Genomic DNA, 110,351 nt, shown 5'->3' on the forward strand with positions numbered 1-110,351 from the left:
ACTTCCAGCGCGCGGGAATTGAAAGCCGTGACCGTATTGGCAGAATCAAGCAGAACAATGCCCTGCGGCAGGTTTTCCAGAATGGATTCGAACGAATGCGGCATCATCCGGCCCTGCTCAGATCTGGCGCGTTGCGCGCATCCGTAGCATTGGCCAGAAACAATAAAGTTTCGCTAATGTCCGTCGATGGGTGCTCCTCGACGAAGATCAGGCCCTTTACCGCGGTTCAGCCGAGTTCGGCCAGTTGCTCGTCCAGAAGATCAAGGCTGTCCTCTCCGACCTCGTTGACATCGCTTGGCATCGGTTCGCCGGTTTCCTGAAAGACAAGCCAGGCGACGTACATTGTTGTCGTGGTGAGCGCATTCCAGCCGTCTTCGCTGGTTTTCCGGCGGCCTCGGAGAGCCGGCGAAGCGTCCCGCGCTCATCCTCGCTGTAGATCAGATCGGAGAAATAGCGGCCGGTCAGATCCGCGCCATCGCCCCAGCCGCGGATTGCCGCCAAGGCGGCCTCCGCTTCCGTCGCATCGATCTCGCTCTTTGCGATGTGCGCGAGAAGAAACGCCGCGACGGCCGCCAAGCGCCCGGCCTGTTTGCGGGGCGGCAGGGCGGTGAGTTCGGTACGCAGGTTCATGTCTTCGATCTCCAACGGGGTGCAACAAAGCCACCAACATATTGACGGCCTTCCTGACTTCGATGGCGGCGCAGAAGGGCCCGCCTCTCCGACAATTTGGATCGATCCGCTCGCCTGTGGAAGGCGGTATTTCAGGTCCGGATAGGCGGAAATTTAGATCGATCCAAACGTGCTGCTTTGGAATCATCACCACGAATAGCGTGAAGTACCGCCGAAAATGGTGAATTCATTAAATTCCTCTTGACATAATTGGAACGTTCCAAATATTAGGAGTTAAACGGCGCCACCGGAGAGAGGCATGACAAAGACGCGGGTAACCGTCATCGACATTGCGAAGGCCGCCGGCGTTTCGAAGTCGACGGTGTCGCTGGTGCTTCAGGGTTCTTCTCTGGTCAACGAGGGGACGCGCTCGAAGGTCAATGCCGTGATGCGGGAGCTCGGCTATGTCTATAATCGCGGCGCGGCGAACCTGCGCCAGGCCGGGGCTAAATCGAGGATCATCGGCGTCGTCGTCAACGATCTGACGAACAGCTTCTTTGCCGAGCTAGCGGTAGGCGTCGACATGGTCGTCCAGTCGGCCGGCTTCGTGCAGTTCCTGTCGAATACCGGCGAGAGCATCGACCGGCAGCGCGAGGTTGTCGCATCGATGCGCGAGCACGGCATTTCGGGGCTTATCGTATCACCGGCGCGCGCTACCGATGCCGCAGATTTCAAGCCGCTCGTTGCGGCGGGCATACCGGTTGTGGTCGTCGTTCGAAACCTGCCCGGGGCGAAGGTCTCTTCCATCGTCTCGGACAATCAGGCTGGCATGGCGTCGGCGGTCAAGCACTTGGCGGGGCTGGGTCACAGGCGCATCGCCTTTCTCGGAGGCTTTCCCGACACGGCAGTTTTCGACGACCGCCTTGCCGGCTACCGGAGCGGCGTAGAAGTGGCCGGGCTCGGCTACCGCGAGGAGCTCGTCGTCTCGTCCGCGCCTTCGCGGGCCGGTGGGGTCGAGGCGATCGGAAAGGCGATTGCTCTTGCCGACAGGCCGACGGCCGCCGTCTGCTTCAACGACGCCGTCGCCTTCGGTGTTTGCGACGGGCTGCGCGCGCGCCGTCTGGAGCCCGGCGCCGATTTCGCCGTCGTCGGTTTCGACGATGTTATCGAGGCGCAGGCGGCGGTTCCGGCGCTGACGACCGTCTCGGTCGATCCGCAGGGCATAGGGCGGCGCGGAGCGCAAATGCTCCTCAAGCAGATCAATGCGGGCAAGGCCGAGGCGGAGACGGTGACAACGGCCGTTCGGCTGGTCGTCCGCGAAAGCTGCGGCGCCGCAAGAGCGTGAAAACCAGACAGGATACCGAGTGACGCCCATGAAGAAGCATCTCACCCCAGCCGAAGCGGCCTCGCTCATCCCGGATGGCGCCGTCGTCACGGTATCTTCTTCGAGCGGTCTCGGTTGCCCGGACCTCATGCTGAAGGCGATTGGCGAGCGTTTCGAGACGACCGGCCATCCCCAAGGCATCACGACCCTGCATCCGATCGCTGCCGGCGATATGAGCGGCATCAAGGGCGTCGATTACATCGCCAGGAAAGGCCTGCTCAAGTGCATCATCGGCGGCTCCTATCCATCCGGCCCGTCATCGTCCGAGCCGCCGCTGATCTGGCAGATGATCACCAACAACGAGATCCCGGCCTATAACATTCCCTCCGGCATCCTGTTCGACATCCATCGCGAAGCCGCCGCCAAGCGGCCGGGCGTTCTGACCAAGGTCGGCGTCGACACTTTCGTCGATCCTCGGCGTCAGGGTTGTGCGATGAACGAGCTGGCTTCGGAACAACAGGTGGTCAAGCGCGTCAGCTTCGAGGACGACGACTGGCTGTTCTTCCCCTCGATCGTCCCTCAGGTCGCCATCATCCGCGCCACCACCGCCGATGAGCGCGGCAACCTGACCTACGAACATGAAGGCGCCTATCTCGGCGGTCTCGATCAGGCGCTTGCCGCCCGCAACAATGGCGGCATTGTCATCGCCCAGGTCAAGCGGATCACCAAAGAAGGCTCGCTGAAGCCGCATGACGTCCGGGTGCCGGGAATGCTGGTCGACTATATCGTTGTCGATCCCGATCAGAAGCAGACGACGCAGACGTTGTACGATCCGGCGATATCAGGTGAGATCTTCCGCCCGCTCGATAGCTTCAGCGTTCCGGAATTCAATGTTCAGAAGGTCATCGCGCGCCGCGTCGCCCAGGAACTGCAGGCGGGAAGCTGCGTTAATCTCGGCTTCGGCATCTCGGCCAACGTGCCGCGCATTCTGCTGGAAGAAGGGCTCCACGGCGCCGTCACCTGGGTGATCGAGCAAGGCGCGGTCGGTGGGGTGCCGCTACTCGACTTCGCCTTCGGCTGCGCCTCCAATGCCGACGCCTACATGCCGTCTCCCTATCAGTTCACCTATTTCCAGGGCGCGGGCTTCGACGCGTCGCTGCTGTCCTTCCTCGAGATCGGCAAGGACGGGTCGGTCAACGTTTCCAAGCTTTCCTTCCGGCCGCATGTGACGGCCGGCGCCGGCGGCTTCGTCGACATCACGGCGCGGGCAAAGAAGATCGTCTTCTCCGGGATGTTCAACGCCGGGGCGAAGCTTTCGATCACCGGTGGGGCTCTCGTCATCGAGAGGGAAGGCAAACTGAAGAAACTGGTGAACGAGGTCGAACACGTCACCTTCAGCGGCAGGCGGGCGATCGAGCAGGGGCAGGAGATCATCTATGTCACCGAGCGGTGCGTGATGAAGCTGACGCCTGAAGGCATCGTCCTCACCGAGATCGCGCCTGGCGTCGATCTTCAGTCTCAGATCCTCGATCAGTCTGAATTCCCGCTGATGGTCGCGCCCGACCTGAAGGTCATGGATGCGGCACTCTTCCGCGAAGCAGGCATCGGCTTGTCGCTTCCTGCCAAACGGGCACGGACACTGGAGGGCGCCATCCATGGCTAGCGGAACAGTCAGAATCGATATCGACGGACATGTCGCAACCTTGACGATTTCTCGTCCGGAGAAGTTGAACGCGCTCGATCTCGATATGCTGAAAGCCTTGGCCGAGGCGGCCGATGCGGTGGAGGCGGTCCCGGATGTGCGCGCTGCCGTTCTGACGGGTGAAGGAAAGGGCTTTTCGGCCGGAGGCGATATCAAAGCCTGGGGCGGAATGCTGCCGCAGGAGTTCGGCCATGCCTGGGTTCGGCACGGTCACCGTATCTTCGAAAGAATGGCGACGCTCCGGGTGCCGCTGGTCGCGGCGCTGAACGGCCACGCTCTCGGAGGCGGGCTCGAACTGGCGGGCGTTGCCGACATTCGCATCGCCGAGGAACACATCAAGATCGGCCTGCCGGAGACCGGCCTCGGAATGGTGCCGGGCTGGTCCGGCACCCAGCGTCTCGTACGCCGGTTCGGCGCCCAGGCCGTTCGCCGCATGGCCTTGGGTGGGGAGATCTTCACCGCCGAGGAGGCGCGCCTGCTCGGCATCGTCGACGCGGTTGTTTCGACAGGAAACTCGCTGACTGCCGCCCGGGACTATGCGCAGCGGATTGCCGCAAGGGGACCGGCAGCGGTCGAGATCGCCAAGCTGATGATCGCATCGGCGAACGGCGAAGACAACGGAACGGCGGTCGAAGCCCTGGGCTCGATCCTCGCGGCCAAGACCGGCGATCTGAAAGAGGGCGTCGCATCATTCAGCGAGAAGCGCCCGGCAACGTTCAAGGGAGAATGGTAATGACGGTCCTCGTCAACCCGACTGCGCTCAGCGACCACAGGGCACGCGATTTCAAGATGCTGATCGACGGCAAATGGGAGGCGGGCGCCTCCGATCCGATCGAGCGCGTCGCGCCAAGCCATGGTGTCGTGGTCAGTCGCTTCCCGGCCGGCAACAGGACCGACGCCGAGCGCGCCATCGCTGCCGCGCGCAAGGCCTTCGACGAGGGGCCGTGGCCGCGCATGACCGCGTCCGAACGCTCCGCCATCCTGCTCAGGGCGGCCGATCTGATCGCCGCGCGGGCGGAGGAACTGGCGTTTCTCGACGCCATCGAGGCGGGCAAGCCGATCACCCAGGTGCGGGGAGAAATTGCCGGCTCGGTCGACATCTGGCGTTATGCGGCGGCTCTCGCACGCGATCTCCATGGTGAAAGCTACAACACGCTCGGCGACGGCACGCTCGGCGTCGTCCTGCGTGAAGCCATCGGCGTTGTCTCGATCATCACGCCCTGGAACTTCCCGTTCCTGATTGTCGGCCAGAAGCTGCCCTTCGCGCTCGCCGCGGGCTGCACGACCGTCGTCAAGCCTTCCGAGCTGACGTCGGGATCGACGCTCGTCTTGGGCGAAATCCTGCAGCAGGCGGGCATTCCGGATGGTGTCGTCAATATTGTCACCGGCACGGGACTTGAGGTCGGCGCGGTCATGACGTCTCATCCAGACGTCGACATGGTCTCCTTCACCGGCTCGACCGGTGTCGGAAAATTGACGATGTCAAACGCGGCGCAGACGCTGAAGAAGGTTTCGCTGGAGCTGGGCGGGAAGAACCCGCAGATCGTCTTCCCCGATGCCGACCTTGACGCCTTCGTCGATGCCGCCGTCTTCGGCGCCTATTTCAATGCCGGCGAGTGCTGCAACGCCGGCTCGCGGTTGATCCTTCACAAGTCGATCGCCTCTGACGTCGTCAGGCGCGTCGCCGGACTGGCGAAGGGGGTGAAGGTCGGCGATCCCCTTGATCCCTCGACGCAGGTCGGCGCGATCATCACGCCGCAGCATCTGGAGAAGATCTCGGGCTATGTCAGCCGTGCCAGAAGCAGTGGCGCTCGCGTCGCCCATGGCGGCGAGACGCTCGACCTCGGCATGGGGCAGTTCATGTCGCCGACGATCCTCGAAGCCGTCACGCCCGATATGGCGGTGGCCCGTGAGGAAGTCTTCGGTCCTGTTCTGTCGGTTCTGACGTTCGAAACAACAGCCGAAGCGATCAGGATCGCGAATTCGATCGATTATGGCCTGTCGGCCGGTGTCTGGAGCCGCGATTTCGACACCTGCCTGACGATCGGCCGGTCGGTGAGGGCAGGCACGGTGTGGATGAACACCTTCATGGACGGTGCCTCGGAGCTGCCCTTCGGCGGCTACAAGCAGAGCGGCCTCGGCCGCGAGCTCGGCCGCCATGCGGTCGAAGATTACACGGAGACCAAGACGCTCAACATGCACATCGGCAAGCGCACCAACTGGTGGATGCCGCAGACGGAAAAGCTGGTTTAGCCGGCAAGCAAACTACGCCCGAGGAGGGCGGGTGATCGGATGTGGGAATAGTCCCGCATCTTCCAAAGAGGGAACTGGGAGGTTCTTCGATGAATAGGTTTCTGACCACGACTGCGGTGATCGCATTGGCTCTCGCCAGCGCTCATGTCTCCGCCCAAGCCGCCGACGTAAAGGAAGTGCAGATGCTGCACTGGTGGACATCAGGCGGCGAGGCGGCTGCCTTGAACGTCTTGAAGGAGGATCTGTCGAAGGAAGGTTTTGCCTGGAAGGACGTGCCTGTTGCCGGCGGCGGCGGTGATGCGGCGATGACGGCGCTGAAGGCGATGGTGGCGGCAGGCACCTATCCGACCGCCTCGCAGATGCTGGGTTACACCGTGCTCGATTATGCCGAGGCCGGCGTCATGGGCGATCTGACCGAGACGGCGAAGAAGGAAGGCTGGGACAAGTCGGTGCCGGCGGCCCTGCAGAAGTTCTCCGTCTATGACGGCAAATGGGTGGCAGCCCCTGTTAACGTCCACTCGGTCAACTGGCTGTGGATCAACAAGGCGGTGATGGACAAGATCGGCGGCACGGAGCCGAAGACCTTCGACGACCTGATCGCGCTGCTCGACAAGGCGAAGGCTGCGGGTGTGATCCCCTTGGCGCTCGGCGGCCAGAACTGGCAGGAGGCGACGATGTTCGATTCCATCGTGCTGTCGACCGGCGGCCCGGAATTCTACAAGAAGGCGATGAACGACCTCGACGAGGAATCGCTGAAGTCGGAGACGATGAAGAAGTCCTTCGACAACCTGGCGAAGATCGTCAAATATGTCGATCCGAACTTCTCCGGCCGTGACTGGAATCTCGCGACCGCCATGGTCATCAAGGGTGATGCGCTGGTGCAGGTGATGGGCGACTGGGCCAAGGGCGAATTCGTCGCCGCCAAGAAGACGCCGGACACCGACTTCCTCTGCTACCGCTTCCCCGGCACCGACGGCAGCGTCATCTACAACTCCGACATGTTCGGCATGTTCAACGTCCCGGACGACCGCAAGGCGGCGCAGGTGGCGCTGGCGACGGCAACGCTGTCGAAGAGCTTCCAGTCGGCCTTCAACGTCGTCAAGGGTTCGGTGCCGGCTCGCACAGACGTTCCCGACACCGACTTCGACGCCTGCGGCAAGAAGGGCATCGCCGATCTGAAGGCGGCCAATGAGGGCGGCACGCTGTTCGGTTCGCTGGCCCAGGGTTATGGCGCGCCGCCGGCGATCGCCAATGCCTATAAGGACGTCGTCTCGAAGTTCGTCCACGGCCAGATCAAGAGCTCCGACGAAGCCGTCACCCAGCTCGTCCAGGCGATCGACGACGCCCGCTGAGATCAGTCGATGAACAAGGCTTCCCCGTCTCTTGGGCCGGGGAAGCGTCAGGCTCCGCGACGATCATTGCCGAGCCGATCCTGCAGGAAGGGAGATGATATCCATGAGCACAGTTGCGACCACCGATCCGGTTCTGACCCCCGGGCAGACGACGCCGATCTCGCTCAGAGGCCGGCTGCAGGATGCGCTGCCGAAGATCGTGCTGGCGCCGAGCTTCGTCATCACCCTGGTCTTCGTCTACGGCTTCATCGTCTGGACGGCCTATCTCTCCTTCACCAATTCCAAGACCTTCCCGTCTTATGCGCTGACGGGACCGCGCGCCTATCAACGGCTGTGGCGCTGGACCTTCGAGAGCGATCCGCCATCCTCCTGGTACACCTCGATCACCAACATGGCGATCTTCGGCTTTCTCTATGTCGGCATCTGCCTGGCACTCGGCCTGCTGCTCGCCATCCTGCTCGACCAGAAGATCCGCGGCGAGGGGCTGCTGAGACCAATCTTCCTCTATCCGATGGCGCTGTCCTTCATCGTCACAGGGGTGGCCTGGAAATGGTTCCTCGATCCCGGCCTCGGGCTGGAGCAGACGCTGCATCACTTCGGCTGGACGAGCTTCCACTTCGACTGGATCAAGAACAAGGACTTCGTCATCTACACCGTCGTCATCGCCGGCGTCTGGCAGGCCTCGGGCTTCGTCATGGCGATGTTTTTGGCCGGGCTTCGCGGCATCGACGGCGAGATCATGAAGGCGGCTGAGATCGACGGCGCCTCGCCCTTCCAGCTTTACCGCCGCATCGTCATCCCGCTGCTGCGGCCGATCTTCCTCTCCGCCTTCATCGTGCTCGCCCATATGGCGATCAAGTCCTACGACCTGGTGGTGGCGCTGACCTCGGGAGGGCCGGGCGGCTCGGCCTGGCTGCCGTCCAACTTCATGTATGAATATACCTTCAAGCGCAACGAGATGGCCGTCGGCTCGGCCAGCGCCATCATCATGCTGATGACGATCTCGGCGATCATCGTGCCCTATCTCTATTCCGAACTGAAGGAGAAGGCGCGATGAGCAGCGTCACCTCTCCCATCGCCACCCCGACCGCAACGCTCTCGCAGCGCAGCGACAACAGCGACCAGAGCAGCAACACCCGCTGGATCGGCCGCCTGGTCATCTACGGCCTGCTGCTGATCTTCGCCATCCTCTATCTGATGCCGCTCTTCGTCATGCTGGTGACCTCGTTCAAGACGATGGAGGAGATCCAGGGCGGCAACATGCTGGCGCTGCCGCAATCGCCGACCTTCGATCCCTGGATCAAGGCCTGGGGCGAGACCTGCGTCGGGCTGACCTGCGCCGGCATCAAGGGCTACTTCTGGAACTCGATCAAGATGGTCGTACCGGCGGTGGCGATCTCCACCATCATGGGGGCGCTCAACGGCTATATCCTGACCAAATGGCGTTTCCCCGGCCATACGCTGGTGTTCGGGTTGATGCTGTTTGCCTGCTTCATCCCGTTCCAGTCGGTGCTGTTGCCGATGGCGACCATCCTCGGCTCGCTCGGCCGCTTCGGCGTCACCCTGCAGAACGCCACCGGCTGGAACTTCGGCTTCGGCAATCCGACCGTCAACCTGGTCTTCGTCCATGTCGTCTACGGATTGGGCTTCACCACGCTGTTCTTCCGCAACTTCTACGAAGCCTTTCCGACCGAGCTGGTCAGAGCCGCCCAGGTCGACGGCGCCAGCTTCTTCCAGATCTTCCGCCGCATCATGCTGCCGAACTCGCTGCCGATCATCGTCGTCACCGTCATCTACCAGTTCACCAATATCTGGAACGACTTCCTGTTTGCCTCGGCTTACGCCGGCACCGGTGACTCCATGCCGATGATGGTGGCGCTCAACAATGTCGTCAACACCTCGACCGGGGTGGTCGAATACAATGTCAACATGGCGGCGGCGATGATCGCCGCCGTTCCGACGCTCATCGTCTACATCCTCGCCGGCCGCTACTTCGTGCGCGGTCTGATGGCGGGCGCAGTCAAAGGGTAAGTCATGGCCTTCCTGGAAATCTCCGGTCTCAGAAAGCGCTTCGGCGCCGTCGACATCCTCAAGGGCATCGACCTCGAACTCGAAAAGGGCGGCTTCCTGGTGCTGGTCGGCCCGTCCGGCTGCGGCAAGTCGACCCTGCTCAACACCATTGCGGGGCTGGAGACGATCACCGCGGGCGATATCCGGATCGACGGGCGCGCCATCAACGGTCTGCATCCGTCCAAGCGCGACATCGCCATGGTGTTCCAGTCCTATGCGCTCTATCCGAATATGACGGTGGCGGGCAATATCGCCTTCGGCATGGAGATCCGCGGCGTGCCGAAGGAGGAGCGGGCCAAGGCGATCAAACAGGTCTCCGACATGCTGCAGATCGGCCATCTGCTCGATCGCAAGCCGAGCCAGCTGTCCGGCGGCCAGCGCCAGCGCGTCGCCATGGGCCGGGCTTTGGTGCGCAATCCGCAGGTCTTCCTGTTCGACGAGCCCTTGTCCAATCTCGACGCCAAGCTGCGCGTCGACATGCGCACCGAGATCAAGCGGCTGCACCAGCGCATGGGCACGACCTTCGTCTATGTCACCCACGACCAGATCGAGGCGATGACGCTGGCGACCAAGATCGCCGTGCTCAAGGACGGGGTGCTGCAGCAGTTCGGCACGCCGGCCGAGATCTATAACAGCCCGGCCAATCTCTTCGTCGCCGACTTCATGGGATCGCCGGCGATGAACCTGCTCAACGCCACCGTCGAGGCCAGTGCGTCCGGGATCGCCGTCGCACTCGAACGGCCGAATGGCGCGCCGCTGAGATTGCCGGTGGTCTCCGGCAATCTCCAGGGGCTAAGATGAGCAGTTCACCAGACATCGTCATCATCGGCTCAGGCGTCGGCGGCTCCACAGTCGCCGCGGGCCTGGCCGCGACCGGCGCCGAGATATTGGTCCTCGAAGCCGGTGGTCACATTGCCGATCTTCCGGTCAATCGTGACCAGCGCGCCATCTTCCAGCGAGGGCATTTCCGACCGAGGGAAATCTGGTACGAGGCCAACGGCAAGGGCTTCAATCCCGGCAACTATTACAATGTCGGCGGCAACTCGAAATTCTACGGCGCCGTCCTGTCGCGCTATCGCAAGGAAGATTTCGAGGTCATCGAGCACCGCGAGGGCGTATCACCGGCCTGGCCGTTTCCCTACGAGGAGCTGGAGCCGTGGTATTCGAAGGCGGAACTCATGTATCAGGTCCGCGGCAGTCTCGGTGACGATCCCACGGAACCGTATCACTCCGCCGCCTACGCGTTCCCGCCCGTGCCCGACGAGGCGCCGATCGCCGATGTCAGGGCGCGCCTGCGGGCGAAAGGCCTGCATCCGTTTTCCCTGCCGCTCGGCCTCGACCTCGACGCCTGGCTCTCCAAAGCGCGCACGCCCTGGGACGCACATCCGAACGCGCGGGACGGTAAGATGGATGCCGAAACCGCAGCGCTTGCGGTGGCGATGAGACACAAGAACGTGCGGCTCGAAATCAATGCGCGCGTGACGCGGCTCGATACGGGAGCCGGCGATCGGATCCACCGCGTCACCTATGTCAAGGACGGGCAGACGCTGACTGTCTCGCCTGACATCGTGATCCTCTCGGCCGGGGCTGTTCAGTCGTCCGTGCTTTTGCTGCGCTCGAAAAATGATCGCTTCCCCAGAGGCCTCGCCAACTCTTCCGACCAGGTGGGCCGCAACTTCATGAACCACAACGCTTCCGCCGTGATCGGCGTTTCGCAACGGTTCAGGAACACCGCCGTCTACCAGAAGACCTTCGCCTTCAACGATTTCTATCTCTCGGACGGGGAGGGAGGGCCGCCGCTCGGCAACGTGCAGCTCCTGGGCCGCATCTCCGAAAGGGTTCTGAAGGGGTCTCTGCCGCAGGCTCCGGAATGGCTTCTCCGTTTCATGACGGACCATGCCATCGACTTCTATGCCATGAGCGAGGACGTCCCCAATCCCGAAAGCCGCGTCATGGTCGATGGCGATCGGATCATTCTCCAATGGCAGAGAACCAATTGGGACGCGCATCTAGCGCTTGTCGCCAAGCTGAAGGCGATCCTGAAGTCGATCGGATTTCCCATCGTGCTGTCGAGACCCTTCGACAAGCGCACGCCCTCCCATCAGTGCGGAACGATCCGCATCGGCAACAACCCCTCGACGGCGCCGCTGGACCCCTATTGCCGATCCTACGACCACGAAAATCTCTTCGTCGTCGACGCCGGCTTCTTACCCACGTCGGCTGCGGTCAATCCGGCGCTCACCGTCGCCAGCCAGGCGCTCAGAGTTGCAGATCACATCGCGTCGAAAGACTTGCAGACACGAGCAGACCCATTGGCGCGCGCCGGCCTCGAATAGGATAGTGAAATGGCATTCGATTATATCATCACCGGTGCCGGCCCTGCAGGCTGCGTCCTGGCAAGCCGGCTCAGCGAAGATGCCGATGTCAAAGTACTGCTTCTCGAAGCGGGCGGCGGCGACTGGAACCCGCTTTTTCACATGCCTGCCGGCTTCGCCAAGATGACCAAGGGCGTGGCCAGCTGGGGCTGGCAGACCGTTCCCCAGAAGCACATGAAGGGCAGGGTGCTTCGCTATACCCAGGCGAAGGTCATCGGCGGCGGCTCCTCCATCAACGCCCAGCTCTACACGCGCGGAAACGCGGCCGACTACGATCTCTGGGCCAGCGAAGACGGCTGCGAGGGTTGGGACTATCGCTCGATCCTTCCCTATTTTAAACGGGCCGAGGACAATCAGCGCTTCGCCGACGACTACCACGCCTATGGCGGTCCGCTGGGTGTTTCGATGCCGGCGGCAGCGCTGCCGATCTGCGACGCCTATATCCGTGCAGGGCAGGAGCTCGGCATTCCCTATAACCACGATTTCAACGGCCGCCAGCAGGCCGGCGTCGGATTTTACCAGCTGACGCAGCGCAACCGCCGCCGGTCCTCGGCATCGCTCGCCTATCTCTCGCCCATCAAGGACCGGAAGAACCTGACGGTGCGGACGGGCGCGCGCGTCGCGCGGATCATCGTCGAAGCAGGTCGAGCGACAGGGGTCGAGATCGCCACCGCGCGCGGCTTGGAGATCGTGCGCGCCGAACGTGAGATCCTGGTGTCGTCAGGCGCAATCGGATCGCCGAAGTTGCTTTTGCAGTCGGGCATCGGGCCGGCCGATCACCTCAAATCGGTGGGCGTCAAGGTGCACCACGATTTGCCCGGTGTCGGCGGCAACTTGCAGGATCACCTGGATCTTTTCGTCATCGCCGAATGCACCGGCGATCACACCTATGACGGCGCCGCGAAGCTGCACCGCACGCTCTGGGCCGGGGTTCAATATGTCCTGTTCCGCACCGGTCCGGTGGCCTCGTCGCTCTTCGAGACCGGCGGCTTCTGGTATGCCGATCCCGAAGCGCGGTCTCCCGATATCCAGTTCCACCTCGGCCTGGGATCAGGCATCGAAGCCGGCGTCGAGCGGCTCAAAAATGCGGGCGTGACGCTCAACTCCGCCTATCTGCATCCGCGCTCGCGAGGGACGGTGCGTCTGTCATCCGCCGACCCGGGTGCTGCACCCTTGATCGATCCCAACTACTGGTCCGATCCGCACGACAGGAAGATGTCGCTGGAGGGGCTCAAGATCGCCCGCGAGATCATGCAGCAGGCGGCGCTGAAGCCCTATGTCATGGCCGAAAGGCTTCCCGGGCCGAAGGTCATGACCGACGAGCAGCTCTTCGATTATGGCTGCGCCAACGCCAAGACCGATCATCACCCTGTCGGCACCTGCAAGATGGGAACGGGGCCGGAGGCGGTGGTCGGGCTGGATCTCAAGGTCCATGGCCTCGAAGGTCTCCGAGTCTGCGATTCCTCCGTCATGCCGCGCGTGCCGTCCTGCAATACCAACGCGCCGACGATCATGGTCGGCGAAAAGGGCTCGGACCTTATTCGGGGGTTACCTGCGCTGCCCTCTGCCATTTTCGCCTATGAACGCAACGACACCAGGCCTCGAGCCCGCGCAGAAATCCGCTAAGGAGAACGACGATGTCTGAAGTGAGAGTTGCAGTGCTTGGCGCCTCTGGCTGGATGGGCAAGGTCCACACCATGGCCTATCAGACCTTTCCGCATTTCTTCGGCGTCTCGGACGGAACGGCGCGGATCGTGGCGCTTGTCGAAGGCAATCCCGAGGCCGTCGCGGATATCAGCAACAGGGCGCCGGGCGCCAGGATCTATCAGGACTGGAAGCTGGCGGTCGCCGATCCCGAGGTCGATCTCATCGATATCTGCCTGCCCGACCATCTTCACTATCCTGTGGCCAAGGCGGCCTTGCTGGCCGGCAAGCATGTCTACTGCGAGAAGCCACTGGCAAACACCGCCGATGAAGCGCGGGAACTGGCCGAGATCGCCAGAGAGAAGGGTGTGATCACCCGTGTCGGACACGCGTTTCCACGAAATCCCGTCCATGATCTGGCAAAGGACATCATTCAATCCGGCGAAATCGGCGAGATCAAGCTGTTCCGCGGCTGCCAGCACGTCGATATGTACGGCGATCCGACAGCGCCTTTCATGTGGCGCGCCGATGGCAAGCTCGCGCCGACGGGGATCGTCGGGGACACGGGCTCGCATATCTTCAGCTTCATGGATTTTCTGGTCGGCCGCGTCAGTTCGCTGATCGCCGACAATCTCATCGTCTCGCCGCGACGGCCGGTCGTCGAAGGCCTTGCCTATGGCGAGCAGGTGAAACTGACAGGCGACGAATCCTGGGCCGATATCACCAATCCGGACGCGACGAACCTGTTGTGCCGGTTTGCCAACGGCGCCGGCGGCATCGTCGATTTCAGCCGTGTCGCGACCGGGCGCAAATTCATGCAGACCTATGAAATCTACGGAACGAAAGGCAGCATCGCCTATACCTATGACGAGATAAACCGCTTGCGCTTTTATTCCAACGACGACCGGACGGGACGGCGGGGGTTTCGCGAGATCGACGTGGGGCCGGAGAACCCCACCTTCCGAGCTTTCCTGCCTCTGCCGAACTTCGGCATCGGCTACAACGAAAGCAAGATCATCGAGGTCGCTGAAGTGATCCGCTCGATCGTCTCAAACAGACCGATGTGGCCGACATTCGATACCGGTCACCACATTTGCCAAATCGTCGATGCGTGCATGGAGTCTTCCCGGCAAAAGCGCTGGGTGGACATCCCGCTCGGATAAACTCTGATGACCATAGACGTCCCGCAGGAAATTCTCGACGCGCTGACCGATGTCGATATGCCGAGGCTTCCGCCTGAAGCCGGTCCCTCGGCAACGGCTCGGCTCGCTGGTGTCGAGGTGCCGATCTATCGAGCCGGCTGTGTCATCGTCGGATCCGGCGCTGCAGGTCTGCGGGCGGCCGTGGAAATGAAGCGGCGCGGCGACGATGTCGTCATCGTCAGCCAAAGCGCCTGGGGCGGAACCTCGGCCTGCTCCGGTTCGGACAAGCAAACTCTGCACACGGCTAACACGGCCGATCAGGGCGACAACTACAGAGCGATGGCCCGCGCCATCCGCAGCGGCGGCGCCATGGACGAGGACACGGCCTATGTCGAGGCGGTGGGCTCCTCGCGGATGATGGCGTCGCTGCAGTTCCTTGGCCTGCCGCTGCCGCAGGATCCGCTTGGTGGAACGCTGCGATATCAGACCGACCATGACGAGGTCGGCCGCGCCACCAGCTGCGGCCCGCGCACTTCGCGCCTGATGGTCAAAGTGCTGGCAGAGGAGGCGCTCCGTCTCGATGTGCCGTTCTACAATCAGACCACCGCGGTCAAAATCCTCACCGAGGGCGAGGGAGGGGATCACCGCGTCGCCGGCATATTGGCCATGCGCGCCGGCGACCGTACGCAGGAGAATCCGCTGGGCATCGCGCTGTTCGTCAGCGGCGTAATCGTGCTTGCGGCCGGCGGGCCTGGCGAGCTCTATCGCGACAGCGTTTATCCCAATGGCTGCTTCGGCTCTCTCGGACTGGCGCTCGAGGCAGGCGTCGAGCTCGTCAATCTGACCGAAAGCCAGTTCGGTATCGGAACGCGTCGGGAGGGATTTCCGTGGAATCTCTCGGGCACTTATGTCCAGGCAGTCCCGCATATCTATTCGGTCGATCGGGAAGGCGTCGAACACCATTTTCTGGCAGGCTATTATCGCAGCACGCAGGAACTGGCGTCGAACATCTTCCGCAAGGGCTATCAATGGCCTTTTCACGCGACGCGCATGCTCGATTTCGGCTCGAGCCTGGTCGATATTGCCATCTCTAGGGAAACAGCTGCCGGTCGTCGCGTCTTCATGGACTTCAACCGCAATCCGATGCCTGTTCCCGGCGACCTGCCGTTCAGCCTGGGGCGACTTGATGAGGACGTTCGCCTGTATCTCGGCAAGGCCGGAGCCGATCAGCAAATGCCGATCGACCGGTTGAAGCACATGAACCCGCTCGCGATCGAGCTCTATCGCCGCTACAAGATCGACATTGCCGCAGAGCCGCTGGAATTCGCGGTCAACAATCAGCACATGAACGGCGGCATCATGGTCGACACCTGGGGCCGCAGCAATCTTGCAGGCTGTTATGCAGTCGGCGAAGCGGCGGGCACGCATGGTGTAACAAGGCCCGGTGGAGCGGCGCTGAATGCCGGGCAGGTCTTCGGCACCAGGGTGGCCGAACACATCGGCGCCAGCGGCAGGGCGAAACGGGCCGCCTCAGTGAGTATACCGGCGGCCGCAGAGGCGGGCATTGCCGACCTCCTTACCGCCCTGCGCGCTGAAAGCGCGCTGACTGTCAAAGCGATCCGCTCAGCAGTACAGGCGCGAATGAGCGAGAAAGCGGGCATCATCTGCGATCAAGAGAGCGTCGCCCAGGCGTTGATCGAGGCCCGCAAACTGAACGCGGAAATTCGCGCCAGCGGCGTCGCCTACGGGCGTGCCGCAGAAGCGGTGCGAGGCGTGCAATGGCGGCACATGGCGCTCGCCTCCGAAGCCGTGCTCAGTGCGCTCGATTTCTTCATTCGCAATGGCGGCGGCAGCCGCGGGGCACGCGCGATCTGCGATGCCGACGGCGAATCCCTTCCGTTGGCAAGCTCTGGTCCGTTGGAGGATTATCGCTTCCGAAGGGAGCGCGAAACCGATCGCAACGAGCAGATCGTCGTTCGCCTCGAAGCCGATGAGATCAGGCTTTCAACCCGGCCGAACCGCAAGCTGGATGAAAACGAAAAATCCTTTTTCGAGCGGGATTGGCCCGCCTGGTTGACAGGTGGAATTTATGATCGCGACACGAAGGAACAGGCATAATTCAATCAGGATTGGCAACTGGCGGCGGAACCCGGACGCGCTCGGTATCGTCGGAGCCTTCGGCAACGGCTTCCTCGCTTTTGCGAACCTGCCGCGGCGGATCCTTTCCCTCGACCGGCTTCGGTGACAGCTGGTCGTCGGCCTGGATCTCGTCAGTGTTCAGGTAGTTCTTGGCTTCGTCCATGACGGTCACTTCCGGTTGGAGAATTGTGGGGCGGGAATCCGGTCCTTCTGATCGGTGCGCTAGCCACGGGGCGATCTCCTTTCACAGGCTAACTCCGGCTGGCATCATCAGGTTCCCTGGCCTCTCTGCGCGATATTCCGGGTCAGGCGCCTCCAGCTTCGGGAGTGTCGAGCTCGATCATGACCGGCGCATGGTCGCTTGTATGTTCCCAGCCCCTCGGTTTTCGCCGGACACTTGCCGATCGAAGCCACGGCGCCACCGTCGGGCTGAGCAGAAAGTGGTCGATCCGCAGCCCGGCATCGCGTTCGAAACTGTTGCGCCAGTATTTCCAGAAAGTGTAGATGCGCTCGTCCGGATGCAGATGCCTGACGGCATCCGTCCAGCCCTGGGCGACAAGTTGAGCATAGGCCTTGCGGACTTCCGGCCTGAAAAGCGCGTCGTCCAGCCAGCGCTCCGGCTTGTAGACATCGATCTCCGTCGGCATGACGTTGAAATCGCCGGCCAGGATCGACGGCACTTCGATCTCGAGGAGTTCGGCGGCATAGGCGTGCAGGCGGCGGAACCAACGGAGCTTGTAATCGAACTTGGCGCTGGGAAAGGGGTTGCCGTTCGGCAGATACAGGCATCCGATCAGCATGCCGTCGACGGCGGCTTCGATATACCGGCTGTGCGTATCGTCTGGATCGCCGGGAAGGCCGCGGCGTGTCAGGATCGGTGTCTTGCCTTTCGCCAGGATGGCGACACCGTTCCAGGATCTCTGTCCGTGCCAGACGGCGCCGTAGCCGGCCCGTTCTATCTCCCTTCGCGGAAACCTGGCCTCGTCGGTTTTCAGCTCCTGGAGGCAGGCCACATCGGGGACATCCTCCGACAGCCAGCGCAGCAGGATGTCCAGCCGCCCGTTTATTCCGTTGACGTTATAGGTCGCGATTTTCATGGATCTGTTGTCGAGGCGACGCGACCATAATCTAGAATCGCTCCTGTGACACTTCCTCCGGAAGCCGGCGCCCGCAATCGGCCCATGCAAGGCGGCTCTCCACGCCATAGTGCCCCGCCGGTTGAATCCGCTCGGGGTGATCGAGCGAGCCGACCGTCACGCGGATCAGCTCATCACCGTCGTACTGGAGGTAAAGTGGCGTCCCGCACGTCCTGCAAAAGCCGCGTGTCGCAATAGGCGAGGATCGGTAAACGGCGGGAGCAGCATCCGTCCACACGAGTTTCTCGACTTTGGCCTGGACAAGAACCGCGAAAGGACCACCGGTCGCCTTCTTGCACATGTCGCAATGGCAGTAACCCGAATGTGGCGTGTCGCCGGTGAATTCATACCGGCAGGATCCGCAGAGGCAGCCGCCGGTCCATCGCGTCGCCATGGCCTACACCTTAACGCGTCGCGCCGAAGACGAAAGCGATGCCGGCGACGATCGCTGCGGCCGTTAACGGCTGCCGCCTTATCCGCTCCTCGATCTCCTGGACGAAACTCTTCGCTTCCGCTTTTGCCAGGCGTGCCGTGCCGGAAGCGAGCTCCGAAGCGGACTCCGCGATGCGGCCGGCTTCTTTCTGAAGTGCACGCAGTTCCTCGTGGTCGCGGCCGCTCGAGCGCAGGACCTGGTCGACCAACGGATATTCTTGGTCCATCGCTGTCGGATCAGGCTCACGCTTTACGCGCTCAGCCGCTTCGACGTCGCTACGACCGGCGGGTATCGAGGTATGGGTAATCGAAACCGGATCGGACGCCGGAAACGTGTCTTCGATCGCCTTGTCGAGCTCGCCCTTTCGGGCCTTGCTTCGCTGCTCTGCCTGCTCTTTGCGCAGGGACTGGACCGCCGGGGATTCGTTGGGATTTGGCATGGGGGCTTCCTCTGTTGCACTTTGACAATCAAAGCGATGACAAAGAAAGAAGTTCCAGAAAAATGCGTCAGCGCCTCAAGCCGCAACGTCTCGGCAAGGGAAGGTGGAATTATTCGCCCCGGCACCCGTTTGCGATGACATCGCCCGCATATGAGCCCATTCAACTGTAGGCCGGTTGGCCGGACCAAAGTCCTGCCCGTTTTAGTACCTTTGGTCCGGTTGCATTTAACCTTCGGAAAAGCGAAAATTCGCGGCGCGTCCAGCAAGCGTAGAATTGGGAAGAACGGATGAACGAGGCGACGGCATGACAATCTCCAAGCGTCATTTTTTGAGATTGGGTGGTTGTGCGGCCGTCGCGCTGGTTGCTGCCGCATCACCTTTGACGCTTAGTTTGGACGGCTCGCTGCCGACGCTGGCGGTCGAGCATGCGCAGGCAAAGGACGGCAATAACGGCAATGGGGGCGGAAACGGCGGCGGCAGCGGCGGCGGCGGCGGCAACGGCGGTGGCAGTGGTGGAGGCAATGGTGGAGGGAACGGCAATGGGGGCGGAAGCAGCAATAATGGTTCCGGCAACAGTGCGGGTGGAAACTCCGGCAGATCCTCTTCAGCCACCTCGCGGACAGAAGTGGGGGCGAGGGCGACTGAAGATTCCGACGGGTCGATCAACGTTCGCCACGCAAACGGCATCACCGAAAGCCTGCGCAGCGGCCGCTATGTCATGAAGGACCCGAAAGGCAGGACGATCATAAGCCGTCAGGCAACGGCCAACGATGCACGCCGTCTGAGCCGCTTCTTTCGCTAGAGCTGATGCCGAACAGTGTGAGCGGTTTTCGGACGACATCCTGTTTTAGGGCCGGTCGGCGCGGCGCTACCGACGTTCGCGCCATTGCAGGGCCGCTTCGGTCCTGTTTGAGACGCCGAGTTTGCTCAGAATCTGGGTCATATGGTGCTTCACGGTCTTTTCCTGCAGGTTGAGCCGCAAGCCGATATGCTTGTTGGAGAGACCTTGAGCGACGAGATCCATCACCTCGCGTTCCCGTGGCGTAAGGCTGTTCTTGTCGGAGGCTGAGTCATGCAGCGAATTTTCCATGACCTTTGTCGACATCGTCGGCGAGATATACCGTGATCCGCTGAGGACGGTCTGGATCGCTTCGGCAAGACCACGGGAGCCGACACCCTTGAGGACATAGCCCATCGCGCCTTGTTGCAGGGCTCCAAGCAGCGTGTCCACCTCCTCCGATACCGTCAACATCAGCACTTTCGTCGTCGGGCTGCGCGCCAGGACGTCGCCGATGGCAGCCAATCCGCCGCCCGGCATCGAGACATCGAGAAGCATGACGTCGGGGCGGTTGTTCGAAGCGATCATGGCGGCGTCTTCGCTGCTGGCGCCTTCGCCAATGACCACGAAGTCGCTCATCTCCGACAAGCTGCGCGTTACGCCCTCGCGAAAAAGCGGGTGGTCGTCCACGACGCCGACGGTGATTGCTGTCATCTCTCTAGTCTCCAACTTCCATAGGCTCGAAGGTCATGGTCACCATCGTTCCTTCTTCGCCTGTCTTGATATCGAAGGATCCCCCCAGGCTGTCGATGCGTTCGCGAAGCCCCACCAGCCCGAGGCTTGTCGGCCTCACGTCCGCCGGGTCGAAACCATTGCCACGATCGCTGACCTCAACACGAACGTGACCGTTGTGCGACACAGCTTTGACGGTTTGCTGAACGCCGCCGCCGTGGCGATAGGCATTGTTCAGAGCTTCCTGGATGAAGCGATAAATACAGATCTTTACGGCAGTCGCGAGTTCGGGTCCATCCTCGTCGATGATCGTTTCGACAATGGTCCCAGTCTTTTGCTGATGCGCTTCGACGACCCGCAGCACGATCTCGCTGATCGTGGATTTTTCGATCTGCGGGAGCACCAGTCCGCTGCAGATATTGCGAATCTCCGCCATCGCCTCGGCCAGGCTCGAGCGGATCCAGGCAAGTTCCTTTTCCCGGGCTTCGGGTTGGGTAGACGCGTTGATCAAGAGGTCGCTGTCCAGTCGCAATGAAGCATAGGCGATGTGCTGTGCCGGACCGTCGTGCAGATCGGCGCCGATGCTGCGCAGATATGTTTCATTCAGCGCCGCCACCCGTTGCGAGGCGCGCTGCAGCCGCCGCTGCAGCCCGCGGTTTTCGGAGAGCAACGCCGACAATTCCGTAACCCGTTCCTTGAGATCCTTGCGCTGCGCTTCGATCGTTCGGCTGCCGCGAAACACCAGAGCGGAGAGAACGAGGAAGAAGATCGCTGTGAGGGCGGCGACCGCCCCCCAGCTCCGCAGCCTGGCATTTGCCAGGCTATCGGCAAGTCCTTCCGCGCTCTCGTAGAATTCGAGAACGGCGACCGCCTGGCCGGACCAGGGCTGGAGGACCGGGTTGTAGATTTCCATCAGCGGTCTGCCGAGCGCGCGCTCCTTGCCGCTTTCCGGATCGCCGGCGATCTCATAACGCGCGACGAGCGACCCTGCGAATGCCTTCTGAAGTTTGTCGCTTACCGGAAACTTCTGGCCCACCAGCTCCTTCTCGTTCGAATAAAGAACGGTGCCGTCGGCTCGCCACAGCTTGAACGACACAAGCCGCCGGCCCAGCGCGCCCTGGCCGAGCGTTTCGTCCAGAGCCTGGGCGCTGCCTTCGTCGAGCAGCGATTCCGTTTGCATGTCGGGAAGCAGCGGCGCGACTACGCTGTCGACGTAGAGCGCCGTTGCCGCGCCGGAATTGTGAATGACGGCCTCCTCGATCAGATGGGTGACGAGAATACCCACCAGAAACATGACGGCGATCGAGACCAGGCCACCCGCGATGAAAAATTGGGAGGCGAGTGAGCGGGCATTCCAGCGGCGAAGCCAATTCATTTTGATACCTGAAAGTGACTTTGCCGACTAACCTACAGCGTCTTCAGAGTTTTTCCAGACAGGATCAGGGCAGATTCCTGGTATCGAAGACCTCGGCGCCCCTGACGCTCTCGGTCAACGGGACGCTATCGCCCGACATGGCTGCGCCGAAGACATAGAGGAGGCCGGCCAGAACGACGACAAGAGCGATGACGGAGACGCTCCAGGCCTCATTCACATGGGATCTGTTACTGCGGTTCATGTGCGGGATCTCCTTTCGTGTCTTGCAAACGACGCCATGAGGCACCCGTTCCACGCCGGGGACTTCGGTCGAAGAGGCTTGGGACTATGGTCCGACCACCGTGGACAATGGCCGATTCAGCCATATTTTCCCTTTAGCGGAGTTGGTGTTGGAGACGTGTGAGTGACAATTTCTGCGGACATAGAAGACGGCGCAGACGCCGCATGGGTCACCCCTCTGACGTCGTTCGGGGAGGACGTCGCCGAGGTTTACCAAACGCTTCTCGTGCCGCTCCTCTTCGAACCCTATGCGTCGGAGATGGTGATTGTCGCCGAACGGTTTAAACCCGTCAGCGTGCTCGAAGTCGCGGCGGGGACCGGCGCCTTGACACGCGCCCTGCGCGCGAGGCTCGATCCGGCGGCTGAGATCGTCGCCACCGATCTCAGCCAGGCAATGATCGACGTCGGTGCCCCGTCCTTGACGCTGTCGCGGACCCATTGGATGCATGCGGACGCACAAGATTTGCCCTTCGCCCACGCAATGTTCGATCTCGTCATCTGTCAGTTCGGCGTCATGTTCTTTCCGGACAAGCTCAAGGCCTATGGCGAAGCAAAAAGAGTTTTGCGCAGCGGGGGCCATTTCCTGTTTTCGACATGGGATTCGCTTGCGGCCAACGACTTCGCAAGATGTGTGAACGAATGTCTGACACAGCTCTTTCCGTCGGATCCCCCGGACTTCCTGGAACGTTTGCCATACTCCTACTTTGATCCCGATACGATCAAGGCACAGGTTTCTTCGGCGGGATTCGAGGCGGTTTCCTGCGATCGGGTGACGTTGACCTCGAGCGCGGCTACCGCCCACCACGTTGCGGCGGCATTCTGCAAGGGTTCGCCGCTCAGAGGAGAGATTGAATTGCGGGCGCCGGAGCGCATGTCCGAGATCGTCGATGAGGTGGCGGAGCAGGTAGCGTCGCGCTACGGCGCGAGCCCTAGCGGAGGCATGAGCGCGTTCATCGTCACCGGCCGTGTTCGGTAACTGTTACAGCCGCAGATCAAAATGCAGAGTGGACGCCTGATCGGCGCGGAGTCTTGATTAAGGGATCATCCAGTAGTTTGCACGAGAGGGTTCGTGCATCGCGTCGATGACGTGCTGTTCGATCTCGATACAGGTCTCGTCATATTCCCGCACCAGCTTCAGATTGAACCCTCGCTTTCGAAGACGATCGCGTGCTTCAACCGCCATCTGATAGGCCTCGAATAGCTCGAGTTGCCACGGCTCGCGCGCCGCCATGATCAGCGTCCGCATTTGCGGCAGGCGCATCGCCAAGCGCCTGCGTCCAGCTTCCCGGCGGTTGGATCGTGTCATCTCCCTCAGTCTCCTGCCATGTCCGCAACGCGGTTCCCTTCGATTCTCAGATAGAGCCGGCACCGATTATTGACATGGGTTTCGGACCAAGGACCGGGACCTCTCAGACTGAGGTCCGAGACCTGGAACGACCCGCTGCGCAGATAGTTGCTCTGCCAGCGGTCGCGAAGACCGTCTTGAAAGAGAAGGAGGAAAACATGCACTTGAAGCTTATTGCCGGGGCGGCAGCCGCCGTGTCCCTGATGTCGAGTATCGCATTCGCCCAATCCTCAACTGTCAACGGTGCGGCCGGCGGCGCGATCACCGGAGCGATCGTCGGTGGTCCCGCCGGCGCTGCCATCGGCGGTGTTGCCGGCGCAGTTGTCGGCACGGCGATTGATCCGCCGCCGCAAAAGGTCGTCACCTACGTCCGCGAAGCTCCGGCCCCGTCGACGCGCGTGGTCGTGAAGGAGAAGGTTGTCGTCGGCCAGCCGTTGCCGGAGACGGTCGTCGTGACGCCCATCCCGGACGATCCGACATATGCTTACGCGGTGGTCAATGACGAGCGTGTCATAGTCGAACCTTCGTCTCGCAAGGTGATCCAGATTATCAAGTGATCTGATCGTGCACGCGACCCCTGCCGCGTCTTGCCTTGGAAAATCATCTTTCAAAATCATCCGCGCGACAGTCGGGAACGCCGTCGCGCGGTCGAAAAAGCAGAGAGATCGTTATGAAGACCAAGACATTTGCCGTCTATTCCGAAGAAAAATCCACTGGCTTCGCCGTGCCGCTGATCGCGATCCTGCTCGCAATCGCCGGCATTCTCGCCGTGCTTGTCGCCACCGGCGGCGATAGCAGTGCCGGCGCGCGCGTTTGGGTTCCCCAGGCACAACAGCAGGGGGTGGGCCAATGAACGGTATTGCCTCCGTCGCCTTCGGCATCGTCAGCTCGGTCGGCGCCTGTATGGCCGCGGCATCGGTTGCCTCGCACGTCGTGGCGAACTCCGAGCCGCACACTTTCCCGGAACTGGCCGCGCGCGATCTATGGACGACGCACCCGGTGAAAATCGATCCTCACCAACAGCATTATGAACGAATTGCCCCGCTCTATTCCAGCTATGTCACCGAAGCGCCGGCCACCGTGGCGTCGAGGACGACGACGCAGCCCGCTCGTCGCTCGAGCGAACTGCAGACGCCGCAGCCAAAATTGTCTGCCCAGCATCTCGCCTGGTGCGCGCAGCGTTACCGCTCCTTCGATCCGGCGACCAATAGCTACCGATCCTATAGCGGCGAAACCCGCGAATGCTCTTCGCCGTTTCAGCAGAATATCGCCGAAAGCGATGAAGTCGGCGGCACGAGAGTGAATGCGCAGGCTGCTGCCCGATGCGCCGCCCGCTACCGATCGTATCGGGCGGAAGACAATAGCTATCAACCCTGGGACGGACCGCGGCGAAGCTGCGACATGTCCGATCTGGTCGCGACCAGCAATTAACCGCGGCCGGCGCGGGGCGTACGAAATCGCGCCAATGGGAGAGGCCAGACTAAAGTCCGTGTTGTGATCGCAGCGGTTGTGATATCCGGTTGTATTTGAGGGCGGAGAGCGGGGATGGCGACGACGCTGATAGCAGAAATACACCAGGCCCAGACAAGGCTTCCGTTCCTGAGCAGAGCGGAGCGGGGAGCCCTGATCATGCGCATCCTTCGCGAGCTGAAGACGCTGCGTCAGGAGGTTCTCGGAAACGTGCCGGACGATCGCTGTGTCTGGATCGACAAGCTTATTGCCTCGGTCTCCTCGACGATATCCGAAATCGTCAACATGCAGGACGCCGAGTTCAACCGGGTTCTGAACGAATTCGAAAAGCTGATGGCGACGTTGCATAATATTTCGCGCCCGCAAAAGCAGTCGAAGACGATTCACTAGTTCGGCCCTCCCTTCGTTAAGGCGGCGGCCGATAGTGACGCGGCTGGTCACCCTTTTAAATGTGAACTGTACGGCGGGCCGCTGGGCTGGAAACCGATCCCAGCGCGCAAGCGTTCTCCTGGTATGATCGACACAAAAGCTCCCGCTGACGAAGACAAGGCGCCGTCCGGCGAGGATGATCGAAAGCCGGGCGCTGACGTTTCCTTTCCTTACGACAGGATGACCGTCGAGCAATTCCGAAGACGCTTCCCGCGCGCGCGCTGGAGCGATGATCGCAAGTCCTGGTTCGTTCCCGGCAGGACGGCATCTCGCCGCATCGGGCGATGGCTTGCCGAGCTCGAGGCCGAAGCCGACGCGCATGCGGATGCGAAGGGGCGCGATGCCTTCGCCTTCGATCCCATCGACAGCCCATATCTTGAACTGGGCAAGGCAGGCTTTCGAATCCGTACACCCTATTCGAAAACCGTCGTCGACGAACTGCGCGAAGTGCCGTTCTCGCAGTGGGATGGCGACCTTCGCTTATGGCACGTCCCCTTCCGGTCCTATGAGGATTTAAGACGCAGATGGGCCGACATTGAAAAGGCGGCTCGCAGAAACGAGCCGGAGGAGCGACGACGGCGCGCCGAGGAGCGTAAGGGGAGCGAACAGGATATGCGTAGCAGGCTTCGCTCGGCGGAACGAAAGCGCCGTCGTTACCCGCTTCCTGCCGACGACCTGCCGCCGATAGGACGTCCCGTGTCTACCGCCTATGGGATCGTTGTCTTTACTGATATTACCGGCGAACTGGTCGATCCCCACCTCGTTGAGGACTTCTATCCCGGCGTCGACAAGGATGATCTCTGGGGATATTGGCGGGTGCCGGTATTGGAAGAGCTTGTCCGTACGTGGCCGGCAAAAACACCGCCCCCTCAAGGTGCCAGATGGTGGCTGCCGACGATCGAAGAATTGAGGCCCGCCCGCCGCGCGGCAAGATCACGCGACGCCAGAAAACGCGCGAAGACGCCGTGACGGCCGCTGTCGCAAGGGGCGGACCTGTCGCAGAGGCAGTCCCGGGCCTGCGCAGTCCACGTGGGAACAAATTCCCACGTCGGCCATTTGTCATCCATGAAAACAGCCCTGCCGATGTCGCTGCTCGCTTTGGCCATCTTCGTTGGCGGCGCCGATGCGCGGGAGCTCCGACCCGACGTGATTAATGCTGCGTCGCTTACCGACATTGAGACGGCAAAGCCATCAACCGCCGATCCGGACCCCGCGATCGTCCGCCTTCAGGTTCTTCTCGACCGCGCCGGGTCGTCTCCCGGCGTTATCGACGGCCTCCCCGGAGAGAACGTCGACAAGGCGGTGGCAGGCTTCGAGGCTATGAACAAGCTTCCGGTGGATGGCCGGCCGGATCCAGATCTCGTCTCCCGTTTGGAAGACAATGCCCCGATCGTCGAGACTTATGTCGTCTCGCCGGAGGATGTCGCCGATCTTGTTGACAGCATCCCCGAGGATTACGGCGAGAAGGCCAAGATGCAGAGCCTCGGCTATACCAGTGTCGCGGAAAAGCTGTCTGAACGCTTCCATATGGATCTCGATCTCTTGAAGGCGCTCAATCCGGGTTCGCAATTCGCAGCCGGAGACACTGTTTGGGTCGTGAGCCCCGGTCCGCCAAGGGAGGGCAGGGTCAAGCGGATCGAGGCCGACAAGAAGACGGGACAGGTACTGGCCTACGGCGAAGACGGGTATTTACTTGCGGTCTATCCGGCGACGATCGGCAGCAAAGACAATCCGTCACCCTCGGGAAAGCACAAAGTTAAAGGCGTCGCGAGAATGCCGGTCTACCGGTACGACCCGAAGCGCAACTTCAAACAGGGAAACAACAATAAGGTCCTGACCATTCCGGAGGGACCGAACGGGCCGGTCGGCACCGTCTGGATCGACCTGACTGAGCCGACCTATGGGATCCATGGCACACCCGAGCCCAAACTAATCGACAAGGTCGGCTCGCATGGTTGCGTGCGGCTGACGAACTGGGACGCCGAAGAACTGGCCGGCATGGTCAAGCCGGGCGTCCTGGTCGATTTCGTCAATCGCAGTCCGGCCGCTCCGAAGTGAGACGCGGCATCTCGCACACCGCTGTTTCCCCGTCGAGGAGCGGCTACGAGGCCTTCGCCTCGAAAGCCGGGGCGAAGTCGCCCAGCGTTTTCGCCTTCAGGATCATGCCGCCGATATCCTGCTCCACGATCGCTTCCAGGTCGGCAAAGCTGTCGATGACATAGTAGATCGGTTGCAGGATATCGATGCGGTAAGGAGTCCTGAGAACGCTCAGCAGATCGAACGGCCGGAATTCGCACGCCGTGCCTTCGGTAGCGGCCTTGGCTTCACTCGGCGATGAGACGATGCCGGCACCGTAGCAGCGGCGGCCTTGCGGCGTATTGATCAGGCCGAATTCGACGGTGAACCAGAAAATCCGGAACAGATGCCAGGAATAGCCCTTGCCGAGGCGCATGGCCGTCTCGCCGAAATGGCGGACGAAATTGGCATAACTCTGGTTGGTCAGCAGCGGGCAGTGGCCGAAGACCTCGTGGAACAGGTCCGGCTCCTCGATATAGTCGATATGTTCGCGACGGCGCAGGAAGGTTGCCAGCGGGAATTTGCCTTGTGACAGAAGCTCGTAAAAGCGCGAGGGCGGAATGAGCGCCGGCACGCCTTCGACGCCGAAGCCGGTGGTCTCGTTGAGGCGTCTGTTCACATCGAGAAGCTGAGGCACTTTCTCCGGCTTCAAGCCCAGCAGTTTCACGCCATCCAGATATTCCTGGCAGGCCGTGTCGGCCAATATCTTCATCTGGCGCCGGTAGAGTTCGCCCCAGATCGCATCTTCCTCGGGGCTGTAGTCGTAGAGGCCGTCCGGGCCGGGCAGTTTGGCGGTGTAGCTGCTTTCTTTAGTCATCGGCTGATCCTCCCAGGAATGGCGCTATTGCTGCGATTATGCTCCGTGCCGGGCGGATTTTCTTTTCTTTCGTGCCGCTCCTCGCCATAGTGATGAAAAATATTCTCGCTCAAGAGAGTGAAAATGAAAGAAACCGGGAACATTCGCCGCAAACTTCTGAAGCTCATCCAGGCCGATGGCAGCCTGTCGCTGGCGGACCTGGCGGAGAAGGCCGGCATGTCGCAGAGCTCCGCCTGGCGGAAGATCCAGGAGCTGGAAGCCGACGGCGTTATCCGCAAGCGCGTAACGCTTCTCGATCCCGGCAAACTCGACCTCAAGCTCTGCGTGATCGCGCATGTCACGCTGGAGGATCACCACGAGGAGGCGGTGGCCTCCTTCGCTTCCGTTGTGCTGGAGCGGCCCGAGATCATGGAGTGTTACGCCTTGTCGGGCGCCTTTGATTATATGTTGAAGATCCGCGCCAGCGACGTGGAAAGCTACGAAGCCTTCATGACGCGTTACCTCATGCGCAACCCGCATGTGCGCACCGTGGTCTCGAGCTTTGTGCTGCGGGAGCTGAAGTTCTCGACCGAACTGCCGCTTTGACGCTTGTCGCCAAATAAGTCGCCGATCGGTGACAACAGGAGATCAACGGGCGCTGTCGCCGTGCGAGCTGCCGGGCATGCGCACCGGAAAGCCCTCGAAGGTCTTCAGCGTATCGAGCACGATCGACGTCTTCACGTGCTGCACCGACTCGTGGGGCAACAGAACGTCATTGACGAACTTGGAGAGGTCGGCGAGCCCGCGTGTTGCCACCTTCAGGTGATAGTCCATTTCACCGGTCAAAGCATAGGCTTCGAGAACCTCCGGCAGTCCGTTGATCAGTTGGGAGAAACGCTGGGCATTGTCTCTGTTGTGGGTGGCAAGCGTCACGGAAATGACCACCAGCATATCCAGACCCAGCTTTTCCCGGTCGAGATAGGCCCGGTAGCTGCGGATGTAGCCCTCAGCCTCTAGCCGCGTCCGCCGGCGCGAGCATTGCGACGGTGAAAGTGCGATCCGATCGCCCAGCTCGTTATTGGTCAGCCTGCCATCTTTTTGCAGTTCCTGGAGTAGGCGCAAATCTAATTTGTCGATCTGTTCATCCATTGCGTAAAGCCTCCAAAACACTCACGAACCGTGCATAATATCTTCCTGCGGCCTAAAGAATGCAAGGATTTTGCACGCGTTTTGCGCGACACTTTGCGCAGTCAAACTCCATCTCGTTAGGAGGAGAAAATGGGTCCTTTCCCGCATGATGCGCCGCCATCCGAAATCACCACCGACAACCCGGCCGGCACCGACGGTTTCGAATTCGTCGAGTTCGCGCATCCCGAACCCGAGAAGCTCAGCGAGCTCTTCACGCGCATGGGCTATGTCGCCGTCGCCAGGCACAAGACGAAAAACATCACTGTCTGGCGCCAGGGCGACATCAACTATGTCGTCAATGCCGAGCCCGGCAGTCACGCCGCCCGCTTCGTCGAACAACACGGTCCCTGCGCCGCCTCGATGGCCTGGCGGGTCGTCGACGCCAGGCACGCTTTCGATCATGCGGTGTCGAAAGGCGCCGTTTCCTATGAAGGCGATGACAAGATGCTCGACGTCCCGGCGATTGAAGGTATCGGCGGCTCGCTGCTTTATTTCGTCGAGACCTATGGCGCCAAGGGATCGGCCTACGATGCCGAGTTCGATTGGCTGGGCGAACGTAACCCGCGTCCTGAAGGGATCGGCTTCTACTATCTCGACCACCTCACGCATAATGTCTTCCGGGGCAACATGGACAAGTGGTGGGATTTCTACCGCGAGCTGTTCAATTTTAAGCAGATCCACTTCTTCGATATTGACGGCCGCATCACCGGTCTCGTCAGCCGGGCCATCACCTCGCCCTGCGGCAAGATCCGCATTCCGCTGAATGAATCGAAGGACGACACCAGCCAGATCGAGGAATATCTGAAGAAGTACCGGGGCGAGGGCATCCAGCACATCGCCGTCGGCACCGAGGATATTTACGCGGCCACCGACCGGCTTGCCGACAACGGCCTGCGTTTCATGCCGGGTCCGCCGGAGACCTATTACGACATGTCCTATGAACGGGTGAACGGCCACAGTGAACCCATCGAGCGCATGAAGAAGCACGGCATCCTCATCGACGGCGAAGGTGTGGTGAATGGCGGCATGACGAAAATCCTGCTGCAGATTTTCTCGAAAACCGTCATCGGCCCGATCTTCTTCGAATTCATCCAGCGCAAGGGTGACGAGGGGTTCGGCGAAGGCAACTTCCGCGCTCTTTTCGAGTCGATCGAGGCCGATCAGATCAAGCGTGGTGTCATCGGGACCGCAGCGGAGTAAACTCTACGGGCGTCCGTGCGTCTGAAGGCGCGCGGCGCCGGAGTTTTCGGGCCTTGAGTTTTCGGGGAGGAGTTGAGCAATGGACCAGACATCGATCCAGGCTTCCGGCGGTGAAGCTGCGGCGGCAGACAAAGTGAAATATATGCCGGGGTTCGGCAACGACTTCGAAACCGAGTCGCTTCCCGGCGCTTTGCCGCAGGGCCAGAACAGCCCGCAGAAATGCAATTACGGCCTCTACGCCGAGCAGCTGTCCGGCTCGCCGTTTACCGCGCCGCGCGGGACGAACGAAAGGTCCTGGCTCTATCGCATTCGCCCGAGCGTGCGCCACACGCGCCGCTTCTCCAACGCTTCCTATCCGCTCTGGAAGACCGCGCCCTGCCTCGACGAACATTCGCTGCCTCTCGGCCAGCTTCGCTGGGACCCTATCCCTGCGCCCGAGGAAAGACTGAATTTTCTGGAAGGTGTGCGCACAATCACGACGGCCGGCGACGCCACGACCCAGGTGGGCATGTCGGCCCATGCCTATGTCTTCAACGAGGACATGGTCGACGACTATTTCTTCAATGCCGATGGCGAACTGCTGATCGTGCCGCAGCTCGGCGCCATCCGGGTGTTCACCGAAATGGGCATCATGGATGTCGAGCCTGCGGAAATATGCCTCATCCCCCGCGGCATGATGTTCAAAATCCTCACGTCAGACGAGCAGACGGCCTGGCGTGGTTATATGTGCGAGAACTACGGCGCCAAATTCACGCTGCCGGAGCGTGGCCCGATCGGCGCCAATTGCCTGGCAAACCCGCGCGATTTCAAGACGCCCGTCGCCGCCTACGAGGACAAGGAGAAGCCCTGCCGCGTTCATGTGAAGTGGTGCGGAAAATTCTACGTCACCGAGATCGGCCATTCGCCGCTCGATGTCGTGGCCTGGCACGGCAATTATGCCCCGTTCAAATACGATCTCAGGACATTTTCTCCGGTCGGCGCCATCCTCTTCGATCACCCGGATCCGTCGATCTTTTCGGTGCTGACCGCGCCGACCGAAGATGCCGGTACGGCCAATGTCGATTTCGTGATCTTTCCGCCGCGCTGGCTGGTGGCCGAGCACACATTCCGTCCGCCCTGGTATCACCGCAACATCATGAGCGAGTTCATGGGGCTAATCCATGGACAGTATGACGCCAAGGAAGAGGGTTTCGTGCCGGGCGGCATGAGCCTGCACAATATGATGTTGCCACATGGGCCGGATGCGGTCGCCTTCGAAAAGGCCGCCAATGCCGAGCTCAAACCCGTGAAGCTCGATCACACCATGGCTTTCATGTTCGAGACCCGATACCCGCAGCAACTGACGAAATATGCCGCCGAGCTGGAAACGCTGCAGGACGATTATCTCGAGTGCTGGGACGGTCTGGAACGCAAGTTCGACGGAACCCCCGGTATCAAGTGATAACATCGGAAATTGGAACATGAAACTTGCGACGTTAAAGGACTCCACCCGGGACGGCCGCCTTGTCGTCGTTTCCCGCGATCTGACCCGCTGCTCGGAAGTCGGTCACATCGCCCGCACGCTGCAGGCAGCTCTCGACGACTGGGAGCATGTCGCGCCGCGCCTTAAGCTGATTGCCGAAGGCATCGAGACCGGCGCCCAGCCGACGATCCGTTTTCACGAGCATGACGCTACGTCACCTCTACCGCGGGCTTACCAATGGGCCGACGGTTCCGCTTACGTCAACCATGTCGAACTGGTGCGCAAAGCGCGCGGCGCCGAAATGCCGGCAAGCTTCTGGACCGATCCGCTGATCTACCAAGGCGGCTCGGACAGTTTCCTTGCGCCGCGCGATCCGATCGTAATGGCAGACGCCGCTTATGGCATCGACATGGAGGGGGAGGTCGCCGTTATCACCGGCGACGTCGCAATGGGATCGGACCCGCACGCGGCGCGCGACGCCATCCGCCTGGTGATGCTCGTCAACGACGTCTCGCTGCGCGGCCTGATCCCCGAAGAGCTCGCCAAGGGGTTCGGTTTCTTCCAGTCCAAGCCGGCCTCGGCATTTTCGCCGGTCGCGGTGACGCCGGACGAGCTTGGCGACGCCTGGGATGGCGGCAGGCTGCATCTGCCGCTCCTCGTCAGCCTGAACGGCAAGCCTTTCGGCAAGGCGAATGCCGGTATCGACATGACCTTCGATTTCGGCGAGCTGATCGCCCATGCCGCCAAAACCCGCCATCTCGCGGCCGGAACGATCATCGGCTCGGGAACGGTTTCCAACAAGCGTGACGGCGGCCCGGGCAGGCCGGTCGAAGACGGCGGCGACGGCTATTCCTGCATCGCCGAAATCCGGATGATCGAGACGATCGAAAGCGGCTCGCCGAAGACCCCCTTCATGCAGTTCGGCGACCAGGTCCGCATCGAGATGAAAGACCGTGCCGGCCATTCGATCTTCGGGGCGATCGAGCAGAACGTCGAACGCTATGGAGGAGCGGGATCGCAATGAGCGAGGTAGTTCTTTACGACTACTGGCGATCGTCGGCGAGCTACCGCGTCCGCATCGCCCTCAACCTGCTTGGGATCGACTACAGGACGGTGCCGGTCAATCTCTTGGAGGGCGCGCACAGGAAGCCGGACTATCTCGCGCTCAACCCGCAGGGGCTCGTGCCGACCCTGGTGATCGATGGAAGGCCCCTGACGCAGTCGCTGGCGATCATGGAATATCTGGCCGAGCTGCGGCCGGAATGCGGATTGCTGCCCTCGGACAGCGCCGATCGCCAGCATGTGCGCGCGCTTGCCTATGCAATCGCCATGGACATCCATCCGATCTGCAACATGCACGTCGTGTCGCATGTCATGACCCTGACCGAGAAGGCGGATGCCCGCGAGGAATGGATGAAGCATTTCATCGCCGGCGGACTTGGCAAACTGGAAGCCATGATTGCCGAAGCCGGCGGAGCCTTCAGCTTCGGCGATGCGCCGACGATGGCCGACCTTTGCCTCATCCCACAGGTCTACAATGCCCGCCGCTGGGGCGTTGATCTCACGCATCTCAGGCGCATCGTCGCGATCGACGCCCGGTGTGCCGAACTGCCGGCCTTCCAGGCGGCGCATCCCGACCGCGTAAAGCCGTGACGTCACCGCCCGGGTACAATGCATCAGCCTGAGGCCCGGCGGCTGGCCGGCGAGCCTACGCGTCCCGCCACGAAGGGAATATCGCAGCCTGGCCCAAACGTTTGCCGCTTTCGTCGATAAGCTGCCAGACAGTCACCTTCTCGATCCAGAAACGGCGCCCCGATTTCGCGATCCTGACGCCGCGGCCATTCTCGACAAAACCGTCGCGCGTCACGCTATCCAGCAGCCGCTGACGCTCGGCGCGATCCGGCTGCTCGGCCGAAAGCCGCGACGGCAGCGCGATGAATTCATCCCAGTTGTATTCGAAACAGGTCTGTGCGGTGCGGTTCGCGTAGATGAAGCGCGGGTCGGGTTCGGTATTGTGGGCGAGGACCACGAAAGGAGCAGAATTGTAAAGCCAGCCCGGCCCTTGTCCGTCCTGGACAAGAGGACGGCCAACGATGCGCATGTAGCTGCCGGTGAGGAGGGAGAAGAAATTGAGATCGCTCGTCAGGTCGAGGGCGTGATTGTCATAGATAGAAGTCACGAAGTGCCTCGTTGGTCAAATGCTTCGGTGCAGGCGACATAACCGATATTTATTGCATAGGTCTATGATGCCTTGCGAACTGCGATCTTTCCCGGCGAGGACCAGCATTTACCTCGTCCCAACACTTCTGATTGTGACGCTTGCCAGAAGATCGCCCGTTGTGCATTGATCTTAAGCTGCTGGGGTCGCTATCAACATTCTCTGCGAAGCTATTGTTCTTCAGACCGTAATCGGCGTCGGCTGGGCGAGGACGGCCGGGATTCACGGGGGCAGGTGATTTCGTCATCCGGCTATACCCTGCGCAAGCTAGGCTGCGAATGACGACAGGAGAGGTACAGGTGCTCGAAGGCTGGGGAAGAATGCGAAAATCCGTCTCGTTGATAGCGATGCTGCTGACCTTCGTCGCCATGGCCGGAGAGGGGCATGCGGCAATTTCCTACCAACGTCTGGACGGTGCGCCGGGAGAGCGTGGTCTGGTGATAAAGGGCGTGTTCGAATTCTCCGACGATCCGATGACGCTTGTCGATGAATATACGCAGTACCATCCGGACTATATCAGCTTTGACTCGCCCGGCGGAAACGTGGTCGCTGCGATCCGGTTCGGCCGGGCTCTCCGCGCGCTGAATGCAAAAACGCTCCAGATCAGAGCCCTGGAATGTGCATCGGCTTGCGCCTTCGCCTTCGTCGGTGGCGTTGAAAGGTTTGCCGAGCCGGGCTCCATCGGCGTGCATCGGGTTTCGCTATCCGACGACGTTCCCATGGACAACAAGCTGGCAGTCTCGACCGTTCAAGTGATGACCGGCGAGATCATCGGCTATCTCACCGACATGGGGGTAAGCCCCAGTCTGCTGCAGCTCAGCCTGTCGATCGACAGCACCGATATCAGGTATCTCACGGCTGCGGAAATGCGGAACTGGAACATCAACACGCCCGAGGACATGCCCGCGCCGCAGGAAAGCGCGTCGCCGCCTCAGGACGCCGCGCCTGAGGTGAGCGCAACACCCGCCGTCATGCCCCCGGACTCAAGCGCTTCCGAGGAGGCGGCCGCTTCCGAACCCGGCGACCTGACCACGGAAGCGGTTGATTTCGTCAACCGATACAATGACGAATGGTCGAAAGACAGCGCCTCGGCGCTTGATTTCATGAAGAGCATCTATGCCGACGAGGTCTCCTTCTTCGGAACCTCGGTCGACAAAGACGTCGTGCTAAAGGACAAGGCGACCTTCGCCCAACGCTGGCCGCAGCGCATCTACAGCGTCAAGCCCGGCTCCGTGACCGCGAGCTGTGCCGGAAAATGCGAAATGTTGGGAATTGTCGAGTGGTTTGCCGGAAACAGGGACACGGGTAAGACTTCCTCCGGCATGGCGGAATTCTCCTTCGTGTGGAACACGGCCTCTCTTCAGATCGAGTCCGAGACCGGAAAGGTGCTCGCCACGGACAAGGGAGCCAAGGCGCCGGACCGGTTGATCCATCAGTGGACAGGACTGGACGACCTCTGCCGCACGAGTGTCGATCGCGAGGGCACCGAGACGCTACGGGCATGCAAACGGCGCGACGAACTCGGTCCGCTGCTCAATCGCGTCGACTGGTGCTACGGCCATGAAGGCGAAGCCGGAATAAACTGGGAGTGGCACAAATGCGATGCCAATTCCCGCCGATATACGAGCAAGTAGCGCGCAGGCCCAAAGACGAGCGACCGGTGGTTGCTCGGAGGAAGAAATGTTGGGAAACTCACATTCCTGAGTGAGGCCGAGCATGTCAGAAGACGAGCATATCGAGGAAAACAGCGCCTTATCTGGATCTGACGATCCCGAGAAACCGGCGGAGCGCTATCAACTCGGCCTCTGCCTTTCGGGCGGCGGCTATCGGGCCATGCTTTTCCATGCGGGATCGCTGGCGAGGCTGAACGAGGCCGGTCTTCTGGCGAAGCTCGATATGATCTCCTCGGTCTCAGGCGGATCGATCGCCTCCGGCCTGCTGGCCTATGTGTGGCCGCGGCTGGTCTTTCAGAACGGGGTCGCTGTCAATTTCAAAGCCGAGTATTTGGATCGTATCCTGGCCTTCAGCCAGGTCTTTGCGGATGGGCCGAGCTTCCTGAAGGGCGTGTTCAACCCCTTCTCGAGTGCGGCGGAGGAGGCCGCCAAACTCTACGACCGACATCTGTTCGACGGAAAGTCGCCAAGCCTGAAAGACCTGCCGGAATCGCCCTGGTTCGTCTTCTGCGCCAGCAATCTCAGCACCGGTTCGCTCTTCCGCATGTCCAATCGCTATATCGCGGATTACCGGATCGGCGTGTCGTTTCATCCGGCATTGTCGCTCGCAACCGCGGTTGCCGCCTCCGCCGCATTCCCGCCCGTGTTGTCACCGCTGCGATTGGACCTATCGCAGTTTTCGTGGAGGCAGGAAAAACTCGATGATACGGTCGGCGAAGCCGTTGCGCCGGGCAAGGCAATCTTGAGCGACGGCGGTGTTTACGACAATCACGGCATCGAGCCGGCGCTGAAACGCTGCGACTGCCTGCTCGTCAGCGACGCCGGCGCGCCTTGGCGTTCCTCCACCCGCGGATATTGGAACTATCTGAGCCAGCTCAAGCGCGTGCTCGACACGACCGACAATCAGGTGAGGGCGCTCAGGCGGCGAGACCTGATCGGCGGCTTCAAGGCCGCAAAGCAGGCTGATCTGCTCGGTCTCGATGCTCCCTCGAAATCGGCTCTGCGCGCAAGAACGCACGGCGTCTATTGGTCGATCGACAGCGAGGGTGCCGGACTCCGCCCTATGCCTCGTACACGCTGCCGCCATCGTCGGTCGCTCCCTCCGTCGTCGGCACTTATCTTCTTTTCCTCGGCGCAAGGGAAACGGAGTATCTGACAAAGTGGGGGCACTATGTCTGCGATGCGATGCTCAACCGGTTTTACCCATCGCCGCTGGCTCCATCGTCCGGACCGCCGTTCTCCGCCGTGGCCGTGAAGCCGTCTTGGGGGGCGAGGGCGAGCAAGCGCCTATTCGACATTCTGCCCTTTTGACAATGGCCGGAGGTGCCGGCTAAGGAGAGCCGAAGGCGGAACTCTGGCGGGGTGAGGGAAGCGGCTGCCCAGCGTGTAGCAATCCGCCACCATATAGGGGAAGAGATGCCCGCAATGGATTACCTTGTAGAACCGATCCCAATTCGCTGACGAGAACGGGTTCTACAGCCAAGTCGGCGTTGTCGAACCATTCTTCCATGAATGGTCCGCTCGGAACCGGCGGGTGGAGTCAGCGCCGGGCACCTTGGCCGTCAAATTCAAAACCAGACAGTGTCGTACTATCCCAAGGATCGCGGGGTTACGAACCGCTCGAGATAACCGGTGCCCGCCGCAATCTCGTCCCATCCGCCGAGATCGAGGTCGATGACGGCGAGCCCCGCCGTCGGGAACTTCTCCCGCATGCGTCCCACGGCAGCGGCATCGCCGTCCGCCACGATAAGCGAGGCCGCATTCTCCATGCCGGGATTGTGGCCAACAATGAGCAGCGTGCGGATATCAGGTTCGACGGCCCGGATCACATCGAGGATGCGCTCGGCCGACACCTCGTAGATATCAGCCGACTCGCGGTCGGAGACCTTTTTCGAAAGGGCCTGGCGGATGAGCTTCCAGGTTTCCTGCGCCCGGCGGGCCGGCGAGACGAGGGCGAGATCGGGGATCAGCTTTTCGCGCGCCATATAGGTGCCGATGACGGGTGCTGCCTTGCGCCCGCGACCGGCCAATGGCCGTTCACGGTCGGCCACACCGTTGGGCCAGGCGGATTTGGCGTGGCGCAGAAGGATGAGGCGGTGTTTCGGCATGGGGTTGCGCATCATTTTATAGCGAGGCCGACGTCGTCGGTTAGAGCTTCGTTTCGTGTTTAGTCCTGGAGCGGTCTTGCCTGGAGATCGGCAGTCTCTGACGCAACCCTTCGCGGGGACACTCGAATTGGCGACAGCGGTCCTCGCCGCCTTTGGCTACTCTGTCTCCATTTGTTCCTCGAAGGCTTCTCCGGGCACTGTTAGTGCCCGGACGGCCTGAAGAACCGCAAGCCTGCTCAGTTGCACCCGCTCGTCGCACCACACGTGTCGCACTTCTCGCAAGTGCCGTTCCGCACCATCAGCGCACGCCCTTCGATCTGTGCCTGTTCTATGCCGAGCCCGGCCCGTACAAGATCACATTATGGGATGAACAGTTGCTGCCGGTCTGCATTCCGGCCTTGGCCGAAACACTTGCCGACCCCGCCGATCTTGCAACAGTCAACTGCATCTCGGATGTGGTCTGGCAGGACTGGCGGATCTGGGCCGACTCCGCCATGCCCGACAGCCCGGTGATCCCGACCGGTTCCGGCTTCTCGCTCTATGCGGTCGCCGTGCAGGAAGCCTTATCCGGCGCAGGCGTTCTGATGGGGCGGCAATCGCTGGTGCAGCCTCATCTGAACAGCGGCGCCCTCGTCGCACCCTTCGACCGCCCCGTGCCGCTCGGCCTTTCGATCACGGCCTGGATGCTGCCGGAAAGCCGAAACGACAGAGCTGTCACTGCCGTCGCCAACGGACTGCGCCAGATCGCCGGCGGCATAGGATGAATTCCGTTACCAGGCTGCAGCCCAATGGTCTCTTTCCGCCAATAGGCGCGCACCATAATTTTGTTTTAGCCATCTCCCTAGCTCTGAATAGTGAATGACATTTGCCGACCGATGGTCAGCTTCATTCTTTAGATTTTGCGGAACCGACTTATTCGTCACTATTACATGCGCATTGTGTGTCTGGTGAGAATGAAGCTGATTCCACATCTCTTGCAGAGTCGTCACAGGGGACACCCGAAGCTCTTCCTTGCCGTTTTGCATAACGACGCCGCTTTCTGACGCAAAGACCTTTCCCCATCCGTAACCGGCAATCAGAGAGACGCATAAATCTCTGAACTCATGAGCAGTCCTGCGGGCTGGTTGTACCCCTGCGGCGAAGCCGACGATCGTTGAGCCCAATTTTGAGTGCGGACAGTCTATGAATTCAATGCCATAGCGCCTGTCACCGATGTGAATGACGCGGGAGGGAGGCATTCCGCGCATCGTCCATAAAACCTTTATTGTATCGACAGTGTGAAGAAGGAGATCTTCAGAAAGCATGTTGTAGACAAGCCGACGTAAATTCTCCACTTCATCCACGTCTTTGTTGTATCGCCAAACCCCGACGGTCCCGAGCACCTGCTGATGCCTCAACCCCTCCAGGAACTCGTTGCCTCTATCACCGGATTCGATAGTGTCAAGGAGCCCCACAAGAGCATTAACGAGCGTCCGTGACGCAATGTGAAGTACGGACATGCCGTTCTGGTGTCGACCCGTTTGCCGTAAGCGATGCGCGGCAAGTACCCAGAGAATATCGACCTGTGGAAGCGCACGAAGTATTTGCTCCGGCAGGGCCTTTCGCGGGCTCGGTGTTCCATATCCCATAGGTCGTACGTTGATCGCGTGTCGATAACGGAATGCGGACGCTCGCTCCATCTCGCGTCGCGCGTGGTCCACGTCCTGCATGTCGCTACCGGTAACGGTCGCAAATAGCTGCGATGGCGCCGGCGCGCTCCCCCGCTCCGTTCCAGATGCTGAAGCCTGTGTCTTTCGAAGCTGAGTGTTAAGCCGCTCCTGCCCGAAAAATGGCTTCCTCGAGAGAGCGTGGCTCGCAAGGCCGCCGGTGCCGACAAAACGCCAGATCTCTTGCCGGGGTTCTCCAGTGGCTTGCTTAAGCGGAACGAAGCGGACGTCCTCGATTCCGAATACGCGGGCCATCGCACGGAACCGTGGCAGGTTATGACTCTCGACTTCAAGTGTCTCCGGCCCATAGATTGTTGTTTTTCGATCCCTCGAAACCGCGATGACCTGTCGTAAATGCTTGGCACTCGCCTGGGAGCCAAGATAGGTAGCCATATCTTCCCTGATGGCGGGCAGCAAAACCGTGGTGTCACGCCAGTTATCAGCACTTTGGCTTGATGTCTCCGCAAGGCGAGCGTACGCGCTTTTCAGGACATGAGGAAAACGCTCTTCGCACCTACAGAAAGCGGCCATTTCCGCAGCGGCGAGCGGATAGCTGTCCAGACTGCGGGCAGACAAAGCGTCGATACCGTATTCGGTCAGCTCTTTCTGAGACCCAATGACAAGTTCCTGACGTTCGTTCCGGTAAACCCAGATTGCCTGATCCCCTTCATTCACTACAAAGGTTTGGTCATTCACATGGACTGCATGGCTGGTATCCAGCCAGCAGGATACAAAGCGTTCGACGGTTCCGTCTGGAGCAATTTTCTGCACAAGGTCCGAATTTGCCCCCTTGTGGCTACGGAAAATTGGCAGTTCGAAGCCGACCGCTTTCCGGGCCGACGGTATGGTGCGATCGAGAAGCGGCATCTACGCGATAATCTCCTACAACATGCCCTTCTGAGCGTAGTAGGTCAGGCAGGCGTCAGTGACAGTAGACATGTACTCGTTGGGCTTCATCCTTGAATGTACATTGTATGGCAGTATCTCGATGTTTAACCGCCGCAGCGCATCCCCCGTCTCGGATTGAACGAAGGTCGAAGGCACGACTGCGGCTTCTACCCAATTGCTGATCGAGATCGGGTCCGCGATCTGAATTTCGATGCCGGAGCCTCTGCTATCCATCGCGTTGCTATTCTTAGCGTCGATCAAAGCGGCGTAACTTCGAGCCTCGAACTGTGCTGGATCAAATTGTGTCTTTGTATCGGGTGCTGCATGGAGATAATTTCTTGCGGAGCCAAAGAAGGTCGTAATAACCCGGCCGGGGGTATCCAGGTCAGCTTCCAACGCAAAATCCCCTAGCCCCATCCTCCTGTGCATGAAGGTGCTGTAGTAGTCATTTGCAAATGCGCCTGTATCGAAAGGAAAAATCCTTTTTAAGTCCTGCGCGAAAGACAATTTGAGAATCAGGCAAACGGGAAGGTAGTGATCAAGCGACGTTGCCGACTCATTCATATTCGGCCTGTAGGATGGCCGCCCGTAGAAGGTATAAATGAGGGCCTCTCCTATAAAGACGTCACAATCTCGGGGCTCAAGATTGCCGTCCTCCAACGCGTCGGTAAACGTGTAGGCGTCGGTGCTATGAACTAGCGGAAGTTTAGGGTGGGCCGGCTCTGACCGAGCTACAAACTTCCTCAAACGATCCTTTCCCTTGTCATGTGGATGCATTCTGCGCTCCAATTTTTCACCGACAGTGGCGTGTGCCTGTCGTTCAAGTTCGGTAGGGACTGGGCATTAACGTGAGAAACCTGTTCGTTATCGAGTGCACGACCATCCGGCTTCTTGTTTTCTGTTTGTTCCTTTTTTGTATTTCCGGACGCCGAAGCGCCCGGAATTTACGATTTCTGGCAACATAGTGCGCCGATAAGACGCTCAGCTGCACCCGCTCGTCGCGCCACACGTGTCGCACTTCTCGCAGGTGCCATTCCGCACCATCGTGAAGTTCTGGCACTCCGAGCACATGTTGCCGGTATAGCCCTGCATGATCGAGCGCTGGCGGCGTTCGGCTTCCACCTTCTTGGCTTCGGTCTTGGCCGTTGCCGCGTCCGCTGCCGCCTTGTCGGAGAAGAGGGCGGTGGCGTCGCTGGTGATTTCTTCCATCACCTCTTCGGCGATCTCTTCGGCCAGTTCCTTGGCGCGCTCCTCGTAGTCGCGCTTGAAGGCGACGATTTCGGAGGTGGAGATGGCCGTGGTCGGTTCCAGCTTGCGGGCGGCACTGCCGGCAAAGGCGGTGACGGTGCCGGTGGAGGCGGCGCGGGCAGGGGCTGCGGTGGCGGCACCCTTGGGTTCGCCCGCCTGGCGTTCACCGCCGGTGCCGGAAACCAGCGTCGGCTTGTAGCCGCGGGTCCAGCCGGTCGACAGCAGGTTGGTCTTGCCTTCCTGGATGCCCTTGCCGAGCGCCGTGTTGGAGAAATCCGACGTATCGACATGGGCGAGGTCATGACGGCCGAGATAGGAGACGGCCAGCTCGCGGAAGACGTAGTCGAGGATCGACGTGGCGTTCTTGATCGCATCATTGCCGATGACCATGCCGGCCGGCTCGAACTTGGTGAAGGTGAAGGCCTCGACATATTCCTCGAGCGGCACGCCATATTGCAGGCCGAGCGAGATGGCGATGGCGAAATTATTCATCATCGCACGGAAGGCAGCGCCTTCCTTGTGCATGTCGATGAAGATCTCGCCGAGGCGGCCGTCGCCGAATTCGCCGGTGCGGAGATACACCTTGTGTCCGCCGACCGCGGCCTTCTGGGTGTAGCCCTGCCGGCGGTTCGGCAGCTTCTCGCGTTCGCGCGAAACCCGTTCGATCACCCGCTCGATGATCTTCTCGGTGATGGTCACGGCCTGGGCGGCGACGGGCGCCTGCAGCAGTTCCTCCAGCGCATCCTCGTCATCCTCGTCCTCGATCAGCGAGGCGTTGAGCGGCTGTGACAGCTTCGAGCCGTCGCGGTAGAGCGCGTTGGCCTTCAGGCCGAGCTTCCAGGAGAGCAGGTAGGCGTTCTTGCAATCCTCGACGGTCGCCTCGTTCGGCATGTTGATCGTCTTGGAAATCGCGCCGGAGATGAAAGGCTGGGCGGCCGCCATCATGCGGATATGGCTTTCAACCGAAAGGTAGCGCTTGCCGATCTTGCCGCAGGGGTTGGCGCAATCGAAGACCGGTAGGTGCTCGGCCTTCAGGAAGGGCGCGCCTTCCAGCGTCATGGCGCCGCAGACATGGATGTTGGCGGCTTCGATATCCTTCTTCGAGAAGCCCATATGGTCGAGCAGGCTGAAGCTCATGTCGGAGAGCTGCTCGTCGGAAACCTTCAGCGTCTCCTTCAGGAAGTCGGCGCCGAGCGTCCACTGGTTGAAGACGAACTTGATGTCGAAGGCGCTCTTCAGCGCCGCGTTGACGGCTTCCACCTTCTCGTCGGTCAAGCCCTTGGCCTTCAGCGTCGACGGGTTGATCGCCGGCGCCTGGTTCAGATTGCCGTGGCCGACGGCATAGGCTTCGATCTCGGCGATCTGGCTCTCGGAATAACCGAGCGTGCGCAGCGCTTCCGGCACGGCGCGGTTGATGATCTTGAAGTAGCCGCCGCCGGCGAGCTTCTTGAACTTGACGAGGGCGAAGTCGGGCTCAATGCCTGTCGTGTCGCAATCCATGACGAGACCGATCGTGCCGGTCGGGGCGATGACCGAGACCTGAGCATTGCGGTAGCCATGCTGTTCGCCGAGCTCGAGCGCCTTGTCCCAGGCCGATTTGGCATGGGCGGCAAGATCCTGATCCGGATTTTCCGAATGGATCAGCGCGACCGGGTCGATCGACAGTGCCTCATAGCCGGAGGTTTCGCCGTAAGCGGCGCGGCGATGGTTGCGGATGACCCGCAGCATGCTCTCGCGGTTCGGCGCGAAATTCGGGAACGGCCCGAGTTCGGCAGCCATTTCGGCCGAGGTCGCATAGCAGATGCCGGTCATGATCGCGGTCAGCGAGCCGGCAATGGCGCGGGCTTCGGCCGAGTCATAGGGAATGCCCGAGGACATCAGCAGGCCGCCGATATTGGCGTAGCCGAGGCCGAGCGTGCGGTATTCGTAGGAGAGTTCGGCAATGCGCTTCGACGGGAACTGCGCCATCATCACCGAGACTTCGAGCACGATGGTCCACAGGCGAACCGCGTGTTCGTAATCGGCGATATTGATGCGCTTGGTGGCCTTGTCCTTGAACTGCAGGAGGTTCAGCGAAGCAAGGTTGCAGGCGGTGTCGTCGAGGAACATGTATTCCGAGCACGGGTTCGAGCCGCGGATCGGGCCGCCGGCCGGCGAGGTGTGCCAGTCGTTCATCGTCGTGTTGAAGTGGATGCCCGGATCGGCCGAAGCCCAGGCGGCGTAGGAAATGGTTTCCCAGAGATCGCGCGCCTTCAGCGTCTTCATCACCCGGCCGTCCTTGCGGGCGGTCAGGTTCCATTCGCCGTCATTTTCGACGGCGCGCAGGAAGTCGTCCTTGATCGAGACGGAGTTGTTGGAATTCTGGCCGGAGACCGTCAGATAGGCTTCCGAATCCCAATCCGTATCGTAGGTCTTGAATTGAAGATCCTTGTAGCCCTGGCGGGCGAACTGGATGACGCGCTGGACGTAATTCTCCGGAACCTGGTCCTTCTTGGCGGCGCGGATTTCGCGCTTCAGGGCAGGGTTCTTGGCCGGATCGAAGCAATCGCCATTGTCGCCGCCGTCGCAATTGACGCAGGCCTTCATGATCGCCTTCAGGTGCCGGGCGACGATCTTCGAGCCGGTGACGAGGGCCGCGACCTTCTGCTCTTCCTTGACCTTCCAGTTGATGTATTCCTCGATATCCGGATGGTCGATATCGACGACCACCATCTTGGCGGCGCGGCGCGTCGTGCCACCCGATTTGATGGCGCCGGCGGCGCGGTCGCCGATCTTCAGGAAGCTCATCAGGCCGGAGGAGCGGCCGCCGCCGGAAAGCTTTTCGCCTTCGCCGCGCAGCATCGAGAAGTTGGAGCCGGTGCCGGAGCCGTATTTGAACAGGCGCGCTTCACGCACCCAGAGGTCCATGATGCCGCCTTCGTTGACGAGGTCGTCCTCGACCGACTGGATGAAGCAGGCATGCGGCTGCGGATGTTCGTAGGCCGACTTGGACTTGGTCAGCTTGCCGGTGAAGGGGTCGACATAGAAATGGCCCTGGCCGGGGCCGTCGATGCCATAGGCCCAGTGCAGGCCGGTGTTGAACCACTGCGGCGAGTTCGGCGCGACGCGCTGGGTGGCGAGCATATAGGCAAGCTCGTCCTTGAAAGCCGCCGCATCTTCCTCGGAGGAAAAATAGCCGCCCTTCCAGCCCCAATAGGTCCAGGTGCCGGCAAGACGGTCGAAGACCTGGCGCGCATCGATCTCGGAGCCGGTCTGCTCCTCTTTCGGCAGGTTCTTCAGCGCTGCATCGTCGGGAACGGAGCGCCACAGGAAGGAAGGAACGTCGTTTTCCTCAACCTTCTTCAGTCGGGTGGGAACGCCGGCCTTGCGGAAATACTTCTGCGCCAGAACGTCGGTCGCGACCTGGGAGAATTGCGCGGGAACGTCGATATTCTCGAGGCGGAAGACGATCGAACCGTCAGGGTTCTTGATCTCGCTCGTCGCCTTGCGGAATTCGATATCCGCATAGGCGCCTTGTCCGGCCTTCGTGAAACGACGTTCGATGCGCATGGTCTTGACCTCGTGTTGGCGCCCGGTCCCCGCGACCGGGGCGCAAAATTTCTATCCGGCGGCACATTGTCGTCGTGCAGCCAGTCTCGTTTCCGTATTGTCACAGGGGTGTCATCCGGAGATGTCCTTCCTGTATCTTGTGGTGATGGTGGCTGCAAACGCTAAATATAGTATTAACAGCTTATTATCGCCAGTCCCGACGTCACTTTTTTTGGAGGCTGAAAACCGCGCGGAGATCCCTTCAGGGCTGAACCGTTGCCGGCCCATCCTCCTGATTCCGCGTCCAATTTTTCAAAAGGGAACCGGTCTCGTTACCTCCGGTCCTGTCGCCGCCGCAACATCAGGGACAGTAAGTTTGAAACGGGTGATTCCGTCAAGGGCTGGATCTTAATTGATTGCTAACCACAACATCTTGTGGATGCGCCTGTGGAGATTGGGGAAAGACGGGGAGCCCTGAAAATACAATGGCTTGCGGGCGCCGCCGGCTGAGGAAAATGCCGGAACGGCAAAAAAGCGTCCGGCGGCAAATCTTGTGATGGCATTTCCACCGCAAATGCGCATGGCGATTCGCCGGAAAAATTAGGGGTGTCCAACTGCGCCGGCGACGATGCCGGCGCCCTCCTATTCGTGGTGGTCAGCGGGCGCCCTTGGCGATCGGCTCCTGATAGGTAAAGCCCATGTCCCAGGGGAAATAGATCCAGGTATCCTGGCTCACCTCGGTGATGAAGGTGTCGACGGTCGGCACGCCCTTCGGCTTGGCATAGACGCAGGCGAAATGCGCCTTCGGCAGCATGGTGCGCACCTGCGCGGCGGTCTTGCCGGTATCGGTGAGGTCGTCGACGACCAGCACGCCTTCGCCGCCGTTTTCCGCAAGCTCGGGCGCAATTCCCTTGAGCAGCACCATGTCGCCCTGGTTGGCATAGTCATGATAGGAGGCGATGCAGACGGTTTCGATCAGGCGGATGTTCAATTCGCGCGAGATGATCGCAGCCGGAACAAGGCCGCCGCGGGTGATGCAGACGATCGCCTTGAACGTCTGGTCGAGGCCGGCAAGCCGCCAGGCAAGGGCGCGCGCATCGCGGTGGAACTGATCCCAGGAAACGGGAAAGGCTTTATCGGGAAGGGACATCGGGCTGCTCCGCGGCATGATAGAGATGACACGCCGTTTGCCGGCGACCGGACGGGCTTGCAGCGGCGATCGGCAAAACAAGAAATCGCGCAAGCCGGAACTGCGCGAAATCGGCCGAGGCTCGAAGCCCTCATCGGTCGCTGCAATTAGCGGGATTTGCCGGAAAAAGGCAAGAGCGCCGATCCTTGCGGCAGGCAGTCATCGCGACAACAGCGTCAGCGCCGTCATCGATTGCAGCAAGCTCTTCGTCGTGCCGCCGAAGATCATCTGCCACAGCCATGAATGCGTATGCGCGCCCATGACCAGGAGGTCGATGCTGTCGTCCGACAGCCGGTTTTCGATGACATGCGAGGTGTTTCTGTCCACGCTTCGGGCCGTCGAAAGCGTCGTCTTCACGCCGTGGCGGGCAAGTCCCGCGGCGATCTCGGCGCCCGGGGTCAGCGATGAATGCGGCGCCGTCTCGGCCGGATCGACCGAAAAGATCTCCACCGCCTCGGCCGCCTTCAGGAACGGCAGCGCGTCGAAGGTTGCGCGCGCCGCCTCCTTCGAGCCGTTCCAGGCGATCAGCACGCGTTTGATTGGCTTCGGCTGTCGGATGATATAGGGGATCATCAGCACCGGCCGGCCGGTTTCAAAGAGAAAACTGTCGAGATCGACATGGCTGTCGGACGGGTTGGCCGGGTCGGCCTGCGAAGCGATCAAGAGATCGGCGCTGCGCGCGCTGTCGATCAGCGGCGCCGAACCGTAGCCGGTCGAGGTGGCGAAGCTGCGCCATTCGGAGGAGGCGCCGGCGGCCTGCGCCTTGGCGCGGAATATGGCCTCGATGGCGGTCGTTTCGCCATGCGCCATATCCTGCAGCGCCTGCACGGCGACGGGATCAGGAATTTCCATCGGCGCCACCAGCGGCACGGCGGAGATATTTTCGGCGTGCAGTCCGATCACATGAGCGCCGTTTTCGGCGGCAATGGCAAAGGCGAAATCGGCAACGGCGGCGCTATTGTCTCTCGTATCGAGAATGGCGAGAATGGTTTTGTAAGACATATCAATTCTCCTTGCGCTGAAATGGCTGACGCCAGCGATGGAATGCACCGACCTTTCTCCTGTTCCTTGACCGATATCAAGGATGGCCAGTTCCCGTACTGTCCTCACGCCTCGGCGGAATGGTTCTCAGTGACCTCCTTTTTCCGGCGGATGGCGTCGATCATCGCATGCACCTCGGCGCCGGCCGCATCGATTGCCGCCTGCGCGCGGCCGCGCACGACGATCTCGGTCGAGAATTTCTGGCCGATATATCTGGGGTAGGAGCCGATGCTGGTGTCCGGATGAGCTTTCTGGATGGCGGCAAGCGGTGTGCCGATATCGCCTTCGCCGTAAGGGCAGGCGATCGCGAGCGACAGCACCGGCGTGCCGGTTCGAAGCGTCGGCAGCACATTGTCGACCATCGCCTGAAAAACCTGCGGCACGCCGGCCATGACATAGACATTGCCGATGATGAAGCCCGGCGCGGTCGAGACTGGATTGGCGATATGGGCCGCCCCGCGCGGCATGCGCGCCATGCGCTGGCGCGCCTCGGTGAATTCCATCTCGCGGCGGCGATACATCTCGGCCAGCAGCGTCATCGCCGCCTCGTCATGCTCGCAGGGCAGGCCGAACGCCTTGGCGATGGCATCGGCGGTGATGTCGTCATGCGTCGGCCCGATGCCGCCAGAGGTGAAAACGTAATCATATCGAGCGCGAAGCGCATTCAGCGCCTCGACGATCGCCTCTTCGTCGTCGGCGACGATGCGCACCTCCTTGAGATCGATGCCGGAAAGGGTGAGCAGCTCGGCGAGATGACCGATATTCTTGTCCTTGGTGCGGCCGGAAAGAAGTTCGTCGCCGATGGCGAGCATGGCGGCGGTGACGACGGTGTCATGGCTCATGGGGTGTTCCGTGATGTGAGGCTGGTCAATAGGTAGCGCCCTTCGGGGGCTTTGCAAACCACCAGCCCATGCGTCAATTTTGCTGAACGAAACAGCAGGTGAATTTTCGCCTCGTTGAACACGGAGTTCCTCGCGGCGGTGGCGTATTTGTGCTTGCCCTTGCAGAATGCGGCCGGACTTCCTCAACGCGGCCCGCAATCGATGCGGGATTTTTACCGGCGGCTCTTCCCATCGCCGATGACGCAAGATATTGAAAACGCCGCAAGCGGGCGTGGCGAAACTGGTAGACGCAAGGGACTTAAAATCCCTCGGCCTTAGGCTATACGGGTTCGATCCCCGTCGCCCGCACCACCTTCATAATCCTGTATGAGAATGCTGTATTTTGTACAGAAAAGCGCGTTATTGCTTGACAATGGCATTTTCGGTGCAAGTATTGCGCGCAACGAGCGAGTAAGTGTTGTCTTGTGGGAGTAAGACGATGGTTTACGATTGGAGCGGGACCAAGGTCCGGCGCATCCGAATCTTCAAGACCAGCGTCGCACTTGTTTTCGCAACTGCGATGGCTGCGATACCATTGATTTTCTGGGCAGCGGAGTTGCCGGGTTTCTGATCCGGTCCAATCAGCGTTCTGCAAAGGGAAGCGTGTTCGCCGCCCTGGTTTCTCGCCACCTGTTGATCACCCAGCCGGCCAGCAACCCGAGGGCCGCGCCCATCGCCTTGACGCCGGCGTCATGCAGGCGCGGATGGCGGGTCGGCGTGAAGTATTGCAGATATTCGATGGCGACGGCGCCCGTTATTAGCAGCACGGCAACCAGTTTCCACTGTCTGGGATAGGCGAGCGCGAAGGCGAGGCCGAGGAGAACATAGGCGCCGCCACGGTCCGTATCGACGCTCGTGACCGTATGCGGTCTCAGCCCGATCGGCGAAACCGTGACAAAGAGGATCAAGGCGAGCAGCAGCCACGCGAGCGGTCTTGTGAATTTGACGATCATCATCGCTCCATATAAGTGGCAGGCCTTTGCATTGACAGTTAAAATCAATTCATCTGCCGCCGATTTTGCGATTGGCTTAAGAAACGCTTCCCGAGGCCGGAACGGGCATCAGGAGATGAGCGGCTCGGTCAGCGAACCGGAAATGGCGGGAGCCGGCTTTCTTTTGCCGGCCGGCCTGTGCCATAGCGGCGGCGGTTAATCTTTAGGAATGGACCACGCCCGTGACAAGACTTGAAGTCGAAAGCGCCGAAGCGGCAATGCGCAGCCTTTTCCCGGCGACGCCCCTGCAGCTCAATGACCATCTCTCCGCCCGCTACGGCGCCGATATCTGGCTGAAGCGCGAGGATCTGTCGCCGGTGCGCTCCTACAAGATCCGCGGCGCCTTCAATTTCTTCCGCAAGGCGATCGGGGAGGGTGCTTCAGGCAAGACCTTCGTCTGTGCCTCGGCCGGCAATCACGCCCAGGGCTTCGCCTATGTCTGCCGCCATTTCGGCGTGCCGGGCGTCGTCTTCATGCCGGTGACGACGCCGCAGCAGAAGATCGACAAGACCCGCATGTTTGGCGCCGAATTCATAACCATCCGGCTGTTCGGCGATTTCTTCGACCAGTGCTACCAGGCCGCGCGTGACCACGTCGAGGCGATCGGCGGCGTCATGGTGCCGCCCTTCGATCACGCCGATATCATCGAGGGGCAGGCGACCGTCGCCGCCGAAATCATGCAGCAGCTGCCTGATGGAGCGGTGCCTGATATGGTCGTGCTGCCGGTCGGCGGCGGCGGGCTTGCCGCCGGTATTACCGGTTATCTCGAAGGCGTTGTGCCGAAATCGGCCTTTGTCTTTGCCGAGCCCGCTGGCGCGCCGAGCCTCAGGCGCAGCATCGAGGCGGGTCAGGTGACGACGCTTGCCAAGGTCGACAACTTTGTCGACGGCGCAGCCGTCGCCCGGATCGGCGACCTGAATTTCGCGGTTCTGCGCGATTTTCCGGCAAGCCAAGTGCAACTGATGCCGGAGAACGCCATCTGCGTCACCATTCAGGAGATGCTGAATGTCGAGGGCGTCGTGCTGGAGCCGGCGGGCGCCCTGTCGCTGACGGCGATCGCCGCGATGGATCCCCATGCGATCCGCGGCAAGACCATCGTTGCGGTCGTCTCCGGCGGCAATTTCGATTTCGAGCGCCTGCCTGACGTAAAGGAAAGAGCCATGCGTTACGCGGGGCTGAAGAAATACTTCATCCTCAGGCTTGCCCAGCGTCCCGGCGCGCTCAGGGATTTCCTCAATCTGCTCGGCCCCGACGACGATATCGCCCGCTTCGAATATCTGAAGAAATCGGCGCGCAATTTTGGCTCGATCCTGATCGGCATCGAAACCAAGGCGCCGGAGAATTTCGCCCGGCTGATCGGAAATTTCGAAGCAGCCGGCATGGGTTACGAGGATATTACCGAAAACGAGATCCTCGCCAGTCTGATCATTTGACTTGGCGAGCGCGATACCGCCGTGTTAGAGACGGATCATGGCTTCGTTCCTTTCAAATCTCTTTTCGATGTTCTCCGGCGGCAAGGCCGCTTCGGAGGCGACAGGCCCCTCCGGCGAGCCGCAGCTTTACGGCGATTGCACGATCTATGCGGAGCCACGTAAGGAAGGCAGCCAATACCGTCTGGCCGGCCGCATCGAAAAGAAGGTCGGTGACGAGGTGTTGGTGCGCAATTTCATCCGCGCCGATCTTTTCTCTTCCTCCGACGACGCGATCGAGTGCACGGTGCGCAAGGCGCAACAGATCATCGACCAGCATGGCCCATCGCTCTTCGGCGATGGCGAGAAGCTTCGCCAGGTCTGAAGGTGCGATCTGTTCCGACTCGGGGCGCCGGCAGAAATTCCTTGCTTTTCAATCGTATGACTTGAGCGTTCATCCCAAATATGAGAACGCGCTCACGTAATCTTAAAGTATTGCGGTGAAAGCTATGGCCTGCAGGATTTGCAGGACGCCATCGTGTTTGACTTTCTCGGACGATCGATCAAAGGAATCGCAGCTGCGATCGCCGCATTGGCGCGGCGCCGGCCAGCAGCCGAGGTGTCGTAATGGAGGCGCTCAACCTCGTTCTCTTCGTCGTCGAAGCCGTCGCCTATTTCGTTCTGATGGTGACGCTTCTGCACTTCCGCCATCGGCTCGGTCTCGGGGTCTTCCTGACGGCGCTCGGCGTCATGCATTTCATGGAGACCTATCTGGCGGCGGTCTTTTACGTCTCGCTGCCGTTCGGGGATGTGTCGCCGGGTTCATCCGTCTTCTTCTCCGGCAAGCTGATGATGATCCTGATGTTATACCTGTGGGAGGATGCCGCGGCGGTGCGCCAGCCGATCTACGGTCTGTTCCTCGGCAACCTGCTTACCGTCGGCATCGCCTGGGTGCTGCAACTGCACCATCCGCTGCAACTATCGTCAGACCAGACGCCCGACGTCGATTTTCTGAAGGAGATGGGCTGGCTGATGATCTGGGGCACGGCGCTGCTCTATGTCGATTCGCTCGGCATCATCCTGCTTTACGAAAAGCTTGGCGATTTCTTCCGTCGGCGCGTCGTGCTGCGTTTCATGATCTCCGGCTTCGTGCTGCTGACTTTCGACCAGGTCGGCTTCTTCGCCGCGCTGCATTATTTCCTAGATGTACCCGTCGCCGTGTTCTGGGGCGGCTGGAAGGCGAAGATGTTCGCCGTCTGCCTTTATGGGGCAATGTTTGCGATCTATGAATATCGTATCCGCCGCCTTGGCGCCGACGCCGCCGCGCGCTCGATCAGCGATGTCTTCGGCGATCTGACATTCCGCGAGCGCTACAATGATCTTCTGGAGCGCACCGGCCGCGATATGCTGACCGGCGTCTATGACCGCACGCGCATGGAGCTGGAGGCGCCGCTGATGGTGCGCGAGGCGCTGCGGCAGGGGCTGTCTGCGACCGTTCTCATTATCGACGCCGATCACTTCAAGGACGTCAATGATGGTTACGGTCATCTCCAGGGTGACGCGGTGCTGAAGTTGATCGCCGCCCGGCTCGGCACGACGCTGCGTTCCAGCGACCGCATCTTCCGCTTCGGCGGCGAGGAGTTCGTCGCCGTCTGCCCGGGCACGAACCATGAGGAAGGACTGTTGCTAGCCGAGCGTCTGCGTTGGACGATCGCGACCAGCGTCAAGACGCCGGATGGCAGTCCTGTCACCGTCTCTATCGGCGTTGCGACCGCCGACGAGGACGGCACCAGTTTCACCACGGTGCTGTCGGCTGCCGACGGCCGCCTTTACGCGGCAAAGAAGAGCGGCCGCAATTGCGTCGTCGGCCGCTCCGGCGTGGTGAACTCGGGTAAGCCGGCCGATCCTCCGATCAATGCGATCGGTTGATTGTTGGTTTGAGGTGTTGCGTAAACCAGAATAAGTGCCCCTCTGATGAGGCGCTGTCGGACGAGATCCTCGAGATGATGCGCAATTTCGTCGGCATCGACAAATAAGGAACGGCCGGCGAAGGCCGGCCGTCCACGAAACATTGAAGAGCCGATCAGGCTGCGAGCGCGATTTCCTCGACGCGCGACTTGGCGGCGTCGATGGCCTTTTCCGCAGCTTCCGGGCCGAAAGCCAGGCCCTCGACATAGATCGTCTCAATGTCAGTGATGCCGAGGAAGCCGAGAACCGACTTCAGGTACGGCACGGCATGGTTCAAGGGAGCAGCCGGTCCCTGCGAATAGACGCCGCCGGAGGCCAGAACCACATAGACCTTCTTGCCGGTGAGCAGGCCGACCGGACCGCTTTCCGTGTATTTGAAGGTCAGGCCGGCGCGGGCGACGTTGTCGATCCAGGTCTTCAGCGACGAATAGATGTTGAAGTTGATGAGCCCGGTGCTGATGACGATGGTGTCGGCGGCAAAGAGTTCGTTGACGAGTTCGTCGGAGGTTTTGACGGCGGCGGCTTCTTCCGCCGTGCGGGCCTCGGCCGGCTTGCGGATGGCGCCGGTGAAGAGGTCATCGATATGCGGCAGCGGGTTGGTTGCCAGGTCGCGGCGAACGACGACGCTGCCCGGCTTCTGGTTCTTCAGCTTTTCGGCGAGATCAGCGGCGATCGGGGTCGAGAGCGACTCAGCGCGCGGGCTGGACGTTAGAAGAAGGATGGACGACATGCTGCATTTCCTTTCGAATGAATTTGACGGCTCGTTGCTGGGAGGTGAGCCGGCGGTGTCGAGGAGGAAAATAAGTCTGGCCCGCTATCGAAAAAACGGTGATAATGTCGATCGAAATTATCGATGGAATGGATGGAAGATGCTTCCGAACCCGACTTTGGACCAGTTGCAGGTGTTTTTGACCGTTGCCGAAACCGGCAGCTTTTCGGCCGCATCGCGGGCGCTGAACCGGGCACAGTCGGTCGTCAGCTATACGATCGCCAATTTGGAAGCGCAGCTTGAAATGCCGCTTTTCGAGCGGTCCGGCGCGCGCCAACCCAAGCTGACCGAGGCGGGCAAGGCGATGCTCGAGGATGCGCGTCGCATTCTCGGCGACCTTCAGGTCATGCGGGCGCGCGTCAAGAGCCTGAGGGAGGGCCTCGAAGCCGAGGTTTCCGTCGCCATCAGCGTCATGGTGCCATCGCAGGCGGTCGTGGACGTGCTGCACGAATTCCGCGAAAGATACCCGACCGTTTCGTTGAACCTCAATGTCGGTGAACTCGGAATGGTCATGGATCTCGTTCTGAGCGGCAAGGCAACGATCGGCATCGGCGGCGCGGTGCTCAAGCCGGACGATTCGATGGTCACGGAACGGATCGGCCATTCCTTCATGCTGCCCGTTGCCGCGCCCAACCACCCGCTTGCCGTGATCGACCGGCCGCTCACGCTCGGCGACGTGCGCGAGGAAGTGCAGCTCGTCGTCACCGACGCGTCGGGCCGCACAAAGGGGCGGGATTTCAACGTTCTGTCCTACAAGACGTGGCGCGTCAGCGACATTGCGACAAAGCACCAGCTGATCAAGGCCGGCCTTGGCTGGGGTGGTCTTCCGGCGTCCATCATCCATGACGATCTGCGCAGCGGCGCGCTCATCCACCTCGACCTGGATGCCTATGAACAGGGTGAGTATGGCATCTATTCGATGCGCCAGCTCGCCAACCCGCCCGGACCGGCCGCCAGCTGGATGATCGATGCCTTCCGCACGCGGCTTTCCTATTGCCCGAACCAGGCCGATTTTCATGCTGAGATGGCGGAACTGCGGGACACCGCTCCACCGCTCGCGGCCGAATGACGAAGGCGCGGAGCCGCGCCTTCGTCGGTATACTTTTGCTTAAAGTACCAGCCTGAATTTCGAGAAGCCGTCGGCCCCGTCGCCGGCCTCCTCGATCTTGACGCTCTTGACCGCAGCGAGGAACTGCTTCGCCTTCGGGCCGCTTTCGAAGGTCGCCGTCGTGCCCGGCAGCGGCTTGAAGGTCCAGTTCGCATCGGCCGACGGATTGATCGTGCCTTGCTCGTGGACGTAGCGGACGATGACGTCGCGGTTGGTGTCCGGCGCCTGGAAGATCACCTTGTCGGCGGCGATCTCCGGGAAACTGCCGCCGCCGCCGGCGCGGTAATTGTTGGTGACGACGACGAACTTCTGGGCCGGATCGATCGGCTTGCCGTCGAAAGCGAGGTTCTGGATGCGGTTGGCATCCGGATTGATCGCCTTGCCGGACGAATCATATTTCGGCGGCTGCGACAGGTCGATCTGGTATGTAACGCCGTCGATCACGTCAAAATTGTAAGACGGGAAGTCGGTATTGAGCAGCGGCGCGTCCTTCGCGCCGGCGTCAATGTGATTGAACATGCCGGCCGACATTTCCAGCCAGTTCTTCACCTGGGCGCCTGTGATTGCGACAGCCTGCACGGTGTTCGGATAAAGATAGAGGTCGGCGACGTTCTTGATGGCGATATCGCCGGCCGGGAAATCGGTATAATAGTCGGCGCCGCCGCGGCCGCCGGCCTTGAAGGGAGCTGCGGCCGAAAGCACCGGCAGATCCTTGTACTCGGTGTCGGCCAGCATCTGCTTGATGTACCAGGTCTGCGCCTGGCTGACGACCTGCACTGAAGGATCGTCGGCGACCAGCGCGAAATAGGAATAGAGCGGTGCGGAGGTCTTGCCGACTGGCGTGCGGATATAGGCGAGCGTCGCCTCGTGCTCGGCCTTGGCGGCTTCGACCACGTCCTTCTTGTCGGCGTAGTCAGCGACCACTTTCTTCTTGTCGTCGCGATGGTAGATCGGCCGCGCTTCCGAGGTGAAATCGACGATCTTCCAGCTGTTGCCGTCCTTCTCGAGCAGCAGGTCGATGAGGCCGAGATGCGAACCCCAGAAGCCGGCCATCACGGCGGGCTTGCCGTGCAGCGTGCCCTTGACGGGATCGGCATTGGCGATGCCGTCCCAGCTCTTCGGGCCGGGGAAGACGAGATGCTGGTGGCCGGTGAAGATCGCGTCGATGCCTTCGACGGCGGCAAGATGCAGCGAGGCATTTTCCATCTTTTCGGACGGTGCTGCTCCGTCGATGCCGGAATGGGAGAGCGCGATGACGATATCGGCGCCGGCTTCCTTCATGGCGGGAACCCAAGCCTTGGCGGCCTCCACGATATCGCGGGTCTGCGCCTTGCCTTCGAGGTTCTTGATGTCCCAGAGCATGATCTGCGGCGGTACGAATCCGATGAAGCCGATCTTGACAGGGCTCTCCTTGCCAGCACCGTCTTTGATCTGCTTTTCGACAATGATGTAAGGTTTGAAGAAGAGATCGTCCTGCTTGGGATCCGAGGCGAGCTGGCCCTTGGTCAGGTTGGCGCAGACGAAGGGGAAGTTCGCGCCGGACAGGACCTTGAACATGAAGTCGAGGCCGTAATTGAACTCGTGATTGCCGAGCGTGCCGACCGTATAGCCGAGCGTGTTCATCGCCTTGATCACGGGATGGACGTCGCCGTCCTTCATGCCGTGCTGATAGGCCATGTAGTCGCCCATCGGATTGCCCTGCAGCACGTCGCCATTGTCGATCAACAGCGAGTTGGCCGCCTCGGCACGGATATTGTCGATGATCGTTCCGGTGCGCGACAGGCCCATCGTGTCGTTCGGCTTGTCGGCGTAATAGTCATAAGGGAAGACGTTGACGTGAATGTCGGTCGTTTCCATCAGCCGCAGATGCGCCTGATTGGCGTTGGCACGGGCGCTGAAAGGGTGCAGCAGCACCAGGGCGGAAGTCGCGGCGAGACCGCCAAGCAGGGAACGGCGGCTCATGAGACCGACATCAAAAATGGAAGACATGGAACTCTCCTATGGGATCATGCATCGTCCGGCCCGTCAGAATTACGGACGATTTGGTGAGGAGTACACTGCCAAAATGACAGGACGGCAAAACAATGGCTAGCAAGGGCGGCGCGATCTGAAAATGCAATGTATAGTGCGGCACTCCGGCTCAAATCCATCGAGGGCGGGATCATGAACAGGGTCGTCATCGGGTGGCGCCATCGACATCGGGACCATCGACCTTAGCCTGCGGCAGACGCAAGGCTCTTGTTGCGTTCGACGTCGACCAGTAGCACTCCTGGAACGATGTCAGCCGTTCCTTTGCCGCTGAAGCGGTGCAGCCCTAAGACTTCAGCGTCAACGTCGCCGAACGAGGCGGGCGCTCGACGTTGGTAGCGGCTCTCAGTTGGCGCACCGCCAGCACAGGGCGTATTTCCTGATGGAAGAAGCGGAAATAGGAGGAGACCTGCGCCCGCGCATTCGAATTCACGTCGAACTGGATGCCGACGCGGCCATTGTGCTTCCAGCGGATGATGCCCTCGAGCATTCCGAGGTTTTCGGCTTCGATGCGCACCTTGCTGCCGGAAGCGGCATGGAGCGGCGTCTTCGTCTCCAGCGCGGCGCCGGTCACTGACAGGTTGAGAATTCGGACATCCACTTGGCTGTTCAGATATTTCACATTGCCGAAGACGCGGCAATTCTTCCGATCGGCCTTCCGCGCCGTGATTTTCAAGTTGCTGCTCATACTGTTCCCCTTGATCGCGAGGGCAGCATAGCGCCGGAAAATTGAAATCGTTTTAGGGGCTTGAGTAAAATTGCAGTGAAATTTCAATTGGCGGCCGCCGCCCTGCGCCCCACCACATGTTCGCGCCAGATGGTGAAGATGCCGGCGGCAACGACGATGATCGAGCCGATGATCATGTTGAGACTGAGCGTTTCGTCATAGATCGTCACACCAATGATCGAGGCATAGACCAGCGAGAGATAGGTCAGCGGCTGGACGGCGGCGGCATCGAGAACATCGTAGGCGCGGATCAGGAAATAGTGGCTGGAAATGCTGGTGATGCAGACGAGCGCCATCCAGCCCCAGTCGCCCGGCGACATCCAGCTCCAGTAGAACGGGCCGACGAGCGTCATCGTGATGCCGCCGATAACGCCGGTATAGAAGAAGCTGGTCATCGACGAATCGTCGCGGCTGACGAAACGGGTGGCGATGACGTAGAAGGCGAAGTTGAAGCAGGAAAGAATGGCGAGAAGCAATTTTACGTCGAAAAACTCGCCTTCCGGCTTCAGGATCAGCAGCACCCCGCAAAGCCCGACGCCGATCGCCGTCCACCGTCGCCATCCGACCCGCTCGCCGAGGATCGGCATCGACAGCAGCGCGATCAGGATCGGCGTCGCGGAAAAGATCGCTTGCGAGCGGGCAAGGCCGATTACGGCAAAGCAGGTGATGGCCAGAACCACCTGGACGGCCAGCAGCGCGCCGCGAACCACCTGAAGAAGCGGACGTTTTGTGCGGGCCGTCGCCTGGAGGCCACCGCGTATTTTCGAAGCGAGGACGATCGTGAACAGCGCGAAGGCCCAGTAGCGGATCATCGTCACGAAGATCGGCGGATAAGTCGATGCCAGATGTTTCGAGATGGCGTCCTGCAAAGAGAAGATGGTGGTCGCCAGCAGGGCGAAAATATAACCGTGGGTCTTCGATGTCATGGTATGCCGTAAAGGGGAAAACGTCCGCGAGCCCCGAAAGTCTGGGCAGCGTTTCGGCAAATAAGCAAGGCCTCAAAGTCCCACATTCGGCCTGTCGATGATTTCTCTGAGTGCGAAGCTCGAATTGATCTTGACCACATGCGGAAGCGCCGACAGCCAGTCGCGATGGATGCGCTCGTAATCCTCGAGATCGCGGGCGGCGACCCTGAGGATATAGTCGTATTCGCCGGACATCAGGTAGCAGACGAGCACGTTTGGGCAGAGTTTCACAGCGGCTTCGAATTCCGCCAGCGTTTTGGCGAACTGGCCGGACAGCGAGATATGCACGATGGCGATCATCTTGTAATCGAGCGCCTTGTGCGAAAGCCGCGCATGATAGCCGCCGATGACACCGCTTCTTTCGAGGATGTCGAGCCGGCGCGAACAGGCCGAAGGCGACAGCCCGATCTTTTCGGCAAGCTCGGCGTTGGTGATCCGGGCATTGGCCTGCAAGACCTTGAGAATCGCAAGATCGATGGTGTCGAGATTAGTCATTCGCAGAACCTTCGAAGAAAAGGGAGATACACGCAACAATCGCCGAAAAATCCCTTCCGCGCAAATCGTCTTTGCAAGGACATTTCACGCCCTTGGTGGTTGGATTCATCGTCCGAGGAGATCCGCGGCTGCGGAGAGGAAATGGAGAGGAACGCCAATGCGTGTCGGTTGCCCGAAGGAAATCAAGAACCATGAATATCGTGTCGGCCTGACGCCGGCCTCGGTGCGCGAATACGTCGCCCATGGCCACGAGGTCTGGGTAGAGACCAAGGCGGGCGCCGGCATCGGCGCCGATGACGCCGCCTACGCGGCGGCTGGCGCGAAGATCGCCGCCTCCGCCAAGGATATCTTCGAAAAGTGCGACATGATCGTCAAGGTGAAGGAGCCGCAGCCCGCCGAATGGGCGCAGCTGCGCGACGGTCAGCTTCTCTATACCTATCTGCATCTGGCACCCGACCCCGAACAGACCAAGGGTCTGATCGCCTCCGGCGTCACCGCGATCGCCTATGAGACGGTGACCGACGAGCGCGGCGGCCTGCCGCTGCTGGCGCCGATGTCGGAAGTGGCAGGACGCCTGTCGATCCAGGCGGGAGCCACCGCGTTGCAGAAAGCCAATGGCGGTCTCGGCGTCCTGCTCGGCGGCGTACCCGGCGTGCTGCCGGCCAAGGTCGCCGTCATCGGCGGCGGCGTTGTCGGCCTGCACGCCGCCAGAATGGCCGCCGGCCTCGGCGCCGATGTCAGCATTCTCGACAAATCGCTGCCGCGCCTTCGCCAGCTCGACGACATTTTTGCGGGCCGTGTGCACACCCGTTATTCCAGCATCCAGGCACTGGAGGAGGAGGTCTTCTCGGCCGACCTCGTCATCGGCGCCGTGCTCATTCCCGGGGCCGCTGCCCCGAAGCTCGTCACGCGCGAAATGCTGTCCGGCATGAAGAAGGGCTCCGTCATCGTCGACGTCGCCATCGACCAGGGCGGTTGCTTCGAGACCTCGCATGCGACGACCCATTCCGATCCGACCTATGAGGTCGACGGCGTGGTGCATTATTGCGTCGCCAACATGCCGGGCGCTGTGCCCGTCACCTCGGCGCACGCGCTGAACAACGCCACGCTGGTTCATGGCCTGGCGCTCGCCGATCGCGGCCTGCGCGCCATTGCCGAAGACAAGCACCTGAGAAACGGCCTCAATGTGCATAAGGGCCGCATTACCAGCAAGCCGGTCGCCGAAGCCCTCGGCTACGAAGCCTTCGCGCCCGACAGCGTGCTGAACGTAGCGTAAGCTTCCTCACTCAAGGTCAGGTCAAGGCACCGATTTCCGCAAGGGCCGGCGCCTCTATCGTGTCAATCCGGCACTGAAAGCAGTTGTTGCGTGCCGAACGCACATGGACATAGGCGACGTCCGGCCGTGCCAGCAGCTTTTCGCCATAGGCTGCGATCTCGCCGATCACGGTCACCGCGCCGGTGCCATAAACGATGCGGTTGTCTTCATTGTAGCCGCGGAGAATAAAGTCCGGACTCGTCGCCAACACCGGCGGCAGGATCTCCTCGGCAGCATAGCGTTTGCAAGGCCGCTTGTGCAGGAAGATCGGGCCGGTTTCGGCATAGGGCTGCAACTCCGGGAATGGCCGATAAGCGAAAACCAGCAGTTCCTCGCCCTCATCGATATTCTCAAGGCAGTGGCGGCAGGGATGACCCGGGCCGTCGGAAATGATCGTCTCGGGCAGTCTGTCGTAAGCATCGCGGCCGCCGCTCCAGAGATGCTCGGCGTCGATGGTCGGCATGGCGGCAAAGCGAATGGCGGTCATGGCAAATCTCCTTTGTGGTTGCCATGAAATGCATCCGCATCATTGTATAAGCCACCCGTTTCTTGCCACGCTGCATCGTCAAAGGAGAGTTGCCATGGCTGAAGTCGATTTGGTGCTGCTGGCGCAGCAGAACGCCGAAATATTGGAGGAACTCAGGGCCTTGCGCCGGGAGGTGGCGGAACTTAGGGAGCTGTCGGGCCGTACGCTCGACTTCGAGCGCCGCAATGATCCACGCCGACCAAGCAGCCTGACGCGGCGTTAGCTGCTTTTTCCCGCGCGAGCGATCCGACCCTGAAGCCCAGCACCGCAGCACATCCGGTGTATCAACCGTTGGTCTGCACAGGTTGCGGCTCTGCTGTGGCCGGCATCGGAACCGCGGAAAGCGCCTTGATGACAAGAAGCGCGGTGACCATTACGGGGACCACCACCCAGTAGGACATGCGGATGCCGAAATATTCGGCAATAAAACCAAGCAGGGGCGGGCCGGCGAAAAACACGAGGAAGGTCGTCTGCCCAAGGGCCGCGACGTTAACCGGAGCCGGCCGGTCCGTGCGGCGGGCCGCAGCCGAGATGGCAAGCGGATAGACCGATGAGCAGCCGATGCCGGTCAGACCGAAGCCTATGAGTGCTGTGGCCGGATGTGCCGCTGTCGCGACCATAACAAGCCCGACGACGACGATTCCGAGAAGGACTATTGCGACCGGGTGTGGGTTGAAGCGGTCGATCACAGGGTCCATTGCGAGCCGTCCGATGGCGATGCACAGGGAGAATATCGTCACGCTGAGCCCGCCGATGAAGGGTTCGGCCGCAAAGACGTCACGCATATAGATCGCTGACCAGTCGACGCTCGCGCCTTCAGCCAAAAGTGGCGCTGCGCCTATCAGGCAAAGGGACAACAGCCCCATTGTGGGAAAAGCGATGAGCGGGATTTCTCCGGAGTGCGCGTCCTGCCGAGGAGGCGCGTTCTCGATCTTCGAGAAAACGACGGAACCTGAAATGAGGACGGTCAGGAGGACGAAGAAGGTGTGGAGTTCGATGGAGACGGCGGCTTGCCGCATGCCGGCGGCGATAAGGGCAGTCATGCAGAAACCGAGGCTCCACATGCCATGAGCGCGGCTCATGATGCGGTAACCAAGCAGAGCCTCGTGTCGGTCGGTTTCGATATTGGCATTGATCTCGAACGCCCCGGTGAAAAGACCGGTGATGAAGAACAGAGGCATTGCCGAGAGCGCTGAAGGCATCCAGGAGATCAGCGACAAAAACAAGGATGCACCGAACACCGTGACGAAAGCTGTGGCGCGCGCACCGAACCTCTCGATGATCCTCACCGAAAATGTCAGCCCGCAAAGAACCCCCAATGACATGATAGCGAGCAAAAGCCCGAGTTCGCCCTCGGTGAGACCGAACTTGCGCTGAAGATCAGGCAATCGCGATAGGAAGGCACCCACGGAAAGGGCGACAGCAAACTGGATGAAGAAAATGCGGTGGTGCGGCTTCATCTCGGGACCTGCTCCGATCGGATTGGATTGAGGCCCAGCCAACGGCAGAATAGCAGGGCTCTATGGTGAGATGGCGGCGGGTTCAGAAACCGGCGGCTTACGGATTATCTACACCGCTGCTGACAGACACTGTCAGCATGAAGTCCGGCGTCCGCGATAATCCTCAACTTTTCCGCGCCAGCTCCAGAAGCTCCTTGTCACTCAGCGGCCGGACGATGCCGGTGCCGGTCGAGACCGGGGAGAAGCCGTACATCTGGTAGAGCTGCAGCGCGCGCGGGTGGTCGAGATTGTTTGTTGTGGTGGTGACCCGCTTCGGATTGAGCGACCAGATGGCATAAAGCGCCTGCAGCAGAAACCACTTGCCGATGCCGAGGCCGAGTGCATGTTCGATCAGGCCGAAATGGCTGAGTTCGATCGTATCCTCGTCCTCACAGAAATATTCATAGAAGCCGGCCGGGGCGCCGTTCACATAGAGGACGCTGATATTGTTGCGCTTGTCGTTCAGCATTTCCGCCAGTTGCTCGTCGCTCATGCGCAGGCGGTCCACCCACTGCCAGCGCGCGCCCACCTGCCGGTAGAGATAGCGGTAGAAGGGCAGCGGGATGCCGGGCGCGCGCATGATCGCCGTCTGGATATTGACCGGCACCGGCAGGCTGGCTTTTGGTGGCGCCGTCATTTCGAGACGGGTGATGTGCGCCTTGAGCGAAGCGGGCGTCTTTCCCATGGCGGTCAAGCTTTGACCGGCGTCGGCGGGCCGGTGACGACAGGCGTATCGTCACGGCTTCCCCATTCGCTCCACGAGCCGTCGTAAAGCTTGTTATCCTGATGGCCGAGCGATTCCAGTGCCAGCGTGATGATCGCCGCCGTGATTCCCGAGCCGCAGGAGGTGACGACCGGCTTCGAAAGATCGATGCCGGCATCCTCGATCGTCTGGCGGAGTTCGGGCAATGATTTGAACCGGCCCTGGTAGGCAAAGACGCCGGAGGGCAGGCTGCGGGCGCCGGGCATATGGCCGGAGCGCATGCCGGCCCGCGGCTCGGGCTCGGTGGCGGCGAAGCGGCCGGCGCTGCGGGCATCGGCGATCTGCATCGCGCCGCTCGAGACGATGTCGCGCATGGTATCGAGCGTCACCACGCGGCTCGCATTAAAGTTTGGCGTAAACGTCGCCGGCGCATGGCCGGGCGTCGTCGTTTCGAGCGGACGCCCCTCGGCCTTCCAGCCGTCGAGACCGCCGTCGAGCACGAAGACGTTCTTTGCCCCCATCACCCGGAACAGCCACCACACTCGCGGCGAGGCAAACAGGCCGATGCCGTCATAGACGACGATGCGATCGTTCTCGCTGATGCCGAGGCGGCCGGCTTCGGTGGCGAAATAGTCGGGCGAGGGGATCGTGTGCGGCAGCGACGTCGAATGGTCGGCGATCTTGTCCTGATCGAAACGGATGGCGCCGGGAATATGGCCGGCCGCATATTCGGCATCGGCATCGCGTTTCTGCGCCGGCAGATAGAAGGATGCGTCGAGCACACGCAGATCCGGTTTGCCGAGCTCGGCCTGCAGCCAGTCGGCGGAGACGACGAAACGGCTCTTGCTCTCAGTCATTATGCTCTCCCCTGTCAGGCTTCTTCGCCGGGCGCGCCGAAGCGGATACGGAAGCGCCGGTTCTCCTTGCCCTTCTTTTCAATCTTGGCGATATGGATCTGGCCGACTTCCTGCGTTTCCGAGACATGTGTGCCGCCGCAGGGCTGGCTGTCAATCGAGGAGTTTTCGCCGATGCAGACGAGGCTGACACGACCGAGACCGATCGGCGGGCGCACATTCTTCGATTTGACAATATCAGGATTGGCCGCAAGCTCGTCGTCGGTGATCCATTGCAGGTAGACCGGATGGTTCTGGCCTACCAGTTCCATCAGCCTCGCCGTGACCTCGTCCTTGTCGATCGTCTCGCTCATGTCGAAGTCGATGCGGCTTTCTTCCTCGCCGACAGCGGCCCCGGTGATCGGATAGGAGCAGATGACCGACAGCAGGTGGCAAGCCGTGTGCATGCGCATCAGCCTGTAGCGGCGCGGCCAATCGACATGCAGCACCAGTGTCTCGCCGATCTCAGGCTGCGGCTCATTGTCGAGCGGCACATGGATGATGATATCCTTGCTCGCGCCATGTTTCGTCTGGCCGAGCACGATCTTGCTGCCGTCGGCGCGTTCAAGCTGTCCGGTGTCCCCGGGCTGGCCGCCCGACGCCGCATAGAAGCAGGTCTGGTCGAGTTCGATGCCCCCGTCGTCGTGAACGGCGGTGACGACCGCCTCGCATGTCGAGAGATAGAAGTCGTCACGATAGAGGGCATTGACGGGCATGGGTATCACACGGGTTCGTAGGGAACGTGTATGTCGGAGGACCTAGCCATCCAGCCCGGAACGGGCAGCCCCTTCGACCGCAGAAAATCCGGGTTGAAGAGTTTCGACTGATAGCGGTTGCCGTAGTCGCAGAGGATTGTCACCACCGTGTGACCGGGTCCGAGATCCCGGGCGAGATTGACGGCGCCGGCAATATTGATCGCCGTCGAGCCGCCGAGGCACAGGCCTTCATTTTCGACGAGATTGAAGAGATAGGGAAGGGATTCGGCATCGGAGATCCGATAGGAAAAGTCCGGCGTGAAGCCTTCGAGATTGGCGGTGATGCGGCCCTGGCCGATGCCCTCCGTGATCGATGAACCTTCGGATTTCAGCGTGCCGTTCTGGTAGAATTCATAGAGAGCGGCGCCGTCGGGATCGGCGATACCGATCTTGACGTCGGCGTTGAAAGCCTTGAGGCCGGCCGCGACACCTGCCAGCGTGCCGCCGGAGCCGACGGAACAGATAAAGCCGTCGACCTTGCCGTCGGTGTCCTTCCAGATTTCCGGCGCGGTCGTCTCGACATGCGCCTGCCGGTTGGCGACGTTGTCGAACTGGTTCGCCCAGATCGCTCCGTTCGGCTCGCTCTTCGCCATTTGTTCGGCAAGCCGCCCCGACACCTTCACGTAATTGTTCGGGTTCTTGTAGGGAACGGCGGGCACTTCAACGAGTTCGGCGCCGAGCAGTTTCAACGCGTCCTTCTTTTCCTGGCTCTGCGTTTCCGGGATGACGATGACGGTGCGGTAGCCGAGGGCCTTGGCGACCAGCGTCAGGCCGATGCCGGTATTGCCGGCCGTGCCTTCGACGATGACGCCGCCGGGCCGAAGCAGCCCCTTCCGCTCGGCGTCGCGGATGATGAAGAGCGCGGCACGGTCCTTGACCGACTGGCCGGGGTTCAGGAACTCTGCCTTGCCGAGAATGGTGCAGCCGGTTGCCGCCGAGGCGCCCTTGAGTTTGATCAGGGGCGTATTGCCGATGGCTTCGAGAACGGAGGGATGGAAGGTCATGGAATCTGCCTCTTTCGAACTCTTACTTTAAGAACGGTCTTTTCCGTTCACAAGGCTGTGTTGGCAAGAAATGCTATTCCATGCCGCTGTCGGCCACGACAAAATTTCGCTTTCCCTGCCCGAAAAGGCCCATCACCCGCCATCCGGCGGTTGCGCGGTGATCCGAAGGTTGACTTTACCCGTACGGATGATGACAAAGCGAAGCGGGGCGCAGCAATAGGGCGTGACCAAAACCGACATGGTTCACGAGCAGATCGATACGATCGACACATTGATGGCGCATTACGTCGCCGGCTCCTTGCCCAAGCCGGCGCGGGTGCTCGTTCGATCCCATCTGCAAATGAAGCCGGACAATCGATACCTGGTGAGCAGCCTCGAGCTTTTGGCCGGGGAAGCCCTTGAAAGCACACCGGAAGCCGCCATAGCCGATCGCGACCAGCGGCTTGCGGCGATATTTTCCTCTATGCCTTCTGCTTCGGAATACCATGTTTCCAAAAAGGTGGCCAAAAGGGCGCCGTTTCCCCAGGCTTTGCGCGATCTCCTCGGCTTCGAAGCCGAGGATGTGCCCTGGCGCAGGCGCTTGCCCGGCTTCAAGGACTATTCGTTCGACATGGAAGGTTGCGAGGTCAGCCTGATGTGGATCCGGCCGGGCCGTGCCTTACCGGCCCACACCCATAAAGGCCTGGAACTGATCCTGATCCTCGACGGCGCCTTCAACGATGAACGCGGCCGTTTTGGTCCCGGTGACATCTCCATCGCCGACGAGACGGTCGAGCATCGCCCGGTCGCCGAAAAGGCCAGGCCCTGCATCGCCTTTGCCGTTTCCGACGGGCCGGTCAAGCTCACCGGATCCCTTCGTCAGATGATCGGCGACCTGATCGGCTGAAAGCAGCCACAATGGTGTGATAAAGCCGTAAATCCGGGAGGAGATGATAACTTCCGGACCCGTTGTCGTGTTGGTCAGGCAGAGCCGGAGGACATGTCATGCGTGATTTCATCGCCCGTCCCGAACATGGAATCGTCTGGATTTCGGGCGCGAGTTCTGGCATCGGCCGGGCGCTTGCGCTGAAGCTCGCCGGCGAGGGATACAAGGTCGCCGTCACCGCCAAAAGCCATGAGAAACTGGTCGAACTGCAGGCCGAGGCTAGCGGCCTTGACGGCAGCATCGTCGTTCTCGACGGCGACGTCACCGATGCAGAGGACATGGAACATGCCATGGCCTCTATCGAATACGAGCACGGCACGCTCGCCATGGCGATCCTCAATGCCGGCATCTATCTGCCTGTTCATGCCGAGGACCTGCACCGCGCCGATTTCGAAAAGAGCTTCGCCGTCAATCTTTCCGGCGTCGTCAACTGTCTCTTGCCGGCGATCCGCCATATGAAGGCGAAGGGGCAGGGGCAGATCGCCATCGTCTCCTCCGTTTCCGGCTATGGCGGCCTGCCGACGGGGGCTGCCTATGGCGCCACCAAGGCGGCGCTGATCAACATGGCCGAAAGCCTCAAATTTGATCTCGACAAACTGGGCATCCGCATCCAGCTCGTCAGCCCGGGTTTCATCGATAGCCCGGCGACAGGCAAGAGCGCCTTACCGATGCCGGCGCTGGTGTCGCCCGAGGAGGCTGCCCGGCAGATCGCAGCCGGCTTGAAGTCGCAGGCGTTCGAGATCACGTTCCCCGGGCGCTTCACCACGATGCTGAAGCTTGCGCGTCTGCTTCCCTACGGGGCTTATTTCCCGCTGGTGAACCGCTTGACCGGCTGGCGCGAACGGCCGTCATCGGCAGGTCACCATCCGGCGACACCGCATCCGGCGGAATGATCAGCTGCGCGAGAACACCACCTGGCGCACATCGATATTGCAGGCCCGGAAACCGGCTTCGCAATAGAAAAGATAGAATTCCCAGAAGCGCTTGAAGCGCTCGTCGAAACCCATTGGGCGGATGCATTCCCAGACCGACCGGAAGCGCTCGCGCCATTCGGCAAGCGTACGGGCGTAATCGAGCCCGAAGCTGAAGTCCTTGACCAGTGACAGGTCGACCCTGCCGGCGAGCTCGGCCAGGTGGTTGCGCGTCGGCAGCATGCCGCCGGGAAAGACGTATTTCTGAATGAAGTCGGGATTGCTGCGATACTGGTCGAAGGCTTCAGGCCGAATGGTTATGATCTGCAGGCCGGCCTTGCCGCCCGGCTTCAGGCATTGCCGGAGCTTGGAGAAATAGGACGGCCAATATTTTTCGCCGACAGCCTCGAACATTTCGATCGAGACGATCCGGTCGTAGAGCCCGGCTTCATCACGGTAATCCTGAAAACGAAATTCGACGCGATCGCCAAGACCTGCCTTTTCGATGCGTGCTTCGGCATAGGCGAGCTGCTCCCGGCTGATCGTCAGCCCGGTGACCTTGCAGTCCAGCTCGCCGGCTGCGAATTCGGCAAAACCGCCCCAACCGCAGCCGATCTCCAGCACGTGATCCCCGGGCCTGATGCCGGTCGCCTCGGCGAGCGCGCGGTATTTGGCATTTTGCGCCGATTGCAGGTCGTTGGCGCCGGTGGAATAGAGTGCGGAGGAATAGGTCATGCTCGGGTCGAGCCATTGCCTGTAGAAATCATTGCCGAGATCGTAATGTGCGGAGATGTTGCGTTTCGAGCCCGCCTTGGTGTTGGTATTCATCCAGTGGCGGACACGCTCGACAAGGCGGCCGACGCCGCTTTTGCCGTGGGCATAGCTGTGCGCGGCCTCACCGTTGACAAGAAAAAGTTCGAGGAAGGCCGCGATGTCGGGACTGTCCCAGTCACCGTCCATATAGGTTTCGGCAACCCCGATCGTGCCGCTCGTCAGCGCCCGGTAAGCAAGGTTCCAGTTGTTGAGGCTGAGGGCCGCCCTCGGCCCGGCCTGCCTGCCCTCGATCAGCAGCCTGCGGCCATCGGGCAGGGTCACGGCAAGCGAGCCGTGCTGCATGCGCAGAAGTCCGCGTAGCGCCAGCTTCGCCTTGAATGGTAGACCCTTCGCCAGACGGGATACGTTTTCGGCCGTCAGCGTCACCGCGTCGCGGGCCAGCAGATTCCAGTCCTGCACCTTGCTCATCTCTCCTCCTCCAGCATTTTTTTGCCGGTTAGGGACGACGATACACCCGTGACGATGTGGTCGGGCGGCCTCCGGCCCTTGTCCTTGAAAACTAGCGGTCGATGGGCAGATTCAATGTGTACGCGAGGCGGCCCTTATTGCGTCGTAGGCGGCAAGCGCCCTGTTGCGCGCGCTCCCATGGTCGACCATCGGTGCCGGATAGGTGTGGCCGAGGATGATGCCGGCCGCATCGAGCACGCGTTTCGGCGCTTCGAACGGTCGGTGGATGTATTTTGGCCCGAGCCGCCGAAGTTCCGGTACATAAGCCCCGACATAGTCGCCCTCGGGATCGAAGGTTTCGCCCTGCAACACCGGATTGAAGATCCGGAAGAACGGGGAAGCGTCGGCCCCTGATCCCGCCACCCATTGCCAGCTTGCGGCATTGTTGGCCGGATCGGCATCGACCAGCGTATCCGGGAACCAGGCCTCGCCGCAGCGCCAATCGATCAGCAGATCCTTGACGAGGAAAGAGGCGGCGATCATGCGCACGCGATTATGCATCCAGCCGTGGCGCCGGAGATGACGCATGCCGGCATCGACGATGGGGTAGCCAGTCATGCCGCGGCGCCACGCTCGGAATTCGTCGTCGTCGTTGCGCCATTCGAAGCCGTCGAAACGTTCGTTCCAGTTGGCCGACGCAAGGCGTGGGAAATGATAGAGCAGATGATAGGAGAATTCACGCCAGGCTATCTCCTTGCGGAAATGCATGATGTCGGCCGCCGGCACCCTTTTCGACAGGCCGCGTGTCGCATCCCATATGCGGGCAGCGGAGATTTCGCCGAGCGCCAGATGCGGCGACAGCATCGATGTCGCCCGCTTCGCCGGATAGTCGCGGTTGTCCCTATAGCCGCCGAGCATATCGTCGACGAAGCCCGATAGCCTCTCCTGTGCGCCATGTTCGCCCGGTGTCCAGAGCTCGGAGAAATCGGATGCCCAATCCGGCTTCGCCGGCAGGAGTTTCCAGGTGTCCAGTGCTTCCGAGAGAGGAAGCCGTGAAGCAAGCTTGAGCTCGGCCGGTGCATCCCGCGGCAGCTCTGGTTCGCCGGCACTCTCCAGTGCGCGCCAGAACGGCGTGTAGACCCGGTAGGGGGTGCCCTTGCCGGTCACCAGCCGGCACGGATCGTGCGGCAGCTGGCCGGTGAAACTCCTTGCTTCGATCCCCTGCTCTTCCAGTTCAGCCTTGATGCGAACATCGATCGACATTCCGGACGGGTCGTAGCGCCGGTTCCAGTAAACGGCGTCTGCGCTGCTCTTCCTGATGACGCCACGCAGCACCTCGAGCGCCTCGCCGCTTGCAAGCACCAGCCGTCCCTGCCGCTTGCGCAACGACATATCCAGCGCTTCCAGCGAATGATGCAGCCACCAAGCCTGAGCGGCACCGAGCGGACCTGTGCCCGCGGGCGTCGGCTCGCGGATATAGAGGGGGGATGATCGGTCGCCCGGAACGATGAGCGGCCCCAAGAGCCTGGTTGTCGTCAAGGCGCAAATCCTTGCGAAACCACAGTATGACAGGTTTTGTCTCGCCCGCTGCCAAGAAGCCGTCTCCGCTCGTGTCATTGACGCTGCTACGAATCGACGGAATGGCCGGATCAAATTTTCATCCGAAGACATGAAAAAGGCCGGCGTGAACCGGCCTTTCTCAAAGTGGGCGATGGCCTGCTCAGTTGTCGTATTCGCGGCAGGCTTCGCTGATCGATGCGCCGCTCTGACCGCCACGGGTGTCGACGCCTGAATTCTGCTGCGGCATGCCGGGGCATTCCATCGTCTGGGGCCGGCCGATGCTCTGTGTCGTGGTCGGATCGACCGGGGCGACCTGCACCGGACGGATGCCATTGTCGCTGTTGGTGTAATCGGACGAATAGTTACCCGAACTCGGATCGGTCGAACCGCCATTGGTCGGCCCGATCGGATCGGGGTTCGACTGGGCAAAGGCCGACGATGCCATGCCGATCGCGAGCAGCGAAGCGGCGATAAGAGATCTGGTCATGAGGATATCCTCCTTTGATTTTCATCTTGGATGACCGTTGGGTAACTGGCCCACGGAGGCATTGTTCCAAAATTTAGGAAAAACCTGCACGCTGGCCTTGCATGGTTACGCATAAACCTTAACCGGCCAAGCCGCTGGATCGCTGCCACTGTCTGCCTTAGGCACACGAAACGCTAATCCGCAGCATGAGGCCGCTATGTTCGTTTCCCCTCGCGAGGCCGCAGATCTCGGTCTGCAGATTGCGCTTTCACTTGCTTTGACGGCAGGTGGAATGGCGATCGCTGCCACGGCCATAGGCGGCGAAAGAGCCGATATTTCCGCGATCGACGTCAGCCGCCCCTCCTTGTGGACCGCCATTCCGACACGCGTCGATCCGACAGGACAGGCCCGTCTCCGGGCGGACGCGCCGGCTGAACTGCGGCTAGCCGCCAGAACTGGCGACCTTTGCCATGACCGGATCGGCCTTCGCCTCTCCTGCGATCTGATAGCGGCTTCGGGCGCCGCCGCCTTTTAGGACAGATTTGCGACATCGTCGCAGTCACGCTCGAAAACTTGCAAAACATGGCGATTTGCCGTTTCATCGCGTCCAGCGACTGCCATCCGACTCTCTTTCCCGAAGGATTCAGCATTTTGTCCCAGCCGATGCCGCGTGGCTTCGAGAAGCCTTATGCCGCCTTCCTGTTCGATATGGACGGTACCATTCTCAATTCGATCCGTGCGGCCGAACGGGTGTGGAGCGATTGGGCCAGGCGTCAAGGGCTCGATGTTGCGGACTTTCTGCCGAAGATGCATGGATCGCGCGGCATCGACACGATCGCCCGGCTGAACCTGCCGGGCGTCGATCCCGAACATGAAGCCAAATTGGTGACCGAGGCCGAAATCGCCGATGTCAGCGATGTCGTCGCCATTTCTGGCGCTGCCGCCTTCCTAAGTTCGCTGCCGCCGGATCGCTGGGCGATCGTCACCTCCTCGCCCTTGCGTCTTGCCCGCCGGCGGCTGGAAGCGGCAGGCCTGTCACTGCCGAAATTCATGGTGACGGCGGAGGACGTCAAAGTCGGAAAGCCCGATCCGCAATGTTACATTCTCGGCGCCGAACGTCTCGGCGTCAGCACCCAGGACTGCCTGGTGTTCGAGGATGTCACAGCCGGCATCATCGCCGGCGAGGCCGCGGGCGCCGACGTGATGGTAGTGACGGCAACCCATCACCAGAAGATGGAGACGTCGCATCCGACCCTCGCATCCTACGACGAAATTTCGGTGCGCATCTCGGCCGACCACAAGATGTTGATCGCCCCGAACGTGGCCTGATATCGCCACGTTACAGTTTTTCGCCTTTCACTCCGCGGCCGCGGCAAGACAGCGATCGATGATCCGGCCGATTTCGCCGCGGCAGGAGCCGCAATTGGTCCCGGCGCTGGTTTCCTTGCCGACCGCCTCGACGCTGTGGCATCCGCCGCGCACGGCAGCGGCGATCTGATTGACCCCGACGCTGAAGCAAGAGCAGACGGTGGCGCCCGGATCCGGTCTGCCGGCCCCAGGGCGGCCTGCTACCAGCGCGAAGCGTTTCCGCAGGTCACCATGCGGCACCGAGAGCTGCGAGATTGTCCAGTTGCGCGCCACGGCGACCGGCTCGCGCGCGAGGAACAGCGCGGCGAGCAGCGTCTCGCCGTCGAAGAAGGCGAGCCTGAGGTCGCCGGTTTGCCGGTCGGCGTAACCCAGCGGTTCGATTTCGTCGGGAATGGCAAAAACCGCCCGGCACCAGGCCGTCCAGTCCTCGACGGTTTCGCCGAAGGCAAGCTCCAGCCGCCAGCCGCCGTCGGCTTTCGCCAGCGCCCAATAAGCCGCCTCCGGCGTGGCCGGTTTGACGGCCGAGACCGCGAAGCCGTAATGCGCGGCGCGGAAGGGGCGGACGGCGACGGCGACGTTTTTCGATGCCGGCTGGCCGGAAATCGGATCGGTGATCGGCGCGACCACGGCGTCGATCCGCGCTTTTGCCGCGAACTGGTCGTTCCAGTGCATGGGCGCGAAAATGCCGCCGCGCGCTTGGCGATCGGTCACCAGCGCCCGGACGATCGCCTTGCCGTGCGGGCTGTCGATCTCGACGAGACCGGCGCTCGATATACCGGCCTCGAGGGCATCGCGCGGATGGATCTCGGCAAAGGGTTCGGCGATATGGGCGGAAAGCCGCGCGCTCTTTCCGGTTCGCGTCATCGTATGCCACTGGTCGCGGATGCGTCCGGTATTCAGCGTAAAGGGGAAGTCGGCATTGGTGCGATCGGTTGCCGGCGGTTCCACCGCAACGAAGCGCGCCTTGCCATCGGCATGGTAGAAGCCGCCATCGGCGAAGAAGCGGGTGACGCCAGGCGCGCTCCCTGCCGCCTGCGGCCATTGGAAGGGCGACAGTTCTTCATAGGCGGCGCCTGAGATACCGGCGCGGGCGCCGATGTCGAAGTCGCGGCTGCCGTTGTTTTCGAAGGCGGAAAGGGCGGCGTGTTCGGCGAATATTTCGGCCGGCGCATCGAAATCGAAGGCAGCGGCAAATCCCATGCGGCGTCCGACCTCCGCAAGCTGCCACCAGTCGGCCTTCGCATCGCCAGGGATGCCGAGAAACGGCCGCTGCCTGGAAATGCGCCGTTCGGAATTGGTGACGGTGCCGTCCTTTTCGCCCCAGCCGAGCGAGGGCAGAAGCACATCTGCATGCCGGGTCGTATCCGTCTCTCTCAGAACGTCGGAGACGACGACGAAGGGACAGGCGGCGATCGCGCTTTCGACGCTATCGGCATCCGGCATCGAGACGACGGGGTTGGTGGCCATGATCCAGAGCGCCTTGATGCGTCCGTCGGCGACGGCGCGGAACATGTCGACCGCTTTCAGGCCCCCTTTTGCGGCGATGACTGGCGAATCCCAGAAGCGCTGCACGCGGTCGCGGTCGTCAGGATTTTCGATCGCCATATGGGCGGCGAGCATGTTGGCGAGACCGCCGACTTCGCGCCCGCCCATGGCGTTCGGCTGGCCGGTCAGCGAGAACGGGCCCATGCCCGGACGGCCGATGCGGCCGGTCGCCAGATGGCAGTTGAGGATGGCATTGACCTTGTCAGTGCCGGAAGAGGATTGGTTGACGCCCTGGCTGTAGCAGGTGACGACCTTCGACGTTGTCTCGAACAGGCGGAAGAATTCCCGGATCTGCATGGCCGGCAGGCCGGTCCGCTCCAGGAGATCGTTGATATCAAGCGCTGCGGCGGCCGCAAAGGCGCCGGCGAAGCCTTCCGTATGGGAGGCGATATAATTCTGGTCGATCGCTGGGCTTGTGGCGAGATGGGCGAGCAGCCCCATGAACAGCGCGACGTCGCCGTCCGGGCGGATAGCCAGATGCAGGTCGGCGATATCGCATGTCATCGTCCGGCGCGGATCGATGACGACGATCCGCATGTTCGGCCGCGCCGCTTTTGCGGCGGCCAGCCGCTGGTAGATGACGGGGTGACACCAGGCGAGGTTGGAGCCGGTGAGCACCACGAGATCCGCAAGTTCGATATCCTCATAGGTCCCTGGCACGGTATCGGCGCCGAAGGCGCGGCGATGCCCGGCCACCGACGAGGACATGCAGAGCCTGGAATTGGTGTCGATATTGGCCGAACCGATGAAGCCCTTCATCAGCTTGTTGGCGACATAATAATCCTCGGTCAGTAACTGGCCGGAGACGTAGAAGGCAACAGAGTCAGGCCCGTGTTCGGCTATCGTTTCGGAAAAGCGCCGGGCGACCAAATCGAGCGCCTCGTCCCAATCGCTCCGTTCGCCTGCAATTTCGGGATAAAGCAGCCGGCCGTCGAGATCGATGGTTTCGGCAAGCGCCGAACCCTTCGAGCAGAGCCGGCCGAAATTCGACGGATGCTCGGGATCGCCCTTGACGCTGACGGCGCCGGCCTCGTCCACCGTGGCGATAACGCCGCAGCCGACGCCGCAATAGGGGCAGGTGGTCTTGACCTCAGCCGCCATTATTCAGCCGCCATCATCAGGCTTTCGAGCGCGATGAACAGGGCGCCGTCCTCGTTGCGGACCGGTATGGTCCGCACCGCGCCATCGTCGGCGCCGAGCGCCTTGCCGGTTTCCAGAGAGATCACCCAATTGTGCAGCGGGCAGGTGACGGCCTTGGCATGCACGATGCCCTGGGAGAGCGGACCACCCTTGTGCGGGCAGTGATCCTCGATGGCGAACACCTCGTTTTCGGCCGTACGGAAGACGGCGATCTTGCCCTGCGGCGTCTTCACGCAGCGCGCGCCGCGCAGCGGGATATCGGAGATGTCACCGATTGCAACCCAATTCATGTCCATCTCCTTACTCGGCAGCCTGCGGATAGCCGATCGTCGCCATCGGCTTGAATTCATGCTTGTCCTTGCCGGAGACGCGCTCCGACCAGGGATCGACTTGGGCGAATTTCTGGCTAAAGACGAAGCGGTCGTAATAGGCCTTGCGCTTTTCGGCATCGTCCATGATCTGGCGGCGAATTTCATCCAGGCCGACGCGCTTGGCCCATTTGTAGATGCGCTCGAGATAGCGGGCCTGCTCGCGGTACATCTGCGTCAATGCCACGATATGCTCCAGCGCCTCGTCCTCGGTCTTCACCAGGCCGAGCACTTCGGTGCCCTTGATATCGAGACCGGCGGCGCCGGCGAAATGGATCTCGAAACCGGAGTCGACGCAGATCACGCCGATATCCTTGCAAGTCGCTTCGGCGCAATTGCGCGGGCAGCCGGAGACGGCCATCTTCAGCTTGGCCGGTGTCCATGAGCCCCACATGAATTTCTCGATGCGGATGCCGAGACCGGTCGAATCCTGCGTGCCGAAGCGGCACCAGTCCGAACCAACGCAGGTCTTCACCGTGCGCAAGCCCTTGGCATAGGCCTGGCCGGAGACGAAACCGGCTTTACCGAGATCGGCCCAGACGGCGGGGAGGTCTTCCTTCTCGATGCCGAGCAAGTCGATGCGCTGGCCGCCCGTCACTTTCACCATCGGGATTTCGAACTTGTCGACGACATCGGCGATGGCGCGCAACTCGTTCGAATTGGTGACGCCGCCCCACATGCGCGGAACGACGGAGTAGGTGCCGTCCTTCTGGATGTTGGCGTGGACGCGCTCATTGATGAAACGCGACTGGTAGTCGTCGGCATATTCGTCCGGCCAGTCGCAGACGAGGTAATAGTTGAGCGCCGGCCGACACTTGGCGCAGCCGCAGGAGGTCTTCCATTCCAATTCCTGCATGACGGCGGGGATGCTCTTCAGACCTTTCGCCTTGATCAGGCGGCGAACATCGTCATGGCCGAGTTCGGTGCAGGTGCACATCGGCTGCACGGCAGCCGGATTGTAGCCGTCGCCGAGCGTCAGCGCCATCAGTTGCTCGACGAGGCCGGTGCAGGAGCCGCACGAGGCGGAGGCCTTTGTATGGGCGCGTACGTCGTCGAGTGACGTCAGCCCTTTGCTCGTGATCGTCGAGGTGATCTTGCCCTTGCATACGCCGTTGCAGCCACAGATTTCCGCGTCATCCGGCAAGGCTGCAACGGCCGCCATAGGGTCCAGCGGCGACCCTCCCTGATAGGCTTGACCGAAGATCAGCGTCTCGCGCATCTCCGAAATATCGGTCGCCTTCTTCTTCAGATCGTTAAACCAGGCGCCGTCGGCGGTTTCGCCGTAAAGCACGGTGCCGATGATCTTGTTGTCCTTCAGCACCAGGCGCTTGTAGATGCCAGCGCTGGCATCGCGCAGTACGATCTCCTCGCGGTCGTCGCCATCGGCGAAATCGCCGAGCGAATAGAGTTCGATGCCGGTGACCTTAAGCTTGGTCGGGGTGTCCGCATGCACGAAAGCAGGCGAACGGTCGCCGGAGAGATGCGCTGCGGCGATGCGGGCCATTTCGTAGAGCGGCGCGACGAGGCCGTAGACCATGCCGCCCACCTCGGCGCATTCGCCGAGCGCGAAAATGTCGCCATCCGAAGTCTGCATGCCGGCATCGACGACGATGCCGCGATTGACCGCAAGGCCGGCGTCCTTCGCCAGGCCGACACTCGGGCGAATGCCGACGGCCATGACGACGAGGGTGGCCGGGATGATGCGGCCGTCGTCGAGTTCGATGCCTTCGACCTTGCCATTGCCGATGATCGCCTTGGTGTTGGCCTTGCAGATGACCTTGATGCCGCGTTCTTCGACCGCCTTCTGCAGCAGATAACCGGCGGCGGGATCGAGCTGGCGCTCCATCAGCGTCGGCATGACGTGCAGGACGGTGACGTCCATGCCGCGCTGGGCAAGGCCGGCCGCCGCTTCGAGGCCAAGCAGGCCGCCGCCGATGACGACCGCCTTTTCGCGCGACTGGGCGGCAAGCAGCATCGCTTGCACGTCGTCGAGATCGCGATAGGTGATGACGCCGGGCAGATCCTTGCCGGGAACCGGGATGATGAAGGGCACGGAACCGGTGGCGATCACCAGCTTGTCGTAGCTTTCGGTGACGCCGTGGTCGGAGGTGACGGTCTTGGCGGCGCGATCGATGTTGACGATCTTGTGGCCCTTGTAGAGCATGATGCCGTGCTTGATGTACCAGCCGTCACCGTGAATGATGATCTGCTCGTAGTCTTTCTCTCCGGAGAGAACCGGCGACAGCATGATGCGGTCGTAATTGACGCGCGGTTCGGCATTGAAGATCGTGACGTCGTAGCGTCCGGGCGCCCGTTCGAAGAGGTGCTCCAGCATGCGCCCCGGCGCCATGCCATTGCCGATGATGACGAGTTTTTCGGTCATACGTTCAAGTCCCTTGGATTAGGTTGCAGGCACGGGCGCGGAGTGCCCTTGGCGCGACAGTTGCTTGACGGACAGGTGCATCCAGATGAGCGAGATCGCGACGATTGCGAAGAGCAGCAGGAAGCAGCTGGACCAGAGGCCCGTCATGTCCTTGAGGAGGCCGAAGGCGATCGGCAGGATGAAACCGCCGAGACCGCCCATCATGCCGACGACGCCGCCAACGGCGCCGACGCTGTCGGGATAGTAGCCCGGAATGTGCTTGTAGACGGCGGCCTTGCCGAGGCTCATGAAGAAGCCCAGCACGAAGATGACGGCGATGAAGATGACGGGTGTGATTGTCGCGACCGGCAGCGACAGGATGAGCGTGGCCACGGCCGACACGGCGAACATTGCGTACATCACGCTGCGTGCGCCCTTCTTATCGGACAGCACGCCGCCGAAGGCCCGGAAGATGCTGCCGGGGATCGAGTAGGCCGCCGCGATCATGCCGGCAGTTTCGAGGTTGAAGCCGTAGACGCCGACCAGATAGCGCGGCAGCCACAGCGACAGGGCGACGAAGCCGCCGAAGGCGAAGAAATAGTAGAGCGAGAAGCGCCAGACCTGGACGTTCTGCAGCGGTGCGAATTCCTGGGCTAGGCTCTTCGAAGCGGCGCCGCGCTCGCGGCGAAGACGGAAGGCCGGATCGTCCGTGGTGGTGAACCAGAAGACGATGGCCATCACCGCCAGACAGACGGCCCAGATTTCCGCAACCGCCTGCCAGCCCCAGGCGAGCAGAACGAAGGGAGCGGCGAATTTGGTCACAGCCGCGCCGACATTGCCGGCGCCGAAGATGCCGAGCGCCGTTCCCTGCTTCTCCGCCGGGAAGAACGGCGAGACATAGGCGACACCAACCGCGAAGGAGCCGCCGGCAAGCCCGACGCCGAGGCCGGCGATCAGCATCTGCGTATAGGTGTGGGCGTAGGAGAGCAGGAACGTCGCCACTGCGGCGGCAAGCATCGTCAGCGTGTAAACGAGACGGCCACCGTAACGCCCCGTCCAGATACCGAGCACGATGCGCACGAGCGAACCGGTCAGAACCGGAGTGCCGATCAACAATCCGAACTCAGCCTCGTTGAGGTTGAGCTCCTGCTTGATACGGACGCCGATGATCGCAAAGATCGTCCAGACGGCGAAACAGAGGGTGAAGGCAACCGTGGAGATCCACAATGCTTTGGCTGGTTCGCCGGCGGACATAGGCTGCGCTTTCTCGATGACAGACATGGCTTCTCCGTGGCCCGACAAGGTCGCGCCGATCCATCGCTGGGGGTTAAAAACAAAAAAGCCGCTGGTCAGGCTGCGCTGCACGAGGTGCGCGAAATATCCTGATCAGCGGCTTTGCTGGTGGCGCCCGCCGTTGGACGCCGAATTCATGGTCTTCTGCGAGCGCCTGTTGCGCTCACATACTGCGCTGATCGCCATTGATCTGTGCGCTAATAGTCTTGCAAACTGCGTGCCAGTTTTATGGTTTTTCTTCAAGTTGTTGGATATAAAGGGAATTTACCGCCAGCATCCATCTGCTCGTTTTTACGGCTGCCAAAAATCGTGCAAATCTTTTGTGCGTTGCGGTGATGGTGGGCATCGAACTTTGCTGGCGTTTTGTGCAGTCCGGCAAGGATCAGGTCTCATCGCTGTGGGGAGCGAAGGGCAGGGTGCTTTTGACGGCAAAGCTCGCTACATAGCTCGGCAGTTCCGTCGGATCGAAGACGTGGCCGTCCATGAAGCGGTCGCCCTCGTCATTGCCTTCGATACGGATATCGGCGTCGTCAGGTGCGTTGGCGTCGCCGAGAGCGGTGCGATAGAGATCGGGGCGGTAGGCGGAGGCGGCGGCCCGCGCCTTGACGAGGCTGGCCTCGGCCTGCCCCCAGCGCATCATCTGGCTGTAAATCCACAGCGCATGGCTCGGCCGGGGATAATTGGCGAAGCCGGAATGAAACTGGAAATAATCGGCGATGATGCGCCGGTTTCCCCTGCCATCGAGGCTGAATTCGCCGGCGAGAACGCGGCGAATGATGTCGACGGGGGCGGCAATATAGCGCGGATCGGCGAGGGCGGCGGCCAGCGCGTTGTGATTGTCTGGCCGGTCGCACCAGCGGGCAGCCGCGTCGAGCGCTACGATCAGCCGGGAAACGGTCTCCGGATGGCTTTCCGCCCAATCCGGCCGCATGCCGATCACCTTTTCCGGCGCCGACGGCCAGATGTCCTGTTTGGCGGCGACGATGCGGCCGAGACCGCGCTCCGAGGCGACCATGTTCCAGGGAGCGCCGACGCAGAAGCCGTCGATCGCGCCTGCCGCCAGCGCATCCGATGTCAGCGGCGGCGGCACGACGACGAGCTTGACGTCCTTGTCGGGATCGATGCCGCCGGCCGCCAGCCAGTAGCGGAATTCGTAATTGTGCGAGGAGAAGGGATAAGTGACCCCGAAGGTCGGCAGCGGCTCGCCGCGCGCCTTGATCGCGGCGATCGTTTTTGCCAGAGCATGGGCGTTATCCAGCGCGGTTGCTGTTTCCGGCAATCCGGTGTCATCCCGCATCCTGTCGAAGAGCCGCGCCGACAGCGTGATCGCATTGCCGCCCCGGCCAAGGGAAAACGGCGTGATTGTCGGCGAGGGATTGGAGCCGAGGCCGAGCATGGACGCGACCGGCATCGGCGACAGCATATGGGCGATATCGAATTGGCGGAATGCCAGGCGGTCACGGACATTCGCCCAGGAGACGTCCTTGACGAGATGGAGCGTCAGGCCTTCCTTCTGCGCGAAGCCGAATTCCGCTGCCGCGATCAGCACCGATGCATCGACGAGCGGAATGAAGCCAGCCCGCAGCACTTTCGGGCCTTCATTGTTGATCTGCGCGGGCGAGGGCAGCCCGCCGCTGGAACTGGCGGTCTTCGTCATCATGTCCACTCCGGTTTCCTCCGGAAATTTAGGAGGCCCGCCATCACATCAAAAGCCCCGCGGCGGTGACAACGCTCTGGGCGATTTCCGACATCTTCTTCTTCTCGTTCATCGCGGTCTGGCGCAGTAGGGCGAAGGCCTCTTCCTCGCTCAGGCCGCGTTTCTTCATCAATATGCCCTTGGCGCGCTCGATGAGCTTGCGTTCCTCCAGCGCCGAACGGGCATCGGCAAGCTCCCGCCGCAATCGGCTGAAGGCGTTGAAGCGGCTGACGGCCATGTCGAGGATCGGTTTGACGCGTTCCTTCTTCAGTCCGTCGACGATATAGGCGGATACGCCGGCCTCGACCGCAGCCTCGATCGAGGCGGTGTCGGAGCGATCGACGAACATGGCGATCGGTCGGCTGACGGTGCGCGTCAACTGAAACAGATGCTCCATCATATCGCGGTTGGGATTTTCGATATCGATGATGATCACGTCAGGCATCAGCGTTTCGATGGTTCGTGCAATGCCGTTGACTTCATGCACTACGGTAACGCGCGCGTGCCCAGCCTCGCGCAGCCCTTCCTCGATGATGGAAGCGCGAATGGTATTTTCGTCGATCACCAGAATCGTCAGATCGAGATGCGTCATGCCTCTAATAATGACGCAGTGCAGCAATTTTGGCAAGATATCCGCCCTAAAATTGTGCATAAATAAGATCGCACAAAAAATAGCCAGTGTGCTGCGCTTTTAAGCGCGGGATCGGAAGAAAATTTCGAAAGAGCTCCTGCTGGGCTGTGACAAGACCGATCAAAATTGATCGGTCTTGTCATCGCGCCAGCTTGCCGGGAAAAATAATGCCGGCGGAGGCTGCAAATCGAAAGAGCGTACCTTCGGTTATCGTGGTATATAGCTTAAAGAAATGCAGCGAAAACCGTGGGATGGGAGAGTTTTCCGCTCGCAGCCGATGCTATCCGGTCGATCGCAACTTATCACGACTGCGGCAGGCAGTCCCATGGCCGCCGTTTTGAGATAATGAAACCAACAACGGCTTTGGAGGGCCGACCATGAGCTTACGTATCAACGATATCGCTCCCGACTTTACCGCTGACACCACGCAGGGACCGATCAGCTTCCATGACTGGATCGGCAACGGCTGGGCCGTGCTGTTCTCACATCCGAAGAATTTCACGCCGGTCTGCACAACCGAGCTCGGCGCGATGGCAGGCCTGGCGGGCGAATTTTCCAAGCGCGGCGTCAAGATCATCGGCATCTCAGTCGATCCGGTCGAAAGCCACTCCAAGTGGAAGGGCGACATTAAGACGGCAACCGGCTTCGACGTCGATTATCCGCTGATCGGTGACAAGGATCTTAAGGTCGCCAAGCTCTACGACATGCTGCCGGCCGGCGCCGGCGACAGCTCGGAAGGCCGCACGCCCGCTGACAACGCGACGGTGCGTTCGGTTTTCATCATCGGACCCGACAAGAAGATCAAGCTGATCCTTACCTATCCGATGACGACGGGCCGCAATTTCAACGAGATCCTGCGCGCCATCGACTCCATCCAACTGACGGCCAAGCACCAGGTAGCGACACCGGCAAACTGGAACCAGGGCGAGGACGTCATCATCACCGCCGCGGTGTCCAACGAGGACGCGATCACGCGTTTCGGCTCCTTCGATACGGTTCTGCCCTATCTCCGGAAGACCAAGCAGCCGACGGCCTGATCGCTGTTTTCAAGCTGTTTCCAAGCCGCCGCGGCCATATGGTCCGGCGGCTTTTTCGTGCCGGCATTGCTGAAATGGGGAAGCTTCGCGCCTCGATTGATGTTATCTAAGATCAGCGTCGCGATGGAAGTCGAACCTGCCGAGATGATAGGGCGAAAACGTCAGTCCGACATGGGGAGGAGATCGGCGAAGGTCATGCTTTCGCTCGGCTTGCTGTTTTCCACGGCGGACACGCCAAAAGCCCAGCCGGAAGGAAGCGATGCGCCACCGGCCTGCCTCTATTCCGGGCCTGCTGCCTCGGGATTAGGCGAGACGCTCTGCATCCGCAAGGACAATTTCAATCGCGACCTCTGCGCCGCGATCGAGCATTTCGCCGGGGCCAATCGCTTGCCGCCGGATTATTTCGCCCGTCTCATTTGGCGCGAAAGCACCTTTCGCCCCGATGCCGTCAGCTATAAAGGCGCGCAGGGTATTGCGCAGTTCATGCCCGGCACGGCGAAACTGCGCGGCCTCGACGACAGCTACCAGGTGCTGGAGGCGCTGCGGAAATCGGCGCAGTATCTCGACGAATTGCGCAACCGTTTCGGCAATCTCGGCCTTGCCGCCGCCGCCTATAATGCCGGCGAAAATGGTCTTGCTTCTTACCTTGCGTCAGGGAGATTACCTTACGAGACGCGGAGCTACGTCATGGCGATCACCGCCCATACGGTCGAGGAGTGGAAGGACAATCCGCCGAAAGACGCGGCAGCCCCGCTTGACAAGGACAAGCCCTTTCTCGATGGCTGCGTGGCGCTCGCCGAAAGGCGGAGGTTGAAGGACACGCCCTGGCGTCAGGAGGGCAATTGGGCGCCCTGGGGCGTTCAACTGGCCGCGAATGCCGATGTGGCGGTGGCACGGCGCTTGTTTCTCGATGCCGTGCAGGATCTGCCTTCACCTCTGAATGCGGAACAGCCGCTGATCCTGCGCCAGCGCGATCGCAGCTTCGGTTTCCGCCCGCGTTATGTCGCCCGCATCGCCCGGCAGACGCGTGGGGAAGCCAACGACGTCTGCAACCAGATCCGCCGGCATGGCGGCACGTGTCTTGTTTTCAAGAATCGATAGCCGGCCCGCTCGCCACTCTCGGGGAAAACTCCGCTTGCAGGATCTTGGGCCGGCGCAGCATAGTCGGTGCGGATCACGCCAACGGAGGAACGACAATGCGGGTTTTGGTCATCGGGGCGACGGGCCATGTCGGAACCTATCTCGTTCCGCGCCTGGTGGAGGCAGGTCACGACGTCGTCACCATCAGCCGCGGCGCGGCAAAACCTTATATGGAAAACCGCGCTTGGGACTCCGTCGACCAGCGCCGGATGGATCGAGCCGGGATGGAGCGGGCCGGCGAATTCGGCCCGGCCGTGCGCGCATTGAAAGCCGATATCGTCATCGACATGATCTGCTTCACGCTGGCAAGTGCCGAGCAGCTGGTGACGGCCTTGTCCGGGCATGTCGGACACTTCCTGCACACCGGCACGATCTGGACACATGGCTATCCCGTGTCTGTGCCAACCCGCGAGGAAGCCCCAAAGTCTCCGTTCGGTGACTATGGTATTCAGAAGGCGGCGATCGAAACCTATTTGCTGCAGCAGGCAAGGCTGCAAGGCTTCCCGGCAACCATCATCCACCCTGGCCATATCGTCGGCACCGGGTGGGCGCCGCTCAATCCGGCCGGCAACTTCAACCTGGAGGTCTTCTCGACCCTTGCTCGGGGCGAAACCCTGACCCTGCCCAATTTCGGCCTGGAGACCGTTCATCACGTCCACGCCGATGACGTGGCGGCGATGTTCATGGATGCAATTGCCCACTGGAACGCGTCGATCGGTGAGAGTTTCCACGCAGTTGCCGAGCAGGCCCTGACCCTTCGCGGATATGCGGAAGCCATGTCGCGCTGGTTCGGGCGGGAGCCGAGGCTCACCTTCGCGCCTTTCGATGCCTGGGCCGAAGGCCAGACGGCCGAGGATGCGGAGGCGACATGGGAGTATATTGCCCGCAGTCCAAATTGCTCGATTGCCAAAGCCCGACGCCTGCTCGGTTATGCGCCGCGATATACGTCGCTGCAGGCAGTGCAGGAATCGGTCGGCTGGCTGGTGGGGCAGGGGCGGATCAAGACGTGATCCGGCCGGGTCTCAAGCGATCAGGATGGCTCTGAAATCATTGACATTGGTGCCGGTCGGGCCTGTCTCGAAGAGATCGCCGACGGCAGCAAAGCCCGAATAGCTGTCATTGCCGTCCAGCAGCCGCCGCGCATCGAGCCCGGCGGCGCGAAGGCGCTTGACCGTGCCGCCATCGACAAAGGCGCCGGCATTGTCCTCCGAGCCGTCGATGCCGTCCGTGTCGGCAGCAAGGAGATGAATGCCTTCCTGTCCGTTGATCGCGAGCGCCATGGCGAGCGCGAATTCGCCGTTGCGCCCACCCCTGCCGCCCTTGGCCCGGAGCGTCACCGTCGTCTCGCCACCGGACAGGATGACGACCGGCTTCGAAAAAGGCCTGTTCCGGCCGAGCACTTCACGGGCGATCGCCGCATGCACCTGCGCCACGTCGCGCGATTCACCTTCGATCGCATCCGAAAGGATCGCCGGTTCGATGCCATGCTCTTTCGCCTGGGCGGCCGCCGCCTCCAGCGATACGCCGGCCGAGGCGATGACGTGATGCTCGTGCCGTGAAAACACCGGATCGTCCGGCCGCGGCGCATCGGCCTTCGGCGAGTTCAGATGATCGAGGGCAGCCTGCGGCAGCTGCAATCCGTATTGCCTGATAATCTCGAGGGCCTCGTGCCGAGTCGAACCGTCGGGCACGGTCGGCCCGGAGGCGACATGGGCGGGATTATCGCCCGGAATATCGGAAACGATCAGGCTGACGACCCTCGCTTTCGTCGCCGCCGCAAGTCTGCCGCCTTTGATGGTGGAGAGATGCTTGCGCACGATATTCATCGCCGAGATCGGCGCACCCGAAGCAAGCAGCATTTCGTTGAGTTCGATCTCGTCTTCAAGGGTCAGCCCCTCCGGCGGGGCCGGTAGCAGCGCCGAGCCGCCGCCGCAGATCAGGGCAATCACCAGATCGTCTTCCGTCAGCCGGTTCACCGTTTCCATCAACCGTCTTGCCGCGGCAAGCCCCGCCGCATCGGGCACAGGGTGGGCGGCCTCGATGATCTCGGTGTGGCGCGTGTCGCAGCCATAGCCGTATCTGGTAACTACCAGTCCCTCGAACGGGCCGTCCCAGACGCTTTCGAGCGCCTGCGCCATTTGCGCCGCACCCTTGCCGGCGCCGATCACCACGGTTCTGCCTTTCGGCTTCTTCGGCAGGCGCGCCTTTATGCCGGTCAGAGGATCGGCGGCACGAACCGCCGCGTCGAACAGGCTTTTCAGGAAGTCGCGGGGGGCGGCGGTTATTGTCATCATTGGTCTCTGCTGGCTGAGGTGTCGGTCACGACTGTCGGCGCATCGGCGTGCCGCCGTCAAGGTCGAAGACACTGCGATTTGACCACGCGGCACCACGTCTTGCCGCCGAACCAGTCAAATGAATAGAAAGCATTAACCATCGTCCCGTAGACAACATATAGGATCAAAGGAAACCTGTGTTCGATGGCCACTGAAACGACCCGCCGCCCTGCTATCTCTCATGAAGGCAAGGTTATCGCCTTTCCCTCCGGAACCGGAATCGCCAATATCGAGCGCTGCGCCCGAGAGCTCGGCCGCCGGCATGGCGCCGAAGCGATCGAATTCTGGAAGAGCGAATGCCGCAGACTCGCCGATCAGCTTTTGGCCGCAGGGATGTCGGAGAGTGAGGTCGGTCAGCGAGTGCTGGAGTTTCAACAAGATGTCCAGATCGAGCTCGTCCTAAGCCACCAAAAACGGGCAGTTGCGAAATCTCAGAAAGGCTGATGCAGGTCGCCGGAGGCACGCAGCGGCTGTGAAGAGAATGTTTTTAAGTACAACGATTTAAGGCCGTCCACGTGCATTGGTTTAATGCAATGTGCTGTGGCGGCAACTTCGAAGATTGAGCCGCCGCCCACCCCCAGACGGGTCCTACGGCATGAGGAACTTCCGCCCGGATCTGGAGTTGATTTGTCGAATGACAGCATTGACGACGCGGGAGCCTGCTCAAATGTCGAACAAATCAAACTTCTTCTCTTCTTTTTCAACCGCCGTCGCCGAGCTTTCGGGAAGACCATATACCTTTGTCGCCGCTCTGGCGCTCGTCCTCGCCTGGGCGGTTACCGGACCCTATTTCGACTATTCTGAAACCTGGCAGCTTGTGATCAACACGACGACCACCATCATCACCTTTCTGATGGTGTTTGTGCTGCAGAACACTCAGAACCGTGATGGAAAGGCTCTGCAGGCCAAGCTCGACGAGCTCATTCTCACGAGCCAGGCCGCCAATAAATTCGTCGGCATCGAAAAGCTGGATGAGGGCGAACTGAGGGAAATGAGCAAGTCGCTCGCTGAAAAGGCCGAATGCGTCGAGGAGAAAGCGGAGGAGAAATCTGACGCAGAGGCAACATCCGCCTAAATCCGTCGCGCTTCAGGCTTGCCTTTCCGAAATCTGTGCTTGGTGTTGCCGGCGCATAGCCTCGATGGCGTCGGCATCTCTCTTCTCGGCCGCAATCCAGTGGTTTCCCGCCTCGCTTGAACGGATGAGTTCGTCAAGCTTGGCATGGAGCGCCTTCGTGTCTCGATTTTGGGCGTGTTGCACCAGCAGCACTACAAAGAACGCGATGAGCGTGCAGAAAGTATTGGTCAGCAAAAACCACCGCCGAGGAAAGGAAAAGTTCAGACCGACCGCCGTCCATATGACAACGAACGCGATCAGCGCGACGGGCAGCACACGATGTCCTGCCCAGGAGGCGGCGAGGTCAGAAATCTGTCGAAAGCGCCAGCGCATACGGCTCTCCACAGCCCTGTAATCAGAGATGGAGCAGATCGGAGCCTTGTCCATCACCCGATCGCGTGGCAAGCCTAAGTTCGAAAGGTTGGAACTGAAGCTTTGCGGCGGCCCCGTGTTCGGCGCGAGCGAAGCGTATGACAAAAGCGGCCGCCTGGATGACGCCTCATCCGACGTGAGAGAGCCGGGGGTGTTTACATGGGGGCACAGCATTTCCGCGCCCCCATTGCTCATCCTCTACACCCGGGGGGTGACGATGAGATCTTCCTCTTCGTCGCGCTGCGATCCTCCGAGAGCCGCGGCCGCAGCGGCGATGAAAGCACCGACCAGAAGCGACAGGGATCCAAGCAATGCCGTGGTGGAAGCGGCCTTGCGTGCCTCGTCGGCAGCCTTCTGGGTGGCGACCTTGGCGTCGTCGACACGTTTCAGAACCGTGTCAACGCGGGCGCGCGCATCGGCTTCGGAAAGACCGGTCCGGGCAGAGACGATGGTGGCAAGATAGGCCTTGTCCTCGTCGGGAACTTGTCCCTCGGCGGCACCATTGAGGAGAATGCGGGAGACTTCCGATGTCGCCGCGACATCATTGGATGTGGCCGCCGCACGCGCCTGATCAGGACGAAGCAAGGCGTCGGTGAAATAGGCGGTGGAAAGATCCAGCGGCGACGTTGCTGACGATGCGGCTGCCGTACCGGCGGCTGTGGCAGTGGAACCCACGGCCTGTGCGGCCGATCCCACCGCTTGGGCGCCGGCGCCGGCGAGCGATGACAGCGACGATGCGAGGAACCCGGCGACAAAGATCGTCGCCAGAGCCCAGCTTAAGAACCCATGTGCGGTGTCCCGGAAGAACACCTCATCGGTGTGGACGGCCGCCCATTTGGTCCGCAAGCGGCCGGTAACATAGCCTCCAAGCGCAGAGGAGAGCCATTGCACGAGAACGAGCCAGATTGCCGCCGTAACGCCAAGTGTTCCGAGCGAACTGCTTTGCCCCGACCAGGGAGACACCATCGTCAGCCCGAGCCCGGATCCCAGAAGCAGAAGGATGAGGGTCACTCCGATGGCGGCGGCTGCGCCGCCGAAGATGGGTCCCCATGTCATGGCCGATTTGGAGGATTCGACCGGAGTGGCAACTTCTCCGGAACCTGTCATTGAAACCGACATGATCTGTTCCTATCGCATAAACAGAGCCAGAAGAATGATGATAGGCAGTGGAACACCGAGCAGCCAAAGTAGAATACCGCGACCCATGAGAGACCTCCTGTCAAAGTCGACGTTACATGGTTGATGCCACACAACTTTTAACCACGAGGTTTGTTCCCGGCAGACTATGTCGTTGCGCAACGCGCGGGGACGTCCTCAATCGCGCGGCAGCATCCGAAGGAGCAGCAGGTTGGCGGAGCGGTTGTCGCATTCCCGACATCTGAGGCGCTTGGCCAGCGTGGCGAGGGATAGGTTTTGGCCGCAGCGCCAGGCAACGTCCCGCCGGTCTATAGGCGCTTGGTGGCGGCAAGCACGGCAACGGCCGTAGATGACGAACCACTCCGGCAGGTTCGCCAGCGTTGCCTTGTCGATTTCAATGGCATGACGATCAGGCGGCACGAGCTCGATGCTGCGACGATGTTTCATGTTCCTTCGCGAGACGTCGAGCGTTCACATGCCGTGCCGCGGCTCACCCCTCCATCTCGAAGGGCAAGCTGAAGTCGCAGGTGACGGCAATCCAGCAGCAGCATGGTAATGGCGGCACGAATGTCGCCGTCGTGAAAAGCGACGACTGCGTCGACTTCTCCTTTCAGCGCGTCTTCTGCCAGTTTTTCAGCTGCCTGCGGACGCACGACCCCGATCTCCTTCAAAAACCACGTTTATAGCCGTCGCTCGTCAGATGTTCTTATTATGTTCCGGATGACCACCGAGTCAAGAAAGAAGGCGTCCCGCGCATCCATCGTGCAGCAGTGCGAGACGCTGAAGGGGATAGCGATGATGGAGGAAGGATCGCACAGCGAGAGTGGTGCGTGCGCGAACAGAGACTCAGTCCGCGCGATCCAGCTCAGGAAACAAAATCGGCGAGGGCGGAAGTTCCAGTACGCTTTCGAACCGAAACAATCTTCAGAGGCTCTTGTTTGCTGCTATCGGCAATGAAGCACCGAGGAGGATACCATGCTTCTAAAAATAATGGCAGTAACGGCAATTTCGGTTGGCCTCGCAACGTCGGCGATGGCCCAATCGGGCGGGGGATCTGGCGGCGGTAGCAGTGGCGGAGCTTCAGGTTCCGGCAGCGGCACCACGTCTGGTACTGATGCTTCGGGCTCCGGCAATACCAACGCCAGCGGCACCGGCGCAAATTCCACCATCGGCGCCGGCGCGACCGGTGCGAACAGCTCCGGCGGCGACCCGAACGACTGTCAGCGCCAGCAGGCCGGTGGCACCGGCAACCCGGCTCCCACTTCCGGCAACAGCTCGACACAACCCGATGCTGCAAATGCATGTCAGTAAGCGCGGGCGCCGCGTCACAAAGCTACCCCGGAAGGAACATCGCTTCCGGGGTACGCGGCCAGCGCTATTCGAGATGCCTTAGCACGGGCGGTCATATCGGACCGCCTGCACGCAAAATTCATGACGATCGGCAAGAATACGCGCTGCTGGAGCTGCGTCCCTTGCAGAAGTGCCTATATCTCTAAGCGCCAGCGATTTCGGAGTAAGTTTGGAAAACGACTCCCTTTGTTCCTGGGGAGCTCGCTCACCGATCGCGGCGACAATGGGAGAAGTAGACATGAAGAGATTTCGGGCATTTTTAGCGGCCGGCACAATTACTCTGGCCGCCCTTGCCTCAGCCTGCTCGACCTCACCAAACTCATACGGCTCGGCATCGGGATATCAGCCGGGCGATTCAATGAACCCGGCCTGTGCCGACGGCTTCCGACCCGGCAACGGTCGGTCGTGCAGTTATTAGAGATGCTACCGTGGTCAATCCGCGGGCCACTGTGATTGATCTGTGGTGTGTGAATATTTTTCCGCAAGGTGGAACCGCCACCGCTGACTGAAGCGGAACCCTTATCGTTCGTCCCCGTTCCTCTATCCCAAGATAGGAGGAACTAACCATGGATTGGAATCGCGTCGAAGGTAACTGGAAGCAGATGAAAGGTAAGGTCAAGGAGCAATGGGGCAAGCTGACCGACGATGATCTTGATGTCATCAACGGTAAGCGCGATCAGCTCGAAGGCAAGATCCAAGAGCGCTACGGCTATGAAAAAGACCGCACCAGGAGAGACATCGACGATTGGTATAATCGCCAGACCTGGTAATTCACCTGCACCGCGCAGCGGCCGCCGTTAGCCTTAATCGCTGACCTGCTGCGCCTAATTTCGCGACGGGCGTTCTCATCTCTTTCGGCTGCGTCCCGTCGCAAGTTGGGCGCTGTCAATTGATCGATTTACATTGGCTTCCGCGGCGCTCGGAAAAAATGCCCCGCCGTGGCGGGGCAAGCTTGGCGAGCGGACCGCACAGAAAAAACGAGGAACACCCGTGCGATCCTACGCCTTAACGGCAGGGGCTCGGCCAAGTTCCTGTACGGTATTTGACAGAGGATATTCCGCTAGTCGCACCAGTCGTTACGCTGCTTCGGACTCCAGGGGGTCGAAAACCCTCCGTAAGCATCTTCTTCCCAATCTCTTCCCTTTTTTATGCTCCAGGTGACTCAGAATATCTCCGTTCCAATAAACCGTACTTGTTGAAAAACTTATGAGAGGGGTATGGCGCACCTTCGATCCGCAGCGGAGAGCCGTTCATCCTAGGTTAATGCCTATTAACCCAGACTTGCGGGCTGGAAAGGATGCGCCGATGAACAAGCTTTTACCCGCAGTCGCAGCGTCAGTCTTGGCTGCATGTTTCGCTCTGCCGCTAAACGCCATGCCGATCGTCGTGCCAAAAGCGGTAGCTGTGCACACCTCCGACGTCGAGCAGGTCAAACACCGTCGTCACGGTAATGGACATGCGTATGGCCACTGGAAGAAACGCCGGTACGCTTCCCGCGACTGCCGGTACTACGACTCTTGCTACCGTCCGCGGTATTATCGCGAGCGTTACGGCTATCGCGATTATTCCCCCTATCGCCGTCGGTCGGGTGTGACTGTGTACTTCAATTTTTAGGCGGCAGTGCCTGGGCCACTTGGCCGTCGGCCTCACAGGCCGGCGGCACGCTTCCGTATCGCCGGCATCTTGTCTGAAACCGGCTGTATGCGAACACAACCCGTTTTACATCTCCGACAGAAACGCGTGCGCCATCGGGGCGCACCGATTTCGCTCGGAATAAACATGCATCACAAAAGAAAGCGCCCGCCCAAGCTGCGTGCGGTGCAGAACTTCAACCGCGAATTATCACAGGATGCTAAAGCGGGGAGGGAAGGTGGGAAGTAAGTGCCTGTCTTCGGATTTCTCGACAAAACAGGCAATTAAGAAATGGCTCCCCGGGCCGGATTCGAACCGGCGACCTGTCGATTAACAGTCGAATGCTCTACCGCTGAGCTACCAGGGATCACTGCTTGGCGCGGTGTGAGTGGGCTAATACAAATGCTTGCCCGATTTGCCAAGCGGTTTTTTCAAAAAAATGAAATGAACTTGTATTTGGGTGGCCTATGCCCATCTCTGGGAAATGACAAAAAGGGATGATCGCCAGAACACGGGTAGCGAGAAGCGCAGGGTGCGGGCACGGCGCTTCGGCATCGATCACGCAAGCCACAGGCTTATGCTCGGCTCCTTCAGCATCGGTATGCCGCGTTCGCGCATCGGGCGGATGGCAATCGGCGTGGCCCTCGTCTTGTGCGGCTTCCTGGGCTTTCTTCCGATCCTGGGTTTCTGGATGATACCGCTCGGCCTCCTGGTGCTCTCGCATGACCTTCCCATAGCGCGCAGGCTTCGGCGCCGGCTGGCAGTCTGGTGGCATAAGCGGGGAAGACCGGCCGGGTGAGGCTGATCACCGCAGAGCCCCGCGGGAGTGCGGATCGCTTGCGCCAACACGGCACTACCGAGGGTGAGGTAATGAAAGTGTTCTTGATTGTCGTCCTGTCAGCGGCGGCGATTCTTTCGGCGAGGTCCGCCGGAGCCCAACCCGTCGACAGCCGCGGATTTGACGCCGGCGGTATTTGCCGCCGTCCGGAAGGCTGCGTCATCGATCAAGGCCAGGGCGGCGGATATAGCGGGCCTCGCAACTATCGCAATTTTAACGGCCGCAATGAGCGCGACGGCGAGAACGACCGTGGCCGGGACGATCGCCGCTACCGCTCCCGGAGCAGGACCTCGCTTGCGACGGTCAGCATCGTTGCCTGATTGCGCGCTGCAGGCTGTCGGGATCGAGACGCATGGACCCCGGGGCGCACGCGGTTCTAATTCGATCTCAGTTGGCTTTCCTCGAAAATCACGTCATGGCCCGGATCGAGATCGGTTGCCATCAACAGGCTGCAGGCGGCCAGAAGCAGAACGAGCTTCAGTCCGTAGGAGACCATCGAGATCGGCCCTCGACGAGCCGGCGAGACGCGCGATGGCGCGATATAGTACTGGTAATAGAAATGGGGATCGTTCGTTTCCAGCAGGTTCTGGTAGACATGCGGCGGAATGTCGGCATGTCGTACCGCCGCGGAACCGGAGAACTTTACGCGGAGATCGCCGGTTTCGGCGTTATACGCCGCACGTCCCTGATTTGACTTGAGGGCAGCCCATTTCATACAGCAGCTCCTATACCCTCCCGGGGCGGAAGATGGCGGGTAGGCGTCCGAAGTCAAGTTAAGAGTTGGTTCAAATGCTGTGGTTGGTGCGAAACAGGGCGTGATCGCCGAGAGGAAGTTTCAGCCTGGGCCGCGGCGTGTCCCGGGATGGAAAAATGGTCTTCTCGGCTGCCGCGGAATGGCGTTTTTGCAAAATGCCCTCTTGCGATTTCCTTACGATCATTCTAAACGCTCGCCACGGCTCAGATGATGAGCATGTGAGGCCTCGTGGCGGAGTGGTGACGCAGAGGACTGCAAATCCTTGTACCCCGGTTCAATTCCGGGCGAGGCCTCCAAAAAATTCTCCACTAAAAACAGCGGCTTAGCAAAGGGCCCCGGACTTCCGGGGTCTTTTATGTGCCATTCATGTGCCACAAAATTTTACCAACAATTACAACGAATTTCCGCGAGGCTCTTTGGGCTCACGGCAGCTCCACGGCACATAGGATGGCACATAGACGCCGGCCAAAACCCCGGCTGCGTCTCTCTTTTCCTGCCCTTGGTGTTCTGTCATTCTTCCCCCATGCCTGCGCCATCGAAAAGAACGCCGTCCTCCGATCCGCATCGCTCCTTGCGTGCGGTGACGATCCCGAATCCGTACTACACCCCGGCGCATGACGGGGACGTGAGCAACCCCCGAACCGTTCCGGCGATCGTCAACATCAAGGAAAGTGCCATCACGATGCTGGCCTCACGCGGCCGGATCGACGCTGCTCAGCTCGCCGCCGCGACGAGGTTCCGCGCCTTGTGGGAAGCGATGTGCCGGAGCACACGGGCTATCGATTACGGCCGAGAGCCGGTGGACGGCGGCGGTCGTGCGGACCCGATCGGTCACCGCCAGATGCACGCAGCAGAGGAGCTTCGTCGGATTCGACCTCTGCTCGGCGACAAGGGCTACTGGCTGGTGTCCCGGATATGCGGGGAGGGCTATTCCCTCGGTGAGATCGTCGGCCCAGGTAGCAGCAAGCGGGCAAAGCTGAAGGCCGCCCGCGACCTCCGCGAACTCCTCGATCTGCTCTGTGAATACTGGAACCTGTCCACCCGGCGCTGATGCCCGGCTTTGCCTCCCACGGGGCCGCCAGCGCGCTTCGTGCATAAAGGCCGGGGGAAGGCAGCAGTGCGCGGAGATGGCCGCCTAGGGCCGGCCTTACCCACCTTGCACTTCTGTAAATAGTCGGTCTTAGATCACGACAATATCACTGGGGGCTGGGATGTGAATTGGTCGCGAGGTTTCTTCCGAACATGGATGCTGATTTCTATTCTGTGGGTGATCACGGTCGGGTTGTTTAGCTATAGCTCAATCGAGAGACCTTACCTGAAATCGGCTGGTTATTTGTACGATCTGGATACCTCCAAACCACCGAAGCTTATGGAGGAGTATTCCAATGACTTCGGCGAAGCAGATCGGCGCAAGGGTGAAGGCGAGTTGGTGAAATATGAGATCACGATAGATGAAACACCAAGCTTCATCACGTATCACTTCCTTCCCGCCACGATTCCGCATGAACAGCACATTAAGGCGATCGAGGGCTACATGGACCGTGCCAGAGCCATACAGAGCGCTAGGATGGGGAGCGCGCGCCAGGAAAACACCATCAGCATGATCCAGTGGATGATCTTTCCTCCCATCATTCTGTTGTGCATCGGTGTCGCGATCCGGTGGGTCCTCCTGGGCTTCCGGCGAACGCCTCAGGGCCAAAACTGACCGCTCTCTGATCATCTCCGGCGACGTCGAGCGGCTTGACCCCGGCAAGCACGGACTCGGCCAGGGGCCTGGAATGATCGAGAACAGTGCGAGCTTGGCGGAGGAGTTCATTGCCAAAAAGCCCCACTTTCTGGGCATTTTTTGCAGGGTCTTTTTTCCCTCGCCCTCGTTCAGTCTGGGGGTAAAGCATCGCGACGGCCATCGCGCGGGCGCCCTTGGTCATGTGCCGCCGCTCTACGTTCTCGGCCATGATCAGTTGCCGCACGTCAACGCATCACGATTTCGATTTCCGCCAGCCGGCCGCCCAGGCTTCGAATTCCGAGCAGAACCAACGTTCTCCATACTGGGGGCTGATCTTCGTCTGTGCGTAATACCGCTGGCCCGGCACGTGGAAGATGCGCTCGCCGGTGTTGATGCTGATATTGCCCTTGATCGTGCACGATTGCCCGGAGCCGCCAGCAGCGCTCCATGAGGCCAGCAAGTCGCTCGCGGTCCAGCCGCCGGCCGCACCAAACGCGACCGCGCCGATGACCAAACCCGGAAACTTGAGAAGCCCCGATTTCTTCTGCGGATTGCGATAATTCGGACGCATGCCCCCATCTCCGCCATGTCGCGCGAAATATCGTAATCGCGTTGGCGCACGGCGAACATCTGTCCAAAAGGGGTATATCATTCATTCCAACCTGCGGGACGTGGAATGGCGGCAGTGGTCAGACCGGGAGATCGCCCGGCGCTGCCGGGTTGGGCATCCCCTAGTAGCGAAAATGAGAGTGGAATTAGAGCCGCGCGAGGATACTGGAATTAATTCCAGTATGAACCGGACGTTCATTCATCCGAAGACCGGTGAGCCGGCGGTGATGAACACCGGCGGCATCAATGCCGGCTGCGAACCGAGCCGCCTTGAACCAGTGCCGCCGCCGGAGCCCTCGCCTCCTATGCCCGGCAGGCTGACGACAAGACGCTTGAAAACTACGCCATCCGGATTCGGTCACGCGCCATAAAGCGTTCGGGCGAGCTGCTGAAGGAGTTCGAGCCGGCGCACGGCGCAAACCAAAACATTACTGACGGCGGCGGCACCAAAGTTCCCACTAGGACCGACGCGGCACGCCAAGCTGGCATGTCCGAGCGCCACAAGTCACCGCCGTCCGCGTCGCAAACGTTCCGGCCGAGGAAATTCGAGCGCCGGAACCTGTCCGCCGGGCAGCGGGCGATGGCGCGGGCGATGCTGACGAAGGATGTAAAGAAGGGCGAGCGAACCAATAAAACCTTTGCAAATCTGCAAAGATTGGATTCTACCGAAGCAAGCCAAGTCTCACGCGCCCGCTTTGTCTTGCGCCACGACGAAGCCCTCGCTCGCTCCGTAATGAGCGGAGCGGAGACGCTTAACGCCGCGTATGAACCGGGAAAAGCCGACGTCGGCCGCTGAGGGAATACCGTTCCCGTCTGGAACGGTTTTGGGCCGTCCGTCCGTTGCTACCTCGCCCCGCTCTTGCGCCGCGTCGTATTCATCGGCCAGCCGCCGCTTGGCGATGGAAACAGAAGCGGGTGCGCGCCCGGCCGGTTAGAACAACCAACTCAGAAACGCGAAAATCAAAATGAAGCCCACCAAACCAGCAGCCCATGAACTCATGCTCGGATTGGTGTTCTGATTGTCTGATTTTCGTTTGCCGACCTTTGAGGAAAAGCTAACCCCGGTCCCAGATATGCTAGCGCTGACGCGCTGCCCCGACGTCCCCACTGTGTAGCCGGCGCCCTTCGGACCAACGCGAATGCTACCGCCCTTCTTGCCTATGTTGAGCCGGAGCCCCGGCGCGAGTTTCAACGACTTCCTGAACCGCATCCCCATGCAGCACCCCCCCATTAACAACCCTTGAATACTCGCTGCTCTCGGAGCCGCCAGCAAGTTAGCAAAATGACGGATCGCCGGGTCAATGCCGGCATGGAATTAGGTAGACCATCGGCATATCGGGCAGCTAAAATATTCACCGGCATCGATGCAGGAATGTTTGCATACTCCACGGCGGTTGGATTCGGAGAGGCCGGTTTTCGCTGCCGTATCCTTGGTAAAACGGTCGGCCTTGGCAGAGTCGCCCAGTTGGCGACTCTGATCCTGACCGCCACCGATAGCGCCGTGCCGCGTCTCCGGATGCAGCGCTTCTTTGTGCCAAGGCGCCTCGATCAGATGCGGCAAGCGCAGAAGGAGACGATCGGGCTTGCGAAGGCCGGGCGCCCTCCGAAAATTGGGGTTCCAGATACCCCAATTATTCCAACGCTAGCCGAAGCCGGAATCGACAAGAACCTCGCCAAAGAGGGGCGCAAGCTCAGCGCTTTCATTCGGTGCCGCCGGCAGGAATAACCTCATGGATGTCGGTCACGACATAGCCTCTAGGCTCATCGCGAATATACTGAACGTGCACATCCACGACGAACGCGCTGGTTAGCGGGTTGACCTCTCGCGTAATTTGGCTTTTCAGGTTTTGGAAGCTCTTCCTGAAATAGACTGGTAAAGGCTTGTCGTAGATATCAGGTATGATCCCTCTGTCACCTGTGCGGCCACGCTCTTTCCCAGGGCCACGATTTGCCTGATCGATAAAGAGCATGACTTCCCGCTTGATCTGTTCGCGAGGCACATTTTCGGCCTCTTCCATGAAGGGGGACTCAAGCGCTTTGTCGATGTTTATTGCCGCCCTATTCAGTTCGGATTCAGTGAATTTGTATTCAACGACCACCGTTCTTTCGCCTTCGGTCTTCTCATACCGGGCATGTTTAATGCCCAATGCTGAGCCATTCTTGCCCAGAAGCGGTTTCGTAAATTCCTTAATATCCAGAGCGTCTTCTGGCGAAGGGGGCTCAATCCAGACGGACTCGGCCGGCGGCAAACCTGAAAACGCTACTACGCCCCGCCACAGTCGGCTCGTGAAATCAGCGACAATAACGGCGCTATCCATGATGGAGAGGGTTCCCATTATCATCGCGTATGGAGCGATCTCCATTAGAACAGAGCCGGTTTCGAGCTTCGTTACGTATAGCTTGGGTGCCGTCTCGCCGTCGTGGCGATAATGACGCTCGTACATCCGAGCCAGCGCGGCAAAGCTGCTAGACAGGTCACCAAGCTCTATCGGATCGCCCGGATAAAGCTCGATCACAATCCTGTCGCCCTCATGTCGAGACGATAATTCAACCATTTCCTTTTCCCCTCAAAGTAGGCCAATTCCGCATGGCCCACCTTATCTCGTCAACGCTTAATTGAGGGTGACGTTAGCGGAGGTGCATACCGCGACCACCCAAACCGGCTTCGAAGGAGGAAGATGATCGCCCGGAGCGCCACATCATCACTCCCGGCGGCAAGGCGGAGCAGATGGCCGACAAGGGCGGCTTCAAGCTTGGCGGCGCCGATATCCAGCTCGCGGCGAAAGCGTCGCCTCAGAGTTTTCGGATCGATCTCCAGCGCCCGGCCGATTTCGCGTTGGGGAATCCCCTGGGCGGCAAGTACCTGGACGAGACGCCGGTCGGTTACGCTGGGGATGTGCGGAGGTCGTCCACGGGTGGCTCTCGGGTGCATCTCATCCATACGCGGGAAAAAACACGTCCTCTATGTTTTGCCGGCGAGAAAAAAATCTGCGGATGAGGATGCGCGCGGGCCTTTTGAAGCCGGCCAATTTGGAGTTGGTCACCCCCCCGGCTAGGGTAGGTTCGGAGATGACGATCGACTGAGGGACAGGGCGCATGCGCCCATTTTGCCCGCTCCGCGCTCAACCACTCTGCTGCCTGAGCATCCGCCAGCCCAGTGCACGCCACTCCGGGAGCAGGTCCAGAAAGGTCGCCTCATTGACCTCCATCGGAAGCGCAATCGACCAGACAAGTGTAAGATCGTCATCGGCCATCCACGCATAAAAGCAAACGCTTCTGCCGCCCTCGGCAAGTTCAGGATCGATCTGCTGGACGTCATCGACCGTCATCATGTTGTCGGCTCCGAGCGCGCGGCGATGCGAACAATCGGCTTGGCCTTTGTCGCGCCGGCCTGAGCTTCAAGAAGCAGGAGACGGGCTTCAACCGCGTCGAGCCGGGCGGCTACCGGGGACAGGTTCCGCTCAAGGTGATCCTTCACGATCTGGACGATTTCCTGGCCGAATGCCTTGCCGTCGAAAGTGCTCATCTGCATGTCCTCCGATCAACCGGACACTACCGGCGGCCACTCGATGCCAGTCAGCACGGCAAGCGCATCGGGCGTGCCGGCTACGGCGCCGAAGAGGGCGCTGATTTTGACGGCCACGGCATTGACTTGCCAGAGCGAGACCACGGGCGTTGCCGTCGGCGTGCTCGCGTCCATGGTCGGCTCGTCGTTCATCTGAAGTGCGGCATGGCGCGCGACGTCAACGCCGAGGGACTCGACGTCAGCGAGGACACGGTCGCCGTCGAGGAGAACGAGCGTGCCGGCGGCGAGGCCGGCCGAGACGGCGTGGGGCAGGCCCAAAAATTCGCTTACGCCTTCCGGACTCGCCGTGCCGCGCCCGTCGTTGAGCAAGGCAATGCTGTTCGCGACATCGGGAGCGGCGATCCAAGCCAGCCTGCCTTCGCCGGTGTTCACCGAATCCAACATCTGCTTCAAGTCGGCGGCATGGTTGTCGGTGGCGGCGAACGACGGTGTGGCGGATGTGATGAGCGTGCTGAGGGCGCCGACGTCGAGCGCCTTCGCGACTGCCCGGCGGAGCTGCCGGCTCAGAAATGCCTGGGCGGCGGCCGAGGCGTTCTCGATGACCTCCCGGCTCAGCACGACAATCGCGTCGGCCTGTTGCGGCAGCAACGCATCGCCGCTCAGCGTCATCCGCGAGACCGGCCGGGATTTGCCTTCTCCGGTCACATCAGCGACGACGCCCTCGGTGACCGCGCCGACGCGAGACCGAAGCGGCGCGCGGGTTAAAACTCCGACGTCGAGCAAGCTGGCGAAAGCGCTTCGACCGCCGAGACCTTGGAGGAACGCGCTGCTCGCGGCCTGCATGTCGGCCAGACCGGAGGCCCATGCCGGATCGCTCAGCGTCCCGGCGCCGACCGCCGATTTGAGGATTCGTGCGGCCGGCGCCGGCAGGCGCAGTCGATCAGCGATTTCGTTGAACGGCTCGCCCGTCTTCGCGGCGATCACGAGGGCTCGAATGAGGCTTTGGATGGTGCCGGCGAACTCGGCCTGATGGTTCTGCATCGGATTTCTCCTGGGTTGCCTCGCAAAGGTGCAGGAGCAAACGCGCATCACCAACCCCTCGAAACGCGCGAAACGCGCACGGTCACCGGCCGATATGCCGCCGAAGTCGTGGGAGCGAGACCATCCATCGGCCGCCATGCAGAACACCGATGCCGTAGTCCCGGCACCATCGCCGCAGCTTGTCCTTTGAGACCTCAAAGCGTTGAGCGGCGAGCGGCAGTTCGATCATATTGGCCGCCGCGAAGTCGTCAGCGAAGGCTTCCGACTCCGCCTCTGATCTCAGATCGCTGGCTACGGAGCTTCGGAGAGAAATCAAGAGGTCGACGTGACGTCGGGCGCCTTCTATCAACCTGTCGAGTGTGGCGAGGTCATCCGTCATCAAGGCCGGCCTCGATCCCCGATTCCGATCGAAGCGCATCGTGCCGGCGGTCCTGCCGTGAAACGAAATCTGACACCGCATCGGCTGCGGTACGTTTCATTCTTTCGTCCCTGTCAGCGAACAGCGGCCGATCGGTGGGAGCGCTTGCCGACGTCACGGCGGTCTCCGCTTTCTGGGCGGCCCGCCTGACGCGCCACTTGGCGACGGCCTCCGGATCGCCTTTCGGCGCCGGCAGGGCGCGGGGCTTGTCATCATCGGCCCATTTGTAGCGGTGCGCCGCCTCGGCTTCGCGCCGACGAGCCGCCACATGCGGGGCCATGACCCGGTCGATCTCCCCGCGTAATTCGGCCGGCGATGGCATGTAGGGGTGGCCGAGCGAATTCTGGTTGATCCGGCGCTCCGCCTCAAACAACGCCCACTGGCCAACACCTTCAAGCGCTAACAGGTAGGCGCGTCGCACAAGACGAAATTCGTTTGGTGCGCGGCTGGGATATGCCGCGAATAAGCAGCTGAGCACGGCTAGCTTTTCAGCTTCAGTGGCCGCGCGAGATATGTCTGGCTGGTTCGACGGTAGGTTCGTTTGCGTCATTGACCATTCCTCCGTTCCGGTCTTGCTCGTAGGCTTGGCGCGCCGCTTCGCTAAACTGCCTGGCAAGGGGGGCCTGCTGGCGATCCGGCCCATTGGGGCGGCGCGCGAAATCCGGCACGCGGCGAATCCAGTTGCGCCACGCTGCATTCCAGTCGCGAACCGGCTTTCCTTTGGCGAGGTAGTAGTCGACGAACATCGCAGCCTGCCGCTCGGCCTCGGCGTGATCCATACCAGCGGAAAGAGCGACGCCAAGATCCGGTTTGAAATGTCCAGGAAGGAGCCGGTCACGTGGAACGAGTTTCGCGCTCTCTCGATTCAAAGTGTTCCGTTCAACGTGTTCCTCTTTTGAGGCGCCGGAAGCTGTCTTCCGGTATTCCCGCCCAGAATTTCCGGTGGTCGCGCCGTTCACCGGAAGTCCGTTTCCTGTGTTCGTGTTGTTCACCGGAACTGCGCTTCCGGTAGTCGGGTCGAGGAAGTAATAGAAGTTCGATCGACCGCGTCCCTTTGGGAGCTGCCGTTCTTCGATTTTCAGCCAGCCGCAAGCGCGGAGGTTGACGAGCGAGTTTCTGACCGTGCGATCCGTCACACCGAGGTCGGCGGCGATTGTTTCTTGCCTCGGAAAACAATTGCGGGTTTCCGCGTCCATGTAGTGAAGCAGGCGATAAACCGCCCTGAAATCGGTCGCCGACAGCCGGTGGTCAGCCGACATCCGGTCCAGCAGATCGAGCTTCCACGACGTGGTGAATTTTTTCATGGGCGGGGCTCAATTTGTGCCTGTCAGAAACTTCGTTAGATTGGTGACGGAGGCGACCCAAACGCCGCAGACCTTCCGGGCCGGCAATTCACCCCGCTCAAGCATGTGGTAAATCTGCCGTTCTGTGCGGCCGATTTTCCGGGCAATGGCGCGTCCGCCCCAAAGCAGATCATCCTTCAATTCAGTCTCTTCCATCGGCATCGTCACGATCCCATCGTTGATTCGGCGCCGGCTAGAAGGCGGTCGAGTGCAGCATTCAAGATCAGCAGCCGCTTGCCGATGCGAATATGGGGAATCTCCCCGCGCCGGACGGCTTGATAGGCTTGATTGCGACCGATCCCCAGTCTCTCTGCCGCCTCCTCGACGCTGGATGTTTCGCGCCTGTCTTCGTGCTTCATGGTCATTGATCTGATCCCTTCTGACGTTGGTGGGCCTCAAGTGTTTGAGCCTCACAACTCCTTTCTCATGTTCACGAGAAACCTGACAGCTTCAGTTCTGCTTGACAAGCACTTTCTCTTGATCGTAAGAAATAAGGACGGAAGGGGATCACAGATGACAAACGAACAGAAGCGGATTGGCCGCCCTTTAAAGGAAGCCGAGCCCGGCAAGCGGGTTTCATTGGGCCTCAAGGTCACGGCGGCCATAAAGTCGAAACTGGACAAGGCGGCGCGCGAAGTGGGGCGCACCCAAAGCCAGGAAGCCGAGGTGCGGCTTGAACGATCATTCGAGGAAGAGGCAGCGTTTGGCGGGCCGGACCTAAAGCGGACGCTCTACCTCATCGCCGCCCACTTCGGCACCGCCGGTCAGAGGGCCGCGATGGCCGCCGGGCGCGACGATTGGAAAGAGGACTCGTGGGTTAATGACCCCGATTGCTATCGCTCGGCAGCGCTTGCCGCAATGGAAGCTCTGCTGTTCGCGCAGCCGAACTGGACCGCCGAGGACGTGCGTCTCCAGATCGAGGCGCTGAAGGGGCGGGCGATGAGCCACCTCGCCAGCGCAGGGAAGATTAAGTTCTAGTTCGGAAATGACGGAGAAGACAGGGAGGGTTGATCTAATGTCAGTACGCAAGCGCACATGGACAGGGCCGGACGGCGAAGAGAAGACCGCGTGGCAGGCCGATTATGTCGACAACCGAGGCAAGCGCCGCCGCAAGACGTTCGGCAAAAAGAAGGAGGCCGAGGCGTTCATTATCAAGGCGGCCAGCGAGGTCCAGGCCGGCATTCATATCGCCGACGGTGATAGCATCTCGGTGAAGAAAGCCGGCGATCTGTGGATTACGACGGGTGAGGGAGAGGGGCTTGAAAGAAGCACGCTCGACCAGAAGCGGCGCCACCTGAAGCTTCATATCGAGCCCTTTATCGGCGACACGCTGGTTTCGAAGCTGACGGTTCCCGCCGTCCGGGAGTTTGAAGATCAGCTCAGGGCGGTCGGCCGGTCAAGCGCGTTGATCAAGAAAATCCTTGTCTCCCTCGGCGGCATCCTGGCGGACGCTATGGAGCGCGGACTGGCGACGCGCAATTCGGTCAGTGAGATCGGGAGAAGCCGGAAAGGCCGCCACCGGCGCCAAGAGAAGCGCCAGAAGGGACGCCTGGAGGTCGGAACCGATATTCCCACCCGTGATGAGGTCAGGGCTCTTCTTAGCGCGCTGGAGGGAAACTGGCGTCCGCTACTTCTGACCGTAGTCTTTACCGGCATGCGATCGTCGGAGTTGCGTGGCCTGCGCTGGCAGGATGTGGATTTCCAACGCGGTGAGATCAACATCCGTCAGCGCGTCGACCAGTACCGGGAAGTCGGCCCGCCAAAGTCAGAAGCTGGGAGACGAACCATTCCAGTGCCGCCGCTTGTCATCAACACCCTTAAAGAGCTGAAACTCAAGCAGGGGAATAAGCCGGGCTTTGTGTTCGCCAATCCGGATGGTGATTCCCGTTCACATGCTAACGTCGTGAAAAAGGGCCTCCAGCCGGCGATGGTGCGTGCGGGCGTAACGGTCGATACCGGTAACCTCGACAAGAGGGGCAGGCCGATCCTCAGGGCCAAGTACCGGGGCCTGCATGCCCTTCGACACTTCTACGCCTCGTGGCTTATCAATCGGAAAGAGGACGGTGGCCTTGGCCTGCCGGCAAAGATGGTTCAAGAGCGCCTTGGGCATGCTTCGATCGTGCTGACAATGGACCGTTACGGCCATTTGTTCGCGCGCGGTGATGATGCCGACGAACTGGCAGCGGCAGAAAGGTCTCTTCTGGGTTGAATGCCGATGGCACACGGATGGCACATCGAAGAGGAAACATCAATAAAAACAAAGGCGGATAAACTTCTGCAAATCCTTGTACCCCGGTTCAATTCCGGGCGAGGCCTCCAATATTTCCCCACCGCTGATAAATGATTGTGAAACCTTGATATTTCAAGGCTATCGCGCCGAATTGCAGCCGCCGCTCGGTCCAGCCTATGCCAACCGGCGTGCGCAGCCCGCGTCCGCCCGGATGAGATCGTGACCGGCGCCAGCGGCTCCATGCCGCAGCGCGCGCTCCTCAGCTTGTTTCACCGTCCAGCAACCCGCAACAGAAGATGCCGATGAGCGCTGCGAGGATGAAGAAATCGAACAGCGTCAGATATTCGAAAATCGCAGACATGGCCTGCTCCTCCCATTTCCTCCGCTGCAAATCATACCATGAAGGGGCAGGGGATTCCATGTTTGGTCTGCAGCGCCTTTCCCCTCCTGTGGCTCGAAAGAGGCGTCCGCCGGATTCTTTTCGCCGACTGCTGCCAAGCCTTGAAAGCATTCGTGTCGGAGATTAAGAGACGGGGGACAGGAACCGCTTTCAAGAGCGAGAGGACATGATGGATTTCGAAGCAGCGCGCGCAAAGATGGTCGACAACCAAGTTCGCACGACCGACGTGACCTCGCATTCCGTGCTGACGGCGTTTCTCACGGTGCCGCGTGAGGCTTTCGTGCCGGAGAAGGCAAAGCTCCTGGCCTATGTCGACAACGATGTCGAGATCTCCGCTGCCGCACCGGGCAAGCCGGCCCGCTTCCTGATGGAAGCTTCGCCACTCGCCAAGCTGCTGCAGCTCGCTGCTATCAGCAAGGATGATTTCGTGCTCGAAGTCGGTTGCGGCACCGGTTACACATCGGCGCTGCTGTCGATTATCGCCGGCTCGGTCATCGCGCTCGAATGCGACGAGGGTCTGGCCGCCGAGGCGAAGGAAAAGCTTGCCGGCTACGGCAAGGTCGAAGTTGTCACCGGCCCGCTCGAAATGGGCTACGGTGCCGGCGCTCCCTATGATCTGATCTTTATCAATGGCGCGGTCGAGGAAGTTCCGGCCGCTCTTCTCGGCCAATTGCGCGATGGCGGCCGTCTGGTCACGGTCGAAGGTCATGGCAATGCCGCCCGCGCCAAGGTCTTCGTCGCCGAGCGCGGCGCCATTTCGGAGAACGTCTTCTTCAATGCTTCAGTCAAGCCGCTGCCGGGTTTCGCCAAGGCGCGCGAATTCGTTTTCTGACGCTGGTCTCCTCGACGAATTGCAGCGACGGGCGCCGATGGCGCCCGCTTTTATTTGCGCGCCGCGTGTCTTTTCAGACGCGCAAAGGACGCTGTGACAGTTTGCATCAGCGCATCCGCCCTCAAGATCGATTCCGATTTCCGGGCGGAGTCGTTCGCGCTGCCGGAAACCCTTCACAAACATCATTTATCCTGACGCCTCGGCCGCGAATTGCCGACGGCATTCATTGGGTAACAAAACTGTGCATGGCCGCATTCATTTGATTCGCGATGATTTTTTTCACGTCTGGGGTATTCTAAGGTCGTGGTGATTCGGATGAACGCTCCACACCATCCGGTCGTTGTTTTGGGATAACGGGGATAGATATGGCTCAGCCAAGTGTAGCGCGTGAACCGTCCATGGAAGAAATTCTGGCGTCCATCCGCCAGATCATCGAAAGCAATGAACCCGGCGCCGGCAAGGCGATTTCCGCATCCCTGCCGCCGGTTTACGGCTCCGACGAGGACGTGAACGGCTCCGAGATCCATCTGACCGTCGATGACACCTATGCCGGCGTCGAGTTCCCCGAGCCGGCCATGCGCTCTTCCGATCCGCGTTTCGTCGCCGCCAATTCGGCCGGGACCGCCCCCGAGACGGAAGCGCCGGCCCGCGCCCTGTCGCTTGCCGATGTCGCCGCCCGCGTGCGCGCCGCCTCCGAGCGCAGTGCCGTGCAGGCCGGTCAGGCCCTGCGGGAAATTCCGAGCGGCTTCCGTCAGCCCGAACCGCAGCCGGCCGTGACGCCGGAACCGTCGCGCGCGACGGCGCCGCAGCCGCAGCCGGTCCAGCCCGTTTTCCCGGCCGCTGCAGCACCCGTTCCGCCGCATGGCATTCAGCAGCCGGCCGAGCCGGCTCCTGTCGAAACGCCACGGGTGGCCGTCGCCGAGCCGGCCCCGGTCGTCGAAACGGCGCCGCCTGCCTTAGAGCCCGCCGGTTCGTCGACCGAGCGCTTCCTGCCGAGCGTTGTCGATGAGGTCCAGTCGACGCTTCTCTCCGAAGGTGCCGGTCTGCAGATCAGCCGTTCCTTCGAGGAGCTTGCTGCGGCGATCGACGGCGCGGAGCGCCGCTCGCTGGATGAAATCGCAGAGGACATGCTGCGCCCGATGCTGCGCGAATGGCTTGATGATAATCTGCCGACGCTGGTCGAGCGGTTGGTGCGCGAGGAAATCGAGCGCGTGGCGCGCGGCCCGCGCCGTTGATCGGATTGCTTTTTCTTGGAAAAGCCGCTCCGGTCTCCGGGGCGGCTTTTTTATTGACTTGGCCGTGGCCATCCTATTTACAAACGCCACCCTCGAACCTCGAAAATTGGTCAGAAAATGCTCGACAAGACCTATGATTCCGCCGCCGTCGAACCAAAAATCGCAGCGAAATGGGATGAAGAGGACGCCTTCCGCGCTGGCGCCAACGCCAAGCCCGGGGCCGAGACCTTCACCATCGTCATCCCGCCGCCGAATGTCACCGGTTCGCTGCATATGGGCCATGCGCTCAACAACACGCTGCAGGACATCCTGGTGCGTTTCGAGCGCATGCGCGGCAAGAACGTGCTCTGGCAGCCGGGCATGGATCACGCCGGCATCGCCACGCAGATGGTCGTCGAGCGCAAGCTGATGGAACAGCAGCTGCCGGGCCGCCGCGACATGGGCCGCGACGCCTTCATCGACAAGGTCTGGGAGTGGAAGGCTGAATCGGGCGGCCTGATCTTCAATCAGCTGAAGCGCCTGGGTGCCTCATGCGACTGGTCGCGCGAACGCTTCACCATGGACGAAGGCCTGTCGAAGGCCGTTCTCGAGGTTTTCGTCACGCTCTACAAGGAAGGTCTGATTTACCGCGACAAGCGTCTGGTCAATTGGGATCCGAAGCTGCTGACGGCAATTTCCGATATCGAAGTCGAGCAGCACGAGGTCAAGGGCAATCTCTGGCACCTGCGTTATCCGCTAGAAAAGGGCGTCACCTATCAGTTCCCGATCGCTTTCGATGAGGAAGGCAAGCCGACCGAATTCGAGACGCGCGACTATGTGGTTGTCGCAACCACACGGCCGGAGACAATGCTGGGCGACACCGGTGTTGCCGTCAATCCGAAAGACGAACGCTACCAGGGCATTGTCGGCAAGCATGTCATTCTGCCGATCGTCGGCCGCAGGATTCCGATCGTTGCCGACGACTATGCCGATCCGGCCGCCGGCAGCGGCGCGGTGAAGATCACGCCCGCGCATGATTTCAACGACTTCGACGTCGGCAAGCGCGCAGGCCTTCGCATCATCAATATCATGAATGGCGACGGTACGATTATCATCAAGGACAATGAGGATTTCCTCGAAGGTCTCGATAATCCGGCGGCGCTGCACGGCGCCTGGGATCGCCTGGAAGGGCAGGATCGTTTCTTTGCGCGCAAGGTCATCGTCGAGATTTTCGAAGAGGCCGGTCTCGTCGACAAGATCGAGCCGCACAAGCACATGGTCCCGCACGGTGACCGCGGCGGCGTGCCGATCGAGCCGCGGCTGACCGAGCAATGGTATGTCGATGCCAAGACGCTCGCCGAACCGGCGATCGCTTCGGTGCGCGAGGGCCGCACCAGGATGGTGCCGAAGAGCTGGGACAAGACCTATTACGAATGGATGGAAAACATCCAGCCCTGGTGCGTTTCCCGCCAGCTCTGGTGGGGTCACCAGATCCCCGCCTGGTACGGTCCGGACGGCCAGGTCTTCGTCGAAAAGACGGAGGAAGAGGCGTTGCAGGCGGCGATCCAGCATTACCTCTCACATGAGGGGCCGATGAAGGCCTATGTTGAGGACCTCCTCGAAAACTTCAAGCCGGGCGAGATCCTGACGCGGGACGAGGACGTGCTCGACACGTGGTTCTCCTCCGCTCTCTGGCCCTTCTCGACACTCGGCTGGCCGGACGAAACGCCGGAACTCGCCCGTTATTATCCGACCAACGTTCTCGTCACCGGCTTCGACATCATCTTTTTCTGGGTTGCCCGCATGATGATGATGGGCCTGCACTTCATGAAGGATGACGACGGCAACCCCGTTGAGCCCTTCAGTACCGTCTATGTCCACGCGCTGGTGCGCGACAAGAACGGGCAGAAGATGTCGAAGTCGAAAGGCAACGTCATCGACCCCCTGGAACTGGTCGACGAATACGGCGCCGACGCGCTGCGCTTCACCCTGGCGATCATGGCCGCACAGGGCCGCGACGTGAAGCTCGATCCGGCCCGCATCGCCGGCTACCGCAATTTTGGCACCAAGCTCTGGAACGCCACGCGCTTTGCCGAGATGAACGGTGCAAAAAGCGATCCGCATTTCGTGCCGGAGGCGGCCGAACTCACCATCAATCGCTGGATCCTCACGGAACTTGCCCGTACGGAACGTGACGTTACGGAAGCGCTTGAAGCCTTCCGCTTCAACGACGCGGCCGGCGCGCTTTATCGTTTCGTCTGGAACGAGGTCTGCGACTGGTATCTCGAACTTTTGAAGCCGGTCTTCAACGGCGAGGACGAAGGCGCCAAGGCCGAAGCCCAGGCCTGCAGCGCCTATATTCTCGAAGAGATCTACAAGCTGCTGCATCCCTTCATGCCCTTCATGACCGAAGAGCTCTGGGCGCATACGGCAGGTGAAGGCAAAGAGCGCGACACGCTGGTCTGCCATGCCGAATGGCCGGCGCCCTCCTATGCTGACGACGCGGCTGCCGACGAGATCAACTGGCTGATCGACCTCGTCTCCGGCATTCGTTCCGTGCGCGCCGAAATGAACGTGCCGCCGTCGGCCACAGCGCCGCTCGTCGTGGTCAAGGCCAACAACCTGACCCGCGAACGGCTGTTCCGCCACGACGCCGCCATCAAGCGACTCGCGCGTGTCGAGGCGATCTCGCTGGCCGACGATGCGCCGAAGGGAGCAGCCCAGATCGTCGTCGCCGAGGCCACCATCTGCCTGCCGCTCGGCAATCTGATCGACCTTTCCGCGGAAAAGGCGCGTCTCGAAAAGGCGATTGGCAAGATGGAAGGCGAGATGTCGCGCATCGACGGTAAGCTCTCCAACGAGAAGTTCGTCGCCAATGCCAATCCCGAAGTGGTCGAGGCTGAGCGCGAGCGTTTAGAGGAACTGAAGGGTCAGATGGCGAGCCTGAAGATCGCCCTTTCCAGGGTGAGCGAAGCCGGATAAGTTTCGCTGCCCATTTTGGCAAATCATTTCAAAGACGCGCCCGGCTAAGGGCGCGTCTTTTGTCGTTCTAGGCGCCCGCGTGATTCGGTCATGAAAGCGGCTGATTTCAGGCCCTGAGCCTGTGGATTGTGGCTCTGCTGGCATGCCAAGGGCGAAAACTGCCACTGTTGTCGGATTGATACAGCTTTCGCAATGTGTGGAATGAAAACCCAAAAACGAGACTGAAACCCGGTGGTTTCGGAATAAAATTTTATTAACCAGATTTTTTGACGTGTCCGTCAATTTCTTTACGTAAGTTGGCCACTGCAATGCCCGGGAGCGCTGCCGTGGGGCGCGTTGCCATGTCAGGCGAACACTTACTAGAGTGGCGCCACATCAATTGCTGGAGTGGGGGAGACACAATGGCATCGCGTAGGTTTTCCAAGGGCGTAACGTCGCTCGTTCTTCTTTCGTCGCTTACATCGCCGTCCTTCGCCGGCGGTCTGGAGCGCGGCGGCTACAATATTGACCAACTGTTCGACACGTCGCCTTTTTCGTTCCAGTCGGGTGTGACCTACGTCACCCCGCAGCGCAAGCTGAAGGACGTCCGTGACACGAATACCTCCGTCTTAACTGGGGGTGGCAATCTCAACACCCGTTCGGACACCGCCGACGAGACGTCGAATTACACCATTCCCTATGTCGGCTTCAAAGCCGGCTTCGCCGATACGATCGATTGCCTCGTCGATTATTCCGAGCCCTTCGGCGGCCACTCCGATCCTGGTCTGAACTGGGCGGGCGCCAACAACAACATCGAAACGGAAATCAAGACCCGCAACTATGGCGGCACTTGCTCCTATCGGTTCGATGTCGGCCCTGGACAGCTTCGCTTCATCGGCGGTGCCTTCTATCAGGAAGTCGAGGGCTTCAAGGAACGTCTGGTTTCAACACTTCCGCTTCTACTCGGCGTAGGCACGGGCGTCGGCCGCCTTGATCTGGAAGATAGCGGTTGGGGTTGGCGGGCCGGCCTCGCCTATGAGATTCCGGAATATGCGATGCGCGCGAGCCTCGTTTATAACAGCCGCGTCAAGTACGACGACCTGACCGGAACTGTTGATCTCCGTCAGGTTCCAGTTGTGCCGGTTTATGGAGGTCAAGTCACACCTGTTTTTGGTTCCGCCGAAGCGCCGGATTCACTTGAGCTGAAGTTGCAAAGCGGTATTGCTCCAGACTGGCTCGCCTTCGGCTCGGTGAAATGGACGAACTGGAGTGTGCTTCAATCCGTGCCTTTCTGCCCGACCTCGACAAAGGGATTGGCCGCCTGCAAATCCGGCGGCGCGACGGAACTGACCTCCCTCGACCTGCTTTATCGTGACGGTTGGACGATCTCCGGTGGTGTCGGCCACAAGTTCACCGATCAATGGGCCGGTGCGGTAAGCCTGACCTGGGACCGCGGCACCAGCCAGGGCTATGG

General features: G+C 60.9%; 116 protein-coding genes, 3 tRNA genes and 3 pseudogenes (2 of these 122 cut by a window edge). 63 read left to right on the forward strand and 59 right to left on the reverse strand.

What is annotated here, in order from left to right:
* Both N2597_RS06985 and N2597_RS06990 read right to left on the reverse strand, forming a co-directional pair.
* Window positions 1-107 carry the beginning of a sensor histidine kinase gene (locus N2597_RS06985; protein ID WP_096764923.1) on the reverse strand. The gene continues 1,444 nt to the left of window position 1, outside the view, so only the first 107 of its 1,551 coding nucleotides appear in the window; its start codon is at window positions 105-107; its stop codon lies beyond the left edge, outside the window.
* Between the two features lie 109 nt (window positions 108-216).
* On the reverse strand, window positions 217-645 hold the full coding sequence (locus N2597_RS06990; protein WP_225881499.1) for a hypothetical protein: 429 nt from the start codon (window positions 643-645) through the stop codon (window positions 217-219).
* A 283-nt stretch (window positions 646-928) separates the two neighbouring features.
* On the opposite strand from N2597_RS06990, the gene N2597_RS06995 reads away from it, so the two are divergent.
* The 12 genes and pseudogenes from N2597_RS06995 (at window position 929) to N2597_RS07050 (ending at window position 16,589) form a co-directional block, all read left to right on the forward strand.
* The gene (locus tag N2597_RS06995) at window positions 929-1,954 is read left to right on the forward strand and encodes a LacI family DNA-binding transcriptional regulator (RefSeq protein WP_096771952.1); all 1,026 of its coding nucleotides are present in this window, start codon (window positions 929-931) and stop codon (window positions 1,952-1,954) included.
* Window positions 1,955-1,982: 28 nt separating this feature from the next.
* Window positions 1,983-3,596 carry an acyl CoA:acetate/3-ketoacid CoA transferase gene (locus tag N2597_RS07000; RefSeq protein WP_183599979.1) on the forward strand — a complete coding sequence of 538 codons (1,614 nt, stop codon included), beginning with the start codon at window positions 1,983-1,985 and terminating at the stop codon, window positions 3,594-3,596.
* Window positions 3,589-4,368, forward strand: a complete 780-nt coding sequence (locus N2597_RS07005; protein ID WP_039619229.1) for an enoyl-CoA hydratase/isomerase family protein — start codon at window positions 3,589-3,591, stop codon at window positions 4,366-4,368. Before N2597_RS07000 ends, N2597_RS07005 begins: the two co-directional genes overlap by 8 nt.
* Complete coding sequence (locus N2597_RS07010) at window positions 4,368-5,888, forward strand: aldehyde dehydrogenase family protein (protein WP_183599963.1); 1,521 nt, start codon at window positions 4,368-4,370, stop codon at window positions 5,886-5,888. Before N2597_RS07005 ends, N2597_RS07010 begins: the two co-directional genes overlap by 1 nt.
* An 89-nt stretch (window positions 5,889-5,977) precedes the next feature.
* Window positions 5,978-7,240: an ABC transporter substrate-binding protein gene (locus N2597_RS07015; protein WP_086156203.1), complete on the forward strand. Its 1,263-nt coding sequence runs from the start codon at window positions 5,978-5,980 to the stop codon at window positions 7,238-7,240.
* Window positions 7,241-7,343: 103 nt separating this feature from the next.
* Window positions 7,344-8,297: a carbohydrate ABC transporter permease gene (locus N2597_RS07020; RefSeq protein WP_183600196.1), complete on the forward strand. Its 954-nt coding sequence runs from the start codon at window positions 7,344-7,346 to the stop codon at window positions 8,295-8,297.
* The gene (locus N2597_RS07025) at window positions 8,294-9,271 is read left to right on the forward strand and encodes a carbohydrate ABC transporter permease (protein WP_183600198.1); all 978 of its coding nucleotides are present in this window, start codon (window positions 8,294-8,296) and stop codon (window positions 9,269-9,271) included. Before N2597_RS07020 ends, N2597_RS07025 begins: the two co-directional genes overlap by 4 nt.
* 3 nt (window positions 9,272-9,274) lie before the next feature.
* Window positions 9,275-10,093 (forward strand): annotated as a pseudogene (locus N2597_RS07030) (ABC transporter ATP-binding protein); the annotation flags it as partial.
* 14 nt (window positions 10,094-10,107) lie between these two features.
* Entirely contained in the window at window positions 10,108-11,646 is a 1,539-nt protein-coding gene (locus tag N2597_RS07035) for a GMC oxidoreductase (protein WP_183596696.1), read from the forward strand.
* Between the two features lie 9 nt (window positions 11,647-11,655).
* Window positions 11,656-13,311, forward strand: coding sequence for a GMC family oxidoreductase (locus N2597_RS07040; RefSeq protein WP_183596694.1), 1,656 nt, complete (start codon window positions 11,656-11,658; stop codon window positions 13,309-13,311).
* 11 nt (window positions 13,312-13,322) lie between these two features.
* On the forward strand, window positions 13,323-14,492 hold the full coding sequence (locus N2597_RS07045) for a Gfo/Idh/MocA family protein (protein WP_183596691.1): 1,170 nt from the start codon (window positions 13,323-13,325) through the stop codon (window positions 14,490-14,492).
* A gap of 6 nt (window positions 14,493-14,498) precedes the next feature.
* Window positions 14,499-16,589, forward strand: coding sequence for an FAD-dependent oxidoreductase (locus N2597_RS07050; RefSeq protein ID WP_183596688.1), 2,091 nt, complete (start codon window positions 14,499-14,501; stop codon window positions 16,587-16,589).
* A gap of 1 nt (window position 16,590) precedes the next feature.
* Here N2597_RS07050 and N2597_RS07055 read toward each other — a convergent pair whose 3' ends face one another.
* The 4 genes from N2597_RS07055 to N2597_RS07070 form a co-directional block, all read right to left on the reverse strand.
* Window positions 16,591-16,773 (reverse strand): hypothetical protein, encoded by a 183-nt coding sequence (locus tag N2597_RS07055; RefSeq protein WP_038688354.1) that lies wholly within the window; start codon window positions 16,771-16,773, stop codon window positions 16,591-16,593.
* Between the two features lie 142 nt (window positions 16,774-16,915).
* Window positions 16,916-17,707, reverse strand: a complete 792-nt coding sequence (gene xth, locus N2597_RS07060; protein ID WP_183596685.1) for an exodeoxyribonuclease III — start codon at window positions 17,705-17,707, stop codon at window positions 16,916-16,918.
* Window positions 17,708-17,738: 31 nt separating this feature from the next.
* The gene (locus N2597_RS07065; protein WP_183596681.1) at window positions 17,739-18,140 is read right to left on the reverse strand and encodes a GFA family protein; all 402 of its coding nucleotides are present in this window, start codon (window positions 18,138-18,140) and stop codon (window positions 17,739-17,741) included.
* A gap of 10 nt (window positions 18,141-18,150) precedes the next feature.
* On the reverse strand, window positions 18,151-18,618 hold the full coding sequence (locus tag N2597_RS07070; protein WP_010060035.1) for a hypothetical protein: 468 nt from the start codon (window positions 18,616-18,618) through the stop codon (window positions 18,151-18,153).
* Between the two features lie 304 nt (window positions 18,619-18,922).
* On the opposite strand from N2597_RS07070, the gene N2597_RS07075 reads away from it, so the two are divergent.
* On the forward strand, window positions 18,923-19,420 hold the full coding sequence (locus tag N2597_RS07075) for a hypothetical protein (RefSeq protein WP_179363880.1): 498 nt from the start codon (window positions 18,923-18,925) through the stop codon (window positions 19,418-19,420).
* 66 nt (window positions 19,421-19,486) lie between these two features.
* Here N2597_RS07075 and N2597_RS07080 read toward each other — a convergent pair whose 3' ends face one another.
* The 3 genes from N2597_RS07080 to N2597_RS07090 all read right to left on the reverse strand — a co-directional run bounded on the left by N2597_RS07080 (window position 19,487) and on the right by N2597_RS07090 (window position 21,744).
* A complete protein-coding gene (locus tag N2597_RS07080) occupies window positions 19,487-20,110 on the reverse strand; it encodes a response regulator (protein WP_038688360.1) in 624 nt (207 codons plus the stop codon).
* 4 nt (window positions 20,111-20,114) lie between these two features.
* Window positions 20,115-21,503: a sensor histidine kinase gene (locus N2597_RS07085; RefSeq protein ID WP_077994052.1), complete on the reverse strand. Its 1,389-nt coding sequence runs from the start codon at window positions 21,501-21,503 to the stop codon at window positions 20,115-20,117.
* A 64-nt stretch (window positions 21,504-21,567) separates the two neighbouring features.
* On the reverse strand, window positions 21,568-21,744 hold the full coding sequence (locus N2597_RS07090) for a hypothetical protein (RefSeq protein WP_038688363.1): 177 nt from the start codon (window positions 21,742-21,744) through the stop codon (window positions 21,568-21,570).
* Window positions 21,745-21,906: 162 nt separating this feature from the next.
* Here N2597_RS07090 and N2597_RS07095 point away from each other — a divergent pair, with 162 nt between their 5' ends.
* Window positions 21,907-22,758: a class I SAM-dependent methyltransferase gene (locus tag N2597_RS07095; protein WP_183596678.1), complete on the forward strand. Its 852-nt coding sequence runs from the start codon at window positions 21,907-21,909 to the stop codon at window positions 22,756-22,758.
* Window positions 22,759-22,815: 57 nt separating this feature from the next.
* On the opposite strand, the gene N2597_RS07100 is transcribed toward N2597_RS07095, so the two are convergent.
* A complete protein-coding gene (locus N2597_RS07100; RefSeq protein WP_038688367.1) occupies window positions 22,816-23,088 on the reverse strand; it encodes a hypothetical protein in 273 nt (90 codons plus the stop codon).
* 197 nt (window positions 23,089-23,285) lie between these two features.
* On the opposite strand from N2597_RS07100, the gene N2597_RS07105 reads away from it, so the two are divergent.
* The 6 genes from N2597_RS07105 (at window position 23,286) to N2597_RS07130 (ending at window position 27,084) form a co-directional block, all read left to right on the forward strand.
* Window positions 23,286-23,684 (forward strand): DUF1236 domain-containing protein, encoded by a 399-nt coding sequence (locus N2597_RS07105; protein WP_039623193.1) that lies wholly within the window; start codon window positions 23,286-23,288, stop codon window positions 23,682-23,684.
* Between the two features lie 113 nt (window positions 23,685-23,797).
* On the forward strand, window positions 23,798-23,980 hold the full coding sequence (locus tag N2597_RS07110; protein ID WP_183596675.1) for a hypothetical protein: 183 nt from the start codon (window positions 23,798-23,800) through the stop codon (window positions 23,978-23,980).
* Window positions 23,977-24,558 carry a BA14K family protein gene (locus tag N2597_RS07115; protein WP_183596672.1) on the forward strand — a complete coding sequence of 194 codons (582 nt, stop codon included), beginning with the start codon at window positions 23,977-23,979 and terminating at the stop codon, window positions 24,556-24,558. The genes N2597_RS07110 and N2597_RS07115 overlap by 4 nt, the downstream gene beginning before the upstream one ends.
* A 114-nt stretch (window positions 24,559-24,672) precedes the next feature.
* A complete protein-coding gene (locus N2597_RS07120; protein ID WP_183596669.1) occupies window positions 24,673-24,987 on the forward strand; it encodes a hypothetical protein in 315 nt (104 codons plus the stop codon).
* A gap of 123 nt (window positions 24,988-25,110) precedes the next feature.
* Window positions 25,111-25,995, forward strand: a complete 885-nt coding sequence (locus N2597_RS07125) for a hypothetical protein (protein ID WP_183596667.1) — start codon at window positions 25,111-25,113, stop codon at window positions 25,993-25,995.
* Between the two features lie 87 nt (window positions 25,996-26,082).
* A complete protein-coding gene (locus N2597_RS07130; RefSeq protein WP_183596665.1) occupies window positions 26,083-27,084 on the forward strand; it encodes a L,D-transpeptidase family protein in 1,002 nt (333 codons plus the stop codon).
* 43 nt (window positions 27,085-27,127) lie between these two features.
* On the opposite strand, the gene N2597_RS07135 is transcribed toward N2597_RS07130, so the two are convergent.
* Window positions 27,128-27,919 (reverse strand): phenylalanine 4-monooxygenase, encoded by a 792-nt coding sequence (locus N2597_RS07135; RefSeq protein ID WP_183596662.1) that lies wholly within the window; start codon window positions 27,917-27,919, stop codon window positions 27,128-27,130.
* A 123-nt stretch (window positions 27,920-28,042) separates the two neighbouring features.
* Between N2597_RS07135 and N2597_RS07140 the strand changes: the two genes are divergently transcribed.
* On the forward strand, window positions 28,043-28,504 hold the full coding sequence (locus tag N2597_RS07140; RefSeq protein WP_183596659.1) for an Lrp/AsnC family transcriptional regulator: 462 nt from the start codon (window positions 28,043-28,045) through the stop codon (window positions 28,502-28,504).
* Between the two features lie 42 nt (window positions 28,505-28,546).
* Here the strand turns inward: N2597_RS07140 and N2597_RS07145 are convergent, their stop codons facing one another.
* A complete protein-coding gene (locus tag N2597_RS07145; protein WP_009995541.1) occupies window positions 28,547-29,047 on the reverse strand; it encodes an Lrp/AsnC family transcriptional regulator in 501 nt (166 codons plus the stop codon).
* A gap of 129 nt (window positions 29,048-29,176) precedes the next feature.
* Between N2597_RS07145 and hppD the strand changes: the two genes are divergently transcribed.
* The 4 genes from hppD (at window position 29,177) to maiA (ending at window position 33,401) form a co-directional block, all read left to right on the forward strand.
* Window positions 29,177-30,286: a 4-hydroxyphenylpyruvate dioxygenase gene (gene hppD / locus N2597_RS07150; RefSeq protein WP_183596655.1), complete on the forward strand. Its 1,110-nt coding sequence runs from the start codon at window positions 29,177-29,179 to the stop codon at window positions 30,284-30,286.
* 79 nt (window positions 30,287-30,365) lie between these two features.
* Window positions 30,366-31,727 (forward strand): homogentisate 1,2-dioxygenase, encoded by a 1,362-nt coding sequence (gene hmgA / locus N2597_RS07155; protein ID WP_077994044.1) that lies wholly within the window; start codon window positions 30,366-30,368, stop codon window positions 31,725-31,727.
* 19 nt (window positions 31,728-31,746) lie between these two features.
* Window positions 31,747-32,772, forward strand: coding sequence for a fumarylacetoacetate hydrolase family protein (locus N2597_RS07160; RefSeq protein WP_183596652.1), 1,026 nt, complete (start codon window positions 31,747-31,749; stop codon window positions 32,770-32,772).
* Complete coding sequence (gene maiA / locus N2597_RS07165; protein ID WP_183596650.1) at window positions 32,769-33,401, forward strand: maleylacetoacetate isomerase; 633 nt, start codon at window positions 32,769-32,771, stop codon at window positions 33,399-33,401. The genes N2597_RS07160 and maiA overlap by 4 nt, the downstream gene beginning before the upstream one ends.
* Before the next feature lie 55 nt (window positions 33,402-33,456).
* Here the strand turns inward: maiA and N2597_RS07170 are convergent, their stop codons facing one another.
* Complete coding sequence (locus N2597_RS07170; protein ID WP_183596647.1) at window positions 33,457-33,927, reverse strand: MEKHLA domain-containing protein; 471 nt, start codon at window positions 33,925-33,927, stop codon at window positions 33,457-33,459.
* 338 nt (window positions 33,928-34,265) lie between these two features.
* Between N2597_RS07170 and N2597_RS07175 the strand changes: the two genes are divergently transcribed.
* Window positions 34,266-35,600, forward strand: a complete 1,335-nt coding sequence (locus N2597_RS07175) for a COG3904 family protein (protein WP_183596725.1) — start codon at window positions 34,266-34,268, stop codon at window positions 35,598-35,600.
* Between the two features lie 82 nt (window positions 35,601-35,682).
* Window positions 35,683-36,950: pseudogene (locus tag N2597_RS07180) on the forward strand (patatin-like phospholipase family protein).
* A 278-nt stretch (window positions 36,951-37,228) separates the two neighbouring features.
* On the opposite strand, the gene N2597_RS07185 reads toward N2597_RS07180, so the two are convergent.
* Entirely contained in the window at window positions 37,229-37,762 is a 534-nt protein-coding gene (locus N2597_RS07185) for a SixA phosphatase family protein (RefSeq protein WP_183596644.1), read from the reverse strand.
* Between the two features lie 188 nt (window positions 37,763-37,950).
* Here N2597_RS07185 and N2597_RS07190 point away from each other — a divergent pair, with 188 nt between their 5' ends.
* The gene (locus tag N2597_RS07190; RefSeq protein WP_341356230.1) at window positions 37,951-38,511 is read left to right on the forward strand and encodes a LysR substrate-binding domain-containing protein; all 561 of its coding nucleotides are present in this window, start codon (window positions 37,951-37,953) and stop codon (window positions 38,509-38,511) included.
* A 6-nt stretch (window positions 38,512-38,517) separates the two neighbouring features.
* Here the strand turns inward: N2597_RS07190 and N2597_RS07195 are convergent, their stop codons facing one another.
* From N2597_RS07195 to N2597_RS07220, 6 genes are all read right to left on the reverse strand, one after another.
* Window positions 38,518-40,320, reverse strand: coding sequence for a hypothetical protein (locus tag N2597_RS07195; RefSeq protein ID WP_183596642.1), 1,803 nt, complete (start codon window positions 40,318-40,320; stop codon window positions 38,518-38,520).
* A 15-nt stretch (window positions 40,321-40,335) separates the two neighbouring features.
* Window positions 40,336-41,118: a hypothetical protein gene (locus N2597_RS07200; protein ID WP_183596639.1), complete on the reverse strand. Its 783-nt coding sequence runs from the start codon at window positions 41,116-41,118 to the stop codon at window positions 40,336-40,338.
* Between the two features lie 204 nt (window positions 41,119-41,322).
* Complete coding sequence (locus N2597_RS07205) at window positions 41,323-45,138, reverse strand: vitamin B12-dependent ribonucleotide reductase (RefSeq protein ID WP_183596636.1); 3,816 nt, start codon at window positions 45,136-45,138, stop codon at window positions 41,323-41,325.
* Between the two features lie 634 nt (window positions 45,139-45,772).
* The gene (gene gpt, locus N2597_RS07210; protein ID WP_183596633.1) at window positions 45,773-46,267 is read right to left on the reverse strand and encodes a xanthine phosphoribosyltransferase; all 495 of its coding nucleotides are present in this window, start codon (window positions 46,265-46,267) and stop codon (window positions 45,773-45,775) included.
* 198 nt (window positions 46,268-46,465) lie between these two features.
* Window positions 46,466-47,308: a universal stress protein gene (locus N2597_RS07215; protein WP_183596630.1), complete on the reverse strand. Its 843-nt coding sequence runs from the start codon at window positions 47,306-47,308 to the stop codon at window positions 46,466-46,468.
* A gap of 104 nt (window positions 47,309-47,412) precedes the next feature.
* Window positions 47,413-48,189, reverse strand: a complete 777-nt coding sequence (locus N2597_RS07220) for a competence/damage-inducible protein A (RefSeq protein WP_097665411.1) — start codon at window positions 48,187-48,189, stop codon at window positions 47,413-47,415.
* 265 nt (window positions 48,190-48,454) lie between these two features.
* On the opposite strand from N2597_RS07220, the gene N2597_RS07225 reads away from it, so the two are divergent.
* Window positions 48,455-48,540, forward strand: a tRNA-Leu gene (locus tag N2597_RS07225).
* 269 nt (window positions 48,541-48,809) lie between these two features.
* Here N2597_RS07225 and N2597_RS07230 read toward each other — a convergent pair.
* Window positions 48,810-49,184, reverse strand: a complete 375-nt coding sequence (locus N2597_RS07230) for a VanZ family protein (protein WP_106795544.1) — start codon at window positions 49,182-49,184, stop codon at window positions 48,810-48,812.
* Here N2597_RS07230 and N2597_RS07235 point away from each other — a divergent pair.
* The 4 genes from N2597_RS07235 to N2597_RS07250 all read left to right on the forward strand — a co-directional run bounded on the left by N2597_RS07235 (window position 49,171) and on the right by N2597_RS07250 (window position 52,558).
* A complete protein-coding gene (locus N2597_RS07235; protein WP_158775536.1) occupies window positions 49,171-49,380 on the forward strand; it encodes a hypothetical protein in 210 nt (69 codons plus the stop codon). The two genes, N2597_RS07230 and N2597_RS07235, sit on opposite strands and share 14 nt — an antisense overlap.
* 22 nt (window positions 49,381-49,402) lie before the next feature.
* On the forward strand, window positions 49,403-50,653 hold the full coding sequence (gene ilvA / locus N2597_RS07240) for a threonine ammonia-lyase (RefSeq protein WP_183596627.1): 1,251 nt from the start codon (window positions 49,403-49,405) through the stop codon (window positions 50,651-50,653).
* Between the two features lie 37 nt (window positions 50,654-50,690).
* Window positions 50,691-51,014 carry an HlyU family transcriptional regulator gene (locus N2597_RS07245; RefSeq protein ID WP_096770377.1) on the forward strand — a complete coding sequence of 108 codons (324 nt, stop codon included), beginning with the start codon at window positions 50,691-50,693 and terminating at the stop codon, window positions 51,012-51,014.
* A 242-nt stretch (window positions 51,015-51,256) separates the two neighbouring features.
* Window positions 51,257-52,558 (forward strand): GGDEF domain-containing protein, encoded by a 1,302-nt coding sequence (locus N2597_RS07250; protein WP_183596624.1) that lies wholly within the window; start codon window positions 51,257-51,259, stop codon window positions 52,556-52,558.
* Between the two features lie 154 nt (window positions 52,559-52,712).
* Here N2597_RS07250 and N2597_RS07255 read toward each other — a convergent pair whose 3' ends face one another.
* Window positions 52,713-53,327 (reverse strand): FMN-dependent NADH-azoreductase, encoded by a 615-nt coding sequence (locus N2597_RS07255; protein ID WP_039619307.1) that lies wholly within the window; start codon window positions 53,325-53,327, stop codon window positions 52,713-52,715.
* Between the two features lie 139 nt (window positions 53,328-53,466).
* Between N2597_RS07255 and N2597_RS07260 the strand changes: the two genes are divergently transcribed.
* Window positions 53,467-54,435, forward strand: a complete 969-nt coding sequence (locus N2597_RS07260; RefSeq protein ID WP_106795648.1) for a LysR family transcriptional regulator — start codon at window positions 53,467-53,469, stop codon at window positions 54,433-54,435.
* A 39-nt stretch (window positions 54,436-54,474) separates the two neighbouring features.
* Here N2597_RS07260 and N2597_RS07265 read toward each other — a convergent pair whose 3' ends face one another.
* The 4 genes from N2597_RS07265 to N2597_RS07280 form a co-directional block, all read right to left on the reverse strand.
* A complete protein-coding gene (locus N2597_RS07265; RefSeq protein WP_183596621.1) occupies window positions 54,475-56,463 on the reverse strand; it encodes a bifunctional 2',3'-cyclic-nucleotide 2'-phosphodiesterase/3'-nucleotidase in 1,989 nt (662 codons plus the stop codon).
* Window positions 56,464-56,788: 325 nt separating this feature from the next.
* Window positions 56,789-57,190 carry a PilZ domain-containing protein gene (locus N2597_RS07270; RefSeq protein WP_038688423.1) on the reverse strand — a complete coding sequence of 134 codons (402 nt, stop codon included), beginning with the start codon at window positions 57,188-57,190 and terminating at the stop codon, window positions 56,789-56,791.
* Window positions 57,191-57,273: 83 nt separating this feature from the next.
* Complete coding sequence (locus tag N2597_RS07275; protein WP_183596617.1) at window positions 57,274-58,155, reverse strand: DMT family transporter; 882 nt, start codon at window positions 58,153-58,155, stop codon at window positions 57,274-57,276.
* Between the two features lie 72 nt (window positions 58,156-58,227).
* Window positions 58,228-58,689 carry an Lrp/AsnC family transcriptional regulator gene (locus tag N2597_RS07280; protein ID WP_183596614.1) on the reverse strand — a complete coding sequence of 154 codons (462 nt, stop codon included), beginning with the start codon at window positions 58,687-58,689 and terminating at the stop codon, window positions 58,228-58,230.
* A 157-nt stretch (window positions 58,690-58,846) separates the two neighbouring features.
* Between N2597_RS07280 and ald the strand changes: the two genes are divergently transcribed.
* Window positions 58,847-59,965 (forward strand): alanine dehydrogenase, encoded by a 1,119-nt coding sequence (ald, locus tag N2597_RS07285; protein WP_183596611.1) that lies wholly within the window; start codon window positions 58,847-58,849, stop codon window positions 59,963-59,965.
* Window positions 59,966-59,981: 16 nt separating this feature from the next.
* On the opposite strand, the gene N2597_RS07290 is transcribed toward ald, so the two are convergent.
* Window positions 59,982-60,491 (reverse strand): DUF1203 domain-containing protein, encoded by a 510-nt coding sequence (locus N2597_RS07290; protein ID WP_183596608.1) that lies wholly within the window; start codon window positions 60,489-60,491, stop codon window positions 59,982-59,984.
* On the opposite strand from N2597_RS07290, the gene N2597_RS07295 reads away from it, so the two are divergent.
* Entirely contained in the window at window positions 60,466-60,753 is a 288-nt protein-coding gene (locus N2597_RS07295) for a hypothetical protein (protein ID WP_406549635.1), read from the forward strand. The genes N2597_RS07290 and N2597_RS07295 overlap by 26 nt on opposite strands.
* Window positions 60,754-60,814: 61 nt before the next feature.
* Here the strand turns inward: N2597_RS07295 and N2597_RS07300 are convergent, their stop codons facing one another.
* The 5 genes from N2597_RS07300 to N2597_RS07320 form a co-directional block, all read right to left on the reverse strand.
* Window positions 60,815-61,990, reverse strand: coding sequence for an MFS transporter (locus tag N2597_RS07300; protein WP_183596605.1), 1,176 nt, complete (start codon window positions 61,988-61,990; stop codon window positions 60,815-60,817).
* Between the two features lie 163 nt (window positions 61,991-62,153).
* The gene (locus N2597_RS07305; RefSeq protein WP_096764078.1) at window positions 62,154-62,714 is read right to left on the reverse strand and encodes a GNAT family N-acetyltransferase; all 561 of its coding nucleotides are present in this window, start codon (window positions 62,712-62,714) and stop codon (window positions 62,154-62,156) included.
* Between the two features lie 5 nt (window positions 62,715-62,719).
* Entirely contained in the window at window positions 62,720-63,589 is an 870-nt protein-coding gene (sseA, locus tag N2597_RS07310) for a 3-mercaptopyruvate sulfurtransferase (protein ID WP_183596602.1), read from the reverse strand.
* Window positions 63,590-63,603: 14 nt separating this feature from the next.
* Entirely contained in the window at window positions 63,604-64,341 is a 738-nt protein-coding gene (locus N2597_RS07315) for an alanyl-tRNA editing protein (RefSeq protein WP_009996397.1), read from the reverse strand.
* Between the two features lie 5 nt (window positions 64,342-64,346).
* Window positions 64,347-65,384, reverse strand: a complete 1,038-nt coding sequence (locus tag N2597_RS07320; protein ID WP_009996396.1) for a cysteine synthase A — start codon at window positions 65,382-65,384, stop codon at window positions 64,347-64,349.
* Window positions 65,385-65,607: 223 nt separating this feature from the next.
* Between N2597_RS07320 and N2597_RS07325 the strand changes: the two genes are divergently transcribed.
* Both N2597_RS07325 and N2597_RS07330 read left to right on the forward strand, forming a co-directional pair.
* Window positions 65,608-66,270 carry a ChrR family anti-sigma-E factor gene (locus tag N2597_RS07325; RefSeq protein ID WP_341356231.1) on the forward strand — a complete coding sequence of 221 codons (663 nt, stop codon included), beginning with the start codon at window positions 65,608-65,610 and terminating at the stop codon, window positions 66,268-66,270.
* Between the two features lie 98 nt (window positions 66,271-66,368).
* On the forward strand, window positions 66,369-67,202 hold the full coding sequence (locus N2597_RS07330) for an SDR family NAD(P)-dependent oxidoreductase (protein WP_096764076.1): 834 nt from the start codon (window positions 66,369-66,371) through the stop codon (window positions 67,200-67,202).
* On the opposite strand, the gene N2597_RS07335 is transcribed toward N2597_RS07330, so the two are convergent.
* From N2597_RS07335 to N2597_RS07345, 3 genes and pseudogenes are all read right to left on the reverse strand, one after another.
* Complete coding sequence (locus N2597_RS07335) at window positions 67,203-68,462, reverse strand: SAM-dependent methyltransferase (protein ID WP_096764075.1); 1,260 nt, start codon at window positions 68,460-68,462, stop codon at window positions 67,203-67,205.
* A 111-nt stretch (window positions 68,463-68,573) separates the two neighbouring features.
* Window positions 68,574-70,035, reverse strand: a pseudogene (locus tag N2597_RS07340) (cryptochrome/photolyase family protein).
* Window positions 70,036-70,161: 126 nt separating this feature from the next.
* Window positions 70,162-70,488 carry a hypothetical protein gene (locus N2597_RS07345; RefSeq protein ID WP_010038239.1) on the reverse strand — a complete coding sequence of 109 codons (327 nt, stop codon included), beginning with the start codon at window positions 70,486-70,488 and terminating at the stop codon, window positions 70,162-70,164.
* Between the two features lie 196 nt (window positions 70,489-70,684).
* On the opposite strand from N2597_RS07345, the gene N2597_RS07350 reads away from it, so the two are divergent.
* Both N2597_RS07350 and N2597_RS07355 read left to right on the forward strand, forming a co-directional pair.
* Window positions 70,685-71,002, forward strand: coding sequence for a hypothetical protein (locus tag N2597_RS07350; protein ID WP_009990197.1), 318 nt, complete (start codon window positions 70,685-70,687; stop codon window positions 71,000-71,002).
* A 116-nt stretch (window positions 71,003-71,118) separates the two neighbouring features.
* Window positions 71,119-71,796, forward strand: a complete 678-nt coding sequence (locus N2597_RS07355; RefSeq protein ID WP_039623202.1) for an HAD family hydrolase — start codon at window positions 71,119-71,121, stop codon at window positions 71,794-71,796.
* Window positions 71,797-71,823: 27 nt separating this feature from the next.
* Here N2597_RS07355 and N2597_RS07360 read toward each other — a convergent pair whose 3' ends face one another.
* The 6 genes from N2597_RS07360 to N2597_RS07385 all read right to left on the reverse strand — a co-directional run bounded on the left by N2597_RS07360 (window position 71,824) and on the right by N2597_RS07385 (window position 80,831).
* Window positions 71,824-74,481 (reverse strand): nitrate reductase, encoded by a 2,658-nt coding sequence (locus N2597_RS07360; protein ID WP_183596599.1) that lies wholly within the window; start codon window positions 74,479-74,481, stop codon window positions 71,824-71,826.
* Window positions 74,481-74,816: a nitrite reductase small subunit NirD gene (gene nirD, locus N2597_RS07365; RefSeq protein ID WP_010048597.1), complete on the reverse strand. Its 336-nt coding sequence runs from the start codon at window positions 74,814-74,816 to the stop codon at window positions 74,481-74,483. The genes N2597_RS07360 and nirD overlap by 1 nt, the downstream gene beginning before the upstream one ends.
* A 4-nt stretch (window positions 74,817-74,820) precedes the next feature.
* Window positions 74,821-77,271: a nitrite reductase large subunit NirB gene (gene nirB, locus N2597_RS07370; protein ID WP_077993986.1), complete on the reverse strand. Its 2,451-nt coding sequence runs from the start codon at window positions 77,269-77,271 to the stop codon at window positions 74,821-74,823.
* An 18-nt stretch (window positions 77,272-77,289) separates the two neighbouring features.
* Window positions 77,290-78,531, reverse strand: a complete 1,242-nt coding sequence (locus tag N2597_RS07375) for an MFS transporter (protein ID WP_096764073.1) — start codon at window positions 78,529-78,531, stop codon at window positions 77,290-77,292.
* Between the two features lie 394 nt (window positions 78,532-78,925).
* Window positions 78,926-80,209 carry a CmpA/NrtA family ABC transporter substrate-binding protein gene (locus tag N2597_RS07380; protein ID WP_009995378.1) on the reverse strand — a complete coding sequence of 428 codons (1,284 nt, stop codon included), beginning with the start codon at window positions 80,207-80,209 and terminating at the stop codon, window positions 78,926-78,928.
* Between the two features lie 34 nt (window positions 80,210-80,243).
* Window positions 80,244-80,831, reverse strand: a complete 588-nt coding sequence (locus tag N2597_RS07385) for an ANTAR domain-containing response regulator (protein ID WP_010058808.1) — start codon at window positions 80,829-80,831, stop codon at window positions 80,244-80,246.
* 416 nt (window positions 80,832-81,247) lie between these two features.
* Between N2597_RS07385 and N2597_RS07390 the strand changes: the two genes are divergently transcribed.
* From N2597_RS07390 to N2597_RS07400, 3 genes are all read left to right on the forward strand, one after another.
* A complete protein-coding gene (locus tag N2597_RS07390; RefSeq protein WP_038688456.1) occupies window positions 81,248-81,907 on the forward strand; it encodes a peroxiredoxin in 660 nt (219 codons plus the stop codon).
* Window positions 81,908-82,051: 144 nt separating this feature from the next.
* Window positions 82,052-83,008 carry a lytic transglycosylase domain-containing protein gene (locus tag N2597_RS07395; RefSeq protein ID WP_096764100.1) on the forward strand — a complete coding sequence of 319 codons (957 nt, stop codon included), beginning with the start codon at window positions 82,052-82,054 and terminating at the stop codon, window positions 83,006-83,008.
* Window positions 83,009-83,103: 95 nt separating this feature from the next.
* Window positions 83,104-84,057, forward strand: coding sequence for an NAD-dependent epimerase/dehydratase family protein (locus N2597_RS07400; protein ID WP_183596596.1), 954 nt, complete (start codon window positions 83,104-83,106; stop codon window positions 84,055-84,057).
* A gap of 12 nt (window positions 84,058-84,069) precedes the next feature.
* Here N2597_RS07400 and N2597_RS07405 read toward each other — a convergent pair whose 3' ends face one another.
* On the reverse strand, window positions 84,070-85,338 hold the full coding sequence (locus tag N2597_RS07405; RefSeq protein ID WP_096764099.1) for a glycerate kinase type-2 family protein: 1,269 nt from the start codon (window positions 85,336-85,338) through the stop codon (window positions 84,070-84,072).
* A 186-nt stretch (window positions 85,339-85,524) separates the two neighbouring features.
* Here N2597_RS07405 and N2597_RS07410 point away from each other — a divergent pair, with 186 nt between their 5' ends.
* Window positions 85,525-85,824 carry a DUF6074 family protein gene (locus N2597_RS07410; protein ID WP_038688460.1) on the forward strand — a complete coding sequence of 100 codons (300 nt, stop codon included), beginning with the start codon at window positions 85,525-85,527 and terminating at the stop codon, window positions 85,822-85,824.
* Window positions 85,825-86,047: 223 nt separating this feature from the next.
* Window positions 86,048-86,455 carry a low affinity iron permease family protein gene (locus N2597_RS07415; protein WP_009996380.1) on the forward strand — a complete coding sequence of 136 codons (408 nt, stop codon included), beginning with the start codon at window positions 86,048-86,050 and terminating at the stop codon, window positions 86,453-86,455.
* Window positions 86,456-86,467: 12 nt separating this feature from the next.
* Here the strand turns inward: N2597_RS07415 and N2597_RS07420 are convergent, their stop codons facing one another.
* The 4 genes from N2597_RS07420 to N2597_RS07435 form a co-directional block, all read right to left on the reverse strand.
* Window positions 86,468-86,827 (reverse strand): low affinity iron permease family protein, encoded by a 360-nt coding sequence (locus N2597_RS07420; RefSeq protein WP_009996378.1) that lies wholly within the window; start codon window positions 86,825-86,827, stop codon window positions 86,468-86,470.
* A 237-nt stretch (window positions 86,828-87,064) separates the two neighbouring features.
* Entirely contained in the window at window positions 87,065-87,985 is a 921-nt protein-coding gene (locus N2597_RS07425) for a hypothetical protein (protein ID WP_038688463.1), read from the reverse strand.
* A 195-nt stretch (window positions 87,986-88,180) separates the two neighbouring features.
* Window positions 88,181-88,450 carry a hypothetical protein gene (locus tag N2597_RS07430; protein ID WP_183596593.1) on the reverse strand — a complete coding sequence of 90 codons (270 nt, stop codon included), beginning with the start codon at window positions 88,448-88,450 and terminating at the stop codon, window positions 88,181-88,183.
* A complete protein-coding gene (locus N2597_RS07435; RefSeq protein WP_183596591.1) occupies window positions 88,447-88,656 on the reverse strand; it encodes a hypothetical protein in 210 nt (69 codons plus the stop codon). Before N2597_RS07435 ends, N2597_RS07430 begins: the two co-directional genes overlap by 4 nt.
* Before the next feature lie 322 nt (window positions 88,657-88,978).
* On the opposite strand from N2597_RS07435, the gene N2597_RS07440 reads away from it, so the two are divergent.
* The 4 genes from N2597_RS07440 to N2597_RS07455 all read left to right on the forward strand — a co-directional run bounded on the left by N2597_RS07440 (window position 88,979) and on the right by N2597_RS07455 (window position 90,967).
* The gene (locus N2597_RS07440) at window positions 88,979-89,314 is read left to right on the forward strand and encodes an oxidoreductase (RefSeq protein ID WP_096764069.1); all 336 of its coding nucleotides are present in this window, start codon (window positions 88,979-88,981) and stop codon (window positions 89,312-89,314) included.
* Window positions 89,315-89,591: 277 nt separating this feature from the next.
* Complete coding sequence (locus N2597_RS07445) at window positions 89,592-89,771, forward strand: hypothetical protein (protein WP_096764068.1); 180 nt, start codon at window positions 89,592-89,594, stop codon at window positions 89,769-89,771.
* A 148-nt stretch (window positions 89,772-89,919) separates the two neighbouring features.
* A complete protein-coding gene (locus N2597_RS07450; RefSeq protein WP_009986102.1) occupies window positions 89,920-90,123 on the forward strand; it encodes a CsbD family protein in 204 nt (67 codons plus the stop codon).
* Between the two features lie 535 nt (window positions 90,124-90,658).
* A complete protein-coding gene (locus N2597_RS07455; protein WP_077994103.1) occupies window positions 90,659-90,967 on the forward strand; it encodes a hypothetical protein in 309 nt (102 codons plus the stop codon).
* A 310-nt stretch (window positions 90,968-91,277) separates the two neighbouring features.
* Here N2597_RS07455 and N2597_RS07460 read toward each other — a convergent pair.
* Window positions 91,278-91,352, reverse strand: a tRNA-Asn gene (locus N2597_RS07460).
* Between the two features lie 117 nt (window positions 91,353-91,469).
* Here N2597_RS07460 and N2597_RS07465 point away from each other — a divergent pair.
* Together N2597_RS07465 and N2597_RS07470 are read left to right on the forward strand one after the other, a co-directional pair.
* Window positions 91,470-91,784: a PGPGW domain-containing protein gene (locus N2597_RS07465; RefSeq protein ID WP_077994101.1), complete on the forward strand. Its 315-nt coding sequence runs from the start codon at window positions 91,470-91,472 to the stop codon at window positions 91,782-91,784.
* 71 nt (window positions 91,785-91,855) lie between these two features.
* A complete protein-coding gene (locus tag N2597_RS07470; RefSeq protein ID WP_009995501.1) occupies window positions 91,856-92,143 on the forward strand; it encodes a hypothetical protein in 288 nt (95 codons plus the stop codon).
* Between the two features lie 56 nt (window positions 92,144-92,199).
* On the opposite strand, the gene N2597_RS07475 is transcribed toward N2597_RS07470, so the two are convergent.
* On the reverse strand, window positions 92,200-92,538 hold the full coding sequence (locus tag N2597_RS07475) for a KTSC domain-containing protein (RefSeq protein WP_009995503.1): 339 nt from the start codon (window positions 92,536-92,538) through the stop codon (window positions 92,200-92,202).
* Between the two features lie 261 nt (window positions 92,539-92,799).
* On the opposite strand from N2597_RS07475, the gene N2597_RS07480 reads away from it, so the two are divergent.
* From N2597_RS07480 to N2597_RS07490, 3 genes are all read left to right on the forward strand, one after another.
* Window positions 92,800-92,873, forward strand: a tRNA-Cys gene (locus N2597_RS07480).
* Between the two features lie 227 nt (window positions 92,874-93,100).
* Window positions 93,101-93,628 (forward strand): hypothetical protein, encoded by a 528-nt coding sequence (locus tag N2597_RS07485; protein WP_183596588.1) that lies wholly within the window; start codon window positions 93,101-93,103, stop codon window positions 93,626-93,628.
* A 195-nt stretch (window positions 93,629-93,823) separates the two neighbouring features.
* Complete coding sequence (locus N2597_RS07490; protein WP_183596585.1) at window positions 93,824-94,282, forward strand: hypothetical protein; 459 nt, start codon at window positions 93,824-93,826, stop codon at window positions 94,280-94,282.
* 274 nt (window positions 94,283-94,556) lie between these two features.
* Here N2597_RS07490 and N2597_RS07495 read toward each other — a convergent pair whose 3' ends face one another.
* Window positions 94,557-94,874, reverse strand: coding sequence for a sunset domain-containing protein (locus tag N2597_RS07495; RefSeq protein ID WP_183596582.1), 318 nt, complete (start codon window positions 94,872-94,874; stop codon window positions 94,557-94,559).
* Between the two features lie 525 nt (window positions 94,875-95,399).
* Between N2597_RS07495 and N2597_RS07500 the strand changes: the two genes are divergently transcribed.
* Window positions 95,400-95,708: a hypothetical protein gene (locus N2597_RS07500; RefSeq protein WP_183596579.1), complete on the forward strand. Its 309-nt coding sequence runs from the start codon at window positions 95,400-95,402 to the stop codon at window positions 95,706-95,708.
* 135 nt (window positions 95,709-95,843) lie between these two features.
* Here the strand turns inward: N2597_RS07500 and N2597_RS07505 are convergent, their stop codons facing one another.
* Complete coding sequence (locus N2597_RS07505; RefSeq protein ID WP_341356232.1) at window positions 95,844-96,143, reverse strand: DUF4236 domain-containing protein; 300 nt, start codon at window positions 96,141-96,143, stop codon at window positions 95,844-95,846.
* 51 nt (window positions 96,144-96,194) lie between these two features.
* Here N2597_RS07505 and N2597_RS07510 point away from each other — a divergent pair, with 51 nt between their 5' ends.
* Entirely contained in the window at window positions 96,195-96,638 is a 444-nt protein-coding gene (locus N2597_RS07510; RefSeq protein ID WP_225881369.1) for a hypothetical protein, read from the forward strand.
* On the opposite strand, the gene N2597_RS07515 is transcribed toward N2597_RS07510, so the two are convergent.
* Window positions 96,613-97,467: a hypothetical protein gene (locus N2597_RS07515; RefSeq protein WP_183596574.1), complete on the reverse strand. Its 855-nt coding sequence runs from the start codon at window positions 97,465-97,467 to the stop codon at window positions 96,613-96,615. The two genes, N2597_RS07510 and N2597_RS07515, sit on opposite strands and share 26 nt — an antisense overlap.
* A 173-nt stretch (window positions 97,468-97,640) precedes the next feature.
* Here N2597_RS07515 and N2597_RS07520 point away from each other — a divergent pair, with 173 nt between their 5' ends.
* Window positions 97,641-97,910: a hypothetical protein gene (locus N2597_RS07520; protein WP_183596571.1), complete on the forward strand. Its 270-nt coding sequence runs from the start codon at window positions 97,641-97,643 to the stop codon at window positions 97,908-97,910.
* Between the two features lie 124 nt (window positions 97,911-98,034).
* Here the strand turns inward: N2597_RS07520 and N2597_RS07525 are convergent, their stop codons facing one another.
* The 8 genes from N2597_RS07525 to N2597_RS07560 all read right to left on the reverse strand — a co-directional run bounded on the left by N2597_RS07525 (window position 98,035) and on the right by N2597_RS07560 (window position 101,605).
* Entirely contained in the window at window positions 98,035-98,244 is a 210-nt protein-coding gene (locus N2597_RS07525; protein WP_183596568.1) for a hypothetical protein, read from the reverse strand.
* Complete coding sequence (locus N2597_RS07530; protein ID WP_183596565.1) at window positions 98,241-98,438, reverse strand: hypothetical protein; 198 nt, start codon at window positions 98,436-98,438, stop codon at window positions 98,241-98,243. Before N2597_RS07530 ends, N2597_RS07525 begins: the two co-directional genes overlap by 4 nt.
* A 15-nt stretch (window positions 98,439-98,453) precedes the next feature.
* Window positions 98,454-99,479 (reverse strand): phage major capsid protein, encoded by a 1,026-nt coding sequence (locus N2597_RS07535; protein ID WP_183596562.1) that lies wholly within the window; start codon window positions 99,477-99,479, stop codon window positions 98,454-98,456.
* Window positions 99,480-99,561: 82 nt separating this feature from the next.
* Window positions 99,562-99,858, reverse strand: a complete 297-nt coding sequence (locus tag N2597_RS07540; RefSeq protein WP_183596560.1) for a hypothetical protein — start codon at window positions 99,856-99,858, stop codon at window positions 99,562-99,564.
* On the reverse strand, window positions 99,848-100,318 hold the full coding sequence (locus tag N2597_RS07545) for a hypothetical protein (RefSeq protein WP_225881367.1): 471 nt from the start codon (window positions 100,316-100,318) through the stop codon (window positions 99,848-99,850). The genes N2597_RS07540 and N2597_RS07545 overlap by 11 nt, the downstream gene beginning before the upstream one ends.
* Before the next feature lie 73 nt (window positions 100,319-100,391).
* Window positions 100,392-101,201 (reverse strand): helix-turn-helix domain-containing protein, encoded by an 810-nt coding sequence (locus N2597_RS07550; protein WP_183596555.1) that lies wholly within the window; start codon window positions 101,199-101,201, stop codon window positions 100,392-100,394.
* 9 nt (window positions 101,202-101,210) lie between these two features.
* Complete coding sequence (locus N2597_RS07555) at window positions 101,211-101,402, reverse strand: hypothetical protein (RefSeq protein ID WP_225881374.1); 192 nt, start codon at window positions 101,400-101,402, stop codon at window positions 101,211-101,213.
* A gap of 2 nt (window positions 101,403-101,404) precedes the next feature.
* Window positions 101,405-101,605, reverse strand: coding sequence for a helix-turn-helix domain-containing protein (locus N2597_RS07560; RefSeq protein ID WP_183596552.1), 201 nt, complete (start codon window positions 101,603-101,605; stop codon window positions 101,405-101,407).
* Window positions 101,606-101,753: 148 nt separating this feature from the next.
* On the opposite strand from N2597_RS07560, the gene N2597_RS07565 reads away from it, so the two are divergent.
* From N2597_RS07565 to N2597_RS07590, 6 genes are all read left to right on the forward strand, one after another.
* Complete coding sequence (locus N2597_RS07565) at window positions 101,754-102,218, forward strand: hypothetical protein (RefSeq protein WP_183596549.1); 465 nt, start codon at window positions 101,754-101,756, stop codon at window positions 102,216-102,218.
* A gap of 37 nt (window positions 102,219-102,255) precedes the next feature.
* Window positions 102,256-103,449, forward strand: coding sequence for a site-specific integrase (locus N2597_RS07570; protein WP_183596547.1), 1,194 nt, complete (start codon window positions 102,256-102,258; stop codon window positions 103,447-103,449).
* A gap of 587 nt (window positions 103,450-104,036) precedes the next feature.
* Window positions 104,037-104,702: a protein-L-isoaspartate O-methyltransferase family protein gene (locus tag N2597_RS07575; protein WP_183596544.1), complete on the forward strand. Its 666-nt coding sequence runs from the start codon at window positions 104,037-104,039 to the stop codon at window positions 104,700-104,702.
* Window positions 104,703-105,067: 365 nt separating this feature from the next.
* Window positions 105,068-105,937 (forward strand): DUF2497 domain-containing protein, encoded by an 870-nt coding sequence (locus tag N2597_RS07580; protein ID WP_096764067.1) that lies wholly within the window; start codon window positions 105,068-105,070, stop codon window positions 105,935-105,937.
* 117 nt (window positions 105,938-106,054) lie between these two features.
* Entirely contained in the window at window positions 106,055-108,898 is a 2,844-nt protein-coding gene (locus N2597_RS07585) for a valine--tRNA ligase (protein ID WP_183596541.1), read from the forward strand.
* A gap of 401 nt (window positions 108,899-109,299) precedes the next feature.
* Window positions 109,300-110,351, forward strand: the 5' portion of a protein-coding gene (locus N2597_RS07590; protein ID WP_077993970.1) for an OmpP1/FadL family transporter. 214 nt of this gene lie beyond the right edge of the window; 1,052 of the gene's 1,266 nt are visible here — the first part of the coding sequence; it begins with the start codon at window positions 109,300-109,302; its stop codon lies off the right edge, out of view.

Origin of the sequence: Rhizobium sophoriradicis (genome assembly GCF_025200795.1) — a bacterium.
In the GTDB taxonomy this organism is placed as follows: Bacteria; Pseudomonadota; Alphaproteobacteria; order Rhizobiales; family Rhizobiaceae; genus Rhizobium; species Rhizobium sophoriradicis.

Excerpts from the sequence above, each read along its gene's own strand:
- N2597_RS06995 (WP_096771952.1), top strand. The coding sequence starts at position 929 with ATGACAAAGACGCGGGTAACCGTCATCGACATTGCGAAGGCCGCCGGC.
- N2597_RS07000 (WP_183599979.1), top strand. The coding sequence starts at position 1,983 with ATGAAGAAGCATCTCACCCCAGCCGAAGCGGCCTCGCTCATCCCGGAT.
- N2597_RS07005 (WP_039619229.1), top strand. The coding sequence starts at position 3,589 with ATGGCTAGCGGAACAGTCAGAATCGATATCGACGGACATGTCGCAACC.
- N2597_RS07010 (WP_183599963.1), top strand. The coding sequence starts at position 4,368 with ATGACGGTCCTCGTCAACCCGACTGCGCTCAGCGACCACAGGGCACGC.
- N2597_RS07015 (WP_086156203.1), top strand. The coding sequence starts at position 5,978 with ATGAATAGGTTTCTGACCACGACTGCGGTGATCGCATTGGCTCTCGCC.
- N2597_RS07020 (WP_183600196.1), top strand. The coding sequence starts at position 7,344 with ATGAGCACAGTTGCGACCACCGATCCGGTTCTGACCCCCGGGCAGACG.
- N2597_RS07025 (WP_183600198.1), top strand. The coding sequence starts at position 8,294 with ATGAGCAGCGTCACCTCTCCCATCGCCACCCCGACCGCAACGCTCTCG.
- N2597_RS07035 (WP_183596696.1), top strand. The coding sequence starts at position 10,108 with ATGAGCAGTTCACCAGACATCGTCATCATCGGCTCAGGCGTCGGCGGC.
- N2597_RS07040 (WP_183596694.1), top strand. The coding sequence starts at position 11,656 with ATGGCATTCGATTATATCATCACCGGTGCCGGCCCTGCAGGCTGCGTC.
- N2597_RS07045 (WP_183596691.1), top strand. The coding sequence starts at position 13,323 with ATGTCTGAAGTGAGAGTTGCAGTGCTTGGCGCCTCTGGCTGGATGGGC.
- N2597_RS07050 (WP_183596688.1), top strand. The coding sequence starts at position 14,499 with ATGACCATAGACGTCCCGCAGGAAATTCTCGACGCGCTGACCGATGTC.
- N2597_RS07055 (WP_038688354.1), bottom strand. The coding sequence starts at position 16,773 with ATGGACGAAGCCAAGAACTACCTGAACACTGACGAGATCCAGGCCGAC.
- xth (WP_183596685.1), bottom strand. The coding sequence starts at position 17,707 with ATGAAAATCGCGACCTATAACGTCAACGGAATAAACGGGCGGCTGGAC.
- N2597_RS07065 (WP_183596681.1), bottom strand. The coding sequence starts at position 18,140 with ATGGCGACGCGATGGACCGGCGGCTGCCTCTGCGGATCCTGCCGGTAT.
- N2597_RS07070 (WP_010060035.1), bottom strand. The coding sequence starts at position 18,618 with ATGCCAAATCCCAACGAATCCCCGGCGGTCCAGTCCCTGCGCAAAGAG.
- N2597_RS07075 (WP_179363880.1), top strand. The coding sequence starts at position 18,923 with ATGACAATCTCCAAGCGTCATTTTTTGAGATTGGGTGGTTGTGCGGCC.
- N2597_RS07080 (WP_038688360.1), bottom strand. The coding sequence starts at position 20,110 with ATGACAGCAATCACCGTCGGCGTCGTGGACGACCACCCGCTTTTTCGC.
- N2597_RS07085 (WP_077994052.1), bottom strand. The coding sequence starts at position 21,503 with ATGAATTGGCTTCGCCGCTGGAATGCCCGCTCACTCGCCTCCCAATTT.
- N2597_RS07090 (WP_038688363.1), bottom strand. The coding sequence starts at position 21,744 with ATGAACCGCAGTAACAGATCCCATGTGAATGAGGCCTGGAGCGTCTCC.
- N2597_RS07100 (WP_038688367.1), bottom strand. The coding sequence starts at position 23,088 with ATGACACGATCCAACCGCCGGGAAGCTGGACGCAGGCGCTTGGCGATG.
- N2597_RS07105 (WP_039623193.1), top strand. The coding sequence starts at position 23,286 with ATGCACTTGAAGCTTATTGCCGGGGCGGCAGCCGCCGTGTCCCTGATG.
- N2597_RS07110 (WP_183596675.1), top strand. The coding sequence starts at position 23,798 with ATGAAGACCAAGACATTTGCCGTCTATTCCGAAGAAAAATCCACTGGC.
- N2597_RS07115 (WP_183596672.1), top strand. The coding sequence starts at position 23,977 with ATGAACGGTATTGCCTCCGTCGCCTTCGGCATCGTCAGCTCGGTCGGC.
- N2597_RS07120 (WP_183596669.1), top strand. The coding sequence starts at position 24,673 with ATGGCGACGACGCTGATAGCAGAAATACACCAGGCCCAGACAAGGCTT.
- N2597_RS07125 (WP_183596667.1), top strand. The coding sequence starts at position 25,111 with ATGATCGACACAAAAGCTCCCGCTGACGAAGACAAGGCGCCGTCCGGC.
- N2597_RS07135 (WP_183596662.1), bottom strand. The coding sequence starts at position 27,919 with ATGACTAAAGAAAGCAGCTACACCGCCAAACTGCCCGGCCCGGACGGC.
- N2597_RS07140 (WP_183596659.1), top strand. The coding sequence starts at position 28,043 with ATGAAAGAAACCGGGAACATTCGCCGCAAACTTCTGAAGCTCATCCAG.
- N2597_RS07145 (WP_009995541.1), bottom strand. The coding sequence starts at position 29,047 with ATGGATGAACAGATCGACAAATTAGATTTGCGCCTACTCCAGGAACTG.
- hppD (WP_183596655.1), top strand. The coding sequence starts at position 29,177 with ATGGGTCCTTTCCCGCATGATGCGCCGCCATCCGAAATCACCACCGAC.
- hmgA (WP_077994044.1), top strand. The coding sequence starts at position 30,366 with ATGGACCAGACATCGATCCAGGCTTCCGGCGGTGAAGCTGCGGCGGCA.
- N2597_RS07160 (WP_183596652.1), top strand. The coding sequence starts at position 31,747 with ATGAAACTTGCGACGTTAAAGGACTCCACCCGGGACGGCCGCCTTGTC.
- maiA (WP_183596650.1), top strand. The coding sequence starts at position 32,769 with ATGAGCGAGGTAGTTCTTTACGACTACTGGCGATCGTCGGCGAGCTAC.
- N2597_RS07185 (WP_183596644.1), bottom strand. The coding sequence starts at position 37,762 with ATGATGCGCAACCCCATGCCGAAACACCGCCTCATCCTTCTGCGCCAC.
- N2597_RS07195 (WP_183596642.1), bottom strand. The coding sequence starts at position 40,320 with ATGCCGCTTCTCGATCGCACCATACCGTCGGCCCGGAAAGCGGTCGGC.
- N2597_RS07200 (WP_183596639.1), bottom strand. The coding sequence starts at position 41,118 with ATGCATCCACATGACAAGGGAAAGGATCGTTTGAGGAAGTTTGTAGCT.
- N2597_RS07205 (WP_183596636.1), bottom strand. The coding sequence starts at position 45,138 with ATGCGCATCGAACGTCGTTTCACGAAGGCCGGACAAGGCGCCTATGCG.
- gpt (WP_183596633.1), bottom strand. The coding sequence starts at position 46,267 with ATGTCCCTTCCCGATAAAGCCTTTCCCGTTTCCTGGGATCAGTTCCAC.
- N2597_RS07215 (WP_183596630.1), bottom strand. The coding sequence starts at position 47,308 with ATGTCTTACAAAACCATTCTCGCCATTCTCGATACGAGAGACAATAGC.
- N2597_RS07220 (WP_097665411.1), bottom strand. The coding sequence starts at position 48,189 with ATGAGCCATGACACCGTCGTCACCGCCGCCATGCTCGCCATCGGCGAC.
- N2597_RS07230 (WP_106795544.1), bottom strand. The coding sequence starts at position 49,184 with ATGATGATCGTCAAATTCACAAGACCGCTCGCGTGGCTGCTGCTCGCC.
- N2597_RS07245 (WP_096770377.1), top strand. The coding sequence starts at position 50,691 with ATGGCTTCGTTCCTTTCAAATCTCTTTTCGATGTTCTCCGGCGGCAAG.
- N2597_RS07250 (WP_183596624.1), top strand. The coding sequence starts at position 51,257 with ATGGAGGCGCTCAACCTCGTTCTCTTCGTCGTCGAAGCCGTCGCCTAT.
- N2597_RS07255 (WP_039619307.1), bottom strand. The coding sequence starts at position 53,327 with ATGTCGTCCATCCTTCTTCTAACGTCCAGCCCGCGCGCTGAGTCGCTC.
- N2597_RS07260 (WP_106795648.1), top strand. The coding sequence starts at position 53,467 with ATGCTTCCGAACCCGACTTTGGACCAGTTGCAGGTGTTTTTGACCGTT.
- N2597_RS07265 (WP_183596621.1), bottom strand. The coding sequence starts at position 56,463 with ATGTCTTCCATTTTTGATGTCGGTCTCATGAGCCGCCGTTCCCTGCTT.
- N2597_RS07270 (WP_038688423.1), bottom strand. The coding sequence starts at position 57,190 with ATGAGCAGCAACTTGAAAATCACGGCGCGGAAGGCCGATCGGAAGAAT.
- N2597_RS07275 (WP_183596617.1), bottom strand. The coding sequence starts at position 58,155 with ATGACATCGAAGACCCACGGTTATATTTTCGCCCTGCTGGCGACCACC.
- N2597_RS07280 (WP_183596614.1), bottom strand. The coding sequence starts at position 58,689 with ATGACTAATCTCGACACCATCGATCTTGCGATTCTCAAGGTCTTGCAG.
- ald (WP_183596611.1), top strand. The coding sequence starts at position 58,847 with ATGCGTGTCGGTTGCCCGAAGGAAATCAAGAACCATGAATATCGTGTC.
- N2597_RS07295 (WP_406549635.1), top strand. The coding sequence starts at position 60,466 with ATGGCGGCAAAGCGAATGGCGGTCATGGCAAATCTCCTTTGTGGTTGC.
- N2597_RS07290 (WP_183596608.1), bottom strand. The coding sequence starts at position 60,491 with ATGACCGCCATTCGCTTTGCCGCCATGCCGACCATCGACGCCGAGCAT.
- N2597_RS07300 (WP_183596605.1), bottom strand. The coding sequence starts at position 61,990 with ATGAAGCCGCACCACCGCATTTTCTTCATCCAGTTTGCTGTCGCCCTT.
- N2597_RS07305 (WP_096764078.1), bottom strand. The coding sequence starts at position 62,714 with ATGGGAAAGACGCCCGCTTCGCTCAAGGCGCACATCACCCGTCTCGAA.
- sseA (WP_183596602.1), bottom strand. The coding sequence starts at position 63,589 with ATGACTGAGAGCAAGAGCCGTTTCGTCGTCTCCGCCGACTGGCTGCAG.
- N2597_RS07315 (WP_009996397.1), bottom strand. The coding sequence starts at position 64,341 with ATGCCCGTCAATGCCCTCTATCGTGACGACTTCTATCTCTCGACATGC.
- N2597_RS07320 (WP_009996396.1), bottom strand. The coding sequence starts at position 65,384 with ATGACCTTCCATCCCTCCGTTCTCGAAGCCATCGGCAATACGCCCCTG.
- N2597_RS07330 (WP_096764076.1), top strand. The coding sequence starts at position 66,369 with ATGCGTGATTTCATCGCCCGTCCCGAACATGGAATCGTCTGGATTTCG.
- N2597_RS07335 (WP_096764075.1), bottom strand. The coding sequence starts at position 68,462 with ATGAGCAAGGTGCAGGACTGGAATCTGCTGGCCCGCGACGCGGTGACG.
- N2597_RS07345 (WP_010038239.1), bottom strand. The coding sequence starts at position 70,488 with ATGACCAGATCTCTTATCGCCGCTTCGCTGCTCGCGATCGGCATGGCA.
- N2597_RS07350 (WP_009990197.1), top strand. The coding sequence starts at position 70,685 with ATGTTCGTTTCCCCTCGCGAGGCCGCAGATCTCGGTCTGCAGATTGCG.
- N2597_RS07360 (WP_183596599.1), bottom strand. The coding sequence starts at position 74,481 with ATGGCGGCTGAGGTCAAGACCACCTGCCCCTATTGCGGCGTCGGCTGC.
- nirD (WP_010048597.1), bottom strand. The coding sequence starts at position 74,816 with ATGGACATGAATTGGGTTGCAATCGGTGACATCTCCGATATCCCGCTG.
- nirB (WP_077993986.1), bottom strand. The coding sequence starts at position 77,271 with ATGACCGAAAAACTCGTCATCATCGGCAATGGCATGGCGCCGGGGCGC.
- N2597_RS07375 (WP_096764073.1), bottom strand. The coding sequence starts at position 78,531 with ATGTCTGTCATCGAGAAAGCGCAGCCTATGTCCGCCGGCGAACCAGCC.
- N2597_RS07385 (WP_010058808.1), bottom strand. The coding sequence starts at position 80,831 with ATGACGCATCTCGATCTGACGATTCTGGTGATCGACGAAAATACCATT.
- N2597_RS07390 (WP_038688456.1), top strand. The coding sequence starts at position 81,248 with ATGAGCTTACGTATCAACGATATCGCTCCCGACTTTACCGCTGACACC.
- N2597_RS07395 (WP_096764100.1), top strand. The coding sequence starts at position 82,052 with ATGATAGGGCGAAAACGTCAGTCCGACATGGGGAGGAGATCGGCGAAG.
- N2597_RS07400 (WP_183596596.1), top strand. The coding sequence starts at position 83,104 with ATGCGGGTTTTGGTCATCGGGGCGACGGGCCATGTCGGAACCTATCTC.
- N2597_RS07405 (WP_096764099.1), bottom strand. The coding sequence starts at position 85,338 with ATGACAATAACCGCCGCCCCCCGCGACTTCCTGAAAAGCCTGTTCGAC.
- N2597_RS07410 (WP_038688460.1), top strand. The coding sequence starts at position 85,525 with ATGGCCACTGAAACGACCCGCCGCCCTGCTATCTCTCATGAAGGCAAG.
- N2597_RS07415 (WP_009996380.1), top strand. The coding sequence starts at position 86,048 with ATGTCGAACAAATCAAACTTCTTCTCTTCTTTTTCAACCGCCGTCGCC.
- N2597_RS07420 (WP_009996378.1), bottom strand. The coding sequence starts at position 86,827 with ATGCGCTGGCGCTTTCGACAGATTTCTGACCTCGCCGCCTCCTGGGCA.
- N2597_RS07425 (WP_038688463.1), bottom strand. The coding sequence starts at position 87,985 with ATGTCGGTTTCAATGACAGGTTCCGGAGAAGTTGCCACTCCGGTCGAA.
- N2597_RS07430 (WP_183596593.1), bottom strand. The coding sequence starts at position 88,450 with ATGAAACATCGTCGCAGCATCGAGCTCGTGCCGCCTGATCGTCATGCC.
- N2597_RS07440 (WP_096764069.1), top strand. The coding sequence starts at position 88,979 with ATGCTTCTAAAAATAATGGCAGTAACGGCAATTTCGGTTGGCCTCGCA.
- N2597_RS07445 (WP_096764068.1), top strand. The coding sequence starts at position 89,592 with ATGAAGAGATTTCGGGCATTTTTAGCGGCCGGCACAATTACTCTGGCC.
- N2597_RS07450 (WP_009986102.1), top strand. The coding sequence starts at position 89,920 with ATGGATTGGAATCGCGTCGAAGGTAACTGGAAGCAGATGAAAGGTAAG.
- N2597_RS07455 (WP_077994103.1), top strand. The coding sequence starts at position 90,659 with ATGAACAAGCTTTTACCCGCAGTCGCAGCGTCAGTCTTGGCTGCATGT.
- N2597_RS07465 (WP_077994101.1), top strand. The coding sequence starts at position 91,470 with ATGACAAAAAGGGATGATCGCCAGAACACGGGTAGCGAGAAGCGCAGG.
- N2597_RS07470 (WP_009995501.1), top strand. The coding sequence starts at position 91,856 with ATGAAAGTGTTCTTGATTGTCGTCCTGTCAGCGGCGGCGATTCTTTCG.
- N2597_RS07475 (WP_009995503.1), bottom strand. The coding sequence starts at position 92,538 with ATGAAATGGGCTGCCCTCAAGTCAAATCAGGGACGTGCGGCGTATAAC.
- N2597_RS07485 (WP_183596588.1), top strand. The coding sequence starts at position 93,101 with ATGCCTGCGCCATCGAAAAGAACGCCGTCCTCCGATCCGCATCGCTCC.
- N2597_RS07490 (WP_183596585.1), top strand. The coding sequence starts at position 93,824 with ATGCTGATTTCTATTCTGTGGGTGATCACGGTCGGGTTGTTTAGCTAT.
- N2597_RS07495 (WP_183596582.1), bottom strand. The coding sequence starts at position 94,874 with ATGCGTCCGAATTATCGCAATCCGCAGAAGAAATCGGGGCTTCTCAAG.
- N2597_RS07500 (WP_183596579.1), top strand. The coding sequence starts at position 95,400 with ATGTCCGAGCGCCACAAGTCACCGCCGTCCGCGTCGCAAACGTTCCGG.
- N2597_RS07505 (WP_341356232.1), bottom strand. The coding sequence starts at position 96,143 with ATGGGGGGGTGCTGCATGGGGATGCGGTTCAGGAAGTCGTTGAAACTC.
- N2597_RS07510 (WP_225881369.1), top strand. The coding sequence starts at position 96,195 with ATGACGGATCGCCGGGTCAATGCCGGCATGGAATTAGGTAGACCATCG.
- N2597_RS07515 (WP_183596574.1), bottom strand. The coding sequence starts at position 97,467 with ATGGTTGAATTATCGTCTCGACATGAGGGCGACAGGATTGTGATCGAG.
- N2597_RS07520 (WP_183596571.1), top strand. The coding sequence starts at position 97,641 with ATGGCCGACAAGGGCGGCTTCAAGCTTGGCGGCGCCGATATCCAGCTC.
- N2597_RS07525 (WP_183596568.1), bottom strand. The coding sequence starts at position 98,244 with ATGATGACGGTCGATGACGTCCAGCAGATCGATCCTGAACTTGCCGAG.
- N2597_RS07530 (WP_183596565.1), bottom strand. The coding sequence starts at position 98,438 with ATGAGCACTTTCGACGGCAAGGCATTCGGCCAGGAAATCGTCCAGATC.
- N2597_RS07535 (WP_183596562.1), bottom strand. The coding sequence starts at position 99,479 with ATGCAGAACCATCAGGCCGAGTTCGCCGGCACCATCCAAAGCCTCATT.
- N2597_RS07540 (WP_183596560.1), bottom strand. The coding sequence starts at position 99,858 with ATGACGGATGACCTCGCCACACTCGACAGGTTGATAGAAGGCGCCCGA.
- N2597_RS07550 (WP_183596555.1), bottom strand. The coding sequence starts at position 101,201 with ATGAAAAAATTCACCACGTCGTGGAAGCTCGATCTGCTGGACCGGATG.
- N2597_RS07555 (WP_225881374.1), bottom strand. The coding sequence starts at position 101,402 with ATGCCGATGGAAGAGACTGAATTGAAGGATGATCTGCTTTGGGGCGGA.
- N2597_RS07560 (WP_183596552.1), bottom strand. The coding sequence starts at position 101,605 with ATGACCATGAAGCACGAAGACAGGCGCGAAACATCCAGCGTCGAGGAG.
- N2597_RS07565 (WP_183596549.1), top strand. The coding sequence starts at position 101,754 with ATGACAAACGAACAGAAGCGGATTGGCCGCCCTTTAAAGGAAGCCGAG.
- N2597_RS07570 (WP_183596547.1), top strand. The coding sequence starts at position 102,256 with ATGTCAGTACGCAAGCGCACATGGACAGGGCCGGACGGCGAAGAGAAG.
- N2597_RS07575 (WP_183596544.1), top strand. The coding sequence starts at position 104,037 with ATGATGGATTTCGAAGCAGCGCGCGCAAAGATGGTCGACAACCAAGTT.
- N2597_RS07580 (WP_096764067.1), top strand. The coding sequence starts at position 105,068 with ATGGCTCAGCCAAGTGTAGCGCGTGAACCGTCCATGGAAGAAATTCTG.
- N2597_RS07585 (WP_183596541.1), top strand. The coding sequence starts at position 106,055 with ATGCTCGACAAGACCTATGATTCCGCCGCCGTCGAACCAAAAATCGCA.